A 113,056-nucleotide genomic window follows, 5' to 3' on the forward strand; every position below is an offset into this window, starting at 1 on the left:
GGCGATACGTCGCGCGCGACCCCGACCATGCCGTAGCAATGCGTGAGCCACGCCGCCTTGCCGTCGGTGGCGACCGGCCAGCCGTCGGCGGTGATCCCCGAGGCGGTCGAATAAGCGTCGGCCTTGCGCATCCGTTGCGCGGGCGCAAAGCCCGCGATTTCATATTCGGCCGCGGGCCGCGCGACGATATCGGCGGGCAGCGGCTTCTTCTCGGTCGGATCGCCCCATTGCGCGACCCAATTCTCCTGCACGCGGTAGACGCTCTCGCCGTCCCACCAGCGCGCTGCCGCCAGCCGCTTGAGGTTGGCGACATGCTCGGGCGCATAGGCCGACGCGAGCCGGATCACGACCCGATGTCCGTCGCCGAGCGTCATCACCATCAACTCGTCGTCGGGGATCGGCTTCCAGTCGGCGGCGATCGGGTCGGAAGGCGCGGGCACGGCGGCGGCCTGCGCGGCGGCGAGCAGAACGAGCAAGGGAGCGATCATGGCGGCGACCATGCCCGGCGCCGGCGCGGGTGGCAATCGCCGCGCTTGCCGATCGCATCGCCACCCGCTAGGCGGCGCGTTCCAGCGATGCGGAGCGGTGGCCGAGTGGTCGAAGGCGCTCGCCTGGAAAGTGAGTATACGGCAAAACCGTATCGAGGGTTCGAATCCCTCCCGCTCCGCCAGGACCCCCTCCATAGGGGTCCACAGAAGTCCACCCGGATTGACGTTTTTCCTCTGAAATCTGACGTTTAGCGGATCAGGTCGGCCACAGTCGTCCGCACGCCTCCACTCATGGCGTGGTTCTGATTCGTGGTCCCGGCACCGGAAAAACGTGGTCTCGGAGATGACAATGTTGAGCGACGCAAAAATCCGCGCAGCCAAGGCGCGCGACAAGGCATACAAGCTGACTGATAGCCATCGGCTCTACCTTCTGGTGAAGCCCAACGGCTCGAAGCTCTGGAAATGGAACTACGCCTACGACGGTAAGCAAAAGACGATGGCCTTCGGCATCTACCCGATGGTCAGCCTTGTGAACGCTCGTGCCAAGCGTGATGATGCCCGTGCCTTGCTCGATGAGGGGAAAGACCCGTCCGTGGTCAAGAAGCTGCGGATCGAAGCCAATCTCGAAGCAGGTCGTAATACCTTCGAGCGCGTGGCGCGCGAGTGGCATGAGAACGCAAAAGCACAATGGGCAGCAATCCATGCCGACGATGTTCTGCGTAGCCTGGAACGGGACGTGTTTCCGCTGATCGGCGATCTGCCGATCTCGGAATTGACCGCTCCCAAAATCCTTGAGGCGCTGAAAAGCATTGAGGACCGGGGCGCGATTGAAACCGCCAAGCGGGTTCGGCAGCGTATCTCCGCCGTGTTCGTTCATGCCATCGCCAAGGGCATTGCCGAAAAAGACCCCGCCGAGAAGCTGGGCGCGGTATTGAAACCGCTCCGCAAAGGACGCCAACCGGCCATCACCGATCTTGGACGTTTGCGGCAGATGATAAACGATGCCGAAGAGGATTATGCTCGCCCAATCACCCGTCTTGCACTTCGGTTGCTGGCGTTGACGGCGGTGCGGCCTAACGAAATCCGGGGTGCGCGTTGGGAGGAGTTCGAGAACCTGAATGACGCAGAGCCGCTATGGCGTATCCCGGCCGCCCGGATGAAAGGCGACGTTGAGCGCAAGAACGAGATCGGCGGCGATCATCTTGTTCCTCTGGCTCGCCAAAGCGTCGAAGTGCTGCGCGCGCTATGGCCTTTAACCGGCAGCGGCGCCTTGCTGTTCCCCAGCAATCGCCACGGTCATCGGCCTATGAGCGAGAACGCGATCGGCTATCTGCTCAACCGGGCGGGCTATCATGGGCATCACGTTCCGCATGGATTTCGTGCGGCGTTCTCGACGATTATGAACGAGTGGGCGGAGCGGAACGGCAAGAAGCATGACCGGCAAATCATCGACCTGATGCTGGCGCATGTTCCCAAGGAAAAGGTCGAAGGAGCATACAACCGGGCTGCCTATCTGGAACGGCGTCGCGAACTGGCCGTGATTTGGGCAGACAAGCTGATAGCAACCCTGCCGCCGCCAACCGTCCTTGTTCACCGGCCGGCAAAGAAAACCGGCGAGTTTTCGCGGCGGCGAGTTCCTGCTGAACTGCCAGATGATTTTCGCTTTCCGCAGGTTACGTTGGCAGGATGAAATTGCCGAAGCCCGTCAAATGTGAAGAAAATCTGACAGGTTCTCGGTGATGCTGCTCACACTGTTCGTGCTGCCGACGCAACGCTCGCTGTGGCCGCCGCGAGACGACGGTGCCGGAAACCGGAGAGAAGGAGCTGCTAGCAAGGAACGATGCGGTCCAGCTGGGCTGACCGGCTGGATCGTCACCTTGCGGCAGGACGGAACGGCAGATGGGTAAAACGACGCCATCCAGGAGGGCGGCAACCACATCCTATGACTGATTGAGCCAGAAGACTTTAATTGCTGCGCATAGCGGACACGAAAGTGCTGGCGCCGGCGTTCGCAAGCAAGTTGCTCGACCCCGCATCTAGAACCAGAAGCGAACACCGGTCACGAAACTGGTCGCGTGAACATCTTCGCCTGCAAGGCGGGCAAGCCGTGCGGTGCCCCCAGTCTTTTGAAGATAGGAAATACCGACATAGGGCGCGAACTGGCGACTGATCTCGTAACGCAGCCTGCCGCCCAGCTCGAAGTTGACCAATCCCGAACCGATGTCGTTTTCCGGCACATTCTGCGCCGAGAAATTCAGTTCTACACTCGGTTGAAAGACGAGACGTTGTGTAATGCGCTGATCGTAATAGCCTTCGACCCGGCCGAGCAGATCGCCCTTTGTGGAGAGGAATAATGCGCCTTCCACCTCGAAGTATCCGGGAGCCAGCCCCTCGAAGCCGATGGTCGCATATGTGCGATCGGGACCGCGTCCAAAGTCCTGCCGGACACCGCCCTGAAGATTGAAATAAGGATCGATGGCATGGCTATAGAGCGCCTGGACCTCGGCCGTGTCGATGCCGCGCCCAAATTCGCCTTCGCCTTCGCTTTTGATCCACAGGCGATTGATGTCACCGCCATACCAGCCTTCGCCTTCCCAGCGGTATCCGTCGTGCCCCTTGTTGGCCTGGTATTCGAAGATGTTGAGCAGCAATTGGCTGAAGGTCGGCTCCTTCATCATGGCGGAACGGGCCTGCGCCATCTCCGCTGCCGGAAAATCGCGATCGGCATAATGGTCAGTCGGGGCCGGCGGCGGCGGTGTATTGCCGACCGGCAACGCGGTTCCGACCATCTGCATGCCGGATGCGCCGCTCATGTTATGCCCGGAATGGTCCATGCCTTCCATGTCAGACATGTCCTCCATGGTTCGCGTATCTGCGCTCTGGGGCGCCGGTGACGCGGCAGTATCATGACTGAAATGATCCATGCCCGGCATGTCGTCCCGTGCCGGCACTGGCTGGTCAGCTTGTGGCGCGTCCTGTTTGGGCTTCTCAGGCTGTGACGATTGCGCGCCCGGCGTCTGCATGCCGTGCATCGAATGATCCTGCGCGATGGCGGGCGTGGTCGCCATGAATGCCGTCATGCTGACGATCATCGGGAGATGCCGGATCATTGCACGCCTCCCCGCGGGCGGACGCTTACGATACGCATCATACCCGCGTGCATGTGGTAGAGCAGGTGACAGTGGAAGGCCCAATCGCCGACCGCATTGGCGGTGAAATCCCAACTCACCTTGCCGCCGGGCTGGACAATGACCGTATGTTTCCTGGGCGAGTGATCGCCATGGCCGGTGACCAACTCGAAAAAGTGGCCGTGAATGTGGATCGGATGACCCATCATCGTGTCGTTGATGAGATTGACGCGCACCCGCTCGCCCTCGGTAAAGGGGATCGGCTCATGCACATCGGACATCTTCTTTCCGTCGAACGACCACATGAAGCGCTCCATGTTGCCGGTGAGATGGATGTCGATGCTGCGGCTGGGTGCCCGGACGTCGGGGTTTCTCTCCAGCGCCATGAGATCGCGATAGACCAGCACCTTGTGGCCGACATCTTCCAGCCCCTGGCCCGGCTCACCTGTGCGATCGACAGGCATCGGGGATATGGTCTGAACGCCGGGGTTGCGATCGACTTGTGGCGCGGCCGAGAAGTCGCGCATATTCATTGCGCCCATCTCATGCCCGCCAGCGCCATGGTCCATGCCCGCCATGCCGCCGGCCATGCCAGAATGGTCCATTCCGGCCATGGACGAGTGATCCATCCCCGACATCGCACCGTGATCCATGGCGGAGGGCGCGGCGGCGATAACCGCAGCACTGAGGCGTCCCGAAGCGTTCTGCTCGGCGCTCGGGTCAACGCCACGCGCGCCGCCGCCAGTCATGTCCATGCTTTCCATGCCAGGCATGGAGGACATATCCATGCCCATATCCTTCATGGTTGCCACCGGCCGGGGGCGCAGCGGCGGCACTTCGGCGGTCATGCCAACGCGCGGAGCCAGCGTGGCGCGCGCCATGCCCGAGCGGTCGATCGCCTCGCCCACGATCGTAAACGCCTTGTCTTCGGCCGGCGTGACGATGACATCGTAGGTTTCGGCAACCCCAATCTGGAACTCGTCGACCTCCACGGGCATGACATTCTGCCCATCGGCCTGCACGATGGAGAGCTTCAGGCCGGGAATGCGGCAGTTAAAGGTGGTCATCGCCGAAGCGTTGATGAAACGCAGACGAACCCGCTCGCCCGGCGTGAACAGCGCGGTCCAGTTGTCGAAGGGGCCATGGCCGTTGACGAGATAGGTATAGGTCGATCCAGTCACATCAGAGATGTCGGTGGGGTCCATCCGCATCTGGCCCCAATCGAGGCGTTCATTGAGCGCCTGATCGCGTCCCGAAAACAGCCCCGCCAGGGTCTGCCGCTGAAAGTTGAAATGGCCGGGGTCGACCTTGAGACGACGAAAAATCGCTTCGGGGCTGAGCGGGCTATGATCGGCCAGCACGATCACATGCTCGCGGTTATAGGCAATCGGATCGGTCCCGGCCGGGTCGATGATGATGGGCCCGTAATGCCCTTCCTGTTCCTGAAGACCCGAATGGCTGTGATACCAATAGGTGCCGCTCTGCATGACAGGGAAGTCATAGAGATAGTTCGATCCCGGCTTGATGCCGGGGAATGAAACGCCCGGCACGCCGTCGTCCTTCGCTGGCACGAGCAATCCGTGCCAGTGGATTGAGCTGTCCTGTTCGAGCTGGTTGACGACGTTGAGCCGAACCCGCTGCCCTTCGCGGAGACGCAGCAGTGGCGCTGGCACCGTTCCGTTGATCCCGATGGCGCGGAACGGGCGACCATCGATCGTCATCGACTGACGAGCTATAGTGAGCGTGATGTCTTCGCCGGAGAGCGTGGGAAGCGTTGGGCGCAGCCCCTCGGAGGCAGTCTGTGCCCAAGCAGGAAACCATTGCGCCAGTGCCAGGCTGCCGCTGGCGACTGCGGCGCCACGCATGAACTGACGGCGGTCCAGAATTGTATTCATTGATGGCGGCTCTACTTAAATTCGAGGGGGTTATTTCGAATACGCAGCGAGACCGCCGCCCCCTCAGATTTCTTTCAAAATTTCCGCGAGGCGCGTCCTGGCGCGGTAAAGCCGGGTCTCGATGGCCTTTTGACTGATGCCCAGGATTTCGGCCGTCTCCGCTTCCGATCGCTCTTCTATCGTCCGCAGGATCAAGACCTCCTTGAGCGTGGCCGGCAACGTAGCAATCGCTTCCATTGTGCGCGCAAGTTCTGCTTTCGCACCGATTGCGTGATCGGGCCACGGCGTTTCATCCGCGACATCGTGCGCTTCCCCGATCGGCAGCGCGAAAGCAAACATCCTTCTAACGGCGCGACGCCGGTGCCAGTCACGGCATTTGTTTATCACAATGCGCGAAAGCCAGGCACGGAAGGAGCGCGCGGTGTCGTAACGGCGCAATGCTGCAAAGGCGGCAACGAAGCTCGCTTGAGCGAGATCTACAGCCTCGTCCGCGTCCCGCACATGACTATATGCGAGGCGATAAACCCAGGACTGATGCCGTCGCACCAACTCGGCAAACGCTGCTTGCCGGCCCGCCAACGCCAGAGCTGCAAGCTCCCCGTCCGAGCAGCCGGGGAATGCAAGGGTCACTGCTTCTTTGCCGTGAGCGCTTTCACGACTGCGGCGTCGAACCTCGACGTCTGATCGGGCCTGAGAACGGCGCGCATCGCAAAGATGTGCTGCAACGTCTCTTTCTGCAATTCGCCCATAGACTGGTGCGAACGATCGACGGCGGCGGCGACCTTCGGGCCATAGCCATGCTCGGCCTCGATCGCCTCGGCCAACCGCGCATTATCCGCGCGCAACTGGGACTCCAGCGCCTGTCGGCGAATGGCATAGTTATTCTCAATGACGTCGAGACGGGCGCGTTGCGCGTCATCGAGCTTCAGATCGCGATGCAACAGCTCATGGAGTTCCGTCTCAACGGGACGGTCAGGCACCACGAAAACACGGCCGATCACCACCCCCGCGATTGCCACAGCGAAAGTCAGCAGGACCAGCAGAACGAGGCGGCGGCGGTTGTGCATCATTGCGCTCCGAGCAAGGTCGAAGGCGCGAGCGCCTGATTGGCATCGAACGGCGAGATCGGAGTGGCATCAGCCGGTGATGCAGGAACGGCAGCGCCGGCAATCCCGACGACCAACGCCATTACCGAAGCAAGGCCAAAAGCCGTCGCGCCGAGACTTGGCGCCGTTTGGATACCGGCGATCTCCGCCATCACCCTCGCGTCGAGACCATCAAGCCGGGAATCGAGCGGCGCATCGCGCAATCGGGCGAGCAATGTTTCGACGTCAGTCACTTTCATTCTCCGTCTTCATCTCAAGACTACGCAGCGCCATGGAATAGCCCTCATCCACTGACGTGTGAAAATTTTTGAGGGGGCAGCTCTTCGACTGCGTATCCCATCATACCTACCGTAAAGGAGTCCGTTTCATGCCTTCTCTTCGTGGTCTTTCCATCGCCGCGATCGCCGCGGGCGCGCTGTTCGCCTCGCCAGCGCTCGCTCACCCCAAGCTCGTGTCTACAACGCCTGCGGCCGACGCCAGCGTCGAAACTCCCTCCCGGATCACGCTGACCTTTAGCGAGCAGTTGATGCCGAGGTTGTCTGGCGTCGAGGTCATCATGACCGGAATGCCGGGTATGCCCAATCACCGCATGGCGGTCACCGGGTTTCAGACATCAACCGGCGCGGACGGGAAAACGCTGATCGTCGCACTCCCGCGGCCGCTTACGACGGGCAGCTATCAGGTTACCTGGCACGCGGTGTCGGCCGACACACACCGCATCGAAGGCAATTTCGCTTTTGCGGTGAAGTGAAGCCGTGACGGACATTGCGATCATCGCGATCCGCTGGGCGCTCTACATCGATCTGGGCCTGCTTTTCGGGCTGCCCTTGTTTGCCCTCTACACCTTAGGGGGAGACCGGATTGAGCGTGGATATCTGCCCATCGCCGCGATGATCGCTATCCTTGCGCTGATCGGCGCGGTCCTGTCCGTTGTCGGTTTTGCGATTCAGGCTGCTTCGATGGCGGGTCTGCCGCTCCTGCACCCTGACTTTGCGCTATTGCGCGATCTTCTTGGAGGGACGGCGCTCGGCACGGCCTTGCAGGTCCGGCTCGCTGCGTTGCTGGTCCTGCTGCTGTGTGCAGCACTATATGACCGGGCACCAAGGGCGGTCACGATCACGGCCGGAGTGGCCGGCGCGCTGGCGTTGGGCACTCTGGCATGGTCGGGCCATGGAGCAGCGGGCGAGGGAAACGCTGGCTGGGTGCAGCTTGCCGCCGACCTTGTGCATTTGTTGGCTGCTGGAGCCTGGTTAAGTGCGATCGCCGCGTTTTTCACGCTTGTCGCCGGCAAGGCCGTGACGGCGGATATACAGCGCGTGCGGATCGCGGCCCTATGCCTGCGCGGCTTCGCGATCACCGGCACGGTGCTCGTCGGCTTGCTCCTCGTAACGGGAATTGGCAACGGCATCTTCCTGATCGGGCCTGCTCATATCGCCTCGCTTTGGCAGTCGACCTATGGTCTGCTTCTCCTTCTAAAACTGGCGTTGTTCGCGGCGATGCTCGGGCTTGCCGCGCTGAATCGGTATCGTCTGACGCCGGCCCTCAGCCTCGCGATCGAACAGCGCGATACCAGGCTCGCGCTCCAGGTTCTTCGTCGAAGTCTGCTGATTGAGGGAGGCCTCGCAGTGATCATCTTCGGTCTCGTGGCATGGCTGGGCACGCTGGCGCCGCCGATATCGAGCTGAGGAGATTAGCTATTGACCCTGACATGATGTCAACCCTTACATCGGGAGGCGTCGAAAGGAATTAAGCGATGGACAAGGCAACACCTGCGGCGCACGGACACGGCTGCTGCGGCAACCACGGCGCCGGAAAACCTGCCTCGGGCGTAAAGGACCCGGTGTGCGGTATGACCGTCGATCCTGCGACTGCCGCGCATCGTGCTGACCACGATGGCGAGACATATTATTTTTGCAGCGCTGGCTGCCGTGAGAAATTTGTCGCTGATCCGGCGTGCTATCTGAATCCTGCTTCCGCGCCCAACGACGACGCGGCGGCGGGCACGATCTGGACTTGCCCGATGCACCCCGAGGTCCGCCAGGATCATCCGGGCGCCTGTCCGATCTGCGGCATGGCGCTGGAGCCGGCACAAGTAACGGCGGATGCCGGGCCGAGTCCTGAGCTTATCGACATGACGCGGCGTTTCTGGATCGGCCTTGCGCTGGCCATTCCGGTTTTCGCGCTGGAAATGGGCGGGCATCTTTTTCCGATACTGCACCATCTCATTCCCATGCAGGTTTCGATATGGGTGCAGTTCGTGCTGGCAACCCCGGTCGTGCTCTGGGCCGGGTGGCCCTTCTTCGAGCGCGGTTGGGCATCGCTCAAGACGCGCAACCTCAATATGTTCACGTTGATCGCGATGGGGACCGGCGTCGCCTGGGCTTACAGCGTCGTCGCAACGCTGGCGCCGCAGATATTCCCCCCTGCCTTTCGCGGGAACGATGGCATGGTCGCCGTTTATTTCGAGGCGGCGGCGGTCATCACGGTTCTTGTCCTGCTGGGGCAAGTGCTTGAGCTGCGCGCCCGCGAACGCACGTCCGGCGCGATCAAGGCGCTGCTCAATCTCGCTCCACGGACGGCGCGGCGTATTGCCGCCGATGGCAGCGAGGAGGAGGTCAGCCTCGATCTCGTGGCAGTCGGCGACCGCTTGCGTGTGCGTCCGGGGGAGAAAGTGCCCGTTGACGGGATCGTCGAAGATGGCCGCTCTTCGCTCGATGAATCCATGGTGACGGGGGAATCGATGCCCGTCACCAAGGCGAAGGACGACAAGGTCATCGGCGGCACGCTGAACCAGACCGGCGCGCTCATCATCACTGCCGACAAGGTGGGCCGTGACACGATGCTGGCCCGGATCGTCCAGATGGTCGCTGAAGCGCAGCGCTCTCGCGCGCCGATCCAGCGCATGGCGGACCAGGTTTCAGGCTGGTTCGTCCCCGCTGTCATTCTCGTCGCGATCCTCGCTTTCGCGGGCTGGAGCATCTGGGGACCGGAGCCGCGCTTCGCCTATGGTCTTGTCGCCGCCGTCGCCGTGCTCATCATTGCCTGCCCCTGTGCGCTCGGCCTTGCCACGCCCATGTCGATCATGGTCGGCGTCGGTCGCGGCGCGAGCATGGGTGTCCTCATCAAGAATGCCGAAGCGCTGGAGCATATGGAGAAAGTCGACACGCTTGTTGTCGACAAGACCGGCACGCTCACCGAAGGACGCCCCGCCGTCACCGAAATCCTGTCAGCTTCTGGATTTGAGGATGCGGAAATCCTGCGGCTCGCCGCATCGGTCGAGCGCGCCTCAGAGCATCCGCTCGCACTGGCGATCGTCGAAGCCGCGAAAGAGCGCGACATCGCGCCGGCCGAGGTCAGCGATTTTGATTCCCCAACCGGACGCGGCGCCCTCGGCGTCGTGGATGGTCGCCGGATCATACTCGGCAATGCCCGCTTCCTTGCGGACGAAGGGATCGCAGCTGAAGCACTTGCCGCACAGGCCGATACGCTGCGGCGTGACGGTGCGACGGCGATCTTCATCGGTGTCGATGGCAAGGTGGCTGGCGTCTTCGCGATTGCCGATCCGGTCAAACAGACAACACCGGAAGCTTTAGCCGCTTTGAAAGCAGAGGGCATCCGGGTGGTGATGCTGACGGGCGACAACCGCAGGACAGCGGAAGCTGTCGCCAAACGCCTGGGTATCGATGATGTCGAAGCCGAGGTTCTGCCGGACCAGAAAAGCGGCGTAGTCGCCCGTCTCAGGGACGAAGGACGTGTAGTCGCCATGGCTGGCGATGGCGTCAACGATGCGCCGGCGCTGGCTGTGGCCGACGTGGGCATCGCCATGGGTTCGGGCACTGACGTGGCCATCGAGAGCGCAGGCGTGACGCTGCTGAAAGGCGATCTCACCGGAATCGTGAAGGCGCGGCGGTTGTCCGAGGCAACCATGTCCAACATCCGCCAGAACCTTGTCTTCGCGTTCATCTATAATGCGGCTGGCGTGCCGGTGGCAGCCGGTGTGCTCTATCCGGTGTTCGGCATCCTGTTGTCGCCGATTATCGCGGCGGCGGCGATGGCGCTCTCATCGGTGAGCGTGGTTACGAACGCCTTGCGGCTGAACCGGCAGGTCATATGAACATCGGCCATGCCTCGGAAGCGAGCGGGGTCTCCCAGCGGATGATCCGCCATTACGAGAAGATCGGGCTGGTGCCGGCGCCGGCGCGGCGCGACAGCGGTTATCGCGATTATTCGCCATCGGATGTGCATCGCCTGCGCTTCATCGCCAATGCGCGTGATCTGGGCTTCCCCATTGAGGAAATCCGCACATTGCTGGCGCTATGGAGCGATCGCAGCCGGTCGAGCGCGGAGGTCAAGGCGCTGGCCAGCGCGCGTGCCGCAGAACTGCACGGCAAGGTCAAAGCGCTCGAAGCGATGCGTCGCACCTTGCTCGATCTTGCCGAGCGATGTCACGGCGATGCGCGCCCCGACTGCCCGATCATCGACAGGCTAGCCGATGCCGACAAGGGACAGGTGGACAGATGAGCATCCACTAGCATCGTCGAGGTGCAGGAGATCGATCCGATAAATGCGGTCCTCGCACGCAAATAAAATACGCGGAGGAACTTTGAGCACATAAAGCTCGCCATGATGCCGCCCATTTGTGCAGGGAGCGGGCGTGGTGGGGACAAGGAGAATGCAAATGAGACCCATCAAGGCATTTCTGACGGCAGTTGCGCTCGCCGTGCCGGCAAGCGCGCTGGCAGCGCAGCAGATCGCTGTCCACCGCGATCCTGGATGTGGATGCTGCGAGCAGTGGGCGGTGCAGGTGCGCGCGCAGTTCGGCCGGCAGGTTCAGATGACGGATGATACGAACCGAGCCGCGCTCCACCGGCGCTACGGCCTGTCGCCGGACCTTGCCTCTTGTCATACCGCGATTATCGACGGCATCGTGTTCGAAGGACATGTGCCGATCGCCGACATGAAGCGCGCACTCGCGCAGCGCCCGCGCGGAGTGACCGGTCTGGCCGTCCCCGGCATGCCGCTCGGTTCGCCGGGCATGGAAGTCCCCGGTCAGCGGCCGCAGTCCTTCACCGTCGTCGCCTTCGGGCCGGGCGGCAAGAAGGTTTTTGCCCGCCACAACGGATAGAGAGCACTGCGATGCACAGCGAAACCCTCTCAAACCACCGGCACGACCACATCTTCCTCGGCGACGCCCACGACGAGCATGAACGCCGAACGCGTTGGGTGGTAGCGCTGACCGCGGCGATGATGGTGATCGAGATCGCCGCCGGATGGATCACCGGTTCGATGGCGTTGCTGGCCGACGGACTGCACATGGCGACGCATGCCGGAGCGCTCGGTGTAGCGGCGCTCGCTTATGCTTTCGCGCGGCGCCATGCCGATAATCCGCGCTTCACCTTTGGAACCGGTAAGGTCGGCGATCTCGCGGGCTTCGCGAGCGCTCTCATTCTGGCGCTGATTGCGCTCGGCATCGGCGTCGAGTCTGTCGGCCGCCTGTTTGCGCCCGCCAAGGTTGACTATGCACCAGCGTTGTGGATCGCGGGTCTCGGGCTCGCGATCAACCTCGCGAGCGCCTGGCTGCTTGGTGGCGGACATCATCACGGTCAGTCGCACGATCATGTCCATGGTGACCACCATGCGCATGCCGACAACAATCTGCGTTCCGCTTATGCGCATGTGCTCACCGATGCGCTGACATCGGTGCTCGCGATCGTCGCACTGCTCGCGGGTCGCTTCCTTGGTTGGGTGTGGATGGACGCGGCGATGGGAATCGTCGGTGCGCTGGTCATTGCCCGCTGGTCCTGGGGACTGCTGCGCGATACCGCCGCGATTCTGCTCGACGTCTCCACCAATCCGGCGCTGGAGTCGGAGATCCGCGAGGCGCTTGCCGATGGTGATGCGCAGATCGCCGATCTCCATGTCTGGCGCGTCGGTCCGGGCCGCTACGCGGCGATCATTTCGCTGGTGGTCGCCGACCCGCTCGCCCCGGCCGATTATGCTGACCGCCTGAAAATTCACGAGGAACTCGTCCATGTGACCGTAGAGGTGCATCGCTGCCACGGCACCCATCGCCGATTGCGCAAAGTGGCATGACCGCCGGCGGAAATCCCTCCTTTTCGTTGCCGCTCCCGCGCCGATCGGCTAAACGTAGCACGTCGTGAAACGCGCGCTTCCCCTCCTGCTCCTCCTTGGAGCGCTGTTCGGCTTGCTGGGAGAACAGACCGTAGCCACTGCTGCGCCCGTCTCAGTGGCCGCAGCCGCGCCGGCTGCCGCAATGAGCGCCGACTGCATGGAGATGATGGGCCAGCATCCCGCCAAACAGGAGAAGAAGCCCTGCAATGGCCTGACGCTCGATTGCATATTTGCGATGGGCTGCGCGCTGCCGCTCCTGAAAGACCCAGCTAAGCTGGTCGGCTCCACGCCCATGGTGAGCAAACAAGACTATTGGTCTATCTCGTCCGCGCTCCTCGGGCACGATCTCACTCCCGAGCCCGAACCCCCCATCATCCTCGGCTGATCGCCGCCGGGCGCGCCGCGAACGCGGCGCCCGCATGGTCGCGGGCCATTCGCCTCGCGTCCGGCCAGTTCCAGATCACCTAAGGATATTCGTCATGAAGACGTTCACGATTGCCGCCGCGCTCGGCGCAGCCTTGCTTGCCCCCGCAACCGCCTTTGCCGCTGACAGCCCGCAGGAGCGAGGCTCCGGCCACTATGAATGGCGTGACGCGCCACAACCCGGCCCGCGCAGCACCGGCCCGACGCACAAGCGGGTCTGGGTGCCCGATCATCCGCAGATGGCGAACTGCGACTGCGACATGATGAAGATGAGCGCCGATGACTGCATGAAACCCATGCAGCCTGGGAGCGCCGCACCGTCGGCCAGCTGAAGGCTGGCTCTCTGGCCGATTGTGCCGGGCCGGATATCGGCGCCGGCGGAGCCGCGATGCTCCGCCGGTGCAGCGGTTGACCGCTCTCTCGCGCATCGGTCGCTTCCGAGCAGGAAATTTCCATGCGACTGCTGTTTTTCGCGCCGCTCCTGGCGGCGATACCTGCGGCGGCTTTCGCCGATCCGCTAACCTTTGATGAGGCGCTGGCGCGCGCGGCGGATGAAGCGCCATCGCTCCAGGCGCGTGCGCTGGCCGTCGACGCCCGCCGCTCCGCTGCGACGGCCGCCGGCCAGCTTCCCGACCCCAGACTTGGAGTTGCGCTCGACAATTTTCCGGTCTCGGGGCCGCCTGCCTTCACCTACGCCGGCGAGAGCATGACGATGGCGCGGGTCGGCATTAGTCAGGACGTGCCCAATCTCGCCAAGCGCCACGCGCGCACCGGCCGCGCTGAGGCCGATATCGACGTCGCCGAGGCTGACCGTGTCGTTGAAGCGCGCGAAATCCGGGTCGCAACCGCACTTGCCTGGATCGATCTCGCCTATGCCGGGCAACGGCTGACAGCGATCAACGACGTGCTCGGCCGCCTGAGCGAACTGGCGCCGGCCGCAGTGGCCGGCATGGCGTCCGGCACGTCCCGCCCGGCGCAGGCTCTCGAAATCCGCCAGGCGATCGCGGACCTCAAAGACCGCCGAAGCCAGGTTGTCGCGGATGTCGCGCGGGCCACGACAGTCCTCGCGCGCTGGACCGGCGATCCCCATCCCGAGACTGAAGGCATGATCCCCGATTTCGCTGTCGATCCCGACAGGCTGCGCGGCGCGATCGAGCACAATCCGACTCTCCTTGCCGCCATAGCCCGCACAAGTCAGGCTGAGGCAGGCGTGACCGTCGCACGCGCCGAGAAGCGTCCTGATTGGAGTTTCGATCTTTCTTATGGGCGGCGCGCCGAGCGCTACGGCGACATGGTCTCGATCGGCGCGACCGTCACACTGCCGTTGTTCACCAGCAAGCGTCAGAATCCCATGATCGATGCGAGCATCGCCGATGCGGGCGCCGCGCGTGCCGATGAGGAAAATGTCCGCCGTGGCCTTATGGCCGATCTCGACGCGGGGATCGCCGATCATCTGATGCATCATGAACAATGGCAGCGCGCCCGCGATACGCTGCTGCCGCTCGCCCGCCAGCGCGCCGATCTGGAAATCGCCAGCTATGCCGCCGGGCGGGCCAGCCTGACCGACATGATTGCTGCCCAGGCGATGCTCGCCGACGCTTCTCTGTCCACCCTCGACCGCGAAGCGGCAGTGGCGCGCGATGCCGCCCGGCTCGTGCTGACCTATGGAGATGACCGATGATGACGATTGAACTTTCCCGCCGAGCGCGGCTTGGCCTCGCGGCGGCCACGCTCGCACTCGTCGCGGGCGCGACCGGTTACGGCATCGCAACATTGATCCATCCGGGCGACATGCCGGCTGCTGCCGAGGGCGGCCGCAAGGTGCTCTACTGGTATGATCCGATGGTGCCGTCGCAACACTTCGACAAGCCCGGCAAGTCGCCCTTCATGGATATGCAGCTCGTTCCCAAATATGCTGACGAGGCAGGCGGGGAAGCCGGCATCCGCATCGATCCGGCGCGCGCGCAGAATCTTGGGATCAGGGTGGTTGCAGCCGAACGGGGGACGCTTTCAAGCGCGCTCACGGCGACCGGCACGATCGATTTCAACCAGCGGGACGTCGCAATTGTTCAGGCGCGTAGCGGCGGTTTCGTGAGCCGCGTCTATGCCCGCGCACCCGGAGATGTAATCGGCGCGGGCGCGCCACTCGCCGACCTGCTCGTTCCCGAATGGGCGGGGGCGCAGAGCGAGTATCTGGCGGTCAGGCGCACCGGCGATGCGGCAATGATAAGCGCTGCGCGGCAACGCCTGACACTGCTCGGCATGCCGGCGGGCACTATCGCCGCAGTCGAACGCGGCGGACGCCCGCACAACATTGTGACGCTCTCCGCGCCATCCGGCGGCGTAATCAAGACGCTCGGTGTGCGCGCTGGCATGACCGTCGCTGCGGGCCAGACTCTTGCCGAGGTGAATGGGCTCGGCACCGTCTGGCTCAACGCCGCGGTGCCCGAGAGGATGGCGGGCCAGCTTCGTCCCGGCCAGACGGCCAGCGCGACGTTGACCGCTTACCCCGGCGAGCGCTTCGCGGGGAGGATTGCCGCGATCCTGCCGAGCGTTGAAGCTGAGAGCCGCACACTCACCGTTCGGATCGAACTGGCCAACCGGGGCGGGCGTCTCCGTCCCGGCATGTTCGCCAATGTCGATTTTGGCGGCAGCGAACGCACAGGGCTGCTCGTTCCCACCGAGGCGGTGATCCGCACCGGCCGCCGGACTCTGGTCATGCTCGCGCTGAGCAATGGCCGCTACCAGCCTGCCGAAGTGCGGATCGGCAATGAGAGCGACGGACAGTCCGAAGTCCTCGCGGGGCTGTCCGAAGGCGAGAAGGTGGTGGCATCGGGCCAGTTCCTGCTCGATTCCGAAGCGAGCCTGTCGGGCATGGAGGCCCGGCCGATCGGCGGCATGGCTCCGGCCTCCGCGCTGACCAGGCTCTACGAGACTAGCGGCCGGATCGAAAAGATCGACGCCAATGGTGTCACGCTGGCCCACGGCCCGGTGCCGGCGCTCCAATGGCCGGCGATGACGATGACCTTCCGGCTCGGCGATCCGGCGCTCGCCCGCGGGTTCAAGGCCGGGGACCGGGTGCGCTTCGGTTTCGATCAGCCGCCGCAAGGGCCGACGCTCCGGAGCATGACGCGCGAGGCAGGCCAATGATCGGCGCGCTCATCCGCTGGTCGGCGGCCAACCGGCTGTTCGTCGTGCTTGGCGCGCTGGCACTGGTCGTCGCCGGCTTCGCAGCGCTGCGTGCGACCCCGATCGACGCGCTGCCCGATCTGTCCGACACGCAGGTCATCATCCGCACGTCATGGCCAGGCCAGGCACCGCAGATCGTCGAAAACCAGGTCACCTATCCGCTCACAACTACCATGTTGTCGGTGCCGGGGGCAAAGACTGTCCGGGGCTACAGCTTCTTCGGCGACAGCTTCGTCTATGTCATCTTCGAGGATGGCACCGATCTCTATTGGGCGCGAAGCCGCGTGCTCGAATATCTCAATCAGGCACAGGGACGCCTGCCAGAAACCGCGCGAAGCGCGCTTGGCCCCGACGCGACCGGCGTCGGCTGGGTCTATGAATATGCGCTGGTCGATCGCACCGGCGGGCATGATCTGTCGCAGCTCCGCAGCCTGCAAGACTGGTTCCTGCGCTACGAACTGAAGAGCCTGCCCGGCGTCGCCGAGGTCGCCAGCATCGGCGGCATGGTCAGGCAGTATCAGGTCGTGCTCGATCCCGTGAAGTTGGCCGCTTTCGGCGTGACGCATCAAGAGGCGGTTTCCGCCATCCAGAGAGCCAATCAGGAAGCTGGCGGCGCGGTGGTCGAACTGGCCGAGGCCGAATATATGGTCCGCGCTTCGGGCTATCTGAAGACGCTCGATGATTTCCGCGCGATCCCGCTCCGCACCGCTGCGGGCGGCGTGCCGGTGACGCTGGGCGATGTTGCAACGATCCAGATCGGCCCGGAGATGCGGCGCGGCATTGCCGATCTCGATGGAGATGGCGAGGTTGCGGGCGGCGTCGTCATCCTGCGCTCGGGCGCGGACGCACGTGCTACCATTGCGGCGGTGCAGGCCAAGCTTGAGGAATTGAAGAAAAGCCTGCCCGCTGGGGTCGCGATCGTGCCCACCTATGATCGCTCGCAGCTGATCGATACGGCGATCGAGAACCTCTCCCACAAGCTCGTCGAGGAGTTCATTGTCGTTGCGCTCGTCTGCGCGCTGTTCCTCTGGCACGTCCGCTCGGCGCTGGTCGCGATCGTAACATTGCCGCTGGGCGTGCTTGCAGCCTTCATTGTCATGCACGCGCAGGGGGTGAGCGCGAACATCATGTCGCTGGGCGGGATCGCGATCGCGATCGGTGCGATGGTCGACGCCGCAATCGTGATGATCGAGAACGCGCACAAGGCGATCGAGCGATGGGAGCACGAGCATCCTGGCGAAACGCTCGAAGGCTCTGCGCGCTGGCGCGTCATCACCGATGCTGCGATCGAGGTCGGCCCGGCGCTGTTCTTCTCGCTCCTGATTATCACACTGTCGTTCGTCCCGGTGTTCACGCTCCAGGCGCAGGAGGGCCGGCTGTTCGCGCCGCTTGCCTTCACCAAGACTTACACGATGGCTGCGGCCGCCATCCTGTCGGTAACGCTCGTTCCCGTGCTGATGGGCTGGCTGATCCGGGGCAAAATTCCATCCGAACAGGCCAACCCGGTCAACCGTGCCCTCACTGCGGCCTACCGTCCGGCGATCGACTGGGTGCTGAAGCGCCCCAAGACAACGCTCATAATCGCCGCACTGGTGTTCGCGACCACCGCCTGGCCGGCGTCACGACTCGGCGGCGAGTTCCTGCCGGCGATGAACGAAGGCGACCTGCTCTATATGCCTTCGGCGCTGCCCGGACTGTCGGCCGCCAAGGCGTCCGAGCTGCTCCAGCAGACTGACCGCATGATTAAAACCGTGCCCGAGGTGCAGAGCGTGTTCGGCAAGGCCGGCCGCGCCGAAAGCGCGACAGATCCGGCGCCGCTGGAAATGTTCGAGACGACGATCCGGTTCAAGCCCCGCGACCAGTGGCGTCCGGGCATGACGCCGGAAAAGCTGATCGACGAACTCGACCGGGCGGTGAAGGTGCCCGGCCTCTCCAACATCTGGGTGCCGCCGATCCGCAACCGGATAGATATGCTGGCGACCGGGATCAAAAGCCCGATCGGGGTCAAAGTGTCGGGCAGCAATCTCGCCGAGATTGATCGCATCGCGCGGGATATCGAAGGGGCCGCCAAGACGGTGCCGGGAGTCAGCTCGGCGCTTGCCGAGCGGTTGACTGGCGGGCGTTATATCGATGTCGATATCAACCGTGCGGCAGCGGCACGCTATGGGCTCAACATCGCCGACGTGCAGGCGATCGTCTCGGGCGCGATCGGCGGCGAGATTGTCGGCCAGACCGTCGAAGGACTGGCGCGCTATCCGATCAGTGTGCGCTATCCGCGCGAGCTGCGCGACAGCCCGGAGGCGCTGCGCGCCTTGCCGGTGCTGACGCCCTCGGGCCAGCAAATCACGCTCGGCACCGTTGCGCGGATCGGGGTTGCCGATGGGCCGCCGATGCTCAAGACCGAGAACGGTCGTCCCTCGACCTGGGTCTATGTCGACGTGCGCGGGCGTGATCTTGCCTCAGTCGTGTCCGACCTTCGGACTGCGGTCGGCCGCGACGTGCGGCTCTCGCCCGGCGTCTCGATCGCCTATTCGGGCCAGTTCGAATATCTCCAACGCGCGCTCGACCGGCTCAAGCTGGTGGTGCCAGCGACGCTCGCGATCATCTTCCTGCTGCTCTACCTGATCTTTCGGCGCGTTGGAGAAGCGGCGCTCATCATGGGCACGCTGCCCTTTGCGCTGACCGGCGGCTTCTGGATTCTCTATCTGCTCGGCTACCACCAGTCCGTCGCAACCGGGGTCGGGTTCATCGCGCTGGCGGGCGTATCGGCCGAGTTCGGTGTGGTGATGCTGATCTACCTCAAGCAAGCCCTCGACGAGCGCGGTGCCGCGCCGCAGTCCGATCAGGTAGAGACGGCAATCCGCGCGGGAGCGCTGCTGCGTGTCCGGCCCAAGGCAATGACGGTCGCGGTGATTATCGCCGGCCTGCTGCCGATCCTGATTGGTAGCGGCGCGGGCTCGGAGATCATGAGCCGGATCGCCGCACCGATGATCGGCGGCATGCTCACCGCCCCCTTGCTCTCGATGTTCGTCATTCCTGCCGCCTATCTGCTGATGCGGCAGCGCTCGTGTTCAACCCAAGAAAAGGAGATCTGAAATGAAATCGCTATCCATTCTCGCGCTCGGTAGCGCCGTGCTGCTCGCTGCCTGCGGCCAGAATGCCGATAAGCCGGACAATACCGCTGAAGCGTCCGCCACGATGGGCGATATGTCGGGAGACATGGGCAACATGGCGATGCCGGCCGAGACGGCGAAGGTCGCCAAGGGCACCGGCACGGTGAAGGCGATCGACGAGACCGCCGGCACCATCACACTTGAGCATGGACCGATCGCTGAGGCGAACTGGCCGGCAATGACCATGGCGTTCAAAGCCGCGCCGGCGCTGATCGACAGCGTGGCGGTTGGGGACAAGGTTGCGTTCGATCTCGCGCTTAAGGATGGCATCGGCGAGGTAACAGCCATACAGAAACAGTAAGCTGCCGTTGTCGCATTGGATCAGAAAAAGCTCTTGCGAATATCGCCCGCTGGATGATTTTGCGCTGCTCAGCTTCGAGATCGACCGCGCGCTTCACCGCTCAGACCGTGACAGGCAGGTCGGTGCCAGCGATCGCCTCGATCACCCTGCAGTCGCGGGCGCGGCCGCCCTCGCAGGAGACGGCGACCTCCGAGAGCGCGTCGCGCAGTGTCTCGAGCCGGGTGATGCGCGTCTCGATGTCCTGCAAATGCCGACGAGCGATGGCGGCTGCTTCGGCGCAGTCACGTTCGGGCTCATCGGACAATGCGAGGAGCGAACGTATCTCCTCGACCGAGAAGCCGAGTGCGCGACTGTGCCGAACGAACGCGAGGCGGCGGACGTCCGGGATACCATAGGACCGTCGGCCCGAGGCGGTGCGAACCGCGCGCGGAAGCAGGCCGATATCCTCGTAGAAGCGGATGGTGTTGACCTTGGTACCCGTCTGCCGGGCCAGATCGCCGATCGCCAGTCGCTTCGTCATATGCCTTGATCCTCCAGTCACTGGAGATTGTATAGTGATGATGGCTCAAACCAAAGGACTTGCGTTGGCCGAAAAGACCTTCACACCTGCCCTCGGACGCTCTGGCCTTACCGGCGCCTATGATCTCGCCATAAGGTTGTTGACGCGCGAGCGTGCGTGGCGGACGGCACTGCTCGAACAGGTCGCGCCGCGCGACGGCGAGGCGATCATCGATGTCGGCTGCGGCACCGGCAGCTTTGCGATCCTAATGAAACAATGGGCTCCAGGCTCGCGGATTGTCGGACTCGATCCCGATCCAGACGTTCTTGCCCGGGCGGAGGCCAAGGCGAAGAGAGAAGGCGTCGTCATCGAGTGGCGGCAGGGTTACGCAAGCGATGCAGCCGCGTCGGGCAAGCGATTTGATAAGACGGTATCCAGTCTCGTCTTCCATCAGATACCAATGCCCGGCAAGCGAAGCGGGATAGCGGCAATGTTGGCGGCCCTCAAGCCGGGTGGTCAGCTAAATATCGCCGATTATGCACTGCAAGAATCGCTGGTGATGCGATCGCTCTTCCGGCTGACGGTCCAGTGCCTCGGCGGAGTGGCCGATACACAGCCCAACGCCGATGGTGCGATCGAAGCTATTCTGACTGAGATTTCGGGTTCGTCGGTGATCCCGCAACGTGTGGTTCCGACACTCACCGGCGCCATCAGCCCTGTTCATGGTGGAGGCTCCAAAGGGCTTATAACGCGAACCAATTGCAGATAGCCTTGCTTCTACAGTTACTGGAGGTTGTAGAAGCGAACGCATGGCAGATTCAGATGAAGCAGGCGGCTGCGGCTGCACCGGTGACAGCAAGCGGGCCGAGAAAGACCCGGCCTATCGTCGTGCGCTTTGGATCGTCGTGCTGCTCAATTTGGGCTTCGGCGCATGCGAGATCATCGGTGGGTTCATCGCCGATAGTCAGGCGCTCAAGGCTGACTCGCTTGATTTCGTCGGCGATGGAACGATCACGCTTGTCGGCTTGATTGCGCTTGGCTGGGCCGCGGCGGCGCGCGCGCGGATCGCGCTCGTGCAGGGCATCTTCCTGCTGACGCTGGGTCTTGGCGTGATCGGCGTGGCGTTCTGGCGCGCATTGACGGCGGTCGCCCCCGAGGCCGAACTGATGGGCGGCATCGGCGTGGTCGCGCTCCTTGTAAATGTCGTATCGGCGCTTGTCCTCTCGCGATTCCGCGAGGGCGATGCCAACGTGCGGGCGGTCTGGCTGTTCAGCCGCAACGACGCCGTCGCCAATGTCGCGGTGATCGGGGCTGCTGGGCTAGTCGCCTGGACGGGCAGCGCTTGGCCCGATCTGGCAGTGGCGGCCGTTATCGCGCTCCTCTTCCTCCATTCCGCCTACGAGATCCTTCGTGGAGCACGCGCCGAGTTGCGCGAGCATTCACTGGCGGCCTGATTTTTGGAGTTTCCCTGCGTGGCCAGCCTTTTCCGTCTTCCTTTCCTCCTGATTCTATTCGTCGCCCTCAGCGGCTCCATTCCGTATCCCGCGTCTGCGCGCGCGGATACCGGAGAGGTCCAGACCGTTTGGCGGCTTCTCGACTATGTAGCTGTCGACTATGCCGGTGCAGTTTCGAATGGCCGGGTGACCAGCGCCGCGGAATATGCCGAGATGACCGAGTTCTCGGCTACGGTCCAGAGCAGCATCGCGGCCCTGCCGGCAAAGCCCGAGCGTGCCCGGCTGGTTGCCGAGGCGAAGGAACTCCAGGCGGCTATCGCATCCAAGGCAGCACCTGAAGCAGTGGCCCAGAAAGCGCGTGGACTCGCAGGCGACCTGCTCGCCGCTTATCCCGTGCCGCTCGCACCCGCGAAAGCCCCCGATCCGGTGCGCGGCGCCGCGCTCTATGCGGAAAATTGCGCGAGCTGCCACGGGATGAAGGGCGATGGTCACGGCCCTCAGGCAACGAGACTGAACCCGCCGCCGATCGCCTTCACTGATGTCGAGCGCGCGCGCAAGCGCAGCCTGTTCGCGCTCTATCAGGTGATCGGTCAGGGGCTAGATGGCACGGCGATGCAAAGCTTCGCTCAACTGCCTTCCGATGACCGCTGGGCGCTGGCGGCACATGTCGGCGGCTTCGCTTTCAAGGACGTTTCGGCCGGTGAGTGGATCTGGAAGGATGATCCGGCGCTACGTCAGCGCGTCCCTGACCTTCAGGCATTCACCAGCATGACACCCGAGACCCTCGGCCGTGCAATCGGGCAGGACAAGGCGGATGCCGTCTTCGCCTATCTACGTGCGAACCCGCAAGCGCTCGGCGCACCAAGGCCTGCGTCGCTGTCGGTCGCCCGCGAGAAGCTCGTGCAAAGTCTCGCGGCCTATCGCGCGGGAGACCAGCGTAACGCCGAACGGCTTGCGCTCTCGGCCTATCTCGACGGGTTCGAACCGTTAGAGCCGATCCTGACCGCCCGCGACGCGACGCTCATGGCGCGCATCGAGGGCGCGATGGGCGAATTCCGGACCGCCATCGGGCGCGGGGTGTCCGTGGAGGCGCTCGCCCAGAAGGCGGCCGTACTCGAAAGCCTGTTCTCAGATGCCGAAACGGCGCTCTCGCCCGATGCGGCAAGCGACGCCTCGACCTTCATCGGCGCGCTCACCATCCTGCTGCGCGAAGGACTTGAGGCATTGCTTATTGTCGTTGCGATGATCGCGTTTCTGCGCAAGGCGGACCGCCCCGAGGTTCTGCCTTATGTCCATGGCGGGTGGATCGCGGCGCTCATCGCTGGCGGCGCGACCTGGGCTGTCGCGACCTATGCAATCTCGATCAGCGGTGCCAGCCGCGAGCTGACCGAAGGGTTCGGTTCGCTTTTCGCCGCCGTGGTGCTGGTCTCGGTCGGCATCTGGATGCATGGCAAGTCGCATGCCGAAAGCTGGCAGCGCTATATCCGCGAAGCGCTGGGCAAGGCGTTGTCGCGCCGGTCAGCCTGGTTCCTATTCGGCCTCGCGTTTCTCGTCGTCTATCGGGAGGCGTTCGAAACGATCCTCTTCTTCGCCGCGCTCGCGGCACAAGGGAGCGGCAGCATCATCGCAGCAGGCGCCGGGACCGCGGTGGTACTGCTCGGGGTGATTGCCTGGACGATGCTGCGCTACAGCCGCTCGCTGCCGATCGGCAAATTCTTCGCCTATAGCTCAGTGCTCATCGCTGTTCTCGCGGTGGTGCTCGCCGGGAAAGGGACGGCAGCGCTTCAGGAAGCCGGTCTCATCGACATCACGCCGGTCGCGCATATACCAAGGCTTTCGATGCTGGGCATCTTCCCGTCGCTACAGCCTCTACTGCTCCAAATTCTTGCGCTGGCGGTCCTCTGGATCGGGTTCCGTTACAATGATCGGAAGCATGCGTCGAATACGGCTGCCGCCGAGTAAAGCGCGCTGCTATGGCAATCCCGAGGTTCAGCTACCATTTGCTGAAAGCGTCTCGATCAGGGGGCAGCCGGAGCTATCGCCCCCGTCACATGCCCGCACGGTTTCGTCGAGAACCCGCTCCATGCGCTGCAGATCGGCGAGGCGCGCACGGACGCTCTCCAGATGCGCAGCGGCAATCTCACGGGCTTCCGCACAGGACACTTGGCCTTCGGCGGCAATCCCGAGCAGCGCACGGATTTCGTCGAGCGTAAAGCCGAGTTCACGGGCACGACGAACGAAGCGAAGACGGTGGACATCCGTCACGCCGTAACAGCGATAGCAGCCGCGGCGGCCTGCCTTGGGCGTAAGGCCGATCCGCTCATAATAGCGGATCGTCTCGATGTTGCAGCCTGTCTGCCGTGACAGGTCGCCAATCGTGATCACCCCACTGGCCGTCATGCGTCACTCCACAAAAAAGAGCTTGAGTCTGTAGTTGCTACAGACGGTAAGACCGGGACATGACCGGTTCAAGGAGTCGCTGATGTCGATCGATCCGCGTGATGCTGCGCGTCTCGTGCGCGCGCGTGGCGCCGCTGCATTGACGCTGGGCGGTATCGCCGCCGCCTTCAGCGTGGCGTCTTGCTGTGCGTTGCCAGTCGTGCTCATGACGGCGGGTCTCAGCGCTGCATGGCTCGGCGGGATCGCGATGGTGGCCGCGCCATACCGGGTTCTTCTGTTGTGGTTAAGTACGCTCAGCCTCGCTGGCGGCGCGCTGTTGCTCTGGCGGACGCAGCGCTCGGCCATTGCCCGCGCCTCCGACAGAGTCTGCACACCTGGATGGCTGCGTCTCGTCTTGCTGATCGGGCTGATCTCAGGGGCGATCCTGCTGTGGCTGGGCTATTCCTATGTCTGAGCGCCCTCCTCAACTCCAATCGACGCTCACTTGCCCGCGTTGCGGGTTCGTGAAGACCGAAACCATGCCGACCGATGCGTGCCAATATTTCTACGACTGCACTGGCTGCGGCGCGATCCTGCGACCCAGGCGCGGTGATTGCTGCGTCTTCTGTTCCTATGGCAGCTTGCCGTGCCCGCCAATTCAGATCGAGGGCGAAGATGCGGGTTGCTGCGGCGACGGCTAGGCCAGCGTGCTTGTCAAACGTCCCTGGCGATCCCCGGGCGCTTGGGTGATGCCGACTGATGCCACACTGGCCAGGCGCTGCGCAGGACCTTGACGGCCGAGCGTAGGAAAATGGCGGCAATAGCCGCGCCCACGATGACGTCCGGCCAGGGCGACGCAAATAGGCCGACCAGCGCGGCGGCGACCAGTACTCCGACATTCGACGCGACGTCGTTGCGCGAGCATTCGAAAGTGCTGCTCATGTTCACATTGGCTGTGCGGAAACGCCATAGAAGCGCCAGACAGCTGAGATTCGCGACGAGTGCGACCGATCCCACCTCCAGCATCAGACTGCTCGAAGGCGGCACGCCATGGATGATCTTTATCGCCAGCTCGGCCAATACGGCGATCCCAAACCCGAGGATGATGAAGCCCTTCGCCAAGGCTGCTCCAGCCTCCCAGCGCGGCCCCCGCGAAAGCGCGAACAGGCTCAGCGCATAGACGAAGGCGTCGCCAAGCATATCGACGGAGTCCGCCATCAGCGCCGACGAGCCGGCAATGAGTCCGCCCCCAAACTCGAAAAGGAACATCATGGCGTTGATGATGAGAACGATGATGAGCACGCGCCGCTGATCGCGCCTGGCCGCAAGCCTCGCGAGTTCACTTCCCTTCTTTGAGCAGCAATCGTCCACTTGATGCGTCCTCGACTCGATCAGTGGATTGGGATTATCCACCCTGTATCCACTAGAGGGTCAAGCGGTCGTTGCTTCTCGGCGCGTATGTAACGTGTCGCGTCAACGGCCATAGTAGAGGCGGTTCGGTCATGTTGCTGATCGGTGAACTAGCCCGACGGACGGGAACGAAGGTGGAGACGGTTCGCTTTTACGAGCGTGAGGGGTTGCTGCCGCCCCCCAAGCGTACCGCTGGAAACTATCGGGCTTATTCCAATCGGCATCTCAACCGGCTTTCGTTCATCCGCCGTGCGCGCGATCTCGGTTTTACGCTGGACCAGGTGCGCGAGCTTCTTGACCTCGCCGATGATGCGAACCGATCTTGCGCGGCCGTGGATGCGATCGCGAGCACGCATGTGGCGGAAATCGACCGCAAGATTGCGGATCTGAATGCTCTTCGCGAGGAACTGGTTCGTCTGCTCGATCAATGCGAGCAGGGCACGATCGCCCACTGCCTTATCCTCGATGCGCTCGCGCCGGCTGGGCTTGAGGGGACAGCGCACCGACGCGACGTCTCAGCACCGGACCCCGGACGAGAGTAAATGACGATTCAATTGGACAAGGTTGGATGCACCGGCCCGGGGCTCCAATGCGCTGCTCTTAGCGACGCTTTTCGGCGCGAGGACTTCGCTTGCCAAGCTATTGCTCAGCGATGGCATCAAGCCTTGGATACTAAGCGGCTTGCTTTACCTTGAATCCGGCTTTGGTTTTTCAGCCATCATCTGATCCGGCGCTTCTTGCCGAGCGAATCGAAGCGCCGCTTCATCGCGGCGATTTGCCCTGGCTCATGCTCCCGACCCAGTTCGTCGTACATTTTTGCCCCTTTCTGGTCATGTTTGGACGTGCATCATCGACACGCTCACGCAGAAGCATCGATCCGGAAGGCAACCTCAAGGAGTACATTGTCTGTGCTGCCTCGGCATCACGCTCGATGATAAGAGTTCACAATTTTGAGACCCTTGCCATTTCTCTATAAATAACCAAGTTTTTGGTAGTTAATGATAGATGGCGATCTGCATGAGTAAAGAGATTACGAGAGTTCAAAGATAACTGCATGCATATTTACACATTTGTTTTGAAATATTCGGAGTGTTTTCGCCAAAATCGATCAATGATACACCATTACATCTATGATGCAAGATGACATACGGCGTCGCGGATTGATCGATATCGCAATTTTCTCTTTCCTTCCGGTAACAATGGCGATAGGGCCTGGAAATATGAAGGGGCTGTTCGCGCTCATTATAGGTCTTTTTGTCGCCACCGGCATGGTGGCGGGATCGATGGCGCATGCGGCGGAAATGGGTGGAGGCCGCGCTGCTATCGCTTCGGTGAGCAGCTGCTTCAATTCGCCCAACGAAGCCAAGGATGGCGCCGAGCAGGGTAAAAGCTCCCCATCGGAAGACGGCAAATCTCTGGTGAAATTCCATGCTTGCCATGGTCATCATATCAGTGTGCCGGTCGAGCCTGCGGGCGACGAGGTGATGTTGACGAAAGTCGAAATTCTGCCTGCGGAACCAAGCTCGGGCCTTGCGCCGCCAACATTCATCGGCACCTTCCGCCCTCCAATCGCCTGACAGCCCAATTGGCTGCGCCTGACTGCAAACAGGTGCGCACCTTTGGATTGTCAGGAGTTCCTTCTTCATGCATCGCAAAACTGCCGCCGCCACGGCCGCGGCGCTCGTGGCCGCATTTGCAGCCGCGCCCGCTGCCGCGCAGGCGACAACGTCCGAAATGGCCGGGCCGCCTGCGCCATCGATGGCACCATCGGTCCGAACGGGACCGCTTCCTGCAAAGCTGACGCTTAGCAAGGCACTGGAGGAGGCAGAAGCGCGCTCCCCTGCGCTTGCCGCCGCAAGAGCTGAGGTTGATGCCGCGCGCGGCCGGCTGCGCCAGGCGAAATTTCGCTTCAATCCGGTCCTGAACGTCGAGGTCGAGAACTTCGCCGGCACGGGTCCTTATTCGGGCTTTAACGGAACCGAGACGACGGTCTCAGTCAATCAGCGGCTCGATATCGGTGGGCGGCGCAAGGCGCGCATGACGCTTGCCGAAGCCGAACTCGCAGCCCAGGAATACCGCTTCGCGATCGCCCGCGCTGATCTCGGACAGCAGGTCCGTAATCTGTTTGCGTTGGGTGTATCGGCGCGTGACAATCTGGCGCTTGCGAGGGAAAATGAGGCACGGGCGCGTGAGTTGACGCGCATCGCACGCGAACTCGTCGATGCGGGAAAGGAGCCGCCACTTCGGGGGCTCAGAGCAGAGGCGGCACTGGCCCAGGCGACCGCGGCTCTGCGCACGGCCGAAGCCGATGAGGTCACCGCCCGGCGTTCGCTCGCGGCGATTTTCGGTGTCGATATTCCGCCGACAGAACTGGTTGGCGGTGACATGCTGCCGCCGCCCAGATCAGTTGATGCCATGGCCACGCTCGATGTGCGGCTTGCCGAAGCCGAACGCGTAATTGCTGAGGCACAATTGCGCCAGGCACGCGCCGAGGGCCGCCTTGATCCTTCGGTTGGAGTGGGCGTACGCCAGCTGCGCGAGACTGGTGATCGGGCACTGATCGCAAGTTTATCCGTCCCTCTCCCAGTGTTCGATCGCAACCAGGGCAATGTGGCGGCGGCACGGTCAGGTACGCAGGCGGCGGAAGCACGCCGAAACAACGTTCTCGCCAACACCCAAGCCCAAATCGCCAACGCCCGTTCCGTGCTTGCCGCTGCCGAAGCTCGTGTAACGGCCCTCGAAGGCAGCGGCATTGGCCAGGCACGCGAGGCGTTGCGGCTTGCCCAACTCTCCTATCGGGCCGGCAAGTCATCGTTGCTCGAGCTGCTCGACGCTCAGCAGGCCTATGCCTCGACACAAGCCGAACTCATCGCGGCACGACGTGCTCGCGCAGAAGCCCAGGCAACTCTGGAGCGTCAGGCAGCGACCGCCAACGATGTGGAGACCAGTCAATGAGCGAACTTGTCTCGATAGATACCAGCCCCTTGGTGTCACCTTTGGCCGTCGCTCGTGCAGCTGAGTCCATCGAAGGATTTGGTGCTGCATCCGATCGCAATAACGCAAAGCCCGTTGTGACCCTTGCGACGTATTCCGCAGCGCGCTCTTGCAATGTCCTTCCCTTACGGCTCGCGGCAACGCGCGACCCAGCGCAGCCGGCCCAGATGAAATTCGGAGATGCTAAATGATCACTCAGAATAGACGCCTCCTCGGCGGGGTGGGTGGCGCCGTCCTGCTTGCGGCCGTCGGCGGCTTCACGGTTGCTCGCTGCACCGCAGACCCGGCCGCAGAAGCGCAGAAGTCCAGTATCGGTGAGGACAGTGCGGAAGCCCCGCCGAGCAGCCTCGCGATGACGGACGAGGCGATCCGCGCCGCCGACATCGCCGTTGAGGCGGTCCGTTCGGGCGGCCTTGGCTCTGAAATTCCCGCCCAAGCTACCGTCACGGCCGCGCCAAACGGCGAGGCGATCGTCACGGCGCGCGCGGGCGGCGCGGTCACTCGCGTGTTCAAGCGGCTCGGCGATCCTGTAAAGGCCGGCGAGGGGCTCGCGGTCGTGCAGAGCCGGGATGCTGCCCAGATCGCGGCCGATCGGACGGCGGCAGACGCGCGTGCAGTCCTTGCCCAGCGCAATCTTGCCCGGGAACGCCAACTCTACGAGCAGAAGGTATCAGCTCGCGTCGATTATGAGCGGGCGCAGGCGGAAGCTGCGGCTGCCTCGGCCGAAGCCCGGCGCGCCCAGGTCGCAGCAAGCGCCGCGAACGTCACCCGCGACGGCAGCGGCGTGATTGTCGCCAGCCCGATCTCCGGCCGCGTCACGGCGGCAAGCATCAGCGTGGGAGCGTTCGTGCAACCCGAAACCGAGCTGTTCAGGGTGGCCGACCCGCGGCAAATCCAGGTTGAGGCGGCCGTTGGCCCGCTCGATGCGCAGCGCCTCGCTGCCGGCGACACGGCAATCGTCGAGCTTCCCGACGGCCGGACGATCGATGCGCGCGTGCGATCGATTACGCCCACGCTGAGTGGCGAGACTCGCGCCGCCACGGCGGTGCTCGATGTGCGTGACTCCGCCCTCGTGCCGGGCCTTGCGGTCCGGGTGCGGCTGAGGCCGAGCCGCGGCGATGTTTCCGGCGCGATCGTTGTGCCCGAGGAAGGTCTTCAGTCGCTGGAAGGCCGCGACGTGGTGTTCGTGCGAACCAAGCAGGGGTTTCGTGCACAGTCCGTCACGATCGGGCAGCGCAGCGCCGGCAGGGTTGAAGTCACGTCGGGCCTGAAGCCCGGCCAGATGATCGCAACCAGGAACGCATTCCTGCTCAAGGCCGAGCTCGGCAAGGGCGCGGGCGAGGAGGAATAAGCCGTGATTGCAAGTCTCATTGCGCTTGCCGTTCGCCAACGCTGGGCGGTTCTGTTTTTCTTCCTCATCGTCGCCGGGCTCGGCGTCTGGCAGTTGACCAAGCTGCCGATTGATGCGGTGCCCGACATCACCAATAAACAGGTGCAGATCAACACCGTCGATCCGCGACTTTCGCCGGTCGAGATCGAGAAGCTCGTAACCTATCCCGTCGAGATCTCGCTCGCCGGTATTCCCGGGCTCGAAACGACACGCTCGATTTCGCGTAACGGGTTCAGTCAGGTCACGGCGATCTTCACCGACTCGACCGACCTCTATTTTGCCCGTCAACAGGTTGGCGAGCGTTTGCGCCAGGCAACCGAGAATCTTCCCGACGGTGTTCAGCCGCAGATTGGCCCCGTGACGACCGGACTTGGCGAAGTCGTCATGTATACCGTCGGTTACAAAAATCCCGATGGCAAGGGCGCCAAGAAAGTCGCCGGACAGCCTGGCTGGCAGCCGGACGGTAGCTACCTCACAGCCGAAGGCGACCTGCTTACCGACGAGATCGCCAAAGCCGGCTATCTGCGCACCGTGCAGGACTGGATCATCAGCCCGCAATTGAAGGCCGTGTCCGGCGTCGCGGGCGTGGACTCGATCGGCGGCTACGCAAAAACTTTCGTGGTCGAGCCCGATCCAACCAAGCTCACGAGCTTCGGTATCTCCTATAGCGAGCTTGGCGAAGCGCTGGAGAAGGCCAACCTCGCGGTCGGAGCAAATTACTATAATCGCGCAGGCGAGGCCTATCTCGTCCGCGTCGACGCCCGAGTGCGCTCGGTCGACGAAATCAGGAATGCCGTCGTGGCAACGCGCGGCGGTGTTCCAATCACCGTCGGGCAGATCGCCAATGTCAGGATTGGCGGCGACCTACGCACAGGCGCCGGCAGTATGAACGGTGAAGAAGCCGTGATCGGCACCGTGCTCATGCTCATCGGCGAGAACAGCCGAACCGTCGCGCAGGACGTCTCGGCCAAGCTGAACGAGGTATCGAAGACACTGCCCCCCGGCGTTGAGGTGAAGATCGTTCTCGACCGCGCCAGTTTGGTCAACGCGACGGTGGGAACGGTCGAGCGCAACCTGACCGAAGGCGCGTTGCTTGTTGCGGCTTCGCTGTTCCTGCTGCTCGGCAACTGGCGCGCGGCGATCATCGCCGCCCTCGTCATTCCTTTCTCCTTCCTGATGATGGCGATGGGGATGAATGTCTTTCGAGTGCCTGGGAACCTGATGAGTCTTGGCGCCCTGGACTTCGGCCTGATCGTCGATGGCGCGGTGATCATCATCGAGAACTGTCTGGCGCGCCTCGCGCACCGACAGGAGCATGAAGGGCGGCTGATGACACTTCGGGAGCGGCTCGAGGAAACGATGCATGCCGCGCAGGAGATGATCAAGCCGACCGTGTTCGGGCAGGCGATCATCCTTCTCGCCTTCTCGCCGCTGCTGATGTTCACGGGCGTCGAGGGCAAGACCTTCTCGCCGATGGCGATCACGATCATGCTGGCGCTGGTCGCCGCGTTCATCCTGACGCTTACGCTGGTGCCGGCACTCGTGGCGTTGCTCATCCGTGGACGGGTTGCCGAAAAGGAAGTGTGGCTGATCCGCAAGACCAAGGATCGCTATTTGCCGCTCCTCGACAAGGCGATCGCGCGTCCTTGGCCGTTCATCGTTGGCGGGCTGGCCTTCTTTCTCGCGGCGGTTCCGGCTTTCGGGCTGCTCGGCTCGGAGTTCATCCCGCAGCTCGATGAGAAGAATATGGCGCTTGCCTCCACGCGAGTTCCATCTGTCAGCCTTGAGCAGTCGCTGGTGATGCAGCGCAAAGTCGAAGAGGCGGTCAAGAAGCTGCCTGAGGTCGAGTTGATGTTCTCCAAGACCGGCACCGCCGAGGTCGCGACCGACCCGATGCCGCCCAATATTTCCGATGGCTTCGTCATCCTGAAGCCGCAGGATCAATGGCCGGCGGGCGTCGAGACGAAGGCCGACGTGATTGAGCGCGTCGAGAAGGCGGCAGGCGGCCAACTCGGCCAACTCTACGAAGTCAGTCAGCCGATCGAACTGCGCTTCAATGAACTGATCGCTGGCGTGCGCGGCGACGTGGCCGTCATGCTCTATGGTGACGATCTCGACAAGATGTCGCAGGTGGCCAACGAGATGGTCCGCGTGCTGCAATCGATCCCAGGTGCGGCCAGCGTGAAGGCGGACCAGGTCGGCGGTGCGCCAATGCTCGACGTGAAGCTCGATCGCGCGATGATCGCGCGCTATGGGCTGACCGTACAGGAGGTCGCCGATACTGTTGCGGCGGCGCTCGGCGGGCGAGAATCGGGACTGCTCTACGAAGGCGACCGGCGCTTCGACATCACGGTCCGCGTACCGGACGCGACGCGGGTCAATCTCGATGACATCCGTTCTCTTCCGGTACTGCTGCCGCAGGACGGCGCAGATGCGCGGAAGCAGGTGCCGCTCGCGCAGGTCGCGCGGATTCAACTCACCGAAGGTCTGAACGAAGTCAGACGGGAGAACGGCAAACGGAGGATTGCGGTGCAGGTCAACCTCGAAGGTCGTGATGCGGGATCGTTTGTCCAGGAGGCGCAAGCCAAGATCGCGCAGGTGAAGCTGCCCGCCGGTTACTACCTCACGTGGGGCGGCCAGTTCGAGAGCCTCCAAGCAGCGTCTCAGCGACTGTCGATTGTAGTGCCTCTGTGTTTCGCCGTGATCTTCGTGCTGCTCTACATGGCCTTGGGCGGTATCGGCCGGGCACTGGCGGTCTATCTGGCGATACCGCTCGGGCTTGCCGGCGGCGTGTTCACGCTCGCAATGACAGGCATCAACTTCTCAGTCTCGGCAGCCGTTGGCTTCATCGTCTTGGCCGGTGTGGCAGTGTTGAACGGCCTGGTTGTGATGACCGCGATCCGCGAACGGCTCGAAAGCGGTCGGCCGCTGGCGGAAGCAATCCGCGAGGGTATGGCCGAGAAGATGCGAGCGGTGGTGATGACCGGGTTCGTGCCGGCGATCGGCTTCGTGCCAATGGCGCTCGCGCACGGCACCGGCGCCGAAGTCCAAAAGCCCCTGGCGACGACCGTCATTGGCGGACTCATCGCCGCGACCGTCCTGACGCTGCTCGTGCTCCCAGCGATCACCAAGGTGGTGCTGGGCATCAAGTGGAACTGGCGCCGCAAGGACCGCCAGCCCGAAGGCCTTGACGTCCCAGCAACGGAATGAAGGAGAGGAATATGGGCAAGTCGATCAAATTGCTGCGAATATACACCGACGAAGCCGCCTATATGGGGGATCGCAACGTCTACGAGTATATCGCCTCGCTGGCGCGCGAAAAGCAGCTGGCAGGGGTGACCGTGCTCGAGGCACTGATCGGCTTTGGCCATTCGCCTCGCCTTCATCGAGGCCATGTTCTGGAAAGCCGCCGGGCCATCGTCATCGAGATCGTCGACGAGGAAGCCAAGCTGAGAGACTTCGTCGCGGCGCTCGATGACGTTCCTGACGTCGGGCTCATGACGCTCGAAAAGGTCGAAATTTTGGGCGGGAAGGCCGAACAGGCCATCCCGAAAACAGACGAATGACCTACGCCGGGTCCCGAGGCGAAGCGCTTGGTTCGCCAAGGGCAGTTTGGGCGCGACATGCTTGCAGGCCGCCCCAAGCCTCCTCCCGACGGGCGCGAACACCCGGCGAGACGCTTGGGATAACGACACATGTTTACGGTCGAAAACTCGATTTTGTTACCCACACCCCTGGCGCGGGTCTGGCGGCTGATTGTCGATGTGGACCGCTATTGCGATTGGCATCCTTTCATAACGCTCCAGAGCGACCCGGTGGATCCCAGGAAGGTCACCTGTACCTATTGGAAGCCAGGCAACGCAGCCCCGCTTTTTTCGGCCACTGGAACAATTGTTCACCTCGACCGGCCGTCCGATTTTGCCTGGCGAACGGGGATCCGAGGCGTGATCGAGGTCGAGGAGGGCTATCATTTGGAAAAGTTAGCTCAGGGCACCCAACTCACCCATCGTCTGTCCTGTTCGGGACTGGGTTCGTGGCTCGGACTTGTGATCTTGAAGCGGGGCTTCCGACGCTCCCTCGTGAGGGCCGACGAATTGCTGACGACCCATCTGCGGCGGGGGACCACGATCTCCCGCTATTCGCATCGGGTCGGTCGACATCATTAAGACGCTGCTCCGCGAACAGCCGCCAGGTTACCGCAGGAGGCAAGTGCAGGCGTCCACCTTACTCCACAAGCTCTCCGGCTTGGCGACATCGGCATCGCCGATGCCGTCATCATGAGGTGCGGGCGTTCGATCTCGCCCGCACCTCACCAATGAACATGGGCTGAGCGGTCGTGGGGCGAGCACGCAACGAATGGCGCCAGCGGGCTTAGGGAAGGAAGCATGAAAGATCATCTGCGTCTCGATATTCCGCTCCTCCTTCCGGATGTTCCGGACGAGGCTGATCAGTGTCTTGACCGGCTTACCTCCGACCTAAAAGGCCGGCAGGGGATCGATGAAGCGCACATCATTGCCGCTAACGCCGACAACCCCGCGCAACTCTGCATCCATTATGATCCGGACGTGCTGCCGCTGGAACGCGTGCGACAGGTCGCAAGATCTGCCGGAGCCTCGCTGACGGAGCAGTACCAGCACCTGCTTTGGTCGGTCGATGGCCTGGGCCATCCCCGGCGCGCGCGCACCGTAAGCGATCGCCTTCGGCAGCTACCCGGCGTCGTCGAATCCGAAGCCAGTGCCGCAGGGACAATCCGCGTCGAACTCAGCCGCGCCGAAATCACCGCCAATGATATCAGTAGTGCGCTCGCCGAAATGGGCGTCCGCCGGCGGACGGGCGCGTCCGCCGAGCGCGCACTGCCACGGGAACCGCACGATCATGCCGGCCATGATCATGGCAATCATGCGGCTGCGGAAAGTAACAGCGACGACCATGAGCATATCCATGGCGGCATCTTCGGCCCCAATACCGAACTGATCTTCGCACTTCTCTGCGGCGCTATCCTTGCTACCGGATTTGCGATCGAGAAACTGACGACCTTTCCCGCTTGGATTTCTCTCGTCTGTTACCTCGCTGCCTATGTGTTAGGCGGTTGGTTCACCCTGCGGGAAGCGATCGAGAACCTACGGCTTAAGCGGTTTGAGATCGACACACTGATGCTTGTCGCCGCGGCTGGAGCGGGTGCGCTCGGCGCCTGGGCAGAGGGCGCGCTTCTGCTCTTCCTGTTCAGTCTAGGCCATGCGCTTGAGCATTATGCCATGGGGCGGGCCAAGCGCGCCATTGAGGCGCTCGCCGAGCTGGCGCCACAAACCGCCATGGTGCGCCGTGACGGCAGCGTCAGCGAGGTGCCGGTAGAGGATCTGGTCGTCGGCGATACCGTGGTGGTAAAACCGAACGAGCGTTTGCCTGCGGACGGGTTCGTTGTTGTCGGCCGCTCCAGTGTCGATCAGTCACCCGTGACCGGCGAAAGCGTGCCGGTCGACAAGGAGCCTGTCCCGGACCGATCGCAAGCAGCTGCGCGACCGGACAAATTGCCCGCGCAGCACCGGGTGTTCGCCGGGACAATCAATGGGCCGGGCGCGATTGAGATCGCCGTGACTCGCCTTTCCACCGACACTACGCTTGCCAAAGTAGTGAAGATGGTGAGCGAGGCGGAAACGCAAAAATCGCCCACGCAACGCTTCACCGACCGGTTCGAGCGCGTGTTCGTACCGTCCGTTCTCGGCGGCGTCGTGGTTCTCCTGTTCGCCTGGGTGGTCATTGATGAACCAGTCCGGGACAGCTTCTATCGCGCAATGGCGGTGCTGGTGGCGGCGAGTCCCTGTGCGCTTGCCATCGCCACGCCGAGCGCGGTGTTGTCCGGCGTGGCGCGCGCTGCACGCGGCGGAGTTCTGATCAAAGGCGGCGGACCACTTGAAAGCCTTGGTTCGCTCACCGCGCTCGCGTTCGACAAAACGGGAACGCTCACCGAAGGCCGGCCGCGCATCACCGACATTGTTTCGGCCAAAGGCGTCGAGGATGACGAGCTCATGACGGTTGCCGTGGCGGTCGAGAATCTGAGCGACCATCCGCTCGCCGCTGCTATCGTACGCGACGGGCGCCAGTTTCTCGACGAGGAACCCATTCCTGCCGCCCATGATCTTAACAGTCTTACCGGCCGTGGCGTTCGGGCACGGGTCAATGGCGAAGCCGTCCTCATCGGCAAGGCTGAAATGTTCGGGAGCGACGGGATCGCTCCGCTCTCCAGCGAGATGGCGAAGGCAATCGAACGCCTGCGTGAGCAGGGACGAACCACGATGGTGGTGCGAATGGGCGACCGCGACCTGGGTGTGATCGGGCTGATGGATACGCCGCGGGTTGCGGCCAAAGCCGCCATCGATCGGCTGAAGTCTTTGGGGATCAGTCGAATGATTATGATCTCGGGCGACAACCAGCGCGTTGCCGCCGCTATCGCTGCAGATGTCGGGGTCAACGAGGCTTGGGGCGACCTGATGCCCGAGGACAAGGTCGATGCGATCGAAAAGCTTCGGAAGGAAATGCCCGTCGCGATGGTTGGAGATGGCGTTAACGACGCGCCTGCCATAGCCAATGCGACCGTCGGCATCGCCATGGGCGCCGCGGGCTCGGATGTCGCGCTGGAGACGGCAGATGTGGCGTTGATGGCGGACGATCTGGCGCATCTGCCGTTCGCAGTGGGACTGAGCCGCCAGACTCGCTGGATCATTCGGCAAAATCTCGTCGTCAGCTTGGGTGTGGTTGCGCTGCTAGTTCCGGCAACCATCCTCGGATTGGGCATTGGACCCGCGGTCATGGTTCACGAGGGATCGACGCTCCTGGTGGTCTTCAACGCGCTGCGTCTCCTCGCCTACCGCGACAACGCGGAGGCGGCATGATGGCTGGGCAAGCTCTTCGATTGACGATCGCGGCACTACCGCTGTTGTTCGCGACGGCGGCATCTGCTGAAACCCTCCGCCAGGCACTGATCACGGCCTATCGAACCAATCCCAGCCTGACCGGCGCGCGCGCCGGTCTTCGGGCAACCGATGAAGGTGTGCCGATCGCAAAGGCGGCCGGTCGGCCTAATCTCAGTGCCACCGCCGATTATCAGGAGTTCGTCGTTCGGTCTGCGAACAGCTTCTCTGCGCCCTTGCGAGCGGCGAATGCCAGCGCGAACCTGTCCTTTCCTCTCTACCAGGGCGGCCGTGTCAAGAATTCGATCCGCGCGGCCGATGCACGTGTCGAATCCGGCCGCGCGGGTCTGCGCGCGACGGAGGCGGACGTCTTCACCGCAGTCGTCTCGGTTTACATGGACGTTATGCGCGACAGTGCGATTGTGAAGCTGAACGCGCGCAATGTCGACGTGCTCGAGACCAATCTGCAAGCCTCGCGCGACCGCTTTGAGGTTGGCGACCTCACGAGGACTGATGTCGCCCAGTCGGAAGCGCGGCTGTCCGTCGCTCGGGGACAGTTGGAGCTGGCGCAAGCGCAGCTCGATGCAAGCCTCGAAAACTATCTTCGCTTTGTCGGCGTGCCGGCGCGGGACCTGGAACAACCACCCGTCCTGCCCGGCCTTCCCGCAACATCGAAGAGCGCAGTTAACATTGCCATCAAGAACAACCCCCAGCTCCTGGCCGCGAAGGCTGACGCCAGTGCGGCTCGCTATGACGTTCGCGTCGCGGCCTCTTCGCGGCTTCCCAGCCTATCTGTGGTGGCCAGCACCGGTTACAACAATTACCTCGGGTCATTGACCAGCACGTCGCCGGGTCGGGTCTTCCGGCAAGCGCAGACCACGGCGATGGTCGGCCTCTCCGCGACGATCCCGCTCTACCAGGGCGGCCTGCCTGCGGCCGAAGTCCGACGGGCAAACGCCCTTTCAGGTCAGGCACTCGAGCAGATCGTTTTCGTTGAGCGCCGCGTCGTCGCGGACACCCGCGCCGCCTTTTCGCGTTATCGGGCAACGCTGGTGGTGATCGAAGCCTCGAAATCCGCTGTCACCGCCAACGAGCTCGCTCTCGAAGGCGTTCGTGCGGAAAACACCGTGGGCACGCGCAATGTGCTCGACGTACTGAACGCCGAGCAGGAACTCCTAAACAGCCGCGTCCAACTCGTCACCGCAGAACGCGACGCCTACGTGGCCGGATTCACGCTTCTGGCTGCCATGGGGCGCGCCGAAGCCCGTGATCTCAATCTCTTCGGAGGAACATTGTTCGAACCTGGTTTCAGTCGCCCGGCGCTGCCGGGTCCGTTTGCTCCGTCCGGGTCAACGGGCTCCAGCGAAATACCGGGCACGCCTTTCGGAGAGACACCAGAAGGGGCCAGCCCCGGTTCGGTCAATCGCCCTATCGTTTCCGAGGCTCGTGTACTTGCGGTTCGGCAGGATCGGCCATGATGCACAGATCGGTGGTTCCTGGGCGTCGCAGCCTCGATCAGGACAATTCTGATCCGCGGGAAAGGAGCAAACCGTGCCGAAGCCCATGACTGAACAGGCGAACGTCAAACCGAATGTTGCCGCCAATCCCTCGCACGATCATGCCACGACCGCCAACAGCAGGATATTGCTGATCGCGCTTCTTCTAACCGGCACATTCTTGATTGCCGAAGTCGTCGGCTCCTTCGTCTTCAACAGCCTCGCTCTGCTGTCCGACGCCGGCCATATGCTGACGGACGTTGCAGCGTTGACCATTGCACTGCTGGCGATCCGGATTGGAGCCCGGCCCGCAGATGACCAGCGAACCTTCGGCTATCGCCGGTTCGAGATCCTCGCAGCTGCCTTCAATGCCCTCCTGTTGTTCGCCGTCGCCATCTATGTCCTGTTCGAAGCGGTAAACCGCTTCCGCGATCCTGAGCCCGTCCAGTCGACGGGGATGCTGGTCGTCGCCGTCATCGGCCTAGTCATAAACCTTGTGTCGATGCGCCTGCTCATGTCGGGCAAGGACCGGAGCCTCAACCTTAAAGGCGCCTATCTCGAAGTCTGGGCGGACATGCTCGGCTCCATCGGCGTGATCGCTGGTGCGCTCGTCATTCGCTTCACCGGCATCAGCTGGATCGATCCGATTGTGGCCGTAGGCATCGGCCTCTGGGTTCTGCCGAGAACCTGGATCCTGCTTCGCGACACCGCGAATGTCCTGCTCGAAGGCGTGCCGCGGGGCCTTTCGCTGGCTGACGTGCGGGCTACGATTCTTAGGGTGGATGGGGTTCGCGGCGCTCATGACCTCCATGTCTGGTCGATCACAAGCGACAGCATGAGCTGCTCGGTTCACATTATGGTGGATGGTGACGCAAACGCCGAGGCCATCAGAGGCCAGGTGGCGGCCAAGCTCGCGCAGGCGTTCGCCATCGAGCACGCCACGATCCAGACCGAAACCAGCCCCTGTTCCGAGGTCGAGCCTCTCCATCTCTAGCAGTGAAGCAAAATAACCAGCTGAAAAGGAGAATGATGATGAATGTCCCGACGTCTTCAACACCAAGCATGCTATGCCCAGTTTGTCGTGTGGCCCTTTCCATGTCCGAGCGACAGGGCGTTGAGATCGATTTCTGTCCGCAATGCCGCGGCGTGTGGCTCGACCGCGGCGAACTCGACAAGATCATAGAGCGATCGGAAAGCGCAGCACCCTCGCGATCCGATGTTGGTCCCAGGCCACGACATGAACAACCGGATTACGACTATGGCGGCCATGGGCGCTCGGGTCATCATGGCCACAAGCGCCGGCGCGGTTTCCTCTCCGACTTGTTCGACTAAGCCAGCTTAGGGGAGAGGCGCGTGTTCGAGCTAAGTAACGAAACGATACTCCTTGCGTCGCCACCAAGGGTCTGGACGGTGCTAACCAGATTTGAGGACTACAGATTCTGGCATCCCTATACGCGCCCGGCTGGGATGGCGGCAGCAGATAGCGTCATCCAATATTCGTTTAGAATAAATCCCCGAAAGGACCGATTTTGGGCCCTTGAGGCGCGGCTGACGGGCTGCACTGAAAATGTTCATCTGGCGTTCCAGGTTGAGCTCGGTTGGCTGTTGACGCTCGAGGAGCGCTTCATGATTGCCCATGAACCTGTCGGTTCGAAATTGATCCACAGCTACCGGTGTTCCGGACTCTTATCAGTTCTACGACCCAAGGGCTTGCGGCGAAATTTCGAGGGGATGCTTAAGGCTACAGACCGCCTCATACAAAGGCGGCTGACTCGCACGCAATCCAAGCCACCCGGACGGCCACGGGTTCGCAAGGGATTTCGTCCGGATCAATCATGAAACGTATCGCAATAATGGAGTGCCCGACTTTTACACGTCGAATGACTGGAGGTTGGCGGTCAAAAACCGGATCGGTTCCATCATTCCATTCCGAAATACCCGTCAGATTTATTTGGGGCTCGGTCCCCAAGACTCGACAGAGCCGAAATCCGGTTTGGTTCCGCGCAAGCATCCCCCCCTGGAGGAGAACCTCCCTCAAGATGAGGTTACTCCGCTTGCGACGGGACCACGCCGTGGGTGCGTGGGTTCACGCGCCCACGGCGGAACGGGGACAACCAAGCAGATTATCAAGAGGGTGGTTTATATGATCAGCTATTATGTCGGCGGGCAGGCCCGTTCGGGCAGACTGTCGATAAGGCATATCGTGCTTCCGTTGGCATTTGTCGGTCTTCTCCTCGGTTGCTCAGAAGAAAAGCCTAAAGATCGAAGCATGACGGGAAATATGTCTTCCTCAACCGTCGCGCCGCCGCCTGCAATTGTTGCAAGCCATTCCTATCGATGCAGCGATGATCAGGTGATCTACATCGATTTCTTGGCAAATGATTTGTCGATTATCATTCGCAAATCGCCGACTGGTCCGATGCTCCGGCTTTCCGCATACGCGCAGGGAGTTTCGTATGTTGGAGATGACGGGACGAACCTGACCCTCGATGGGAAAGACATAAAACTGGACGAGCCCACGCGAGAGCCCGTCACGTGCAAGCGCCTATGAGCGGCCATAGTCTCACAGGCGTTCATTCGAGGGGGCAATATGCTGCTCGTCTTTGGAGTTCGGTGTCGTTGACCGATTTCAGTTTTCACTCTTCCAACACATGGCCTCGGTGAATGTATTGCCAGAAGGGAAGGACAAGTCGCCTCCGACGCTCATAGATTTCGCGCACCCGGTCCACACGAACGAGTTTCGGTTGGATGCTCGCCTCAGCCACGGCGGCGTCCATTTGGTGCAGGGAACCTTGGCTCCACATGAAAGCGGGCTGATCGGCTCACCACGACTTACCATCGTCGTTCACAACGATAAGCCCTTCGATATGGAATGGAGATTGCCGGGAAGCGATCGTCTCCAGTCCGCCCGGATCGAATATGGTGCCGTTCATATCGATCCTGGAGATAATCCCTTTTTCCAGCGATGGATCGTATGCCCCAACATTGTCGGCATCGCACTCGACCGTAAGCTGGTCGATCGCGTTGGGCATGAGACGTTCGGGCGAGATGGAGCCAGTTTGCGTCCCGGTGTCGCGGTAACGGACAACTTCCTCGCGGACGCTGCAAAGATGCTGTCCCTTGAATTGCGCGAACAAAGCGCTGGCGGAAAGCTTTTTGCAGAGCATTTCGGTATCCTTATCGCAGTCCATATGTTTCGTCATTACAGCGATGGCGCATGGCATCCAGCGCCCGCCAGAGGCGGACTCGGAACACAGCGGCTCCGGCTGGTGATCGACTATATCGAGGCCAATCTCGGCGATGACTTGAGCATCGCCATGCTTGCCCGGATCGCGGATCGAAGCCTGCACCATTTCAGCGAGGCCTTCCGGCAGTCCACTGGCACGCCGCCGCACCGCTACATCATAATTCGTCGAATCGAGCGGGCGAAGATACTGCTGCTCTCGACAGATTTGCCTATCGCCCAAATCGCCTTGGCAGTTGGTTTCGCCAGCCAAAGCCATTTCGGCGCCACGTTTCGCGCAATGACCGGCGTGACGCCGCTTCGTTTTCGCCTCGATCGGCTCTGATAAACGGAGTGATATGCCTATCCTGACGCCACTGGTGGCGCAGTGACAAAAAAGGAGCGAGAGGATGACCGATTTACAGGTAACGCAGCACCGGGCTGCACGGATCAAGATCGCGCTTGCCGCCATAAGCGGCTTGTCGTTGACACTGATGGGATGCAGCGATCCCAAGGCGGCGAGCAAGGCGAATTTTCGCACGGCTTTACAGGGTTGGTTCGACGCGCATCCCGAGTGCGTCAATATCGGACAGATGCCCGCCACGGTCCGCGCCGACGGATCTCCGGCCGATCGGCGCGGTTATGAAGCGCTGACCGCCGCCGGGCTCTTGTCAGTCCAGAAGCGCCGTGAGAACCGGCCGCCCGTCATGGGGCAGGACATGAGTTATGACGCGCTGGTCTATCAACCTACCGATGCGGGCGCGAAGGTCATCCGAAAATCCGACAATACGCTGCTGGGCGGGTCCGACCTTTGCTTCGCCCGCCGCGTCGTCGGCGAGGTCACGTCCTTTACCGAACCGGCCGACGTAATGGGCGTGCGCGTATCGCAGGTTCGCTACACCTATAGACTGGAGGATATGGAACCTTGGGCCGGGGACACGGCCGTGCGCGCTGCACTGCCTTCGCTCGCCAAGGCAGCAGGCACCGAACAGGGCGAGGACAAGGCGGCGCTGGTTCTCACCAGCGAGGGATGGCAGCATGAACGCAGCCTTAGCCGATAGCGCCACATCGTAAATTCACCCCTGATTTCCATTATTTGTCGGTATTTTCCGACATACGGCCGGTTCTTATTCCGGCATTCCTCAAACTGCGCCGGTTCCGCCTCATTCCCAAGCGCCTCCGGCAGCGGGCGTCCTGAACGCCTGGCAGGCTGCGCCTGGTCGCTTTGCGACCCCCGTGCGCCAACAGGGAGAGGATCACATGGCAAGAGCCATCCGGGCGGATACTGCATCCGCATGGCGCGATCGCGCGCGCTACGATCGTCTGCTGGGATTCGACCGGGCGACTTGGGCATGGGAATGTCTGCGTCGCGCGATCGGCCACAATCTACGAATGCCGTGTCGGGCATCATGGACCCTGTTGCGCGCGCGGCCGCCACTCTGCGTCCTGACCATCCGCCGCTGCAATTTCGTCTGCAATCGCGTCCTGCCGCTTGCGGCGCTCGGCAGCCTGGACGATTTTACCGGGCATGTATTTTGGTGTGCCGAACGACAAGCCCCTACGTTGACCGTCGATGCGCGCTCCGCTTTGCCGGGCGAGGTCGATCTGTTTGATCTCCACGCACTTGACCATCCCATCGTCGTCCTGCGCCATCCCGTCGACGGTGAGCATGTGCTGATCGCCGATGGGCCGCGCTGTATCCGTATCGCGGTGCGATCGGGCACATTGCTCGCTGGCCCCGTCCATCTCGATTTTCATGTGACGGGCGACGCCCAGGTCGAAACCAATATTCTGATGCTGCGCCGTCTGGTGTCCGTGTGCCGCCTGGGCCGCTTTCCTCGAACGCTGTTCCCACCCGAACGGCGGGCACGGCGTTGGGCCCTGGCATTGCAGGCATGGGATGGCCGGCAGGCCGGGGCCAGCCACCGCGAAATCGCCCGCGTCATTCATGGTGACGCAACCGTGCGCGATGAATGGCTCGGCACGTCCGACTATCTGCGGACCCATATCAAGCGTTTGCTCAGGACTGCCGATACGTTGATCGGCGGCGGATGGCGGCATCTGCTGCGGTAGAAGGCCCGGATGATTAAGTGGGCATTGGGGCGTCTCGCCCGCCCCGGCGGGCGACCGCGCTCTACTGTGCTAGGCGCCTTCGGCGCCAGGCTTCGCTGGGCCACCTGCGGCGTCCCGGCCGTTCCGGTCAGGATCGCATGACGCGGGGGGGCATCGCCGATCCCCTGGCCCTCCCAACCAAGAGGGGCCCTCGCCATGAGGAAGGACACGACCGCGCGACGGGCGCGCGACGATTGAATGCGAATATCTTTCGCAATGCTGGCTGACCTTCAAAGAGGCATACGCGCCGATGGTGATCATGCGATCCGCTTCTCCGCCGCCAACGTATCGAGCAGCGGACAGCCTGGGTTCTGTCCGGCATCGCAGGCCCGCACTGAGTCCGAGAGCACCCGTTCCATTCGCTTGAGGTCCGTGATCCGTGCACGCACGTCCTTAAGATGCGATGCCGCCAGCTCGCGCGCTTCGGCGCACGACGTCGGTCCTCCAGCCGCGAGCCTCACCAGGGCGCGCACCTCGTCGAGGGTAAACCCAAGCTCCCGCGCACGGCGCACGAAGCTTAGCCGTGCCACGTCCTCTGTCCCATAGCTACGATAGCGACCTTGCCGCGGCGGCGTGGGTAGCAGCCCGATCCGCTCGTAATAGCGAATCGTTTCGATGTTGCAGCCGGTGCGGCGCGAGAGTTCGCCGATCTGGATCGTCTTGGCAGCCATGGGCGCAGCTTTCGATTGGGGCTTGAGTCTGTAGTAGCTACAGATGCTAAGGCGGTTGCATGACTGCCACAAGGAATCGTTCGTGACCGAAACGCCACACTCGCCCAAGGGCATCGGCACCGTCACGCTTACGCTGACGGGTATTGCCGCCGCATTCGGCGTCGCCGCCTGTTGCGCATTGCCGATCCTGCTCGCCTCCGCCGGGATTGGCGCGACTTGGCTCGGCGGTGTGGCCTTCGTCGCCGCGCCCTATCGCACGCCGCTCCTACTGATCGGTGCCCTGTGCCTTGTCACCGGTGCCGCGCTGTTGCTGCGCCAGCAGGTGGTCGCTGCGCGCTGCGGGCCCAACGGCGTGTGCACGCCGCGCTGGATGCGCCTGCTAACGCTCGTCGGACTGCTGTTGGGCGTCGCCTTGCTCTGGGCAGGGTATCGTTATGTCTGAGGAGGTTCTCAAACTGCGCTCAACGCTGACCTGTCCACACTGCGGCCACCGGGCGACCGAGACGATGCCAACCAACGCCTGCCAATTCTTCTACGACTGCAAGGACTGCGGTGCCGTCCTCAGGCCTAAGTCGGGCGACTGCTGCGTTTACTGCTCCTATGGCGACGTGCCCTGTCCCCCGATCCAGCAAGATGGCGGCAAGGCCCGCTGCGGCTGATTCCCGTGGCCACCGCATCCACGCCAGCGTCATTCACGGCGACGCAACGGTGCGCGATGACTGTCTCGACACATCCGATTATCTGCGGACCCATATCAAACGTCTGCTCAGGACCGTTAATACGCTGATCGGCGGCGGATGGCGGCATCTGCTGCGGTAGAAAGCAAGGCATAAGGGCGTCTCGCCCGCCCCGGCGGGCGACCGCGCTCTACTGCGCCAGGCGCCTTCGGCGCCAGGCTTCGCGGGGCCACCTGCGGCGTCCCGGCCGTTCCGGTCACGATCGCATGACGCTGGCCGGGGGCTTCGCCCCCGGTTGGTTGCCCGGCGCTCCTCCCGTCGCGCCGGCGTCTGTTTGTTGGCAACCCCTTGGGCGCGGAGGGTGGTCGGCGCGCCCTGCTAGGCCCGCCGCGCCGGGCGGCAAGCCTCCGCTTCGCTCCGGCTGCTTCATTGCATTGCGCCCCTGCGGGTGCCGCCCGCCGCTCTTGCGGGCCTCTCCGGTCGCCCCTGCCGCCCACCCCCCACGCCCGGCGGGTTTGCGGTCGGTTTTTTGGTTGTGACAGGAGGCTAGGCATGGGCTTTTCCCGCAAGCGTCGCGCGTCGGGGCAAGGTCGCGAGGCAGGGGCGCAGCCCCGCGCGAATCTGTATGACGAGGTAACGCGCAAGATCATCAGCGAACTGGAAGCGGGCCGCTTCCCTTGGGTGCAACCTTGGGATGCCAGCGCGGCAAGCGGCCCCGGCCTGCCGCGCAACGCGCTGACCGGGCGGCGCTATTCCGGCGTCAATGTGCTCTTGCTTTGGGGCGCGGCGATCGAGGGCGGCCATGCCTCGCAGCATTGGCTAACCTTTCGGCAGGCGCTGGAAGCGGGCGGCAATGTCCGCAAGGGCGAGAAGGGCACCACCGTCGTCTATGCCGACCGCTTCATTCCCGAAGCGGAAAAGGCCCGTGCCGTCGAAAGCGGCGAGGATGCCCGCGCCATTCCGTTCCTCAAGAAATTCACCGTCTTCAATGTCGCGCAATGCGAAGGTTTGCGGCCCGGTCTCGCCACCGATCCCGCGCCGCTGCCCGAACGCGAGATCATCCCCCACGCCGAAGCCCTGATAGAAGCCACCGGCGCAGATATTCGCATCGGTGGCGATAAGGCGTTCTATGCGCCGTCCGGCGATTATATTCAGGTGCCGCCGCAACCGGCGTTCCGCGACCAGATCAATTATTATCGGACGGTTTTTCACGAACTGTCCCATCATTCGGGGGCAAGGCACCGGTTGAACCGCGACCTGTCCGGGCGGTTCGGCTCCAAGCCTTACGCCCGCGAGGAACTGTGCGCGGAAATTAGCGCCGCGTTCATTTGCGCCGCGCTCGGCATCGTCCCGACCGTGCGCCATGCCGATTATGTCGGCTCATGGCTGGAGGTGTTGCGCGAGGATAATCGCGCGATCTTCCGCGCCGCCAGTCAGGCGAGCAAGGCGGCGGATTATATTCTCGCCTTTGGCGAGGGCGACGAAGGGAGGATTGCGGCATGACGCTCCTCACCCCCGAATTGTGCGCCGCCTTGCGCGCCAACGCCATCGCCCATCGCGCCGCGCAGGAGGAAGGCCGACGCGAACCCGACCCGCTTCCCATCCTCAAATTGTTCAATCCGATGGGCGCGGCGACATGGCTGGCGACCGAACTGGACGAGGATGGCGACACCCTGTTCGGCTTGGCCGACCTTGGTTTCGGATGCCCCGAACTCGGCTCTTTCAGCCTGTCGGAGATCGCATCCGTCCGCTTGCCGGGCGGACTCAGCATCGAGCGCGACCTGTATTTCACGGGCCGCTTTCCGCTGTCTGCCTATGCCGACGCGGCCCGGATCGCGGGCCGCATCACCGAAGCCGAGGCGCTGTTAGCCACCGCCGCGCGGGCGCGCGAGCTTGCCCGCCGTTCCGAGATTCCGCCCACACCGGACGGATGAGCCGCGCCGCTATTTCGGCGCTAACCCGGCCCGTCCGTCCATCTTGGCAGATCACACGAACGGGCCGGTCCACCCCAAGCAGGAGTGAACCACCATGCAACTCGCAAATATCGACGCTGGCAAGCTGTTTGTCAGCAAGACCAATATGCGCCACGGGGAGAAGAACCCGGATGTGTCCGATATTCTTCCGTCCATCCGCGCGCGCGGCGTCATCGTGCCGCTCGTCGTGCGCCCCGGCGAGCTTGAGGACAGGCCGGAGATGTTCGGTATCGTCGCCGGACGCCGCCGCCATCATGCCAATGGCATCGCCCTGTCCGAAGGGATCGACCACGGCCCCGTGCCGTGCGCGATCATGGAGGATGGCGACGACGCCGCCGCGCTGGAAGCCTCGTTGATCGAGAATATCCAGCGGCTCGACCCCGATGAAGTCACCCAATGGGAAACCTTCACCCGGCTTATCCAGAAGGAAAAGCGCAGCGTGGAGCAGATCGGCCAGACCTTCGGCCTGACCGAACTCTATATCCGCCGCATCCTCGCGCTCGGCAATCTGTCGCCGCGCATCCGGGGGCTCTACCGCAAGGGCGAGATCGACACGCGGACCATCCGTCATCTGACGCTCGCCAGCAAGGCGCAGCAAAAGGACTGGCTGGCGCTGCTTGATGACCCGGACCAATATGCGCCGACCGGCGACCGGCTGAAAGCATGGCTGCTGGGCGGCGAGTCCATTTCGGTCAAGGCCGCGATCTTCCCGCTGGGCGATTATGGCGGCAGGATCGTCGGCGACCTGTTCGAGCAGGACGGCTTTTTCGCGGACGCCGAACAATTCTGGATCGCGCAGAACGAGGCTATCGCCGCGAAGCGCGACGCCCTCATTGAAGCCGGATGGGCCGAAGTCGAGATCATGGAACCGGGCAGCTATTTCTATAGCTACGAGCATGAAAAGATGCCCAAGGCCAAGGGCGGCAAGGTCTATATTTCCATCCGCCACAATGGCGAGGTGGAAGTGCATGAGGGCTGGCTGTCGGGCAAGGACGCCCGGAAAGCGCGGGCAGCGGAGGCGAAGGCGGGAACCACCGAAGCCGACCGGCAGGCCGCGCGCAATGCCCGCGCCGAAACCACCAGCGCCTTGCAGACCTATATCGACCTCCACCGTCACGCCGCAACGCGCGCCGTGCTGGCCGATTATCCCGCCGTCGCGCTGCGCCTGATGCTGGCCCATGCCATCACCAGCCCGGCGCATTGGACTGTCCGCGTCGAGCCGCAGACCGCCCGCAACGACGCCATCACGGAGAGCGTCGAGACGAGCACCGCCGAAACCCGGTTCGACGAAAAACGGCGGACGGCGCTCGCGCTTCTCGGCTTTGATGCCGACGAGCCGACCGTGACCGGCGGCTATGGCGACAAGGACGGAGCCGCGACCATCTTCGCCCGCCTGCTCACCTTGTCCGACGCCGATGTCATGGCGATCATCGCTATCGTCATGGGCGAGACGATGGAGGCAGGCAGCGCCGTGGTCGAGGCCGTGGGCAGCTATCTCGCCGTCGATATGGCGAGCCTGTGGACGGCGGACGATGCGTTTTTCGATCTTGTCCGCGACCGCCAGATGGTCAACGCCATGCTCCGCGATGTCGGCGGCAAGAAAGTCGCGGACGGCAATATCACCGAGAAGGTCAAGACGCAGAAAGCCATCATCCGCGATCACCTGACCGGCGAGAACCAGCGCCCCAAGGTCGACGGATGGGTGCCGAAATGGCTGCGTTTCCCTGCCGCCAGCTATTCGGCGCGGCCCTTTGTCACGCTCTCCCGGTGGAAATCGGTCGAGCGGTCTTTCAGGAATGTGCCGCAGCCGTTCGAGATCGAGCAGCCCGATCCTTATGCCATCGCGGCGGAATGACGATGGGAGTGGCGGCGTTGCCGCCCCTCCATTTTCCTTCGCAAGCCCCCGCGCCGGAGTGGACGCGGGGGCTTTTTCGTGGCGCCGATGACGGCGTTTGAGGATCGCGGCGCACGGGCGCGGCGGTCCCGTTCCGGTGGTTTGCCGCATCGGCGGAATGAGCCACGCCGATCATCGGACAGGCGGGCGGGCAAGACAGCGTGGCCGTCGCGGTCGCACCTGATCCAGCCCGCGCCGAGGCCGCTGGTCGCTGTCCGATGGCGGGCAAGGCGGCTCCCTTTCCCGCTTGTCGCGGCGCAGGATCGACGCGCGGGGATGCGCCCGATCCATCCTCTGCACCCTCGCATCGCCGGTTCCGGGAGCGATCCGTCAGGCCGTGACACAGGCAATCGGCATCCTGTCCGTATCGCCAGACGCGCGACCCTGGCTGTTGCTGCTGGACCTATGGGCGGCCCTGAACGCCCGCAACCGGGATTGCTGCCGCTATTTTCCCCGCCTTCGCTGCGCTTCGGCTCCTCGCGGTCGCTTCGCTTCAAAATAGCCGCGCATCCCGGTCCTCCGCTGCCGCTCCGGCCCTTCGGGTGCGGGCGTCCCGGTCAGCCCATCACGGTCCGCGCATCGCCGGGGATCGGCTCTGGCGAGCAACGAAAGGAATGCATCATGTCCACTCTCGGTATCGTCTCGCGCAACCCGGAAACCAACGAAATGCGCGGGCAGATCGGCCTTCTCGGTCGCCGCAATCCGCTCGGCATCGAGATCACGCCCAACACCGAAAAGCGCGGCGAGAAGCAGCCCGATTTCCGCATCTGGAGCGGTCCCAACGACATCGGCGCGGGCTGGATCAAGCCCAATCGCGAGACCGGCAAGCCCTATGTCTCGCTCCGCATCTTCCATCCGCAGATCGCGCCGTGGCCGATTTACGCCAATCTCGGCCGCGCCGCCGGACAGGACGATGACGACGTGCTGGCGCTGATCGTCAACGCCGCCTGACCGGCCCGGCAAGCCCCCGCGTCCACTCCGGCGCGGGGGCTTTTGCCGTTTCGGGCCAGTCGGGTCGAAAACCGGCAGCCGCGTTTTCGACCCTGCCGCGCCGTCTCCCCGTCCCGCACGGTCCCTGCCTGTCGCGGATGGTCCTTCGCCGTCCGCACTCATCAGGAGGATCACGCAGATGGATGACGACGATCATATCCGGGCCAGTCAGGCGCGGAAAGGAAGCCCGTTTCTGACCGCCAAGCAGGCCGCTTTTTTCCTCGGCTTGCAGGTCAAGACGCTGACCAACATGCGCTGGAAAGGCAAGGGTCCGGCCTATCGGCGGCACGGCGGGCAGGTCCGCTACCATATCGCCGATCTTGAGCAATGGTCCCGCGACAACGGGCGCGGCCCGCGCAGGGGGAAGCGCGATGCGTAAGCCGCTCTCCCGCAATCCGGCCAGACCCAGGCCCGCGCCGCTGCTCGAATGGCACCCGCCGCTGGCCCGCCAGCTTCGCGCCCGCCGCCGTCCGCTCCTTATCGCGGGCGGCATCGGCCTCGCCTTGCTCGCCGCTGCCGCCACGCTCGATGTCATGGGGCCGCCCGCGCCGCGCATCATCTGGAACGCCTCGGCCAGCGCGCCGATCGGTCTTTGGCGCATCCATCCCGGCGCACCCGTCCGCACCGGCGACATGGTGCTGGCCCGCACGCCGGAGAGCGTTCGCCAGCTCGCCGCGCGTCGCCATTATCTGCCCGCCAACGTGCCGCTGCTCAAACGGATCGCGGCGCGCGATGGCGACAAGGTTTGCGCGCTGGGATATGCAATTTTCGTCAATGGGCGCAGGATCGCCGAGCGCCGCGCGACCGACCGGCAAGACCGCCCGCTGCCGTGGTGGAGCGGCTGCGAGCATCTGCGCGACGGTCGCGTATTCCTGATGATGGACGCCGCCGAGTCGTTCGACGGGCGCTATTTCGGGCCGATCAGCGAAACCGCGATCATCGGGAAAGCGACGCCGTTATGGCTACGCTGACCTCCATCGCCGCGCCCGTGGCATGGGCGTCGCTGGCGCTCGCCGTGCCGGTGGCCGTGCCTGCGAGCGATGCGCCATCGGCATCGCCACCGGCGTTCCGCACATCACCAGCGGTCGAACGATGGCGACCCTATATCGCCGAAGCCGCGCAGCGCTTCGCCATTCCGCAGGCATGGATTGCTGCCGTCATGCAGGCCGAAAGCGCCGGATTGACCCACTTGAACGGGCGTCCGATCACCAGTCCCGCAGGTGCAATGGGCCTCATGCAACTCATGCCCGGCACATGGGCGGCAATGCGGCGGCGGCACGGTCTCGGCGCCGATCCGTACGACCCGCACGACAATATCATGGCGGGCGCGGCCTATCTGCGCGCCATGTATGATCGCTTCGGTTATCCCGGCCTGTTCGCCGCCTATAACGCCGGTCCGGCCCGCTACGGTGAGCATTTGCGAACCGGAAGGCCGCTACCGGGCGAGACGCGCTCCTATATCGCGCAGCTTGCCCGCACGCCTGCAACGCCGTCCATGCCGCCCGCCATGCTGTCGGGAACGCGCTTGTTTTTCTCGCTGGGCAACACGACGGAACCGGCATCCGGTCATGCGGATTCCACGCCTGAACGACCCGCATCCGGCACGCTGTTCATCCCCCTGAACGACCCGCCCGGAGGCCAGCCATGACGGGCGTTGCGCGTGGCGAGAGGGAAATATCCGCTCAACATTGCCCAGTATCCGGCATGGATCGAGCCGCCTCAAGGACGACGCCGGACACGATTTTTTTCGGCCTGGCGAGGCCGGTTCTTCACCCCCTGACATGGCGCGCGGCCGAAAAAAATCGCGCCCGGCATCGCCGCTGGCGCGGCCGCTTCGCGGTCCTTGACCCGGCTCGATCCATACCGGGCGCAGCCTCCTGTCTTTCGAAGATCAGGAGGAAATCATGTCTGTCGAACAGCATATCGAAGAACTGCGCGCCGAGCTTCGCAGCCTCACGGACGAGAACGAATTGCGGCAGGTCGAAGCCGAACTGGAAGCAGCGCTGGCGGAACGGGATCGGCTCTGGCGGGAGGACGGCTGACAGGCCGCATGGACAGCAGGAGCGCGGCGGCAGGCGCGGCGCTCCTGCTTCTCTGCCGTTCGCGATGGCGGGTTTCGGCGGCTTGGGGGCGGTTGAAGCGGGTAGGACTCGAAGGGCAAGATTAAAGGTCGATCCCGCAAGCGGGATCAACATATTGTCTGCACATCATTATTTCACGAGACAGGTTATAGGGATCGAGAGACAGGAAACCCATAAGTCATTGATAATAATATCCCACCCGCGAGACTCGTTGATTGTCCCGGTTACTTTGGATCAACCTCATCAATCCTCAAGAAGTTCGCAAGGTGATGGGACGCTGCCATGAGCGATGACGACGATTTTACGCCCGACCTTGGCAAGCCGCGCGCAGGCGGAAGCCGGATGCGCCGCAGCTATCTTCAGCGCGTGCTTCAGGCGCGGACGCTTGCCGGTGGCGTGCGACGCACAGGCCGCGCCTTTACCGGCAGCAGGATCGGGCGTGGTCGCGTCGCGGGGCGACAGCTTGCCAGCCGGGACCGTCTGGCGGGCTATCGCCAGCGCCGCGTCATGGTCAAATACCGGATCGCCAAATTCAACAAGGCGAACAGCCTTGGGGCGGCGCGCGCGCATCTGCGCTATATCCAGCGCGACGGCGTGACCCGCGATGGCGAGCCGGGGCGGCTTTATTCGGCCGGGCAGGAGCAGGCCGACGGCAAGGCGTTTCTCGAACGGGCCGACGGCGACCGGCACCAGTTCCGCTTCATCGTCTCGCCGGAGGATGGAGATCATTATGATGATCTCCGCTCGCTGACCCGCCGCCTGATGGTGCAGATGGAACGGGATTTGGGGACGAAGCTCGACTGGGTGGCGGTCGATCATTTCAACACCGGCCATCCGCACACCCATATCGTCGTGCGCGGCGTCGATGATCGCGGGCAGGATCTGGTGATCGGCGGCGAATATCTGACGCACGGTATTCGCGAGCGCGCAGCCGAGCTGGTGTCGCTCGACCTGGGACCGCGCACGGACATCGAGATCGAGGACCGGCTGACCCGCGAGATCGAGCAGGAACGGCTGACCAGCATCGACCGGCGCTTGTTGCGCGACATGGATCATCGGCGGATCGTCGAAGCCACCGACCGCGATCCCTTCTATCAATCACTCCGCGCGGGGCGCTTGCAAAAGCTCGGCCACTTGGGGCTGGCCACCGAGATCGAACCGGGACGCTGGCAACTGGCCGACGGCATCGATGACACGCTGAAGCGCATGGGCGAGCGCGGTGACATCATCCGCACCATGCAGCGCGCCTTTACTGAGCATGGAATGGAGCGCGCCGCAGGAGACTATGCCATCGCCGATCCGGCGAGCATGAAGCCGATCGTCGGCCGCGTCGTCGAGCGTGGTCTGTCGGACGAGGCGAACGATCGCCATTATCTGATCGTAGATGGCACCGATGGGCGCAGCCACTATGTCGATATCGGCCGGGGTGATGCGACGGCCTACATCCCCGAAGGCGCGGTGGTGCGGATCGCGCCCAAGCCGGTCGAGGCCCGCGCCGTCGATCGCACCGTGGCCGAGATCGCCGCCGCCCATGACGGGCGCTATTCGATCGATATTCATTTGCGTCACGATTCCACCGCGCGCGAATCTTTTGCCGAAACCCATGTGCGTCGGCTTGAGGCGATACGCCGGGTGATGACCAAGGGCGGTAGCATAATCGAGCGCGAGGCGGACGGAACATGGCTCATCGCCCCCGATCATGTCGATGTCGCCGCCGCCTATGAAGCACAACGCGCCAAAGCCGCGCCGGTCATCGTGGATACGCTCTCTACGCTTCCCTTGGACCGACAAACCGGGGTGGATGGCGCGACCTGGCTAGACCGGGAATTGATTGCGGCCGATCCCGAGCCGTTGCGCGATGCCGGGTTCGGCCGGGAAACCCGCGCAGCGCTCGTCCAGCGGCGGCAATGGCTGATCGCCGAAGGGCTGGCACAAGAAGAACAGGGCCGCATCATCTATCGCGAAAACCTGCTGGCCATGCTGCGACGGCGCGAATTGAACCGGGTCGCGGGCCAGCTCTCCGACGAACTGGGTATCGTCTATGCCGAAGCCAAACCCGGCGAGCGGATCGATGGCATCTATCGCCGTCCGGTGGAACTGGCGTCAGGCCGTTATGCGCTGATCGAAAAGAGCCGCGAATTTACCCTGGTGCCGTGGCGCCCGGTGCTCGATCGCCATCTGGAGAAGCAGGTGTCCGGCATCATGCGCGGCGACACGATCAACTGGACGATCGGTCGTCAGCGCGGCCCGTCGATTTCGTGAAGGCGCGCAATGCTCAGAAATTACTCGGAGGTCGGATTTGCCCAATCCGGCAGTGCATCCAGATAGGCAAGCTCCTCCCGCAACACCGGGTCGAGGGCTTCCGGCAACAGCTTTCGTAACAGAATCCATTCAGGGGATTCGTTCGTGGCCTGTATCGCGTCTCGATAGCGGCGGAGGTGATCGTGAACGGATGCCTTGATTATGCTGCTGCTTCGCGTGTTCTCGATAATCTGCTTCAGTAGGTCCGAGTAGGGCGAAAGAACTTTGGTGCTCAGATAGGTATTGAGCATCGCAGAAATGTTTGAATGTTCACTCGCATAATTTCGCCCCTTCCCGTTCGTGGCGGCAACGATCGAGAAGGCAGCCGCGAGAAGCAGACTTTGCGGACGCGCCAGATCGCGAAGGGGTTTGTAGCGATCCTCCCATTGAGCAAGCGCGTTGAACCAAGGCCGACGCACTTTTTCGATCTCTGCTAGTCGCGAGCCAACGATTCTGTCTTCGTGATAGGGAATCTTTGAGCGCGGAACCGTAAGCGCGTCGAACCGAACCAGCTTGGGCGCGTCCAGTCGTCCATCGGGCTTGCGAAGGTAACAGGACAGCACAAGGGTTTTCTGCTCCCGCGATGCGGCTACCGCTGCTTGATCGAGAACGAAGGCGTTGCCGCGGTGACGGCGGATAACATCGATGAAGCTCTGCGGAAGCGCGGTGGCGGTATCAAGCCCGAACAGAATCCATAGCAGAGGTATGCCTTCACGTTCGTAGTGCTTGCAGCGCGCCGAGATTTCCGTCTGGAACGTGCCGGACATCTGGAACTCAACGACGAACGGGCCGAAGTCGTCCCACTCGACATAGGTATCGGGATAGCGACCATGCTCATTCTCAGTTGGGGAACGATACTGGCCGACGGTATGCTTGATGTAACGAGAATCGAGTGCGGCAAGCTCTCCCACCAACTCGCACATCAGACGATGAAAGTTTGATTCCTGCTTCCCCTGATATTGTGCGGCCCGAGCGGCATCGGGTTTGATATTCCGTCCCTGAAACCAGGGGCAGTCCGGATCGCTCCCGTTATAATGCTGAAACAGAGGGCGAGCGATGCCGCGCGTCTTGGACGTGCGGATATACACTTCGCATTCACACGCTAGGCATCGGGCGACGAGACCGTCTTTTCCGTTGCGACGATCCGTAATCTGATCGCGGATCAAGCCCCAGCTATCGTCCGACATCGCCATCAGATCTTGCGCCGTCACCGGACCGATCCGTTCGATGATAGCTGCTTCGACAATCCGTTGTAGTTTCCGCCCCATGAGCCGACTGTATCCTCGATTGGGAACGGATCAAGAACCTTGCTCCCCGAGGCACGCTGGCCAGGCATTGCCAGGTAATGAGAGTGTATATATCTTGTCAGTATGAACTTGAATGGAGTCGTCCATGTCCAAGGATGCCGTTTTCACGATGAAACTGGAACCCGATTTGCGGGATGCGTTCATGGCCGAAGCCGAGGCTACCCATCGCCCGGCCTCCCAGATCGTGCGGGATTTCATGCGCGAATATGTCCAGCGACAGCGCGAAGCGCGGGATTATGACGAGTTCCTGCGCCGAAAGGTCGAAGCTGCCCGTGTGTCGGTTCGTGCTGGTCGTGGCCGCCCAAACGAGGACGTCGAAGCCGACTTTGCGGCCCGTCGGGCAGAATTGCGCCGCAGGGCCGATGAGGCAGAGGCGTGAGCGTCAAGTGGACGCCGGAAGCTGAACAGGACCGTATCGAGATCATCGCATACATCGCTGGCGATAATCCGCGTGCTGCGTTGCGGATGGATGAACTTTTCGGAGATGCGGCGGCGCGTCTGGCCGATTTTCCACACATGGGCCGGACAGGCAAGATCGCGGGAACGCGCGAGTTGATTCCCCATGAGAATTATCGGCTGGTGTATCAGATCGAAGATGGGACGGTCTGGATTCTCACGCTGGTCCACACGTCGAGGCAATGGCCGCCATTGGTTTCGGAGGAAGGATGAACGACAGGACAGACATGGTCGAGCGGGAGCATTGCAACAAATGCTTGCAATGGAACAACCATGCGATCGTTCATACGGAAAAGACTTCGTGGCAGGAAGAGTTGGACGATCAGCGGGGTATCTATATCGAGGGTGGAGACAGTTGGGCGCTGATGCGCTGTCTCGGTTGCGATTCCGTCAGGCTACGCCATAGGCACTGGTTCTCCGAAGACTCGGACGAACACGGGCAGCCGGCGATTTACACCGAGTTCTTTCCGCCGTCGATCACGCGCCAGAAACCGCAATGGCGCCGCCAAGCCTTCCCGTTCAATGCCTATCTTCAATCCTATAACGGCCTTTGCGACGAGATATATGGGGCCATGGCGATAGGGGCGCACCGGCTCGCCACGATGGGAATCAGGGCGCTGGTGGAGCGCTTGATGATCGACCAAGTGGGAGATCAGGGAAGGTTCGAGAAGAACATCGAAAAGTTCTTCGACGCAGGACACGTCGCCCCCAACCAGCAGGCCATGTTCAAGGATACGCTGATCGAAGCTGGCCATGCCGCCATGCACCGGGATTTCGAACCTAGCGCTGATACGGTGAACACTCTGCTCGATACAGTCGAGGGTATCCTTCACGCTATTTACTACGCGCCGATGTTGGCGGACAAAGTGCGAAAAACTATCCCGCCACGCGTTCGCTGACTGTGAGCATATGATGTTGCCTCTCTACGACAGGCTTTCCAAATAAGGCCGCATGACATTGTGCATCCGGCAGATGGCGCCATAGCGCCGAAGGTCGGCACGGGTTACCTTCCGCTGGCGCAGCCCGTCGCGCAGGGCTTCAATCGCTACATCGAGGCCGACCCGGCTGCGATATTTGAAACAATCGACAATGGTTTTGGCGGGGTCGTAGATCGATACAGCAACCCCTTCGATTTCAACCGTCATGCGCCCGGCCGTGAAGGCGTCGCCTGATGCACGCACCGCCTCGACACGGAAAGGCAGCGTGCGCGGAATCCGCGCCTTGTGGTGGAAGCAAATCCATACCGCATGGGGAAGCTGCGAGGTCAGCCCATGATATTGCAGGGCGGACAGGAGCACGATGACACCATGCGGTGCGAGCCGTGCGGCTTCGGCGAGGCTATGGGCTGCGTCGATGTCATCAGCATCGGCGAGTTGATACAGTCCTCGCGCAAGCCGCACGAGTTGTCCCTGCTCGCAAAGCCGCGCGATGATTGCCGGGGGTATGCCTGCCTCGCGAAAGTCCCGCGCGCGCGCGATCCCACGCCAACGCGCAAAGGCAATGGCCTGATCCGATAGGGTTCCAGCGAGTTCCATATAGCTTGATGTTATCAAATGTCGGTATTTGTCAATAAGTGCCGACATTTTGAATGGATCATGCAGAGCGATGGAGCCTGTCCGGTAGCAACGCGCCTTCCCCAGCAGTCCAAGCGCTTTGCCGCTCTTGTTACCTTGGCGGCATCCGGCCCGCCTGCTAAGCAGTCAACCGCGCTGCGAAGTGGCAGCGCCGGGCTTCACAACCCGACGAAACGAAAACGTCTCGGAAACTTCGGTTTCCGGGGTGCCGTCGTATATGTCCAAGTCCTCGGACTAAAAACGGCGGCGCATGTCGTTTCGTCATGTTGTGAAGCCCCGGCGGCTCCCGCGTCCAGTGCGCGGGAGTTCGGTGCTGATGACAGTATAGATCGTCCCGACTGAACCTATCGACTGCAACTATTCGATCGGGACGCGCTGTGAACGAGCAATCGGATTTTTCGAACGATATTTACGACCCTATCGCCATGATGGCGCGTGTCGGGCATCTTCCGGTTCAGGCGCAGCAGGAAATTGAGCAAATCAGCCGGATTGTCCGCGCCGCTTTTGGCTATGGAGAGGGCGGAATGCCCGAACAAGGCCGGATCGTCCTTATCGCATTGACCAACCCGTATGCCATCTGCCCATCCAGCGGTGACATCGCAGGCTATGATTTTCATATTACGGTCAACCTGTCGGAATGTGTTGATGACGCGCATTGGTGCCTCGTGCGCCGATTGATTGCCGCCGAAATCCCGCATCGCACGGTCACGCTGACCGTGACCGTAGAGGACTGCCCGTCCGGTATCGTCCTCTATGATGCGGAGGCAGATTTGCCGCTTAACATGCGGGAGCTGTCTGTGCGACCTTAGCCTTCACTTCCCTGCTCCCAAGACAGCGGGGACGCCCAAGGACATTCCGGGACCACTGGGGGTATCACGCTGCCTTCCTGACCTGACGCAGCTTGAGTTCCGTTCGCGCCGCACTCCGCGGCCGGCGAGTCGGAACCAGGAACATGACCCCCACAAAGCTGCTTCTCGGACAGATTTTCGTTGTCTTCGCTATCGTCATCCTCGGCCTTTGGGCAGCGACCCAATGGGCCGCATCAATGCTCGGCTATCAGGCGCAGCTTGGCGCGCCGTGGGCTACCCCGTTCGGCGTGCCGGTCTATCGGCCGTGGCAGCTTTTCGGCTGGTGGTATCATTATGATGCCTATGCCCCGCAAGTCTTCGACAAGGCGGGGATGCTGGCGGGCGCGAGCGGATTCCTCGGCTGCGCTTCCGCCATTATCGGCTCGCTCTGGCGCGCCAGGCAGAACCGGAACGTCACCACCTATGGTTCCTCCCGCTGGGCGGAACGCGGCGAGATCGCGAAGGCCGGGCTGTTCGACAATGCCGGCGTGTTTCTTGGCCGCTATCGCGGTAATTATCTGCGCCATGACGGTCCCGAGCATGTCATGGCCTTCGCGCCGACCCGTTCGGGTAAGGGCGTCGGCCTCGTCGTGCCGTCGCTATTGTCCTGGACCGGCAGCGTGGTGGTCCATGACATCAAAGGGGAGAACTGGACCCTGACTGCCGGCTGGCGGTCGCGCTTTTCGCATTGCCTGCTGTTCAACCCGACCGATCCCCGTTCGGCGCGTTACAATCCGCTGCTGGAGGTCCGCAAAGGGCCGGATGAGGTCCGCGACGTTCAGAACATCGCGGATATTCTTGTTGACCCCGAAGGCGCGCTGGAACGCCGCTCGCATTGGGAAAAGACTTCGCACTCGCTGCTAGTCGGCGCGATCCTGCACGTCCTCTATGCGGAGGAAGAAAAGACCCTCGCGCGCGTCGCGACCTTCCTCTCCGATCCGCAGCGGTCGTTCGCCCACACGCTGCGGCGGATGATGGCGACCAACCATCTCGGCACCAAGGAGCATCCGCAGGTCCACCCCGTCGTCGCATCGGCCGCGCGCGAGGTGTTGAACAAGAGCGAGAACGAACGCAGCGGCGTCTTGTCGACCGCCATGTCGTTTCTTGGCCTCTATCGCGACCCGATTATCGCGCGGAACACGGCGGCGTGCGACTGGCGCATCGCCGATCTTGTCGACGCCAAATCGCCGGTGTCGCTCTATCTGGTCATTCCGCCCAGCGACATTTCCCGCACGAAACCGCTGGTTCGTCTGGTGCTGAACCAGATCGGCCGCCGGCTTACCGAACGGCTCGAAGGCGACCCCAAAAAGAGCCGCAAGCATCAACTGCTGATGATGCTGGACGAGTTTCCGGCGCTGGGACGGCTCGACTTCTTTGAGACCGCGCTCGCCTTCATGGCCGGCTACGGCATCCGCGCCTATCTGATCGCGCAATCCCTCAACCAGATCAGCAAAGCCTATGGCGAGAACAATGCCATATTGGACAATTGCCACGTCCGCATCGCGTTTTCGTCCAACGACGAGCGCACTGCCAAGCGGATCAGCGACGCGCTCGGCACCGCGACGGAATTGCGTGCCCAGCGCAACTATGCCGGCCATCGCCTCGCGCCCTGGCTCAGCCATGTCATGGTGTCGCGGCAGGAGACCGCCCGTCCGCTGCTGACGCCCGGCGAGGTGATGCAGCTTCCGCCTGCCGACGAACTTGTGCTGGTATCCGGCCTGCCACCGATCCGGGCGAAGAAGCTTCGCTATTATCAGGACCGCAATTTCACATCGCGGGTGCTGCCGCCGCCCGATCTTGATGGCGGCGGCAGTGGGGGAGCCGGCAGCGGCGATGGGAATGATGGTGGGAATGGCGGCGTCGGCGGTGCGGCATATCACGACCGGCCCGCTCCGCGCCCCGATGACTGGGGTGGTGAGGTGCGCGGCCTCCATGACGGGTTGATCCCCGCCGCCGAGGACGAAGGCGCCGCGCTCGATGAAGATTCCGAAGGCGGCTTGCAGCAGCAGCGGCATCCCGGCCTCGAAGAACAGGCGGAGACGCCGTCCGAGCGCGAACCAGAGCTGACGCCGGGAGATGACGATGATGGCGATCCCGTCGCCGACCAACGCGCAATGACCGGCCTTGGCACTGTCGCTCGTGCCGTCGCCATCAATGAAGGGAAGTCGCGCGGCGACGATCTTCTCCCCGGCTTCGACGGGGACGAATGATGCGGAACCGAGACAAGGTGCGTTATCAGCTTTTCCTCGAACCGCGCCTCGCGGAGCGGCTGGAGGAGATCGCCGCCAAGCCCGGCGTGGCGCGCTCCGACATATTGGTGGCTGCTCTCGATGCCTGGCTGACCCGGCAAGGCAGTCACGAACTGGACGATCGCTTTGGCGGCCGGCTCGACCGGATGAGCCTTCAGATCGGCCGCGTCGGGCGTGACGTTCAGGTGCTTCTGGAAAGCCTCTCGCTTTTCATCCACCAGCAATATTGCCTCAATGCCCAGCTTCCCGAACCCGATGCCGCTGCCCGCGCCATCGGCCGGGACCGCTTCGACCGCTTCATCGCGCAAGTCGGCCGCCAGATGGCGACCGGTGCGAAACCACTCGCACCTGCAAGCGAGGCGGCACGGTGACTGCTTCCGCCAATATGACGGCGCAGGGCCGCCGCCGCGCCATGCTCCGCACGGCGATGGGGCCGGCGATTTCCGCGGCGCTCGGCGATCCTCGTGTGATCGAGATCATGGTCAACCCCGATGGCACGCTCCGGCTCGACCTGCTCGGCGAAGGCCGCGTGGATACCGAACTGCGGGTCGAGCCTGCCGAAGCCGAACGCATCATTCGCTTGGTCGCCTCGCATATTCGGGCGGAGGTTCATGCCGGCGCGCCGATCGTCAGCGCCGAGCTGCCTGAAGGTGGCGAACGCTTCGAGGGGCTGTTGCCTCCGGTCTCGGCCGCGCCCTGCTTCTCGATCCGCAAGCCCGCCGCCCGCATCCATCGGCTGATGGACTATGTTGCCGACGGCATCATGCGCGCAGAGGTCGCGCTGGCGCTGTCGATGGCCGTGGTCGAGCGCAAGAATATCCTGGTTGCCGGCGGCACCTCATCGGGTAAGACGACGCTGGCGAATGCGCTTCTCAACGAAATGGCGACGCTCGACGAGCGGGTCATCATCATCGAAGACACGCGCGAACTGCAATGTGCCGCGCCCGATACCGTGGCGCTGCGCACCAAGGCCGGCACCGTGTCGATGGCCGATCTGGTGCGCTCGACGCTGCGCTTGCGCCCGGACCGGATCATCGTCGGCGAAGTCCGGGGCGGCGAAGCCCTCGACATGCTCAAGGCGTGGAATACCGGCCACCCCGGCGGCATCGCCACCGTCCACGCCAATAGCGCTCGCTCCGCGCTCTACCGGATCGAGCAGCTTGTCGCCGAGAGCGTCATCACCGTTCCGCGCCGCCTGATCGCTGACGCGATCGACCTTGTGGTGTTCATCTCCGGCCGGGGCACCGGCCGCAGAATCGAGACCGTTACCGAGGTCAGCGGTCTCGACGCCGACGGCGATTACGCCGTCACCGACCTTGCCATCCCCCATTGCTCTGGAGATTGAAATGCATATCACACCTCTGCCCGCATTCGCGCGCCTGCCGCACCGGCTTACGCTTGCCGCGAGTGCCGTCCTCATCCTCCCCGCCGCCGCGATGGCGGCCGGATCGGGAATGCCCTGGGAAGAACCGCTTCAGCAAGTGCTGGAATCGGTCCAGGGTCCGGTCGCCAAGATCGTCGCCGTTATCATAATCATCACCACCGGGCTGGCACTGGCCTTCGGCGAAACCAGCGGCGGCTTTCGCAAGCTGATCCAGATCGTATTTGGCCTGTCGATCGCCTTCGCCGCCAGTTCCTTCTTCTTGTCCTTCTTCAGTTTCGGCGGCGGGGCGCTGGTCTGATGGTGGTGGCCGCTTCCATCGCGCCCGCCACCTCCATCGAGGGCTTCGAGGTGCCGCTGCATCGCGCACTTACCGAACCGATCCTGCTCGGTGGTGCTCCCCGAGGGATCGCGATCCTCAACGGCACACTGGCGGCCGCGATGGGACTTGGCCTCCAGCAATGGATCGGGGGCCTGCTGCTCTGGCTGGTCGGGCACAGCCTCGCCGTCTTCGCGGCCAAGCGCGACCCCGATTTTGCGCCCGTCCTTGCCCGCCACCTCCGGCAAAAGGCGTATCTCTCATGCTGAACCTGAAGGAATATCGTGGACTATCCGACCGACTGGCCGATCATTTGCCGTGGGCTGCGTTGGTGGCGCCTGGCGTGGTGCTCAACAAGGATGGGAGCTTCCAGCGGACGTTCCGTTTTCGCGGTCCCGATCTGGAATCCGCTACCGAAGCCGAACTGGTCTCGGTCTGCGCGCGGGCGAACAACGCGCTGCGCCGGCTGGGGTCGGGCTGGGCCTTGTTCTTCGACGCCGAGCGCGCGCCCGCATTGGGTTATCCCGACAGCCAGTTTCCTGATGCGGCCTCCTGGCTGGTCGACGAGGAACGGCGTGGACATTTTGACGGCCGCAAGGGCGAGCATTTCGAGAGCCGCTATCACCTGACCCTCTGCTACCTGCCGCCCGCCGATCAGATCAGCCGGGCCGAACGGGCATTGCTGGAGCGCGAGCAGCCGCAACAGGATCGCGACTGGCGCACCGAACTGCGCGCCTTCATCGCCGAGAGTGATCGGCTATCCGACCTCCTGACCGGCATCATGCCGGAGGTTCGCGCGCTGGACGACAGCGAGACGCTGACCTTCCTGCACGGCTGCATTTCACCCAAAAGGCATCCCGTCGCGGCCCCTGAGACGCCGATGTATCTCGACGGGCTGCTGGTCGATACGCCGCTGTCCGGCGGCATCGAGCCGATGCTGGGGAACGGACACCTTCGCACGGTGACGGTGCTGGGATTTCCGAACGTAACTCGACCCGGCATCCTCGACGCACTCAATCGTCAGGGGTTCGCTTATCGCTGGGCGACACGCTTCATTGCGCTCGACAAGACGCAGGCCAACAAGGCGCTGACCCGCATCCGGCGGCAATGGTTCAATAAACGCAAGTCGATCGCGCAGATCATGCGCGAGGTAATGATGAACGAGCCGGTGCCGCTGACCGACAGCGATGCCGATAATAAGGTGGTCGATGCCGATCTCGCCTTGCAGGCGCTGGGCGGCGATCATGTCGCGTTCGGTTATTACACGGCGACGATCACCGTGTCCGATGAGGATAGCGCGGCGGCTGACGAAAAGCTCCGCATCGTCGAGCGGATCGTCAATGGCATCGGTTTCACCTGCATCCGGGAAACGGTGAACGCCGTGGAAGCCTGGCTCGGCAGTCTGCCCGGCCACGTTTATGCGAATGTCCGCCAACCGCTGGTCCACACGCTGAACCTCGCGCATCTGATGCCGCTGTCGTCAGTATGGGCAGGGCCGTCGCGCAACGATCATCTGGATGGGCCGCCGCTGCTCTATGCGGAGACCTGGGGTTCGACGCCGTTCCGCCTTTCCACCCATGTCGGCGACGTTGGCCATATGCTGGTTGTCGGCCCGACCGGAGCGGGCAAATCGGTGCTGCTGGCACTGCTCGCCTTGCAGTTCCGGCGCTATCCCGGCGCTCAGGTCTATATCTTCGACAAGGGGCTGTCTGCGCGCGCCACCGTGCTGGCGATGGGCGGCGAACATCATGCTCTGGGCGAGAGCGACGCACTGGCATTCCAGCCCTTGCGCAACATTCACGATGACGGCGAGCGGGCATGGGCGGCCGACTGGATCGCGGCCTTGCTCGCCCATGAGCGGGTCGATGTGACGCCGGAGGTCAAGGAAGCGCTTTGGTCGGCGCTCACCAGCCTTGCCAGCGCGCCGCCCGAACAGCGCACGCTCACCGGCCTTGCGGTTCTACTCCAGTCCAACGCGCTCAAGGCCGCGCTCATGCCCTATACGCTCGAAGGGCCATTCGGGCGGCTGCTCGATGCGGCGGAAAACGCCCTGGACCTGTCGGATGTTCAGTGCTTCGAGACCGAAGCGCTGATGAACTCAGGCAGCGTCGTGCTGCCGGTGCTAACCTATTTGTTCCACCGGCTCGAAGAACGCTTCGACGGGCGGCCGACGCTGCTCATTCTCGATGAAGCCTGGGTATTTCTCGACAATCCACTGTTCGCCCAGCGCATCCGCGAATGGCTGAAGGTTCTGCGCAAGAAGAATGTCAGCGTCATCTTCGCCACGCAGAGCCTCGCGGACATTGCCGACAGCAGCATCGCGCCCGCGATCATCGAAAGCTGCCCGCAACGCATCCTGCTTCCCAATGACCGGGCGATCGAGCCGCAGGCCCGCACCACCTATGAGCGGTTCGGCCTCAACGACACGCAGATCGAACTGATCGCCCGCGCCACGCCGAAGCGGCATTATTATCTGCAATCCCGGCGCGGCAATCGCCTGTTCGAGCTGACGCTGGGGCCGATCGCCGTGGCGCTGTGCGGCGCCTCCGATCCCGACACGCAAAGCCTGATCGATCGTCTGCTCGCGGAACAGGGCGAGGTCGGGTTCGCCGCTGCCTTTCTTGAAGCGCGCCGCCTCGGCTGGGCGGCCGGTCTTCTCCGAGACTTCCCCGGCGCGAACAGCGCCGGGGGAGACCCCTTCATCCCCCAGCAGAAGGAGCTACCCTCATGAAAACCAATATCCTTGCCGCGTGCTGTGCTGCGACCGCCATGATCGGCACCGCCATCGTGCCGACCGCACCCGCGCACGCGCAATTTGGCGGCGTGGTGTTCGATCCGTCGAACTACGCACAGAATGTCCTGACCGCGGCGCGCACCCTCCAGCAGATCAACAATCAGATCCGGGCGCTCCAGAACCAGGCGACGATGCTCACCAATATGGCGAAGCACCTCCAACGCCTCGACTTCTCATCGTTGGCGCAGATCACCCACTCAATGCAGCGCATCGACACGCTGATGATGCAGGCGGAGGGCATCGCGTTCGATCTCGGATCGACCGATAACGCGCTGCGGACACAATTTCCCGCCGACTTCGATCAAACGCTGTCGACCAGCGACATCATCGCCCAGGCGCGCGCGCGGTTGCAGGCGTCGATGAAAGCCTACCGGCAGACCATGCGCGTTCAGGCGCAGGTCGTGGAGAATGTCCAGGGCGACGCCGCACTGCTCTCGGAACTGGTATCGCAAAGCCAATCAGCGACTGGCGACTTGCAGGCGCAACAGGCGACCAACCAGCTCATTGCGCTGTCCACCAAGCAGCAGCTCCAAATCCAGAACATGATGGCGGCCCAGTATCGTGCCGATGCGATCGAGCGCGCCCGCCAGCAACAGGCGCTCGAAGCCGCGCGTGAGACCACGCGGCGCTTCATCGGCGAACGCGACATCTACACGCGCAACTGACGGCGACCGGAAAGGCGGCACACGGCCATGAACCCCGATCTCAACATCATCGACAACTTCCTGGCCGTCTTCACGACCTACATCGACAGCGGCTTTGGCCTCCTGTCCGGGGATGTCGCCTTTCTTACCACCGTCCTGATCGGCATCGACGTGACTCTGGCCGCGCTCTGGTGGGCGATGGACAATGATTCTGACGTGCTTGGCCGCCTTATCAAGAAGACACTCTATGTCGGTGCCTTCGCCTTCATTATCGGCAATTTCAACACGCTTGCCGACATCATCTTTCGCAGCTTTTCCGGGCTTGGCATCACCGCGTCGGGAGGCGGTATGTCGGCCGCCGACCTGCTCCGTCCGGGCGCGATCGGGGGCACGGGGTTCAAAGCAGCGTGGCCGCTTCTGGTTAAGGTCGGGACGCTTTCCGGCTTTCCCGAGTTCTTCGGCAACTTCCTCACCATCGCCGTTCTGCTCGTGTGCTGGTTTCTGGTGGTGCTGGCCTTCCTGGGCATGGCCGTGCAGGTCTTCATCACCATCATTGAGTTCAAGCTGACGACGCTCGCCGGGTTCGTGCTGGTGCCGTTCGCACTGTGGAATAAGACCAGCTTCCTCGCCGAGCGGGTGCTGGGCGGTGTCATATCGTCAGGCATCAAGATCATGGTGCTGGCGGTCATTATCGGCATCGGCACCAACTTCTTCGCGCAGCTCAACAGCCTGGTCGGAGCCGATCCCGGTATCGCGGAAGCCTTGAGCCTGTTGATGGGCGCGCTGACGCTGGTCGGCCTCGCCATCTTCGGTCCCTCAATTGCCTCCGGTCTCGTTACGGGCGCACCGCAACTCGGCGCGGGTGCGGCCGTCGGCACGGTGGCGGGCGCAGCGCTGGCCACTGGCGGCGCGGCGATGCTCGGCACTCGCGCTGCGATGGCTGGCGCCTCTGGCGGCATGGCTGCGATCCGGGCCGGAACCGCGATGGGCTCCGCCGGCGCCACCGCTTATCGGCTCGGGCAGGAAACTTCCGGCAGCAGCACGATGCGCGCCGGTATGGGTGGCATCGGCACCGCAATCGGTGGCGCGACATCGCAAGGATTGAAGGCAGCGGCCGCGCGCGTCACGGCACCATTCAGGGACGCTGCCGGTCGCGGGCAGCAGGCTGCATGGCATGCCGGCCGCACGTCTTCGCCGTCTAGCGCATCGCCCGGCGCTTCGGTTGCGGGCGCGGCCGCCGGAGCAGCCGGTGGCGCTCCGGCCTGGGCGCGCAATCTGCGCTCCGAACAGGCTGCACGTCATCGCCGCCACATGGCGATGCAGACGGTCAAGGACGGCGATCGTCCCGGTGGCTCGGCCAATCCCGACCTTAGCGACAAGGAGTGATTTTTCATGATCTTCAAGCGATCCATCCAGCGTTACGGGCGCACGCCCGAACCGGAAACCCCATATCAGCGTGCCGGCCAGCTCTGGGACGAGCGCATCGGCTCGGCGCGCGTGCAGGCGAAGAACTGGCGGCTCGTCGCCTTCGGATGTCTTGGTCTGACCGGCATCCTGATCGGCTCGAACGTCTGGCAATCGATGCAGAGCCGCGTCGCCCCCTACGTCGTTGAGGTGGATCGGCTCGGTGAAGCCCGCAGTGTAGCGCCGGCGATCCAGAACTATCAGCCCACCGACGGGCAGATCGCCTGGTTCCTGAGCCGGTTCATATCGAACGTGCGGTCGGTCTCCACCGACCCGGTATTGGTCAAGCGCAACTGGCTTGATGCATACGACTTCGCTACCGACCGCGCGGCGATTTTCCTCAACGAATATGCCCGTAGCAACGATCCGTTCGCGGGTATCGGCCAGCGCAGCGTATCGGTGCAGGTGACGAGTGTGGTCCGCGCCTCCGACACCAGCTTTCAGGTTAAGTGGACCGAAAGCATCTACGAGCGTGGCAGCTTGGCCAGAACCGAACGCTGGACCGCCATGCTGACGGTGAAGATGCAGCCGCCCAAAACTGCCGATGCGCTCCGCAAGAATCCACTCGGCCTGTTCGTCAACGCTATCGACTGGGCACGGGAACTCGAAGGCCCGCCGGCGACGGCGGACCAGCAGCCTCCGCAGCAGCCCATCGTTCCGGCTCCAACAACGCCGACCGCAATGCCCGTGCAGGATAGCGCGCCGGTTCAGGCCGCGTCGGCCAGTCCCGCCAATGAAGGAGATTCCGCCCCATGACCCGGATCATTGTCCTGTCCGTCTCGGCACTGGCGTTGTCCGCCTGTGCCGGCAAGACGACACCGCCGGCGATCAGCTATGACACCGCTGACTTCCAGCCCGCGCACCAAGAAGCCGAACCGCCCAGGCCGGTCGAGATCGTCGAACAGCCAGTGCCGCTTCCCTTGCCGGGGCAGCTATTGCCGCCGCCATCGGTGAAGGCCGACAACAGCCCTCCCACCGCACGGGTGGAAGCCGCGAACCGCGCCGCCACGCGCGAGCCGTCGAGAGCGGGTTATATTAATGCCGTGCAGGTCTATCCCTGGACCGAAGGAGCACTTTACCGGCTCTATGCCGCACCCGAACGGGTGAGCGACATCGCGTTGCAGCCTGGCGAGAAGCTGGTGGCGGTTTCGGCCGGTGACACGGTGCGTTGGGTTATCGGTGACACTGCAAGCGGCGCTGGAGATCAGGCCCGCGTGCATGTGCTGGTCAAGCCGTTTGCGCCGGGGTTGGCGACCAACATGGTCATCACCACCGATCGCCGCGCCTATCATCTGGCGCTCGAAAGCACCGACAGGACGGCGATGGCCGCTATAAGCTGGACCTATCCGCAAGACCGGCTTGTGGCGCTTCAGCGCCAGAACCAACAGGCCGAGCAGGCGCAGCCGGTGGCCGATGGCATATCGCTCACCAACCTGCGCTTCCGCTACGAGATCACGGGTGACAGCCCGCCGTGGCGGCCGGTTCGCGCCTGGGATGACGGGAATAAGGTCTATATCGAGTTTCCCGCGCGACTCGATCAGGGGGAAGCGCCGCCGTTGTTCGTGGTCGGCCCGCTCGGTGACAGCCAGCTCGTCAACTACCGCGTCAGCGGCAACCATTACATCGTCGACCGCCTGTTCGCGGCGGCTGAATTGCGTCTCGGCGAAAACCCGCAAGCCGTCGTGCGGATCAGCCGAACTGACGGTCAGGCCGGGAGGACGCGGAAATGAGCGAGCCGCCCGTTGATCCGATCGCGCCGGAGCCGGAAGCGCAAGCCGCGTCGCCCGCGCCGCCCTCAAAAGCCGCGCCCGACACCTTGGTTCTGCGCGCCAGCCCCCGCCGTGTGGTGCGCTTCCGGCGGGGCGTCATCATCGGCGGCGCGGCCGTCGGTTCGCTCGCCATTGCCGGCGTCGCCTGGATGGCGCTGGGGCCGAAGACGCTCCAGATCGTCGCGGCCGGCGAGGACAAGGCCATCACCGACCGGCATACTCCCGCCGATCAGGTGATGAACCTGCCGGGCAGCTATGGCGAGGTCGCGCGCGGCGTCCCGGTGCTGGGAGCGCCGCTCCCCGGAGACCTGGGTAAGCCGATCCTTGATCGCCAGCGCCAGCTTGCAGGCGATGACCCCACACCGGCGATGACCCCTGAGGAACAGGCCGCAGAAGCCGAACGCCAGCGTCTCGCTGGGCAAGCCGCGCAGGCCCGCGAGGCCGGCGTCATGGTGCAGTCGTCGGGCCGTTCGACGGGCACTGCCATGGCCTTCAGCCAGAGCGCCGCTGACGTCCCTATCGCTCCGGAGCCACCGGCCGCGAGCGATCGCCTCGCGCTCGACCCGGAGCACGATCAGAACAACCAGCAGCGCAAGCTGGATTTTGTCGGGCGGCAGGCGTCGGGCGGGATCTATAACGCCCATGTGCTGGAGACACCGGCATCGCCCTATCAGGTGATGGCGGGGAGCGTCATCGCCGCCAGTCTGCTCACCGGGCTTAATTCCGACCTGCCGGGCATGGTCATCGCGCAGGTGACGGAGAATGTATTCGACACCGTGACGGGGCGGACCCTGCTCATTCCCCAGGGCGCCCGTCTGATCGGTAGCTATGATAGCGTCGTGGCGTTTGGACAGAGCCGTGCGCTGCTCGTCTGGCAGCGGATCATACTGCCCGATGGCTCCTCCATCCAGATCGACAATCTGCCTGCTACCGATGCGGCGGGCTATGCCGGCCTTGAGGACAAGGTGGATTTCCACACCTGGCGCCTGCTCAAAGGTGTGGCGCTCTCGACGCTGCTCGGCGTCGGCACCGAAGTGTCGATCGGCGACGATGAAAGCGATCTTGTCCGCGCCGTCCGTCAGTCGACCCAGCAGTCCGCCAATCAGGCAGGGCAGCAGATCGTCACCAGGAATCTCAACATCCAGCCCACGATAACCGTCCGCCCCGGATGGCCGCTCCGCGTGATCGTTCACAAGGATTTGCAATTGCGGCCCTGGGGTGGCGCTCGCTGACAGGAGAACGCCCCATGCTCAAACTCGCCAAACTTCCAGACCGCACGCCGGTCAAGATCGCGATCACGGTGACACCGGACCTAGCGCACACCCTTGCCGACTACGCCGCGATCTACAATCGGGCCTATGCCGACAAGGCGGCGGTGGCCGACCTGATACCGGCGATGCTCGAAACCTTCCTCGCCAGCGACCGCGCATTTGCGAAAGCGCGCCGTGATGTGGAGAGCGGGACGTGAGGCGCCGCAGAGTCATCGGCCGTTTCAAGCGGTCGAAGCAAGGCGGTTGGGAGGGCGAAATCACCACGCTCACCATCCAGCGAAAAATCCGTCTCGTCCCCAACGACAATCGGGTCAGCGACAACGCGCCCGCGTTTCGTGTGATGCTGGGGTGGCAGACGGTTGGCGATGCCTGGGAGAAGGAATCGCGGAGCGATCCACCGCGCGATTATCTACGCGTCGAAATTGACGACCCATTTTATCCGCTCAAAGTCATGCTGTTCCCGGACGCGGAAGGCATGACCGCGCAGATGGTGTTGCCCTTTGCCCATGCATCCGCCGTTCCCCCGAATATGGGTTAGATATGACGGAGTTTTCCGAGCCTCCCGAACGCCTCCTGAAACTGGAAGAAGTCACGCGGCGCGTTGGTCTTGGAAAGTCGATGATCTACCGGCTTATCACCCAGGGACGTTTCCCCGCCCCCTACAAAATATCGCCTTATGCTTCCCGTTGGAGCGAGCATGAGATTGTCGCATGGATCGACAAGGTGAAAGATGGCTTTGAAGGGAAACGCCGCAAGTTCTGGTAGGGGCGTCGATCATGCTACCGCTTGCAAACCGCGATGCTTGAGATGTCGCGCGCCGGGTCAATGACAATATCGGCGGATTTGCGTTCGGAATAGCGATCTACGAGTTGATCGGCATGCGGCCGTAACAGGATAGTGAACCGTATCAATTCCTCCATCACATCCACGATGCGATCATAATAGCCTGACGGTTTCATTCGACCCGTTTCGTCAAACTCCTGAAACGCCTTGGCTACGCTCGACTGATTGGGGATCGTGAACATCCGCATCCAGCGGCCGAGCAGGCGCAGCGTATTGACCGCATTGAATGACTGCGAGCCGCCGGACACTTGCATCACCGCGAGAGTGCGTCCTTGCGTGGGGCGCATACCTTTCATTTCGAGCGGTAGATGGTCGATTTGCGCTTTCATGATGCTGCTTATCTGGCCGTGACGCTCCGGGCTGCACCACACCATGCCTTCCGACCACATGGCATGGTCGCGCAATTCGTGAACGGCGGGATGATCGTCCCCCTTCACCTGATCGGGCAATGGCAGATCAGCCGGATCGAAAATCCGCGTTTCCGCGCCGAACAATTGGAGCAGCCTTGCGGCTTCCTCGACAGCGTGGCGCGAGAAGGACCGTTCGCGCAAGCTACCATACAGGAGCAGGATGCGCGGCGGCGGATCGCCCGCACCAAGACCAACGGCGGGCCGCTCACGGATATAGCGGAGATCGAGGGCGGGCAGATGACGCGGATCGGAAAGCGCGCGGAGACGGGTCAAGCGATGGCTCCTTTCTCATACCAGCCGCGAGTCCGCTTCACGATGGCGACCACGGAGAGCATGACCGGAACCTCGACCAGCACCCCGACCACGGTTGCGAGCGCCGCCCCCGACTTGAGGCCGAACAGGCTGATTGCGGCGGCCACGGCCAGCTCGAAGAAATTGGATGCGCCGATGAGCGCGGAGGGCGCGGCGACGCACCACGCGACGCCAAAGCGGCGGCTTAGCCAATAGGCCAGCCCGGCGTTGAAATAGACTTGGATCAGAATGGGGACGGCCAGCAGGCCGATGACCAATGGCTGTTCAATGATCGCCTCGCCCTGAAAGCCGAACAGCAACACCAGCGTTGCCAGCAAGGCGACCAGCGACACAGGCCCAAGGCGAGCCAGCAGGCCGTCTAGGGCGGATTGCCCGCCTGCCGCCAACACAGCGCGCCGGACGAGCTGCGCGACGACCACCGGCACCACGATATAGAGGCCGACCGAAAGCAACAGCGTATCCCACGGCACCGTCACCGAAGCCACGCCGAGCAACAGCCCGACCAGCGGCGCGAACGCAAAGACCATGATGAGGTCATTCAAGGCGACCTGACTCAATGTGTAAGTCGGCTCACCGTCACACAGGTTGGACCAGACGAACACCATTGCCGTGCAGGGTGCGGCGGCAAGCAGGATCAGCCCGGCAATATATGACGATGCTTCGCCCGCTGGCAGTAGCGGCGCGAACAGCCAGCCGATGAACAGAGTGCCGAGCAGTGCCATCGAGAAGGGCTTGACCGCCCAGTTGATGAACAGGGTGACACCGACACCCTTCCAATGCTGCCTGACGCTTCCAAGCGCCCCAAAGTCGATTTTGAGCAGCATTGGCACGATCATCAGCCAGATCAGCACCGCGACCACGAGATTAACGCGGGCGACTTCGGCCGCTGCGATCACGCTGAACAGACCGGGTAGCGCATGGCCGAGCGCAATGCCCGCCACGATGCACAGCGCCACCCACAGGCTTAGATACCGCTCGAAAAAGGAAATGCCGGGACGAGACGGCACCGTGGCCGCAAGGGGAGCCGTTGACATATTCGCCTCAGATGACCCGTTGGCCTTGTTCATCCACGACCCGTTCGCCATCTTCCTTGGCGAACGCGCCCTGTTGCGGCACAGGCAACAGGTCCAGCACCGCTTCCGAAGGGCGGCACAATTTCACACCGAGCGGCGAGACGACCAGCGGCCGGTTGATAAGGATTGGATGCACCATCATCGCGTCTAACAAGGCGTCGTCGGTTAGGCTTTCGTCGCCCAAGCCAAGTTCAGCGTATGGTGTGCCTTTCTCGCGCAAGAGGTCGCGCGGCGCGATTCCCGCGCGTTCGATAAGCTGGACGAGCAAGGCGCGCGCAGGCGGCGTTTTCAGATACTCGATAATGTGCGGCTCGATCCCGGCATTGCGGATCAGGCCCAACACGTTCCGCGAGGTGCCGCACTCCGGGTTGTGATACACGATAATGTCAATCGGCATTGTTGCTTGCTTTCGGATGGGTAGTGCCTTCGGCTTGGCCGATTTCGCGGAGCTTGGCGGCGAGCGTCATGCGGTCGATGCTGTCATGGGGCAGCGCGAGGAACAGCGTGATACGATTCAGCATGTAGCGAAGGGCGCGGACAAAGGCTTCCCGCTGGCCTTCCCCTTCGACCTTGGCAGGATCTTCGATCCCCCAATGGGCCGTGATCGGCCGCCCCGGCCAAACCGGGCAGGTTTCGCCCGCAGCGTCGTCGCAGACAGTGATAATGAGGTCGATCTTCGGCGCACCCGAAGCCGCAAACTCATCCCAACTTTTGGAACGCAGCCCATCGGTCGGATAGCCGAGCGAGGCCAGCACGTTCAATGTCATCGGATGCACGTCGCCTTTCGGGAAGCTGCCCGCCGAGAAGGCCCGGAAGCGGCCTTCTCCCAGCTTGTTGAGCGCGCTTTCCGCCAAGATCGAACGGGCCGAATTGCCGGTGCAAAGGAACAGGACGTTGTAAACCTGATTGCTCATGCACAACCCTCCTGTCCGCACCGGCTGTCCAGCGCGACCTTGACGAGAGGCGCGCAGATTTCAGGATGCCCGGCGCAGCAATCCTGCATCAGATATTCGAGCAACGCGGTCATGTTCTCATATCGTGCGGTGTAGATAATCGACCGCCCATCCCGCCGACTTTCGATAAGGCCCGCGTGGGACAAGATGCTCAGGTTTGACGAAAGCGTGTTCGGCGGCACGTCGAGGCGACGGGCTATTTCGCCCGCCGCCATGCCTTCGTGGCCCGCTTGAACCAACATGCGGAAAGCAGCGAGACGCCCTTCATGGGCGAGAGCGGCGAGCGCGGAGAGGGCGTTCTTAAGTTCCATATTTCGACTATATAGGAAATTTCGATTCGAGCAACCTTCGGATGGCGTCGTAAATTGGCGCAAGTCCCGCTACCGAATATCAAATGCCCTGCGGCACCTCCGAGAATGTCTGCTCACATTGCGCCGTCGCAGGAGTTGCAGCCCAATTCAGGGACGCAGAACAAGCGATCGGTTAGTTGCTCAAAGGAGCCGGATTCATTATAGAAAGGGAGCCGATGATTTGATCGCCATGCGTTCGGATCAAGTGGAAGAACGGCAAAACTGCCCTGCGTGGTTTCCAGCGTGGCTTTCTGGATTTGGCGAGTAAATTAGGGTTCGTAAAACAGCAACATATCGCCTGAGTTCGAATCCCTCCCGCTCCGCCATTTACCGCCGATCACCGCATCGCCGCCAAGCGGCTATACGCCCCGCAAATCACCGCCGTTCTTACGCTACAGCCTGATGATCAGCGACGACAGGCACCGACCTGATTGCGGCTGTTGGAACCGCTTAGCTCACTGATTACAACCAGATCACAAGACAAGGGCGGTGACGATGGCCGAAGTACTAGACGAGGGACCGTTCTTTCACGGTACAATCGCGAATTTGTGCGTGGATGATTTCCTCACCGCAGGATACCGGTCGAACTATCGTCCCGACGTGGTGATGAACCACATCTACTTCACTGCCATTGTGGACGGTGCCGGGCTTGCCGCTGAAATCGCGGCGGAGCTCGCCGGAGGCGACGCAGCCCCGCATGTTTATGTCGTAGAGCCGACCGAGACATTCGAGAACGACCCGAACGTGACCGACAAGAAATTTCCCGGCAACCCCACTCGGTCGTATCGCAGCAGCGCACCGCTCAAGATCATTGGCGAAATCACGCATTGGACCAGATTGACGCCCGAAGCATTACGATTGTGGAGAGAACGTCTGACCGCACTGCGTTCAGACGAACGAGGCGACATCATCAACTGATGCGCGGCGGCGCGCAGCTCATGCTCATCACACGATCGAATCGCTAAAGGGAGACGGTCAGCAAACCACCCCATCATAGCGTTCCTCTTTGCCTCAATGTCGGAGGGCTATAGCGCAGATGTAGTTCTCCGTTTCGTCGGCTTCGGCCCGCCAGCGTCCTCGCCTGCGAAAAGCGCCCCGGTGCCGCGTCAGGGCGGCAGCACCGGGGCGTGCCCTGCCGGTTAGGCCAGATCGAACCGGTCGGCGTTCATCACCTTGGCCCAGGCCGCGACGAAATCGTGCACGAACTTGTCGCCCGCGTCCGCCGCGGCATAGACTTCGGATATCACCCGCAACTGCGCGTTCGAACCGAAGACGAGGTCGGTGCGCGTCGCCGTCCATCGCGGCGTATCGGTCGCGCGGTCGGTGCCGACGAATTCCTCGTCGCCAGCCTCGTCCACTTCCTTCCACGCCGTGCCCATGTCGAGCAGATGCACGAAGAAGTCGTTGGTGAGTTGCCCCGGCCGATCGGTGAAGACGCCGTGTTTCGACCCGCCGTGATTGGCGCCGAGCACGCGCAGCCCGCCGACCAGCACCGCCATTTCGGGCGCGCTGAGGCCGAGAAGCTGGGCACGATCGATCAGCAGCTCCTCGGTCGGCACGCTGAAGCGCGTCTGGAGGTAGTTGCGGAAGCCGTCCGCCTTGGGTTCGAGCGGTTCGAAGCTGTCCGCATCGGTCTGCTCGGCGGTCGCGTCGACGCGGCCGGGGGCGAAGGGCACCGTCACCCTCTTGCCAGCGGCCTTCGCCGCCTGCTCGATGCCGACGCCGCCGCCGAGCACGATCAGGTCGGCGATCGAGACCGGCTTGCCGACATCGCGCTGGATGCCCTCATAGACCTTGAGCACCTTGGCGAGTTCGGCCGGCTCGTTGACCTCCCAGCTATTCTGCGGCGCCAGACGGATGCGCGCGCCGTTGGCGCCGCCGCGCTTGTCCGATCCGCGGAACGTGGAAGCGGACGCCCAGGCGGTTTTCACGAGCTGCACCACCGAAAGGCCCGAATCGGCGATGCGCTTCTTCAAGGCGGTGACGTCGCTGTCCCCGATCGGCGCGTAATCAGCCTTGGGCAGCGGATCCTGCCAGATCAGGTCCTCCTCGGGCACGTCGGGGCCGAGATAGCGAACCTTGGGCCCCATATCGCGATGGGTGAGCTTGAACCAGGCGCGCGCCCAGGCATCGGCGAAGGCGGCCGGATCGTCACGGAAACGCTCGGCGATCTTGCGGTATTCGGGATCGACCTTCATCGCCATGTCGGCCGTCGTCATCATCGTCGGCACGCGCCTGTCGGGGCTGTGCGCGCCCGGCGCCAGATCGTCGGGCGCGACGTTGACCGGCTGCCATTGTTTCGCCCCCGCGGGGCTCCTGACCAGTTCGTATTCGTAATCGAGCAGCATGTGGAAATAGCTGTGATCCCACTTGGTCGGCGTCGGCGTCCACGAGCCTTCGAGCCCGCTGGTGATGGTGTGATCGCCGACACCGCTTTCATGCCCGCTGATCCAGCCCAAGCCCTGCTGCGCGATGTCCGCGCCTTCGGGTTCGGCGCCGACCAGCGCGGCATCGCCCGCGCCGTGGCACTTGCCGAACGTGTGCCCGCCCGCGGTCAGCGCGAGCGTCTCCTCGTCGTTCATCGCCATCCGCGCGAAGGTCTCGCGGATGTCGCGGCCCGATTGCGCCGGATCGGCATTGCCGCCGGGGCCTTCGGGGTTGACGTAGATGAGACCCATCTGGATCGCCGCGAGCGGGTTTTCGAGCACCATCTCCTTGTCGGGATCGATCCGGGTCTGGCCCAGCCATTCCTCCTCGGTGCCCCAATAGACGTCCTTTTCGGGCTCGAAAATGTCCTCGCGCCCGCCGCCGAAACCGAACACCGGCCCGCCCATCGATTCGATCGCGACGTTGCCGGCCAGGATCAGCAGATCCGCCCAGGAAAGGTTGCGCCCGTATTTCTGCTTGATCGGCCACAGCAGGCGCCGCGCCTTATCCAGATTGGCGTTGTCCGGCCACGAATTGAGCGGCGCGAAACGCTGATTGCCCGACGAGGCGCCGCCGCGCCCGTCGCCGGTGCGATAGGTGCCCGCGCTGTGCCACGCCATGCGGATGAAGAACGGGCCGTAATGCCCGTAATCGGCGGGCCACCACGGCTGGCTGTCGGTCATCAGCGCGTGGAGATCGCGCTTGACGCCCGCGTAATCGAGCGCCTCGAACGCCTTGCGATAATCGAAATCGTCGCCCAGCGGATTGCCCGAGCGGCCGTGCTGGTGAAGGATATCGAGCGATAGCTGGTTGGGCCACCAATCGCGGCTGGTGCGGCCGAGCAGCGAGCGTATCGCGCCTTGTTGATGCATCGGGCAGCCGTCGCCCAGCGGATCACTTGTCGTCGCGTCCATGCTCTCTCTCCTCATGTCTTCGGCTGTCGGAAGCGAGGCTAGGCCCGAGTCGTCAACGACGGAAGCGATTAAGATCGGTCAGGTTGAGCGAGAAAATCGATTGATCGGCACCGCGCGATCACGCCCTCGACCAAAGCGGCCGGGCCTGTGATATGGGACGGCGCAACGAAAGGATGATCGCTATGAAGACCCGTGCCGCCGTCGCGTTCGAGGCGAAACAGCCGCTGGAGATCGTTGACCTCGATCTGGAGGGGCCGAAGGCGGGAGAAGTGCTGATCGAGATCATGGCGACGGGCATCTGCCACACCGACGCCTATACGCTCGACGGGCTGGACAGCGAGGGGCTGTTCCCCTCGGTGCTGGGGCATGAGGGGGCGGGGATCGTGCGTGAGGTGGGCGCGGGCGTGACCAGCGTGGCGCCGGGCGATCACGTCATCCCGCTCTACACCCCCGAATGCCGCCAGTGTAAATCGTGCCTGTCGGGCAAGACCAATTTGTGCACCGCGATCCGCGCCACGCAGGGCAAGGGGTTGATGCCCGACGGCACCACGCGCTTTTCGTACAAGGGCCGGCCGATCTTCCATTACATGGGCTGTTCGACCTTTTCGAACTTCACCGTGCTGCCCGAAATCGCAGTGGCGAAAATTCGCGAGGACGCGCCCTTCAAGACGAGTTGCTATATCGGCTGCGGCGTCACCACCGGGGTGGGCGCGGTGGTCAACACCGCCAGGGTGCAGGCCGGCGAGAACGTCGTCGTGTTCGGGCTGGGCGGGATCGGGCTCAACGTCATCCAGGGCGCGAAGATGGTGGGCGCGGGGCGGATCATCGGCGTCGACATCAACCCCGACCGCGAGGCATGGGGCCGCAAGTTCGGGATGACGCATTTCCTCAATTCAAAGGGCCTGTCGCGCGAGGAGACGATCGCGAAAGTGATCGAACTGACCGACGGCGGCGCCGATTACAGCTTCGATGCGACCGGCAACACCGAGGTGATGAGGACGGCGCTCGAATGCTGCCATCGCGGCTGGGGCGAAAGCATCGTCATCGGTGTGGCGGAAGCCGGCAAGGAGATCGCGACGCGGCCCTTCCAGCTCGTCACCGGGCGGGTGTGGAAAGGCACCGCGTTCGGCGGCGCGCGCGGGCGCACCGACGTGCCGAAAATCGTCGACTGGTACATGAACGGCCGAATCGAGATCGACCCGATGATCACCCATGTGCTCAGCCTCGACGAGATCAACAAGGGCTTCGATCTGATGCATGCGGGCGAAAGCATCCGCAGCGTCGTGGTGTACTGAAAAGGGGAGGGAAACGATGTTCAGCCATGTGATGGTCGGCGCCAATGATGTCGCGGCGTCGAAGGCGTTCTACGATGCGATCCTCGGCGCGCTCGGCGCGAAGCCGGGGATGACCGACGCCAAGGGCCGGGTGGTCTATGCGCACAACGGCGGGCTGTTCATGATCACCGCCCCGATCGACGGCGCGCCTGCCTGCCATGCCAATGGCGGCACGATCGGGTTCGCCGCCGCTTCGCCGGCGCAGGCCGACGCCTGGCACGCCGCCGGCGTCGCCAACGGCGGCACGACCTGCGAAGACCCGCCCGGCGTGCGCGAGGGCGGGTTCGGCAAGCTCTATCTCGCCTATCTGCGCGATCCCGCGGGCAACAAATTGTGCGCCGCGCACCGGATGGAGTGATGGACGCAGCCCGCTGGATCCTCACGCTCGCGTGCGAGGATCGCGTCGGCATCGTCGCGGGGGTCAGCGGCTTCCTCGCCGAGCGCGACGGCTTCATCACCGACAGCCAGCAATATGCCGATCTGGAGACCGGGCGATTCTTCATGCGCGTCGTCTTCCAGGCCGGCGGGGCGCACTTCCCGGCCGATACGGCCGCGCTGCGGGCGGCGTTCGCGCCAGTCGCCGCGCGGTTCGCGCTCGATTGGGGGCTGGTCGAGGCGGCCGCGAAGCCACGCGCGATCATCGCGGTATCGACGGGTTCGCACTGCCTTGCCGATCTGCTCCATCGCCGCCGCTCCGGCGCGCTTTCGATCGAGATCGCCGGCGTCGTCGGCAACCATGACAATCTGCGCGCGCTGACCGAATGGCACGGCATCGCCTTCCACCACCTGCCCGTCACCGACGCCAATCGCGCCGAACAGGAAGCCGCGATCGAGGCGGTGATGGCGGAAACGCAGGCCGATTACCTGGTGCTCGCGCGCTATATGCAAGTGCTGTCGGCGGATATGACCGCGCGGCTCGCGGGGCGCTGCATCAACATCCACCACAGCTTCCTGCCCGGCTTCAAGGGCGCGCGGCCCTATCACCGCGCGCACGAACGCGGGGTCAAGCTGATCGGCGCGACCGCCCATTTCGTGACCGGCGATCTTGACGAGGGGCCGATCATCGAACAGGCGGTCGAGCGCGTCGATCATCGCGCCTCGGTGGACGAGATGATCCGCACCGGCCGCGACATCGAGGCACAGGTGCTCGCGCGCGCCGTGGGGGCAGTGGGCGAGCGGCGCGTTTTCCTCAACGACGGCAAGACGGTGGTGTTCCGGTGACGATCGAGACGGTTTCGCAGAACAAGGCGCACGGCGGCGTGCAGGGCGTCTATCGCCATCGATCGACGGCGACGGGCACCGACATGACCTTCGCAGTATTCGTGCCCGCGCACGAAAAGGGCGCACGACTGCCGGTGCTCTGGTACTTGTCGGGGCTCACCTGCACCCACGCCAATGTCACCGAGAAGGGTGAGTATCGCGCCGCCTGCGCCGCGCACGGCGTGGTCTTCGTCGCCCCCGACACGAGCCCGCGCGGCGAGGACGTGCCCGACGACGAGGCGTATGATTTCGGGCAAGGCGCGGGCTTCTACGTCGATGCGACCCAGTCCCCCTGGGCCACCGGTTTCCGCATGAAATCCTATGTCGAGGACGAATTGCCCGCGCTGGTCGCGGCGCATTTTCCGATCGATCCCGGCCGGCAGGCGATCACCGGCCATTCGATGGGTGGGCACGGCGCGCTGACGATCGGCTTGCGCAACCCGGCGCGGTTCCGCAGCATCTCCGCCTTCGCGCCGATCGTCGCCCCCGGCCGCGTGCCGTGGGGCGAAAAGGCGCTTGCCGCCTATCTGGGCGACGATCGCACGGCGTGGCGCCCCTATGATGCCTGCGCGTTGATCGAGGATGGCGCGCGCGTGCCCGAAATGCTGGTCGATCAGGGCGACGCCGACCCGTTTCTCGCCGAGCAGCTTCGGCCGGAGCTGTTGCGCGTGGCGTGCGACGAAGCGGGAATCGCCCTGACGCTGAGGATGCAGCCGGGCTACGACCACAGCTATTATTTCATCTCCAGCTTCATGGCCGATCATGTCGCCTGGCACGCCGAAAGGCTCGGCGCATGACCTACGATGTGCTGATCGTCGGCGGCGGACACGGCGGCGCGCAGGCCGCGATCGCGCTGCGCCAGAACGGCTTTTCGGGCAGCATCGCCATCGTCGGCGACGAGCCCGAATTGCCTTATGAACGCCCGCCGCTTTCCAAGGATTATCTCGCGGGCGACAAGCCGTTCGAGCGGCTGCTGATCCGCCCGCCCGCCTTCTGGGAAGAGCGCGCGGTGACGATGCTCACCGGGCGCCGTGTCGTTACGGTCGATCCGGCCGAGCGCGCGGTGATGACCGCGGACGGCGCCACGATCGGCTACGGCACACTCGTCTGGGCGACGGGGGGCACGCCGCGGCGGCTGACGTGCGCGGGACACGATCTTGCGGGCGTCCACGCGATCCGCGCGCGCGCCGATGTCGATCGGCTTGCCGCCGAACTGCCGGAGACGGCGCGCATCGTCGTGATCGGCGCCGGCTATATCGGGCTTGAGGCAGCGGCGGTGCTGAGCAAGTCGGACAAGCAGGTGACGGTGCTCGAAGCGCAGAATCGGGTGCTCGCGCGCGTCGCCGGCGACGCCCTTTCCGAATTCTACGCCGCCGAACACCGCACGCACGGCGTCGATCTACGGCTTGGCGTCGGCGTCGAATGCCTGGAGGGCGATCGCCGGATCAGCGGCGTCCGGCTTGCCGACGGCACCGTCATCCCCGCCGATCTCGCGATCGTCGGCATCGGCATCGAGCCCGCGGTCGCGCCGCTGATCGACGCCGGCGCCGCAGGCGGCAACGGGGTCGCCGTCGACGCGCAATGCCGCACCAGCCTGCCGCACGTCTTCGCGATCGGCGATTGCGCGCGCCACGCCAACGCCTTTGCCGACGGCGCCGAGATCCGGCTCGAATCGGTGCAGAACGCCAATGACATGGCCAATGTCGCCGCGCGAACCATCCTCGGTGAGCCGGCAAGCTACGACGCGGTGCCGTGGTTCTGGTCCAACCAATATGATCTCAGACTCCAGACGGTGGGGCTGTCGATCGGCCACGACACCGTGATCGTGCGCGGCGACCCCGCCACGCGGCGCTTCTCGGTGATCTATCTGCGCGGCGACCGCGTGATCGCGCTCGATTGCGTCAACATGGTCAAGGATTACGTCCAGGGCCGCAAGCTCGTCGAAGCCGGCGCCGCGCCCGACCGGGCCGCGCTTGCCGATCCGGCCGTGCCGCTCAAGGAACTGATCTGACCCTAGCCGCCTTCCGCGTCAAACCTGAACCGTTCGCCCTGAGCTTGTCGAAGGGTCGTTCTTGCTTCCGCGCCCGAGGGGCAAAGAAGAACGGTGCTTCGACAAGCTCAGCACGAACGGGGGATTGAAACGGTCTCTACGCCCGCACCGCGGCGAGGAAATAATCGAGTCCGAGATCGTCGCTGAGCACGAACCCCTTGGCGGGCGACAAGGCGAGCCCGCGCCGGTCGATCACGCGCAAACCGGCCTCAGCGAGCGAAGCTGCCAGCTCATCGGGGGTGATGAACTTGTTCCAGTCGTGCGTGCCGCGCGGGATCTGGCCTGTGCCCTCGCCGATCGTGATCAGTGTCAGCTTCGATCGCGCAGTGCGATTGGGGGTCGAGACGATCAGCAGACCGTCATCGGCGAGCACATCGACAAGCCCGCGCACGAACGCCGCGACATCGGCGACGTGTTCGATCACCTCGAGACAGGTGACGAGATCGAAGCGCGTGCCGGCAAGCGCGGCCAGCTCGCCCGCGCGATAGGCGATGTCGAGCCCCGACTGGCCGGCGTGCGCGGCGGCGGCGGCGATATTCTCAGGCGCGGCATCAAGCCCCGTCACCGCCGCGCCCAGCCGCGCGAGCGGCTCGGCGAGCAGGCCCGCACCGCAGCCGACGTCGAGCGCGGTCCTGCCGGCGAGCGGGGTGAAGCCTTGCCCGTCGCCGCCCCAATGCCGGTCGATCTGCTCGCGGATAAAGCCGAGCCGCGCCGGATTGAGCCGATGGAGCATCGCCGACGAGCCGTTGGGATTCCACCAATCGGCCGCGAGCGCCCCGAAATGCGCGGCTTCGGCCGCATCGATCGTCGTCGCGTCTGTCATTCCCGCTCCATAGCCGACCCACCGCATGGCGTCGATTGCGCAGCGGGCGAGGGGGGCGAAACAAAGGGTAACTTTCGCCGGCCCAAGGCGACATGATCGGCGCGTCGCTTGCCTTTGCGGGGCGGCGTTTCTATCAGGCGCCGTCTTCTCCCTCCGGTACAGGAAGTTTCTCCCCCGATGGCGCGCATCGTGATGAAGTTCGGCGGCACCTCGATGGCCGGCATTGAGCGCATCCGGAGCGTGGCGGCGCGCATCAAGCGCGAGGTCGAGGCCGGCAACGAGGTCGCGGTCGTCGTCTCGGCGATGGCGGGCGAGACCGACCGGCTGGTCAATTTCTGCCGCGAGGCGAGCTCGCTCTACGATCGCCGCGAATATGACGTGGTGGTCTCCTCGGGCGAGCAAGTGACGAGCGGGCTGCTCGCGATCGCACTCCAGGCAGTGGGCGTGCGCGCACGAAGCTGGATGGGCTGGCAGCTCCCGATCCGCACCTCCGACGGGCACGGCTCGGCCCGGATCGCCGAGATCGACACCCGCGCGCTCGGCGCGGCGCTGTCGAGCGGTGAAGTGGCGGTGATCCCCGGTTTCCAGGGCGTCGCGATGGGCGAGCGCGTGACCACGCTCGGGCGCGGCGGATCGGATACCTCGGCGGTCGCGATGGCGGCGGCGATGCAGGCCGATCGCTGCGACATCTACACCGATGTCGACGGGGTCTACACCACCGATCCGCGCATCGTGCCCAGGGCGCGCAAGCTGAAGCGCGTCACCTATGAGGAAATGCTCGAACTCGCCAGCGTCGGCGCCAAGGTGCTCCAGACGCGCTCGGTGGGGCTGGCGATGAAGGAAAAGGTCCGCGTTCAGGTGCTGTCGTCGTTCCTCGACGAGGACGGGGGCTCGGAGCCCGGCACGCTGATCGTCGGCGAAGAGGAACTGGAAAACATGGAACAGCAACTGATCACCGGGATCGCGCACGACAAGAACGATGCGAAGATCACGCTGACCGCGGTGCTCGATCAGCCCGGTTCGGTCGCGGCGATCTTCTCGCCGCTCGCCGATGCGGGCATCAACGTCGACATGATCGTCCAGAACGTGGCGCATTCGGGCGATTCGACCGACGTCACCTTCACCGTGCCGACCGCTGATCTCGCGCGCTCGATCGAGGTGCTCAACGCCGCGCGCGAGCGGATCGGCTTCATCGACCTCAAGCACGACACCCGCGTCTCCAAGATCTCGGTGGTCGGCGTCGGCATGCGCAGCCACGCGGGTGTCGCCGCGACGATGTTCCAGACGCTGGGCGAACGCGGCATCAACATCCAGGCGATCACCACATCGGAGATCAAGGTCAGCGTGCTGATCGAGGAGGATTATACCGAGCTTGCGGTGCGCGTGCTGCACACCGCCTACGGCCTCGATGCGGAAGAAGATCCGGCGTAAGGTTCCGCCGCGCCGACCACCCGCCCCCCAAGCATCTCTGCAATGCCCCCAAGCAACGCTTGCTGGCCCCGCTGGCCGCGAGGTTCCATCATAAGGGCGTAAAGGAGATTCACGCATGTCGATCCAGCTTGGCCAGATTGCCCCCGATTTCGAGGCTGACAGCACGCAAGGGCGTATCCGTTTCCACGAATGGCTCGGGTCGTCCTGGGGCCTGTTCTTCAGCCACCCCAAGGATTTCACGCCGGTCTGCACGACCGAACTGGGCGAAGTCGCGCGGCTGCGCCCCGAATGGGACAAGCGCGGGGTGAAAACGATCGGGCTGTCGGTCGATCCGGTCGATTCGCACCAGGGCTGGGAAAAGGACATCGAATCGACCCAGGGGCAGAAGCTCGATTATCCGATGATCGCCGACACCGATCAGAAGGTCTCGACGCTCTACGACATGATCCACCCCGAGGCCGATCCCACCGTCACCGTGCGTTCGGTGTTCGTGATCGATCCCAACAAGAAGGTGCGGCTGATCCTCACTTATCCGCCGAGCACAGGGCGCAACTTCGCCGAGGTCATCCGCGCGATCGACAGCCTCCAGCTCACCGACACGCAATCGGTCGCGACTCCGGTCAACTGGAACCAGGGTGAGGAGGTCATCATCTCGCCCAAGCTTTCCGACGAGGACGCGCACGCGCGCTTCCCGCAAGGGTTCCGCACGCTCAAGCCCTATCTGCGCTACGTCGATCTGAACCAGAGCGCCTGAACCGCATGGCCCCCGGCCCGCGGGGATGAATGGAAACTTGCCCCGTGGTGCCCGCCGGCGCTACGGGGCAAAGATGAACGACATGCATTCGATCGGCGCCGAGCGCCTGCACCGCCGCATGGCGCGGGGCTGCGATTTCCTGGGCTGCGAGGTCGCGATTCTCGGCGGTGCGATGTCGTGGGTTTCGGAACGTCACCTCGTCGCGGCGATCTCGAATGCGGGCGGGTTCGGCGTGATCGCGTGCGGCGCGATGACGCCCGAACTGCTCGACGCAGAGATCGCGGGCACCAAGGCGCTCACCACCAAGCCGTTCGGCGTCAACCTGATCACGATGCATCCGATGCTGTTCGATCTGATCGCGGTCTGCGCGAAACATGACGTCAGCCATGTCGTGCTCGCGGGCGGCTTGCCACCGCGCGGCAGCCTCGAGGCGATCAAGGCGGGCGGCGCGAAGCTGATCTGCTTCGCCCCCGCGCTCAGCCTCGCCAAGAAGCTGATCCGATCGGGCGTCGACGCGCTAGTGGTCGAGGGCATGGAGGCCGGCGGCCATATCGGCCCGGTCTCGACCAGCGTGCTCGCACAGGAGATCCTGCCCGAGGTCGCCGCCGAGGTGCCCGTGTTCGTCGCCGGCGGCATCGGCCGAGGCGAGGCGATCGCCGGCTATCTCGACATGGGCGCCGCCGGCGTCCAGCTCGGCACGCGTTTCGTGTGCGCGACCGAATCGATCGCGCACGAGAATTTCAAGAAGGCGTTCATCCGCGCGTCGGCGCGCGATGCCGTCGCCAGCGTCCAGATCGACCCGCGCCTGCCCGTCATCCCGGTCCGCGCGCTTCGGAACAAGGGCGGCGAATTGTTCACCGCCAAGCAGCGCGAGGTGGCGCAGGCGCTCGACGACGGCGCGGTCGCGATGGGCGAGGCGCAGCTTCAGATCGAGCATTACTGGGCAGGCGCGCTGCGCCGCGCAGTGATCGACGGCGATGTCGAGCACGGCAGCGTCATGGCGGGCCAATCGGTCGGGATGGTCACCCGCGAAGAACCCGTCACCGAGATCATCGCGGCACTGATGGCAGAGGCCGCGACGGCGCTCGCCAAGCGCGCGGCGTAAGAGGTTGTTTGGGAAATCGCGAAAGGGCGATTTCCGTTGCGGCACCCAAAGGCGCATTTCCGAACGGGCTCTGAGTCCCATCGCGCTTCGGACTCGCCTCGCCGCAAAACAAGCCTAACGCCTCGTTAACCTTATTAGGCCAGCTTCTGCCGTGCATTGCCACGTAAGGAGTTGTTATGACGCGCAATCGTCTGCTGCTGATCGCGACCGCCGCGGGGCTCGCGCTCGCGGGCTGCGCGTCCAAACCCAAGGAGGTCGCGGTCGCGCCACCGCCGCCGCCCGCCCCGGCGCCGCAGCCGATGCCCCAGCCGCCCGCGGGAACCGCCGCGGGAATCGCGGTGCCGCCGCGGCTCGCCGACGGCCGCTATGCGACGCCCAATACCGGGCTGAATGCGGCGTCCGCGCTATGGCACGTGCGCACCGGGCTCAACGTCGCCGCGCTCGGATGCCGCGGCGCGAACGAGGCGACGATCATCGCGGGGTACAATGCGCTGCTCGACAGCCAGGAAACCGCGCTCGCCAAGGCACACAAAGCGCTCGTCGCCGCCGCCGGCGAGGCGCGCTTCGACGATGCGATGACGCGGCTCTACAACTATTGGGCGCAACCCGGCGCGCAGGCCGAATTCTGCGCCGCCGCCAGCCGCGTGCTGGCGCGCGTGCCGGGCGTCGGCCCGGCGACGATCGACAGCTTCGCGGCCGGCGCGATCGCCGAACTCGACCAGCCGTTCGTCGATCTGTTCCGCGCCTATGACAGTTATCGCGTCGCGCTGGCGCAATGGCAGGCGAACCGGACCGCGGTGGCGCTCCAGCCGATCGAAACCAGGACCGTGCTCGGCGCGGCGGCCGCCCCGGTGACCACGCCCAAATCCACGCCCGAAATCGGCTACGATCCCGCCATCTTCACCATGCCCTGAACGCGCCCAGGCGTTTTGCCGATTGGCGCGGGCAGGGCCGATCTGGTAGCGCATCCACATGCCGCTTTCCGCGCCCGCCGCCGCCCGCGAGATCCTGACGCGCCTTCATGACGTGATGGGATCGCGCAGCGCGACACCGGCGAAGCTGGGCGCGGTCGTCCAGATCATCGGCGAGGCGCTCAACAGCGAGGTCTGCTCGATCTATCTGCTGCGCGACGGGCTGCTCGAATTGTTCGCGACGCGCGGTCTTTCGCAAGCCGCGGTCCATGTCACCAAGCTCGCGCCCGGCGAAGGACTGATCGGCGTGATCGCCGCCAATGTCGAAACGCTCAACCTCGACGAAGCCGCCGCGCATCCCGATTTCGCCTATCGCCCCGAGACCGGCGAAGACAGGTTCCACAGCTTCGCCGGCGTGCCGATCATCCGGCGCGAACAGGCGGTCGGTGTGCTCGCAGTCCAGCATACCGAGCCGCACCGGTACGAGGATGTCGAGATCGAGGCGCTGCAAACGGTGGCGATGGTGCTGTCCGAGTTGATCGCCAACACCGGCCTGGCCGACGAGGCCGGCGCCTCGCCGACGCGCGCCCAGACGACCGCGGCCAAGACGATCCTGGGGCTGCGGCTGGTCGACGGGATGGGCGCGGGCCACGCGGTCTATCACCAGCCGCGGATCACGATCGAACACACCGTCGCGGAAGATACCGAGGCCGAGCGTCACCGCGTCTACGGCGCGTTCGACAAGATGCGCGAACAGATCGACCGGATGACGAGCCAGGCCGAATTCGGTGTCGACGGCGAGCATCGCGAGGTTCTCGAGACCTACAAGATGTTCGCCTATGACGAGGGCTGGTCGCGCCGGATCAACGAGGCGATCGATTCGGGGCTGACCGCCGAGGCGGCGATCGAGCGCGTCCAGCAGCGCACGCGGATGCGGATGCGCCAGATCGACGATCCGCTGCTCGCCGATCGCATGCACGATCTGGAGGATCTCTCCAACCGGCTGCTGCGGATCGTGTCGGGCCAGATGGGCACCGCCGCACAACTGGGGCTGCGCAAGGACACGATCCTGATCGCGCGCAATCTGGGGCCGGCCGAGTTGCTCGAATATGATCGCCGGCGGCTGAAGGGCGTCGTGCTCGAGGAAGGATCGCTGACCGCGCACGTCACGATCGTCGCGCGCGCGATGGGGGTGCCGGTGCTCGGCCGGATGCGCAACGTGCGCCGCGAGGTCAGCGAAGGCGACCTGCTGCTGCTCGATTCGAATTCGAGCACCCTGCTGGTGCGGCCGACCGCGGCGATGGAGGAGGTGTTCGAGGCCAAGCTCGCGCTGCGCCAGAAGCGGCGCGCGGTCTTCGCGGCACTCAAATCCGAACCGCCGGTGACGAAGGATGGCCATCGCCTCGCCGTGATGGTCAATGCCGGGCTGCGCGACGACGTCGCCGCGCTCGATCTGACCGGCGCCGACGGGATCGGCCTGTTCCGCACCGAATTCCAGTTCCTCGTCTCGGCGACGCTGCCCCAGCGCGAGCGCCAGCAGCGGCTCTATCGCGACGTGCTCGATGTCGCGGGCGATCGGCCCGTTACCTTCCGCACCGTCGATATCGGCGGCGACAAGGCATTGCCGTATCTGAACGGCGACGGCGCCGATGAGGAGAACCCGGCGATGGGCTGGCGCGCGCTGCGCCTCGCGCTCGAACGCGACGGGCTGATGAAAGCGCAGGCGCGCGCGCTGATCGACGCCGCGGGCGGCCGCGCGCTCAACATCATGTTCCCGATGGTGTCCGAACCCTGGGAGTTCGACGAGGCGCGGGCGCTGTTCGAAGCGCAGCGGGACTGGATCGCGTCGCGCAACCGCATGCTGCCGTCGCAGATCCGCTATGGCGCGATGCTCGAAGTGCCCGCGCTCGCCGAGCAGCTCGATCTGCTGCTGCCCAAGCTCGATTTCCTGTCGATCGGCACCAACGATCTGACCCAATTCCTGTTCGCCGCCGATCGCGCCAATCCCAAGCTCGCCGAGCGCTACGACTGGCTGAGCCCGTCGATCCTGCGGTTCATCCGCCGCATCGTCGACCCCGCAAGAGACGCCGGCGTCGACCTCGCCGTGTGCGGCGAGATGGGCGGACGGCCGCTCGAGGCGCTGGCGCTGATCGGGCTGGGAATCGACCGGCTGTCGATCACCCCCGCCGCGGTCGGCCCGATCAAGGCGATGATCCGATCGATCGACCGTTCGGCGGTGATGGCGGAAATGGAAACGCTGCTCGCCCGCCCGCCGCGCGACCTGCGCGGCGCGCTCGCGCATTGGGCGGGCGAACACGGCGTCGAACTGGCGTAGGGTTTATTCCACTTACGTGGGAGCCGCACCAACCCGCTCCCCACCCCGCCTCCCATTCAGGATGCTGCCGTTGGGAGGCAGGGTGGGGAGCGGGCCGGTGCGGCCTTGCGTATCTAAACAGAGTCACACGCCGGCGCACAAACCTGGCCGTGATCGCGCACGAGACGTTGACAGCACGCCCCCGCTTTGAAACACCTTGCGCCCAAGCGGGAGAAAAACAGGGTCGCATCCCTCCCGCCGGAGAACCGGATGACCGACACCCCGCGTGAGGACGCGTCGCTGTTCCCCGCATCCGCCGGAGACAGGTTGCGCGAGGCGCGCGAGAAACAGAAGCTGTCGATCGCGGACATCGCGCAGCGCACACGCGTGCCGATCCGCCATCTCGAGGCGATCGAGCAGGGAAATTACGGCGAACTTCCCTCGCCGACCTATGCGATCGGCTTCGCCAAGGCGTATGCGCGCGCGGTGGATACCGACGAGGTCGAAATCGGCGGCCTCGTGCGCACCGAGGCCGGAGTGCCCCGCCGCCCCACCGCCGAAACTCTGCCCTACGAGCCCGCCGATCCCGCCCGCCTGCCGCCGGCCGGCATCGCCATCGTCGGCGTGGTCCTGGCACTGGTGCTCGTGATCGGCGCCGGGGTATGGCTCGGCACCGATTGGTTCCGCGGCGGCAGCGCGCAGCCCGCTTCGGTCGCCGCGACCACCCCGGCCGCCGACGGCACCGCCGCGCCGGCGCCCGCGCCTGTCCCCCGCGTCGACCAGGTGACGCTGACCGCGACCGACGCGGTGTGGCTACGCGTCTACGATGCCGGCGGCAACAGCCTGTTCCAGAAGACGATGCAGGCGGGCGAGCGCTATCAAGTGCCGACGGACGCCGATAATCCGATGATCAACGTCGGCCGGCCCGACAAGCTCGAGGTTCGCCTGAACGATACGCTGCAACCCCCGCTCGGCGACGGATCGCGCGCGCTCAAGGACATCGGCGTCAGCGCCGCCGCGGTCAAGGCGCGCCAGCCGGCGGGCACGGGCACGACGGCGGAATCGCCTGCGTCGACGGCAGCCACGGGCTGACGGCGGCACGGATCCCCCGCGAAATGCGTTGATCCGCTATCCTTAATACTGGCGACAGCATCGCTGTGTCAGCTATAGCGCGGTCAATGGAGATCAGCTCGGGGGAGAGCCATGCGCCGCACCATCATCATCGCCGCCGCCACGGCCAGCCTCGGTTTCGGGGCCGGTGCGGCCAATGCGCAGGATAGCGGCGCGATCACGCAACGCGTCGACCGGCTCGAGGGCCAGATGCGCGCGGTCCAGCGCAAGGTGTTTCCGGGCGGCTCGGCGCAGTGGGTCCAGCCGCAGATCACCCCCGCGGAGACGCCGACCATTGCCGGGCCGGGGTCGACCAACCCGGTCACCGACCTCACCGTGCGCGTCAATTCGCTCGAGATGCAGCTCCAGAGCCTGACCAACCAGGTCGAGGAAGGTCAGCACCAGTTGCGCCTGCTGCGCGACGAGGTCGACGCGCTGAAGCGCGAGCGCGCCGCGCCGCCGCCCGTCGCCCCGGCGGCGAACCCCGATCTCGGCGCCGCTGCCGACGCCGGGCTGGGCGGAAGCGTCGCGGCGGCGGGTGCGTCGCCCGCCGGGGGCAGCGGGCTGCAACTGCCCGCCAGCCAGGGCGGCCCGACCCGCGCCGATCGCGTCGCCGCGGTCGAGAAACCGGCAAGCGGCGATCCGGCCGAGGATGCCTATATCTACGGCTACCGCCTGTGGCTGGCGAAACTCTATCCCGAGGCCGAGGCGCAATTGAAAACGGTCGTCCAGAAATATCCGCAGCATCGCCGCGCCAGCTTCGCGCAGAACCTGCTCGGCCGCGCCTATCTCGACGAGGGCAAGCCCAGCCTCGCGTCGATCGCTTTCTACGACAATTACAAGAAGATGCCCGATGGCGAGCGCGCGCCCGACAGCCTCTATTATCTCGCCGACGCGCTCGTCCAGCTCAAGAAGCCGCAGGATGCGTGCAAGGTCTATGGCGAACTGACCGACGTTTATGGCAGCAGGATTTCGGGGACGATGAAGGTCGATATCGCGGCGGGCCGTGACCGCGCCGGCTGCAAATAGCGCGCTGACCCCCGACGCGGCGCTGGTCGCGCGCTTTCGCGAGGATATCGCCGCCCTGTGCGACCCCGCGAACACGAAGGTGCTGCTCGCGGTCTCGGGCGGGGCGGACAGCACCGCGCTGCTGCTGCTCGCCCACGCCGCGCTGGGCGGCCGATGCCAGGCCGCCACCGTCGACCACGGCCTGCGGCCCGAAGCCGCCGCCGAAGCCGCGGCGGTTGCCCGGCTCTGCGCGACATTGGGGGTCGAGCACGCGACACTCACTGCCCCGATGCCGCCCCGCGTCAAGCGCACCGCCAATCTGTCGGCGCGCGCGCGTGCGCTGCGCTATCGGCTGCTCGAAGATCATGCGCGCGCGATTGAGGCGACGCGCATCGCCACCGCGCATCACGCCGACGATCAGCTCGAAACGCTCATCATGCGGCTCAATCGCGGCTCGGGGGTGGCGGGGCTGGCGGGGATCAGGCCCGCCGGCGGGATGACGATCCGTCCGCTACTCGGCTGGCGCCGCGCCGAGCTTGCCGCGCTCGTCACGCAGTGCGGCATCACCGCTATCGAGGACCCGAGCAACCTCGACGACCGGTTCGATCGCGCGCGGCTGCGCAAGGTGCTCGCCGAGGCGGGCTGGCTCGACGCCGACCAGTGGCGCCGGAGTGCTGCCGCGCTCGGCGATGCCGACGCGGCGCTCGAATGGGCCACGCGCGATGTCGCCGCGCGGTTCTGCCGGCTTTACGAGGGCGGCGCGACGCTGCGTGTCCACGATCAGCCGCGCGAAGTGCTGCGGCGGCTGGTGTTGCTTTGCCTCGTCCATGTCGATCCGGCCGCCGATCCGCGCGGCGCGCAGGTCACGCGGCTGGTGGCGGCGATCACAGCGGCGCGCGCGACCGGCGCCGATTTCCGCGCGACGCTCGGCAATGTCCTGATCGAAAGTCACGCGCATCGCGAAACGGGGCCGACGATCGCCTTCACCCGCGCCCCACCCCGGCGCGGCACCTGACTCGCTTTTGTTCCATTGCCATTAACCTGCCCGCTCTTATCTTGGGCCAGGAAAGGTACCAGCGTTCATGAACGACAACGACAAGCAGCAGGGCCCCGACAACGACAGCGGCGGCAATCCCTGGATGAAGAGCCTGATGATCTGGGTGGGAATCCTGGTCGCGCTGGCGCTCGTCGTCTCGCTGCTCGACGGCCGCACCGCCCAGCCGACCGGCAATACGATCGCCTATTCGCAATTCCTCGACAAGGTCGAGGAGGGCACGGTGAAGGAGGTCAATGTCGCGGGCGAGGTCATCACCGGCACGCTCAAGGACGATTCGGCCTTTCGTACCTATGCGATCCAGGATCCCCAATTGACCGATCGGCTGCGCAAGGCCGGGGTGACGATCACCGCCCGGCCCGAGGAGAGCCCGTCGATCTGGATGATCATGCTCTACAATTCGCTGCCGTTCCTGCTGTTCCTCGGCATCGCCTTCTTCGTGCTGCGCCAGATGCAGAAGAATTCGGGTTCGGGCGCGATGGGGTTCGGCAAATCGCGCGCGCGGATGCTGACGCAGAAGGAAGGCAAGGTCACCTTTGCCGACGTCGCGGGCATCGACGAAGCGCGCGAGGAACTGGAGGAGATCGTCGAGTTCCTGAAAGACCCGACCAAATTCGCGCGTCTCGGCGGCAAGATCCCCAAGGGGGCGCTGCTGGTCGGTTCGCCCGGCACCGGCAAGACGCTGCTCGCACGCGCAATCGCGGGCGAGGCGGGCGTGCCCTTCTTCACCATTTCGGGCTCGGATTTCGTCGAGATGTTCGTCGGCGTCGGTGCGTCTCGCGTGCGCGACATGTTCGAACAGGCCAAGAAGAGCGCCCCGTGCATCGTCTTTATCGACGAGATCGACGCGGTGGGCCGTCATCGGGGCGCTGGGCTCGGCAACGGCAATGACGAGCGCGAGCAGACGCTCAACCAGCTCCTCGTCGAAATGGACGGTTTCGAGGCGAACGAAGGCATCATCATCATCGCCGCGACCAACCGCCCCGACGTGCTCGACCCCGCGCTGCTGCGCCCCGGCCGCTTCGACCGCCAGGTCGTGGTGCCACGGCCGGACATCGAAGGCCGCGTCAAGATCCTCCAGGTCCATATGAAGAAGGTGCCGCTGGCGCCCGACGTCGAGGCGCGAGTGATCGCGCGCGGCACGCCCGGCTTCTCGGGCGCGGATCTTGCCAACCTCGTCAACGAGGCGGCGCTGCTTGCCGCGCGCAAGGGCAAGCGGCTCGTCGCGATGGCCGAGTTCGAGGAGGCCAAGGACAAGGTCATGATGGGCTCCGAGCGCCGGTCGATGGTGATGACCGACGACGAGAAAAGGATGACCGCCTATCACGAGGCCGGCCACGCGATCGTCGCGATGCACGAGCCCGCGAGCGATCCGATCCACAAGGCGACGATCATCCCGCGCGGCCGCGCATTGGGCATGGTGATGCGCCTGCCCGAGCGCGATTCGTACAGCTATCACCGCGACAAGATGTACGCGAACCTCGCCGTCAGTATGGGCGGGCGCGTCGCCGAGGAGATCATCTTCGGCTACGACAAGGTATCGAGCGGCGCGAGCGGCGACATCCAGTACGCCACCGGCCTCGCGCGCGACATGGTCACCAAATGGGGCATGTCGGACAAGGTCGGCCCGGTCGAATATTCACAGCCCGAAGGCGAGAGCTTCCTCGGCTATTCGTCGTCGCAGCCGGTGCGGATGTCGAACCAGACGCAGCAGCTCATCGACGACGAGATCAGGCAGATCGTCGAGGGTGGGCTCGCCAAGGCCAAGACGGTGCTGACAGAGCATCTCGACCAGCTCCACGCGCTCGCGGGTGCGCTGCTCGAATATGAGACGCTGTCGGGCGACGAGATCAAGAAGTTGATCGCCGGCGAAGACCTCGGGCGGACCGATAACGACGCCGGCGCGCAGCCGGTCGCCGCCGCGGGCACTTCGATCCCCAAGACGCGGCGCCCCAAGGGGCCGTTCGGCACGCCCAAGCCGCTTGGGGCGTAAAGCTGGCGCCGGGCGCCCGACGGCACCCGGCGCGTTACTGCTTGGCCGGAATTGCGCGCGCTGCCGCCTGCGCAAAGATCGCCCGCAGCAACGGCCCCTTGCGCTTCACATACCATGTCGCGGCAATACACTCCGAAAAGACATAGCCGCTGTCGACCTTTCGCAGCGCCGCGAACGCGAGATCACCGTCCTCGGCCTGGATTGGACCGTAAGCATCCGTATGCGTGCCCACCCGCCCGATGCGCGTCGGGATCAGCTCGAACCTGCTCCCCTCGCCCTTCGCAAGCACGACCGGCTCGAAAATTTGCTGCTTGCGTTCGGCGTTGTCGATCGTCGTGACATAGCCGATCCCGACGACATCGGCATATCTCAGGATATAGGCTGCACTGTCTTCGATGCTGCGGTTCTCGATCATACGCATGTCGCACATCGCCCACGCGGGCGATGGCGCGGCGGCGGCAACGGCCACGACCAATTCGAGCCACGCCACGCGATGCGTCGTCACCCCATCAGGCCCATGCCGAGCATCAGCATGATGAAGAACAGCAGCGCGATCAGCGCGAAGACGAGCAGCACGAAGGTGCGCCACAGCGCCGAAAATCGCCGCAGTTCGTAGGCGCCGCGCAACTGCTTGTAGATGTGGATCGGCGGCAGCAGCATCGCCGCGAAGGCGATCAGATCCGAACCAAGACCGATCGCGCCGAGCAGGCTGAGCGCGATCACCAGCAGCGTCATGAAATCGAGCGAATAGATCACGAAGATCGCGTGGTCGTAGAGCTTGTACCGGCGCCGCCACAGGAACAGCAGCGCCACAAAGGGCACCGAGATCGGGATCAGCGCCCACGAGAATTTATAGGCGCTCATTTGCAGCTTGTAGAGCGCGAGGCCGGGATTCTCGTTCGCCTTCTTGATCCCGTGATCGAGCCGCGCCCAGCCCGTCTTCATGTTGGAGCCGAAATGCTCGCCTTCATCCGCCACCGCCGCCCGCGCCCGCTCGAGGCTTTGCTCGGTCGTCTCGAGCGCCTTGCGCTCGTCGGCCGACCCGGCGGCGGCGATCGCCTTCTTGGTCTGCGCGATCTGTCCGTCGAGCTGGTGGACTGCTTCGCTATCGATCGTCGCCGACACGCCGGTCGCCTCGAACTCGCCGGCGAGCACGTGGATCATCGCGAACATCACGAAGACGAGGAACAGGAACAGCGCCAGCGGCGACACGAAACGCGCGCGCTCGCCCGCGATGTAGCGGCGCGTCAGCGCGCCGGGCCGGAACAGCAGCATCGGCAGCGTGCGCCAGATCTTGCCTTCGAAATGGGCCACGCCATGCGCGAGATCGTGCAGAATCGCCGCGAGCGACCGGTGAACATGCCCCGCCTGCCCGCATTCGTGGCAGAAATCACCGATCAGCGCGGTGCCGCAATTGAGGCACAGGCGCGGATCCTCGCCATGCCCCGGCTCGCCCGCGCGCGGCTCCGCGGTGCGACTCCACAGCGCGCCGGTGGCGAAATCGCCTGCTGCCTCGATGCCCCCTGTCATGCGCGGCGACGATAACGGCTATGCGGCCCCCAAGCGACCGTTTTTTGCGGTGCGGCAACCGCCATGATAGAGTGCGGCCATGCTCGACACCACCAAAGACCCCGCCCATCTGCCCACTCAACTGATCGCCGACATGGGTGCGCGCGCCCGCGCCGCGGCCGCCGCCCTCGCGCGCAAGACCAGCGCCGAGAAATCGGACGCGCTGCGCGCCGCCGCACGCGCGCTGCGTGCCGCCGTGCCCGCGATCGTCGCCGCCAACGGCAAGGATATGCAAAGCGGCCGCGACAAGGGGCTGAGCGATGCGATGCTCGATCGTCTGCGGCTCGACGCGGGCCGGATCGAGGGGATCGCCGCCAGCCTCGAGTCGATCGCCGATCTGCCCGATCCGGTCGGCGACGTGATCGACACGATCGCGCGCCCCAACGGCATGACGCTCAGCCGCGTGCGCATTCCCATCGGCGTCATCGGCATCATCTACGAAAGCCGCCCCAACGTGACCGCGGACGCCGCGGCCTTGTGCATGAAGGCGGGCAATGCCGTCATCCTGCGCGGCGGCTCGGAAGCGATCGAGAGCAACCGCGCGCTCCACATTGTGCTCGCCGAGGCGCTGGCGAGCGCGGGCATCCCCGCCGACGCCGTCCAGCTCGTCCCCACCACCGATCGCGCCGCGGTGGGCGCGATGCTTCAGGCGGCGGGCCTCATCGACATGATCGTGCCGCGCGGCGGCAAAAGCCTGGTTGCGCGCGTGCAGGCCGAAGCGCGCGTCCCCGTGCTCGCGCATCTCGACGGGATCAACCACCTCTATGTCCATTCCTCGGCCGATCCGGCCAAGGCCGAGGCGATCGCCGTCAATGCCAAGATGCGCCGCACCGGCATCTGCGGCGCGCTCGAAACACTGCTGATCGACGCGGCCTATCCCGGTGCGCGCGCGCTTCTGGCGGCGGTTGCGGCAACCGGATGCGAGCTGCGCGGCGATGATGCGGTGCGCGCGCTGGCGCCCGAAGCGACACCCGCGACCGCCGAGGATTGGGATACCGAATATCTCGCGCCGGTGCTGTCGGCGGCGATCGTCGACGGCCCCGAGGCCGCACTCGACCATATCGCACGGCACGGCTCGGGCCATACCGACGCGATCGTCGCCGAGGACACCGAGGTGGCCGAGACATTCCTCGCCCGCGTCGATTCGGCAATCGTGATGTGGAACGCCTCGACCCAGTTCGCCGACGGCGGCGAATTCGGGCTGGGCGCCGAGATCGGGATCGCGACGGGGCGCCTCCACGCCCGCGGGCCCGTCGCGCTCGAAGGGCTGACGACCTACAAATGGCAGGTCCGCGGCACCGGCCAGACGCGGCCTTGAACAGGCGAGGTCGCTTACTGGCTGTGGGCGCAGGCTCTGCGATCCTGGGGGCTGTCGTCGCCATCGTGGCGATCGCTGCGCCGCAGCGGACGCGCGATCTCGACGGCGTGCGGCTCGCCGTGCCCGCCAGCGTCACCATCGAGAAGGTGCCGCTATGGCTTCGCACGATTCCCGGATTGGACCAAGGTGCAGCGGAGCTTCTGGTCAGAATACCCGCAGAGCAGGTTGCGGCTCACGTGCCGGGTTATGCCGTTCTGGACGGCAAAGTCCGTTAGGATCAATCGCTTGTTATCAAAGTACTGGATGCTGACGAGAAGCGCAGATGCCGGCTCCACCCATTGATGGACGACCTGATCGCACATCAAGGCCGCTATTCCGGCGCGACCGTAGAGGTTTATCCAAAAACGGGTGTCTGGAGGCTCGGAACCGGACCGATGTTCGACCTTTTCCGTGCCGATCCGGCAACCTTCAGGAATTCCATGGATGCCCAGACCGCCTGGATGGGGATGTGCCAGGAAATGTCGATGGTTCAGACGGCGAGCGGCGTTGACTGGTTGTGCAACGACTACGCCTTGACCGGCAGATTGCTGATCAGCTTTCATTACGGCCGGAAGAATCTGCTCCGATACGGCGCGCTTCGCCATTATCTCTCGCAAGAGGTCGCTTCTTGGGTCGTGACGGACTGATCTACCTCCTCGACCCGCAAGATTGACACCAATGTATCGGATGTATACATTCGATACATGAGCAAGACGTCGGTCATCACCGCGCGCGTCGATACCGACACACTGGCATTGGTCGACCGGATCGCGGCCGCGCAGGGGAGAAGCCGCTCCTGGTTCGCGGCCGAAGCCGTTCGTCGCATGGCCGAAGAGGAGGCCGCGTTTCTCGCGTTCGTGCAGGCGGGGATCGATTCCGCCGATCGCGGCGAACTCATCCCGCAGGAAGAGGTTTTCGCGCATCTCCGCGCCCGCCGGATGAAGCGTCACGCAGCATGAGCCGCATCGTCTGGACGCCGCTCGCCAACGGCGATCTTGAGGCGATCGACGATTATTGGGCGAATTATTCGCTCGAATCGGCAGAGGAGGTCGCGGCCAAGATCGAGGCCGCCGCGTCCTTCCTGTTGACCGTACCGCACGCGGGCACGCCCCTCGACAGCCAGAAGGCACGTAAATGGCGCGTCGCGAGCACGCCCTACCTTCTGGTCTATCGCCCGGCCGCCGATCACATCGAAATCCTGCGCGTCTACCACGCCCGCATGAACTGGCGCGAAGAACCGTGAACCGCCGCATCGGCCTGCTCGGCGGTTCCTTCAACCCGGCGCATTCGGGGCATCGGGCGATCAGCCTTGCGGCGATCGACGCGCTCGATCTCGATGAAATCTGGTGGCTGGTTTCACCCGGCAACCCGCTCAAGCCCGAAGCCGGCATGGCGCCGCTCGCCGTCCGGCTGGCCTCGGCGCGGGCGATGAGCCGCCACGCGCCGATCCGCCCGACCGACATCGAAGCCCGGCTCGGCACGCGCTACACCGTCGATACGCTCGTGGCGCTGGTGCGGCGCTACCCCAATCACCGTTTCGTCTGGCTGATGGGCGGCGACAATCTCGCCCAGTTCCACCGCTGGCGCGACTGGCGGCGGATCGCGCGGATGATGCCGATTGCGGTGATCGCGCGACCGGGATATGATCGCGCGGCGTATCGCGCGCCCGCGATGCACTGGTTGCGGCGTTTCGTCCATCCCGCGGCCACGGCTCGACACTGGACGACGTGGAGATTGCCGGCGCTCGTGCTGTTGCGCTTTCGCCCCGATCCGACTTCCGCGACCCGGCTGAGAGAGGCCGACCCCGCGTGGCAGCGCCGTTTCCTGCCGCGCCGAGCCCCCGACGCACCCTAAACCCAGGAGTTCCCTTGCCCGCACCCGTTTCCGTCCCGCGTACGCCCGACACCGAAGGTGGCGCGGCGCTGCATCGGCTCGTCCTCGCCTCGCTCGACGACGACCAGGCGGTCGACACGATCTCGATTCCGCTCGCGGGCAAATCCTCGATCGCGGATCACATGGTGATCGCAAGCGGTCGCTCGACGCGCCAGGTCGCATCGATGGCGACCAAGCTGGCTGAGAAGATCAAGGCCGAGACCGGCCAGACCGCGCGGATCGAAGGCTTGCCGACCGCGGATTGGGTGCTGATCGACGCCGGTGACGTCATCATCCACCTGTTCCGCCCCGAAGTGCGCAGCTTCTACAATCTCGAACGGATGTGGGCGTTCGGCGATACGCCGGCCGGTGCCGCCTAGCTGAAGCACCATGCTGCTCCACATCGTCGCGAGGGGCCGCATTGGTCGCGGGCCCGAGGCGGACCTCGTCCAGCGCTACGCCAAACGGCTGTCATGGCCGTTCAAGATCACCGAACTGCCCGATACCGGCGGCAAGATGCCCGCGCTGGAGCCACACACCAGATTGGTGCTGCTCGACGAGACCGGCGCCGTGCTGCCGTCGCGCGACATCGCCGCGACGCTCGGTCGCTGGCGTGACGACGGCGTGCGCGAGGTGCGCTTCCTGATCGGCGCCGCCGACGGTTTCGACGATGCCGAGCGGGCCGGGGCCGACCTGCTGCTCTCATTCGGCCGCGCGACCTGGCCGCACCTGCTTGCGCGTGCGATGCTCGCCGAGCAATTGTGGCGCGCGACCAGCATCCTTGCCAACCACCCCTATCACCGCGAAGGATAGCCGCCATGCGCGGCTGGATGATCGCCACGATCGGGATTGCAGGCGCGGCGATCGCCGCACCGCCCGCGGTTGCACCCGCCGCCGGCCCGCACGCACAGCGCCTCGCCGACGCACGCCGCGCCTCGGCCGCCGCCGAACAGCGATCGCTACGCCTCGATGCCGAGGCCGCGGCGCAGCGCGACGCCGCCGCGAGGGCACGCACCGAGCAGGCCGCGACGGTCGCGCGCCTCCAGGCCGCCGAAGCCGACATCGCCGCCGCCGAGGCGCGTGCCGCGATCGTCCGTACCGCGCTCGACCGGCAGCGCGCCCGGCTCGCCGCGCGGCAAGGCCCGGTCGTCCGGCTGCTCGCCGCGCTGCAATCGCTGGCGGCGCGGCCCGCGATCGTCGCGGTCGCGCAGCCGGGATCGGTCGACGACATGGTCCATATCCGCGCGGTGCTCGGCTCGGTGACACCGGTGATCCGGGCGCGCACCACCGCGGTGCGCCGAGACCTTGCCGATACGCGCGCGCTCGAGGCCGATGCCGCCGCCGCGCTCACCGCGCTCGAGGCGGCGCGCGGCCGGCTCGACGAGCGCCGGCTCGCGCTCGCCCGGCTCGAAGCGACGCATCGCGCCCGCGCACGCACGCTGGGCCGCGGCGCGCTCGCGGCATCGGATCGCTCGATCGCGCTCGGCGAACGCGCGCGCGCCTTGGTCGATCTGATGGATCAGGCGCGCGACGACGCCGGCACCCGCGCCGCGCTCGCCGCGTTGCCCGGCCCCGAACCCCGGCCGCCGCGCCCAGGCGAGGTCGCCTCGACGCTCGATGCGCCGCCCTGGACCGCCGCCGACGCGCCTTATCGCCTCCCGGTGACCGGGCAGCTCGTCACCGGATTCGGCGCGGTATCGGCGGCGGGCATCCGCTCACGCGGGCTGACGCTGGACGCCGCCGACGGCGCGGTAGTGACCGCGCCCGCTGCCGGGACGGTCGCTTACGCCCGCGCATTCCGCGATTACGGCCCGATCGTGATCATCGATCACGGCGGCGGCTGGACCACGCTCGTCACCGGGATCGGCACACTGGCGGTGCGCCCCGGCGACAGCGTGGTGCAGGGGGCACCGATCGGCCGCGCCGGCACCGCGCACGACGGCGCCACCCCGCGCATCACGGTCGAGCTGCGCCGCAAGGGCCGCCCGATCGACCTCACCGCGCTGCTCGGCTGATCCCGGCGCACGGCGCAGGCCGCGGATTCTCGGCGACTTTGCTTTGCTCGCCCGCGCGAAAGGCGTTATCGTGGCGGAATCCGTCGTCTATCGGAAGATCAGCGTGCCCATGCGTTCCCTTCTCCAGGCCACCGCGATCGTCGGCGCGCTTGCTCTCGTTCCCGCCGCGACCAGCGCGATGGCCGAGGTCGATACCCAAAGCTACCGCGAACTCGACACCTTCATGGACGTCTTCAACCGGGTGAAGGCGAATTACGTCGACAAGGTCACCGACGAACAGCTCATCAAGGGCGCGATCGATGGCATGCTGGCCTCGCTCGACCCGCATTCGAGCTATGAGGACGCGCTCGATTTCGAAAATCTGCGGATCCAGACCGAGGGCAATTACGGCGGCCTGGGGCTGACGGTGACCGAGGAAGACGGCGTGGTGAAGATCATCGCGCCGCAAGAGGATACCCCCGCCGATCGCGCCGGAATCAAGGCCGGTGACTATATCACCCATATCGACGGCAAGCTGATCTACGGCTCCTCGCTCGACGACTCGATCAAGCTGATGCGCGGCAAGCCCGGCACCAAGATCGCGCTGACGCTGGTGCGCCCCGGCCGCGACAAGCCGATCGAGGTGACGCTGACGCGCGAGGTGATCGTCCAGAAGCCGGTCAAATGGGAGGTGCGTGGCGATGTCGGCGTGATCAACATCAACACCTTCTCCGAATCGACCGGCGCCGACACCAAGGCGGCGATCCTGGCGATCGACAAGGCGCTCGGCCATCGTCCGCTCGGCTATGTCATCGATCTGCGCAACAATGGCGGCGGCCTGCTGACCGAGGCAATTTCGGTGTCGGACGCCTTTCTCGATCACGGCGAGATCGTGTCGCAGCGCGGGCGTGAGGCGACCGATATCGAGCGCTATTACAGCGAATCGGCGATTCCGGGCGACCTGACCCATGGCCTGCCGCTGATCGTGCTGACCAATGCCGGCACCGCCTCGGCCTCCGAGATCGTCGCCGGCGCGCTCCAGGATCAGCATCGCGCGCTGGTGATGGGCGAGCGCAGCTTCGGCAAGGGATCGGTGCAAACGCTGCTGCCGCTCGGCCCCAAATCGGCGCTGCGGCTGACGACCGCGCGCTATTACACGCCCTCGGGCCGATCGGTGCAGGAAGGCGGGATCGTACCCGACGTCGCCGTGCCGCAATTGAGCGACCCCGATTACAAGACGCGGCCGGTGTTCCGCGAGAACGACCTGCGCCGCCACCTGATCAACGAGGTCAAGGCCGACGACCCGATCCTGACCGAGGACACCAAGGACGATCCGCGCTTTTCGGCGACCGCCGAGGATCTCGAAAAGAAGGGCGTCGACGACTTCCAGCTCGAATATGCGGTCAAGACGATCGCCCGGCTCGGCGGCCCGGCACAGGTCGCCGCGGCCAGCTCGAAGCCGCCCGCGCCGGCCGCCGCCAAGGCCGCCACGCCGAAGAAGAAACCCTGAGCCCCCGCGCGATGGGCGAAACCTTTCTCCGCCCCGCGCGCTGGATCGCGCTGCTGCTGCCCGCAGCACTGGTCGGCGGCGCGTGGATCGGCCAGCTCTTCTTCGGGCTCTATCCGTGCGAGATGTGCCACTGGCAGCGCTGGCCGCATTATGCCGCGATCGTGCTGGCGCTGCTCGCCTTCGCGGTGCCGGGGCGCGTCAACCAGCGCTGGCTGGTCGGGCTGGCCGCGGTCGCGATCGCACTGAGCGGGGCGATCGGCGTCTATCACGCGGGGGTCGAATATCATTGGTGGGCGGGCGCGACGGCATGCACCGCGACCTTTTCCGGCACCGGTGACGACGTGCTGGCGCAGATCATGAACGCGCCGCTGGTGCGCTGCGACACCGCGCAATGGACGCTGTTCGGCATCTCGCTCGCCGGCTTCAACGCACTCTTTTCGCTGGCCGGCGCGGGTCTGATCCTCGTACTGATGCGTCAGCGGAGACCGCGAATATGAGCTGGAAGCCCGGCGACCGCAAACCCGTGACCGAGGCGATGATCCGCGTCGATCAGGCGGGCGAATACGGCGCGACGCGCATCTATGCCGGCCAACTCGCGGTGATGGGGGATCGCACGCCGATGGCGCGATCGATCGCGGGCATGGCGGCGCAGGAGGATCGCCACCAGGCGTTCTTCGACGCGATGATCGCGCGTCGCGGCGCGCGCCCGACCCTGCTCCAACCGTTCTGGAACGTCGCCGGCTTCGCGCTCGGCGCCGCCACCGCGGCGATCGGCCCCGAAGCCGCGATGGCCTGCACCGCGGCGGTCGAAACCGAGATCGACAAACATTATAGCGAACAGCTCGACGCGCTGGGCGACGACGATCCCGAGCTGTCGGCGGCGATCGCGGAATTCCGGGCCGAGGAACTCGAACACCGCGATACCGCACTGGCCAGCGGCGCGGAACGCGCACCTGCTTATCCGCTGATGAGTGGGCTGATCCGCCTCGGCTGCCGGATCGCGATCGCGACCGCGAAACGGATCTGACCCGTTCAGCGCATGGACAAGTCCGCCGCTTCATGCGTTGATGACGGCCAAAGGAGTGGACAATGATGGCTCGATTCATCGGCAAGGGGCTGATCGCGATCGTCGTCGCCGGCACCGGTCTGACCGTGGCGGCAACGCCGGCCGCCGCGCAGAATGCGGCGCAAAACGGCGTGCTGGTGATCTATGGCGACCAGAAATGCCCAACCGATTCGAACGGCAGCGAGATCGTCGTCTGCAAGCGCCGCAACGCCGATGAGCAGTTCCGCATCCCCAAGGAATTGCGTGAACTCAAGATCACGCCCGAGAACGAAAGCTGGGTGAAGAACAACGAGGCGGTGCTCGAAACCGGCGGCTCGGGAATCGGCAGTTGCTCGGCGGTGGGCGTGGGCGGGGCGACCGGCTGCTACGCACAGCAGGCCCGCCGCGCCAAGCGCGAGAATCGCGAACGCGCGGCGGAGGAACGGCAGACGCCGTAGACGCGCGCGGCGCCGTGTTTGGGGGGACGATGACCGCAGCTTCTGACGATCGCGTATTTTTCGGCCACCCGCGCGGCCTCGCCTATCTCGTCTTCACCGAAGCGTGGGAGCGCTTCTCCTACTACGGCATGACGTCGCTGGTCGTGCTCTACATGGTCCAGCAGCTCTTTCTGCCGGGGCATGTCGAGCATGTCGTGGGGCTGGCGGCGGTGCGCGGAATGCTTGGGCTCGGGCCGGGTGTCGCGGATCAGGCGCTCGCCTCGATCATCTTCGGCTGGTATTCGGGGCTGGTCTATTTCACGCCCATCATCGGCGGGTTCGTCGCCGATCGCTGGCTCGGCACGCGCAACACCGTGATCCTGGGCGCGGCGCTGATGAGCGCGGGCCATATCGCGATGGCGTTCGACCGCAGCTTCTTCGTAGCCCTACTGCTGCTCATCCTCGGATCGGGCGCGCTCAAGGGCAATATCTCGGCGCAGGTCGGGCGGCTCTATCCGGCGGCCGAGGAATCGCGGCGGACGCAAGGCTACACGATCTTTTCGGCCGGCATCAATGTCGGCGCGGTCGCCGGGCCGCTGGTGTGCGGGCTGCTCGCGGCGCGGTTCGGCTGGCATATCGGCTTCGGCACCGCGGGCGCGTTCATGCTCGTCGCGATGCTGACCTATCTCGCCGGGGTCCGCCACCTGCCCACCGATCGCGGCCCCGCGACGCGCATCGTCCACCCGCCGATGACCGCCGCCGAGCGCCGCCGCACCCGCGTACTGATCGGGGTGATCGCGCTGACGGTGCTGCCCAACATCGCCTATCCGATGATCTGGAACGTCGGCATCCTGTGGGCCGATCAGCACGCCTCGCTGGCGACCCCGATCGGCGCGATCCCGGCGTCGTGGTTCAATTCGATCGACGCCTTCGTCAGCATCGTCGCCGTGCCGCCACTGGTCGCGTACTGGCGCTGGCAGGCGCGGCGCGGGCGCGAACCGGGCGATATCGGCAAGATCGCGATCGGATCGGCGCTTGCTGGGGCATCGGCGGCGCTGTTCGCGCTCGCCTCCGCGCTCTATCTGCCGGGTCGGGTGCCCGCGTGGTTCGCGGTGCTGCCCTTCGCTGGGATGGGGGTCGCCTTTCTCTATTTCTGGCCCACCCTGCTCGCGCTGATCTCGCAGGCCGCGCCGCCCAAGGTCAACGCGACGCTGATGGGTGGCGCGTTCCTCTCGCTATTCGTCGGCTCAGTCGCGATGGGGTGGGTAGGCAGCTATTACGAAGCGCTGGGGCCGACCGCCTTCTGGCTGCTCGACGCCGCGATCGGCGTTGCCGGCGCGCTCATCATCCTCGCCGTCCACCGGCCGCTGACGCGCGCGCTCACGCCGGGCGGGTGACGTAGTTCAGGCCCGCCGAAGCGGCCCATTTTGCTTTCGCTCAAGGCCGTTAATCCCTATATGACCGGCATGACCGACACCCCCCAACAAAAAGATTACGACGCCGAATCCATCAAGGTGCTCAAAGGCCTCGACGCCGTTCGCAAGCGGCCGGGCATGTACATCGGCGACACCGACGACGGATCGGGCCTCCACCACATGGTGTTCGAGGTTTCCGACAACGCGATCGACGAGGCGCTCGCCGGGCATTGCGATCGCATCCTGATCACGCTCAACCCCGACGGCTCGGTCTCGGTCGAGGATAACGGCCGCGGCATCCCGACCGGAATCCACAAGGAAGAAGGCGTCTCGGCGGCCGAGGTCATCATGACCCAGCTCCACGCCGGCGGAAAATTCGACAATGCGGGCAACGACAATGCCTACAAGGTGTCGGGCGGGCTGCACGGCGTCGGCGTGTCGGTGGTCAACGCGCTGAGCGATTTCCTCGACCTCACGATCTGGCGGCACGACGAAGAACATTTCATGCGCTTCCAGCGGGGCGACGCGGTCGCGCCGCTCAAGGTCGTCGGGCCGGCCCAGGGCAAGAAGGGCACGCGCGTCACCTTTCTGCCGAGCCATGAGACCTTCAAGATCACCGAATTCGATTTCGACAAGCTCGAGCACCGCTATCGGGAACTTGCCTTCCTCAATTCGGGCGTCCGCATCGTCCTCGCCGACGAACGCAGCGAGGAGCGCAGAGAAGTCGAGCTGCATTACGAAGGCGGGATCGCCGCATTCGTCAAATGGCTAGATCGCACCAAGGCGCCGCTGTTCCCCGATCCGATCGCGATCACCGGCCAGCGCGACGATATCGGTATCGAGGTCGCGCTCGAATGGAACGACAGCTATTACGAGAACGTCCTCGCCTTCACGAACAATATCCCGCAGCGCGACGGCGGCACGCACATGGCCGCGTTCCGCGCCGCGCTGACGCGCACGATCAACGCCTATGCAGACAAATCGGGACTGCTCAAGAAGGAGAAGGTCAACCTGACCGGCGACGATATGCGCGAAGGGCTGTCGGCGATCGTCTCGGTCAAGCTGCCCGATCCCAAATTCTCGTCGCAGACCAAGGACAAGCTCGTTTCCTCCGAAGTGCGCCAGCCGATGGAAAGCCTGATGGCCGACAAATTGGCGGAATGGCTCGAGGAGAATCCGGCGTCGGCCAAGGCGGTGGTGCAGAAGGTCATCGACGCCGCCGCCGCGCGCGAGGCGGCGCGCAAGGCGCGCGACCTCACCCGGCGCAAGGGGGTGATGGACATCGCCTCGCTGCCCGGCAAGCTCGCCGATTGCCAGGAGCGTGATCCCGCCAAGTCCGAACTGTTCCTCGTCGAGGGCGATTCGGCGGGCGGCTCGGCCAAGCAGGGCCGCGACCGCCATTTTCAGGCGATCCTGCCGTTGCGCGGCAAGATCCTCAACGTCGAACGCGCGCGCTTCGATCGGATGCTATCGTCGCGTGAGATCGGTACGCTCATCCAGGCGATGGGCACCGGCATCGGCCGCGACGATTTCAACATCGACAAATTGCGCTACCACAAGGTCGTGATCATGACCGACGCCGATGTCGACGGCGCGCATATCCGCACGCTGCTGCTCACCTTCTTCTATCGGCAGATGCCGGAGATCATCGAACGCGGGCACCTCTATATCGCCCAGCCACCGCTCTACAAGGCGACCCGCGGGCGCAGCGAAGTCTATCTCAAGGACGATGCCGCGCTCGACGATTATCTGGTCGAAAACGGCGTCGCGGCGACGATGCTCGAGACGACCGGCGGCGCGCGCTCGGGCGAGGATCTGCGCCACCTCGTCAATCACGCGCGGCGGATGCGCACGCTGATGCACTATGTGCCGCGACGCTACGATCCGGTCATCATCGAAGCGCTGGCGATGGCCGGCGCGCTCGATCCACAGGCGACGCGCGACAACCGGCTGGCGCGCGCGGCGGAAGTTGCCCGCCGGCTCGACCAGGGCGATGAGGATGCGCGCTGGACGGTCTCGGCGACCGAGCAAGGCGGCTATCATTTCGAACGGCTGTGGCGCGGCGTGACCGACCACCATATCGTCGAGGCGAGCTTCATCGTCTCGGCCGAGGCGCGCAAGCTCCACGGCCTCGCCGCCGAACAGGCCGACAGCTACACCGCCGCCGCCAAGCTGGTCCGCGCCAGCGCCGCGGCCGCCGAGGCGAGCGACGATGACGACGAAGGCGCGCGCGAGGGCGAGGGCATCCCCGGCGGCGCGGCGACGTCGCTCAGGACGAGCAAGGGCGAGAGCCTCGTCGCCCGGCCGAGCCAGTTGCTCGACGCGATCCTCGCGGCGGGGCGCAAGGGGCTATCGATCCAGCGGTACAAGGGGCTGGGCGAGATGAACGCCGAGCAATTGTGGGAAACCACGCTCGATCCCGCCAACCGCTCGATGCTCAAGGTCGCGATCGAGCAGGCCGATATCGCCGACGAGATCTTCACCCGGCTGATGGGCGATATCGTCGAGCCGCGTCGCGAATTCATCCAGGAGAACGCGCTCAGCGTCGCCAATCTCGACGTGTAATCACGGAAAAATCAGGAGGGGCCCCATGAAGCTGCCGACCATCGCCACCGTCACCGCCTGCGCGATCCTCGCGCTCGGCGCCTGCACGGGGCAGACCACCGACAATGTCGCAACGCCGGCAGCAGCAGCGGCCGACGCCATCACGGCGGCGCTCGCCGATCCCGCACGCGCCGATCAGGCCGGCGACGATGCCCGCCGGCAAGCCGCCGCGGCGCTCGAATTCTCGGGCGTCAAGGCGGGCGACACGGTGATCGATTACATCCCCGGCAGCGGCTATTGGTCGCGGATCTTCACTCGCGTCGTCGGGCCCGAGGGCAAGGTCTACGCGATCTGGCCGGACAGGGACGGCAAGACTCCGCAGGGCTTGAGCGATCTCAAGGCGAAGAACCTCGCCAACGTCACCGCCGAGACGCTGGCGCCCGATCAGCCGCTGCCGGCCGATGCCGACCTGTTCTGGACCGTCCAGAATTATCACGACATCGCCAATAACGGCGGCGCCAACGCGCTGACAGCATTCGACAAGCGCGTGCTCGCGGCGCTCAAGCCCGGCGGCATCTATGTCGTGATCGATCACGCCGCCGAGGCCGGATCGGGGCTGCGCGACACCGATACGCTGCACCGGATCGATCCCGCGATCGTCAAGCAGCAGATCGTCGGCGCCGGCTTCGAGTTCGTCAGCGAGAGCCCGGTGCTCGCCAACGCGCAGGACGATCACACGCTCAAGGTGTTCGATCCCAAGGTGCGCGGAACGACCGACCAGTTCATCTACAAATTCCGCAAGCCCGCGGAATAGGTTGACCCCAGCATCGTCATGCCGGACTGGTTCCGGCATCCAACCCTCCACGAGCGGTAGCGCTCGAGGCCCGTTGGGCCCCGGAACCAGTCCGGGGTGACGGGGGGAGGTGTGGCGGTGGCCGCACTCGGGCCTAAAGCAGCGCGCCCTGCACCGTCTGGCGGCCGACCGCGCCGCCGCCGTGGCGCCGGGCGAGTTCCTGTTCGGCGGTGTAGCGGACGTCGGGGTCGCGATCGTAGGTGAAGCCCTCGACCACGTCCTCGTCGATCTCGCGCCAGTCCTTGCCGCGATCGGGGCCGCTGCGCACGCGCGGCAACAGCCCGGGCAGGCGCGACCATTCGAGCAATTGTGCGAGACTCGCCTCACCCAGCATGTCGCGCAGATGGTGCGCAGTCACATAAGCGTCGGGAAAGGCGCGATGAACGGGCAGGCCGCGTTCGTGCACCAGCCCCTCGGGCTTGCGCCAGTAGCGCAGCACCTGGTTCGAGAAGCTGGGCGAATCGGGCCATAGCCTGAGCGCGCATTTCCACGTGCAGATCCAGTCGGCGCCGTGGGTCAGCGGCGGGGTGCAGAATTGCTGCTCGAAATCCGCGCGGTGCGCCGCGAGCGCAAGCCGGCGCGGCCACGGATCGAGCACCTGGCGCGCGATATCGTGCCACCACGGCGCATCGGCCACCTGCTCTTCGAGGATATGGTGCACGGCTTGCGTGATCGGCGGAATCGGGCGGCCGGGGTTGACGAGGATCGATCCGCCCTCGCCCTCCAGCGCCCAGCGACCGTCCTCGCCGAGCGCGACGTCCTGCCAGCCGATCTCGCACACGCCATGCGCGGGCGGTGCCGATCCGGTGGTTTCGAGATCGACGACGCGGATGATCTGACGCGAGGACATGCCCCTAAATGGGCGCGTCGGCGCGCGATTGCCACCCCATTCGCGCGGGTCGCAAGAAACGCCATTCTCGCGGCTGCGCAAAAGCCCTTATCGATTGTAGGCCGTTTCAGTGGCACTGAAACGGCGGCGGCCCCGGCCCGCTCCTACACCCCACCTCCCATTCAGTATACCACCGTTGGGAAGGGGGTTGGGGAGCGGGCCGGGGCCGCCTCCACGCAAGTGAAGGAAGCTTTAATGCCCGGCTTGCGGGCCGCGGGCGACGCCCGATTGCGCGAGTTGATCGTCGATTTGCGCCACCAGCCGGTCGAGCCCTTGCTGGCTATGCGATTCGGCGCGCGCGACGAGCACGTCCTGCGTGTTCGACGCACGCAGCAGCCACCAGCCGTCGGGCGTGGTCACGCGCGCGCCGTCGGTGCGGTTGACCTCCGCCCCCGCGGTCTCGAGCCGATCGAGCACCTCGTCGATGATCGCGAATTTGCGCGGTTCGTCGACCTGGAAGCGCATTTCGGGGGTGTTGACGAGGCTGGGCATCTCGCCGCGGATCTGCGTCAGCGATTTGCCGATCATATGCACCGCGCGGATCAGGCGGACGGCGGCATATTGCGCATCGTCGAAGCCGTAATAATCGTGCGCGAAGAAGATGTGGCCGCTCATCTCGCCGGCCAGCGGCGCGCCGGTTTCGCGCATCTTGGTCTTGATCAGGCTGTGCCCGGTTTTCCACATCAGCGGCTCGCCGCCCAGTTCGGCGATGCGATCGTAGAGCATCTGCGAGGCCTTCACATCGGCGATGATCGTCGCGCCGGGCTCCTCGCGCAGCACAGGCTCCGCCAGAATGGAGAGAAGCTGATCGCCCCAGATCACGCGGCCCTCGCCGTCGATCGCGCCGATCCGGTCCCCGTCGCCATCGAAGGCCAGTCCGAAATCGAGGTTCTTGTCCGCGACGAGCCGCTTCAGATCGGCCAGATTCTTCTCTTCGGTGGGATCGGGATGATGATTGGGAAAATGACCGTCCACCTGGGTGAAGATCGTATGGTGCTCACCCGGGAGCAATTTTACGAGCTTCTCGATCACCGGGCCGGCGGCGCCGTTGCCCGTGTCCCACCCGATCCGGTACGCGCCGCCCGCATAGCCGACCATCAGCCGGTCGACATATGCATCGACGATATCGGCCGACGAGACTTCGCCCACGCCCTCGTCCCAATCGCCCTCGGCCGCCATTGTGCCGAGCTTCTGGATGTCGTCGCCGAAAAACGGCTTGTGCTGCAACACCATCTTGAAACCGTTATACTCGGCGGGATTATGGCTGCCGGTTATCTGGATGCCGCCATCCACCTCTAGCGTCGCCTCGGCGTAATAGAGCATCGGCGTCGGCCCCATGCCGATGCGGATGACGTCGACGCCCGATGCCGTCAGCCCTTCGATCAGCGCCTGTTCGAGTTCGGGCGACGAAACGCGTCCGTCATAACCAACCGCGACGCGGCGCCCCCCTGCGCGGCGGACGCAGGTCGCAAAGCCGCGCCCGATCGCGGTCGCGTCGGCGGCCCCCAGTGTGGTGCCGACGATGCCGCGGATGTCGTATTCGCGAAGGCTGGTGGGATCGAAACGGTGGGTCATGGAAACTCCTTGGGTCGAACCCTTCGCCTAATCGGTCAGCGCCGATAAAGTTCAATCGCGGCGCGCGAGGAGGGTATCGCGCGCCACGTTGATGCGCCGCGCAAGCTCGGTCGAGCCGCCGCGATCGGGATGGAGGGCGACCATCAGCCGTCGGTGCGCGGCGCGGATCGTATCGGCATCGGCATCGGCATCGACCCCCAGCACTGCGCGCGCCTCGGCCTCGTCGAACACCGGCGCGAACGGCCGTGCCGGCTTGCGCCGGGGCAGGCCCTTCCACCAGCGCCAGCCGAGATAGCCGATCAGAAGCGAGATCAGGAGCTTGAGGATCATGCGCGCGTGCTCACCTCAGGCGGTCGCGAACATCGGGATCGTCGGCTCGGGCAGCGCGAGCCCCGCCATCATCTCGCGCAGTTCCTGCCGCGCCGCGACGTGGCTCAGCCCCATGTCGCCGAAATCCTTCGAATCGAGCATCGTCAGCCCCTTGGGGAATAATTCGCGGTAGATCACCCGCTCGCCCAGCCCCGGAATGATGCGAAAGCCGACGCGCTTGGCGAGCTGTCCCAGCGCCTCCGACACGCGCCGCATGTTGCGCGCCTCGATATGCTGGAGGCGGTTCCTGAGCACGACCCAGTCGATCGTCGAGCCGTCCGATTTCGCGCGCACCTTGCGCGCATCCCAGATCAGCTCCGAATAGAAGCTCGGCCGCGTCACCTTGTAGCTGTCGGGGTCGACCTGCCCGATCAGATCGAAATCGACGAAGCTGTCGTTCATCGGGGTGACCAGGGTGTCGGCACGCGTGGCGGAAAGGCGCGCGAAATGATCGTCGCGGCCCGGCGTGTCGATCACCAGATAATCGGCATCAGCCGCAAGCCGGGCATAGACCTGCTCGAACCGGTCCTCGCTCACACCGTCATGCGTTTCGTGGATCGGCATCGGCAGCGCGCGGCCGGTGCGCGCGATCGTCGCGGCGCGATTGTCGAGGTAGCGCCCCGTGGTGCGCTGGCGGTGGTCGAGATCGAACGCGGCGACGCGCGCGCCCTTGGCGGCAAGCGCGATCGCGACATGGACCGCGGTCGTCGATTTGCCGGTGCCGCCCTTTTCGTTCGCGAACACGATGATGTGCGTCTTTTCCCTCCCTTCAGACAAAGCCTGTCAACGCTCCATGTTGCTCGAACCGCTCGCTCCCCATAGATGGCGCGCCTGA

The 113,056-nt window shown here is 64.5% G+C and carries 118 protein-coding genes and 1 tRNA gene (1 of these 119 running past the window's edge); 94 read left to right on the forward strand and 25 right to left on the reverse strand.

Annotation, left to right across the window (positions count from 1 at the left end; genetic code table 11):
• Window positions 1-488: the 5' portion of a peptidylprolyl isomerase gene (locus tag DFR49_RS11425; protein WP_119036390.1), read on the reverse strand. Its footprint begins 364 nt before the window's first position; only the first 488 of its 852 coding nucleotides appear in the window; its start codon is at window positions 486-488; its stop codon lies off the left edge, out of view.
• A 91-nt stretch (window positions 489-579) separates the two neighbouring features.
• On the opposite strand from DFR49_RS11425, the gene DFR49_RS11430 reads away from it, so the two are divergent.
• Window positions 580-670 (forward strand) — tRNA-Ser (locus DFR49_RS11430).
• A 167-nt stretch (window positions 671-837) separates the two neighbouring features.
• Window positions 838-2,178 (forward strand): tyrosine-type recombinase/integrase, encoded by a 1,341-nt coding sequence (locus tag DFR49_RS11435; protein ID WP_107394571.1) that lies wholly within the window; start codon window positions 838-840, stop codon window positions 2,176-2,178.
• Window positions 2,179-2,524: 346 nt separating this feature from the next.
• Here the strand turns inward: DFR49_RS11435 and DFR49_RS11440 are convergent, their stop codons facing one another.
• The 5 genes from DFR49_RS11440 to DFR49_RS11460 all read right to left on the reverse strand — a co-directional run bounded on the left by DFR49_RS11440 (window position 2,525) and on the right by DFR49_RS11460 (window position 6,856).
• Complete coding sequence (locus DFR49_RS11440; protein ID WP_107394570.1) at window positions 2,525-3,598, reverse strand: copper resistance protein B; 1,074 nt, start codon at window positions 3,596-3,598, stop codon at window positions 2,525-2,527.
• Entirely contained in the window at window positions 3,595-5,511 is a 1,917-nt protein-coding gene (locus DFR49_RS11445) for a copper resistance system multicopper oxidase (protein ID WP_107394569.1), read from the reverse strand. The genes DFR49_RS11440 and DFR49_RS11445 overlap by 4 nt, the downstream gene beginning before the upstream one ends.
• 63 nt (window positions 5,512-5,574) lie before the next feature.
• Entirely contained in the window at window positions 5,575-6,141 is a 567-nt protein-coding gene (locus DFR49_RS11450; protein ID WP_107394568.1) for an RNA polymerase sigma factor, read from the reverse strand.
• Window positions 6,138-6,578, reverse strand: a complete 441-nt coding sequence (locus tag DFR49_RS11455) for a periplasmic heavy metal sensor (protein ID WP_107394643.1) — start codon at window positions 6,576-6,578, stop codon at window positions 6,138-6,140. Before DFR49_RS11455 ends, DFR49_RS11450 begins: the two co-directional genes overlap by 4 nt.
• Window positions 6,578-6,856: a hypothetical protein gene (locus DFR49_RS11460; protein WP_245896724.1), complete on the reverse strand. Its 279-nt coding sequence runs from the start codon at window positions 6,854-6,856 to the stop codon at window positions 6,578-6,580. The genes DFR49_RS11455 and DFR49_RS11460 overlap by 1 nt, the downstream gene beginning before the upstream one ends.
• Window positions 6,857-6,984: 128 nt before the next feature.
• Between DFR49_RS11460 and copC the strand changes: the two genes are divergently transcribed.
• The 12 genes from copC (at window position 6,985) to DFR49_RS11520 (ending at window position 19,835) form a co-directional block, all read left to right on the forward strand.
• A complete protein-coding gene (copC, locus tag DFR49_RS11465) occupies window positions 6,985-7,368 on the forward strand; it encodes a copper homeostasis periplasmic binding protein CopC (protein WP_107394567.1) in 384 nt (127 codons plus the stop codon).
• Between the two features lie 4 nt (window positions 7,369-7,372).
• The gene (copD, locus tag DFR49_RS11470; RefSeq protein ID WP_107394566.1) at window positions 7,373-8,302 is read left to right on the forward strand and encodes a copper homeostasis membrane protein CopD; all 930 of its coding nucleotides are present in this window, start codon (window positions 7,373-7,375) and stop codon (window positions 8,300-8,302) included.
• 68 nt (window positions 8,303-8,370) lie between these two features.
• The gene (locus tag DFR49_RS11475) at window positions 8,371-10,731 is read left to right on the forward strand and encodes a heavy metal translocating P-type ATPase (protein WP_107394565.1); all 2,361 of its coding nucleotides are present in this window, start codon (window positions 8,371-8,373) and stop codon (window positions 10,729-10,731) included.
• The gene (gene cueR, locus DFR49_RS11480) at window positions 10,728-11,138 is read left to right on the forward strand and encodes a Cu(I)-responsive transcriptional regulator (RefSeq protein WP_107394564.1); all 411 of its coding nucleotides are present in this window, start codon (window positions 10,728-10,730) and stop codon (window positions 11,136-11,138) included. Before DFR49_RS11475 ends, cueR begins: the two co-directional genes overlap by 4 nt.
• Window positions 11,139-11,295: 157 nt before the next feature.
• Window positions 11,296-11,742, forward strand: a complete 447-nt coding sequence (locus DFR49_RS11485; RefSeq protein WP_424538717.1) for a DUF411 domain-containing protein — start codon at window positions 11,296-11,298, stop codon at window positions 11,740-11,742.
• Window positions 11,743-11,753: 11 nt separating this feature from the next.
• Window positions 11,754-12,710, forward strand: coding sequence for a CDF family Co(II)/Ni(II) efflux transporter DmeF (dmeF, locus tag DFR49_RS11490; RefSeq protein ID WP_107394562.1), 957 nt, complete (start codon window positions 11,754-11,756; stop codon window positions 12,708-12,710).
• Between the two features lie 64 nt (window positions 12,711-12,774).
• Window positions 12,775-13,134 (forward strand): hypothetical protein, encoded by a 360-nt coding sequence (locus DFR49_RS11495; protein WP_107394561.1) that lies wholly within the window; start codon window positions 12,775-12,777, stop codon window positions 13,132-13,134.
• Window positions 13,135-13,228: 94 nt separating this feature from the next.
• Complete coding sequence (locus DFR49_RS11500) at window positions 13,229-13,504, forward strand: hypothetical protein (protein WP_107394560.1); 276 nt, start codon at window positions 13,229-13,231, stop codon at window positions 13,502-13,504.
• Window positions 13,505-13,626: 122 nt separating this feature from the next.
• Window positions 13,627-14,853 carry a TolC family protein gene (locus tag DFR49_RS11505; protein ID WP_107394559.1) on the forward strand — a complete coding sequence of 409 codons (1,227 nt, stop codon included), beginning with the start codon at window positions 13,627-13,629 and terminating at the stop codon, window positions 14,851-14,853.
• Window positions 14,853-16,322, forward strand: a complete 1,470-nt coding sequence (locus DFR49_RS11510) for an efflux RND transporter periplasmic adaptor subunit (RefSeq protein WP_107394641.1) — start codon at window positions 14,853-14,855, stop codon at window positions 16,320-16,322. Before DFR49_RS11505 ends, DFR49_RS11510 begins: the two co-directional genes overlap by 1 nt.
• Complete coding sequence (locus tag DFR49_RS11515) at window positions 16,319-19,456, forward strand: efflux RND transporter permease subunit (RefSeq protein WP_107394558.1); 3,138 nt, start codon at window positions 16,319-16,321, stop codon at window positions 19,454-19,456. Before DFR49_RS11510 ends, DFR49_RS11515 begins: the two co-directional genes overlap by 4 nt.
• A gap of 1 nt (window position 19,457) precedes the next feature.
• Window positions 19,458-19,835 carry a copper-binding protein gene (locus DFR49_RS11520; RefSeq protein ID WP_107394557.1) on the forward strand — a complete coding sequence of 126 codons (378 nt, stop codon included), beginning with the start codon at window positions 19,458-19,460 and terminating at the stop codon, window positions 19,833-19,835.
• A 100-nt stretch (window positions 19,836-19,935) separates the two neighbouring features.
• Here DFR49_RS11520 and DFR49_RS11525 read toward each other — a convergent pair whose 3' ends face one another.
• The gene (locus tag DFR49_RS11525) at window positions 19,936-20,355 is read right to left on the reverse strand and encodes a MerR family transcriptional regulator (RefSeq protein WP_107394556.1); all 420 of its coding nucleotides are present in this window, start codon (window positions 20,353-20,355) and stop codon (window positions 19,936-19,938) included.
• 37 nt (window positions 20,356-20,392) lie between these two features.
• On the opposite strand from DFR49_RS11525, the gene DFR49_RS11530 reads away from it, so the two are divergent.
• The 3 genes from DFR49_RS11530 to DFR49_RS11540 are packed head-to-tail and all read left to right on the forward strand — an operon-like array spanning window position 20,393 to window position 23,750.
• Window positions 20,393-21,103 (forward strand): class I SAM-dependent methyltransferase, encoded by a 711-nt coding sequence (locus tag DFR49_RS11530; protein WP_211314371.1) that lies wholly within the window; start codon window positions 20,393-20,395, stop codon window positions 21,101-21,103.
• Window positions 21,104-21,143: 40 nt separating this feature from the next.
• Window positions 21,144-21,788 carry a cation efflux transmembrane domain-containing protein gene (locus DFR49_RS11535; RefSeq protein ID WP_119035855.1) on the forward strand — a complete coding sequence of 215 codons (645 nt, stop codon included), beginning with the start codon at window positions 21,144-21,146 and terminating at the stop codon, window positions 21,786-21,788.
• 18 nt (window positions 21,789-21,806) lie between these two features.
• Window positions 21,807-23,750 (forward strand): cytochrome c/FTR1 family iron permease, encoded by a 1,944-nt coding sequence (locus tag DFR49_RS11540; RefSeq protein WP_107393657.1) that lies wholly within the window; start codon window positions 21,807-21,809, stop codon window positions 23,748-23,750.
• Window positions 23,751-23,777: 27 nt separating this feature from the next.
• Here the strand turns inward: DFR49_RS11540 and DFR49_RS11545 are convergent, their stop codons facing one another.
• Window positions 23,778-24,188, reverse strand: a complete 411-nt coding sequence (locus tag DFR49_RS11545) for a MerR family transcriptional regulator (protein ID WP_107393658.1) — start codon at window positions 24,186-24,188, stop codon at window positions 23,778-23,780.
• Between the two features lie 82 nt (window positions 24,189-24,270).
• Here DFR49_RS11545 and DFR49_RS11550 point away from each other — a divergent pair, with 82 nt between their 5' ends.
• Both DFR49_RS11550 and DFR49_RS22380 read left to right on the forward strand, forming a co-directional pair.
• Window positions 24,271-24,642 (forward strand): mercuric reductase, encoded by a 372-nt coding sequence (locus DFR49_RS11550; protein WP_107393659.1) that lies wholly within the window; start codon window positions 24,271-24,273, stop codon window positions 24,640-24,642.
• Window positions 24,635-24,868, forward strand: a complete 234-nt coding sequence (locus DFR49_RS22380; RefSeq protein ID WP_107393660.1) for a GDCCVxC domain-containing (seleno)protein — start codon at window positions 24,635-24,637, stop codon at window positions 24,866-24,868. The genes DFR49_RS11550 and DFR49_RS22380 overlap by 8 nt, the downstream gene beginning before the upstream one ends.
• A 13-nt stretch (window positions 24,869-24,881) precedes the next feature.
• On the opposite strand, the gene DFR49_RS11560 is transcribed toward DFR49_RS22380, so the two are convergent.
• Complete coding sequence (locus DFR49_RS11560) at window positions 24,882-25,580, reverse strand: cation efflux transmembrane domain-containing protein (RefSeq protein WP_245896594.1); 699 nt, start codon at window positions 25,578-25,580, stop codon at window positions 24,882-24,884.
• A gap of 89 nt (window positions 25,581-25,669) precedes the next feature.
• On the opposite strand from DFR49_RS11560, the gene DFR49_RS11565 reads away from it, so the two are divergent.
• From DFR49_RS11565 to DFR49_RS11635, 15 genes are all read left to right on the forward strand, one after another.
• Complete coding sequence (locus DFR49_RS11565) at window positions 25,670-26,119, forward strand: MerR family transcriptional regulator (protein WP_107393662.1); 450 nt, start codon at window positions 25,670-25,672, stop codon at window positions 26,117-26,119.
• A gap of 618 nt (window positions 26,120-26,737) precedes the next feature.
• Window positions 26,738-27,154, forward strand: coding sequence for a hypothetical protein (locus DFR49_RS11570; RefSeq protein ID WP_146163354.1), 417 nt, complete (start codon window positions 26,738-26,740; stop codon window positions 27,152-27,154).
• A 67-nt stretch (window positions 27,155-27,221) separates the two neighbouring features.
• On the forward strand, window positions 27,222-28,532 hold the full coding sequence (locus DFR49_RS11575) for a TolC family protein (protein WP_107393664.1): 1,311 nt from the start codon (window positions 27,222-27,224) through the stop codon (window positions 28,530-28,532).
• 226 nt (window positions 28,533-28,758) lie between these two features.
• The gene (locus tag DFR49_RS11580) at window positions 28,759-29,922 is read left to right on the forward strand and encodes an efflux RND transporter periplasmic adaptor subunit (protein WP_107393665.1); all 1,164 of its coding nucleotides are present in this window, start codon (window positions 28,759-28,761) and stop codon (window positions 29,920-29,922) included.
• A 3-nt stretch (window positions 29,923-29,925) separates the two neighbouring features.
• Complete coding sequence (locus DFR49_RS11585; protein WP_146163355.1) at window positions 29,926-33,171, forward strand: efflux RND transporter permease subunit; 3,246 nt, start codon at window positions 29,926-29,928, stop codon at window positions 33,169-33,171.
• A gap of 11 nt (window positions 33,172-33,182) precedes the next feature.
• Window positions 33,183-33,527: a DUF190 domain-containing protein gene (locus DFR49_RS11590; RefSeq protein ID WP_107393666.1), complete on the forward strand. Its 345-nt coding sequence runs from the start codon at window positions 33,183-33,185 to the stop codon at window positions 33,525-33,527.
• Between the two features lie 129 nt (window positions 33,528-33,656).
• Entirely contained in the window at window positions 33,657-34,127 is a 471-nt protein-coding gene (locus DFR49_RS11595) for an SRPBCC family protein (RefSeq protein ID WP_107393667.1), read from the forward strand.
• Between the two features lie 219 nt (window positions 34,128-34,346).
• A complete protein-coding gene (locus DFR49_RS11600; RefSeq protein ID WP_107393668.1) occupies window positions 34,347-36,851 on the forward strand; it encodes a heavy metal translocating P-type ATPase in 2,505 nt (834 codons plus the stop codon).
• On the forward strand, window positions 36,848-38,347 hold the full coding sequence (locus DFR49_RS11605; protein WP_170112519.1) for a TolC family outer membrane protein: 1,500 nt from the start codon (window positions 36,848-36,850) through the stop codon (window positions 38,345-38,347). The genes DFR49_RS11600 and DFR49_RS11605 overlap by 4 nt, the downstream gene beginning before the upstream one ends.
• 73 nt (window positions 38,348-38,420) lie before the next feature.
• Window positions 38,421-39,359, forward strand: coding sequence for a cation diffusion facilitator family transporter (locus tag DFR49_RS11610; protein ID WP_245896596.1), 939 nt, complete (start codon window positions 38,421-38,423; stop codon window positions 39,357-39,359).
• A 38-nt stretch (window positions 39,360-39,397) separates the two neighbouring features.
• Window positions 39,398-39,697, forward strand: a complete 300-nt coding sequence (locus DFR49_RS11615; RefSeq protein WP_424538714.1) for a TFIIB-type zinc ribbon-containing protein — start codon at window positions 39,398-39,400, stop codon at window positions 39,695-39,697.
• 811 nt (window positions 39,698-40,508) lie between these two features.
• Window positions 40,509-40,916: a hypothetical protein gene (locus tag DFR49_RS21710; RefSeq protein ID WP_146163356.1), complete on the forward strand. Its 408-nt coding sequence runs from the start codon at window positions 40,509-40,511 to the stop codon at window positions 40,914-40,916.
• Window positions 40,917-41,109: 193 nt separating this feature from the next.
• Entirely contained in the window at window positions 41,110-41,934 is an 825-nt protein-coding gene (locus tag DFR49_RS11625; RefSeq protein WP_170151007.1) for a helix-turn-helix domain-containing protein, read from the forward strand.
• Window positions 41,935-41,998: 64 nt separating this feature from the next.
• Window positions 41,999-42,649: a hypothetical protein gene (locus tag DFR49_RS11630; RefSeq protein ID WP_146163357.1), complete on the forward strand. Its 651-nt coding sequence runs from the start codon at window positions 41,999-42,001 to the stop codon at window positions 42,647-42,649.
• A 199-nt stretch (window positions 42,650-42,848) separates the two neighbouring features.
• Window positions 42,849-43,661 carry a DUF2285 domain-containing protein gene (locus DFR49_RS11635; RefSeq protein ID WP_119035858.1) on the forward strand — a complete coding sequence of 271 codons (813 nt, stop codon included), beginning with the start codon at window positions 42,849-42,851 and terminating at the stop codon, window positions 43,659-43,661.
• 296 nt (window positions 43,662-43,957) lie between these two features.
• Here DFR49_RS11635 and DFR49_RS11640 read toward each other — a convergent pair whose 3' ends face one another.
• The gene (locus DFR49_RS11640) at window positions 43,958-44,371 is read right to left on the reverse strand and encodes a MerR family transcriptional regulator (RefSeq protein ID WP_107393674.1); all 414 of its coding nucleotides are present in this window, start codon (window positions 44,369-44,371) and stop codon (window positions 43,958-43,960) included.
• An 82-nt stretch (window positions 44,372-44,453) separates the two neighbouring features.
• On the opposite strand from DFR49_RS11640, the gene DFR49_RS11645 reads away from it, so the two are divergent.
• The 11 genes from DFR49_RS11645 (at window position 44,454) to rlxS (ending at window position 54,248) form a co-directional block, all read left to right on the forward strand.
• Window positions 44,454-44,813, forward strand: coding sequence for a mercuric reductase (locus tag DFR49_RS11645; protein WP_107393723.1), 360 nt, complete (start codon window positions 44,454-44,456; stop codon window positions 44,811-44,813).
• Window positions 44,806-45,030, forward strand: coding sequence for a GDCCVxC domain-containing (seleno)protein (locus DFR49_RS22385; protein WP_107393675.1), 225 nt, complete (start codon window positions 44,806-44,808; stop codon window positions 45,028-45,030). The genes DFR49_RS11645 and DFR49_RS22385 overlap by 8 nt, the downstream gene beginning before the upstream one ends.
• A 570-nt stretch (window positions 45,031-45,600) precedes the next feature.
• Entirely contained in the window at window positions 45,601-46,551 is a 951-nt protein-coding gene (locus tag DFR49_RS11655) for an ArdC family protein (protein ID WP_107393676.1), read from the forward strand.
• Window positions 46,548-46,982, forward strand: coding sequence for a DUF2958 domain-containing protein (locus DFR49_RS11660; protein WP_107393677.1), 435 nt, complete (start codon window positions 46,548-46,550; stop codon window positions 46,980-46,982). Before DFR49_RS11655 ends, DFR49_RS11660 begins: the two co-directional genes overlap by 4 nt.
• Before the next feature lie 94 nt (window positions 46,983-47,076).
• Entirely contained in the window at window positions 47,077-48,876 is a 1,800-nt protein-coding gene (locus tag DFR49_RS11665) for a ParB/RepB/Spo0J family partition protein (protein ID WP_107393678.1), read from the forward strand.
• Window positions 48,877-49,536: 660 nt separating this feature from the next.
• A complete protein-coding gene (locus DFR49_RS11670) occupies window positions 49,537-49,866 on the forward strand; it encodes a DUF736 family protein (protein ID WP_107393679.1) in 330 nt (109 codons plus the stop codon).
• A 178-nt stretch (window positions 49,867-50,044) separates the two neighbouring features.
• A complete protein-coding gene (locus DFR49_RS11675; RefSeq protein ID WP_107393680.1) occupies window positions 50,045-50,284 on the forward strand; it encodes a helix-turn-helix domain-containing protein in 240 nt (79 codons plus the stop codon).
• A complete protein-coding gene (locus tag DFR49_RS11680) occupies window positions 50,277-50,876 on the forward strand; it encodes a S26 family signal peptidase (RefSeq protein WP_107393681.1) in 600 nt (199 codons plus the stop codon). The genes DFR49_RS11675 and DFR49_RS11680 overlap by 8 nt, the downstream gene beginning before the upstream one ends.
• Window positions 50,864-51,553, forward strand: a complete 690-nt coding sequence (locus tag DFR49_RS11685; RefSeq protein ID WP_107393682.1) for a lytic transglycosylase domain-containing protein — start codon at window positions 50,864-50,866, stop codon at window positions 51,551-51,553. Before DFR49_RS11680 ends, DFR49_RS11685 begins: the two co-directional genes overlap by 13 nt.
• Window positions 51,554-51,809: 256 nt before the next feature.
• A complete protein-coding gene (locus DFR49_RS22005; protein ID WP_170112521.1) occupies window positions 51,810-51,947 on the forward strand; it encodes a hypothetical protein in 138 nt (45 codons plus the stop codon).
• A gap of 321 nt (window positions 51,948-52,268) precedes the next feature.
• A complete protein-coding gene (gene rlxS, locus DFR49_RS11690) occupies window positions 52,269-54,248 on the forward strand; it encodes a relaxase/mobilization nuclease RlxS (RefSeq protein ID WP_107393683.1) in 1,980 nt (659 codons plus the stop codon).
• A 20-nt stretch (window positions 54,249-54,268) separates the two neighbouring features.
• Here rlxS and DFR49_RS11695 read toward each other — a convergent pair whose 3' ends face one another.
• Entirely contained in the window at window positions 54,269-55,555 is a 1,287-nt protein-coding gene (locus DFR49_RS11695) for a competence protein CoiA family protein (protein ID WP_107393684.1), read from the reverse strand.
• A 124-nt stretch (window positions 55,556-55,679) separates the two neighbouring features.
• Here DFR49_RS11695 and DFR49_RS11700 point away from each other — a divergent pair, with 124 nt between their 5' ends.
• The 3 genes from DFR49_RS11700 to DFR49_RS11710 are packed head-to-tail and all read left to right on the forward strand — an operon-like array spanning window position 55,680 to window position 56,949.
• Window positions 55,680-55,973, forward strand: coding sequence for a CopG family ribbon-helix-helix protein (locus DFR49_RS11700; RefSeq protein ID WP_107393724.1), 294 nt, complete (start codon window positions 55,680-55,682; stop codon window positions 55,971-55,973).
• On the forward strand, window positions 55,970-56,263 hold the full coding sequence (locus DFR49_RS11705) for a type II toxin-antitoxin system RelE/ParE family toxin (RefSeq protein ID WP_107393685.1): 294 nt from the start codon (window positions 55,970-55,972) through the stop codon (window positions 56,261-56,263). The genes DFR49_RS11700 and DFR49_RS11705 overlap by 4 nt, the downstream gene beginning before the upstream one ends.
• Complete coding sequence (locus DFR49_RS11710; RefSeq protein WP_170112522.1) at window positions 56,260-56,949, forward strand: DUF4145 domain-containing protein; 690 nt, start codon at window positions 56,260-56,262, stop codon at window positions 56,947-56,949. Before DFR49_RS11705 ends, DFR49_RS11710 begins: the two co-directional genes overlap by 4 nt.
• 24 nt (window positions 56,950-56,973) lie before the next feature.
• Here DFR49_RS11710 and DFR49_RS11715 read toward each other — a convergent pair whose 3' ends face one another.
• Window positions 56,974-57,633 carry a type IV toxin-antitoxin system AbiEi family antitoxin domain-containing protein gene (locus DFR49_RS11715; RefSeq protein WP_245896597.1) on the reverse strand — a complete coding sequence of 220 codons (660 nt, stop codon included), beginning with the start codon at window positions 57,631-57,633 and terminating at the stop codon, window positions 56,974-56,976.
• Window positions 57,634-58,001: 368 nt separating this feature from the next.
• Between DFR49_RS11715 and DFR49_RS11720 the strand changes: the two genes are divergently transcribed.
• The 15 genes from DFR49_RS11720 to DFR49_RS11790 all read left to right on the forward strand — a co-directional run bounded on the left by DFR49_RS11720 (window position 58,002) and on the right by DFR49_RS11790 (window position 71,128).
• Window positions 58,002-58,433, forward strand: coding sequence for a hypothetical protein (locus tag DFR49_RS11720; RefSeq protein WP_107393688.1), 432 nt, complete (start codon window positions 58,002-58,004; stop codon window positions 58,431-58,433).
• A 143-nt stretch (window positions 58,434-58,576) separates the two neighbouring features.
• Window positions 58,577-60,682 (forward strand): conjugal transfer protein TraG, encoded by a 2,106-nt coding sequence (locus tag DFR49_RS11725; RefSeq protein WP_107393689.1) that lies wholly within the window; start codon window positions 58,577-58,579, stop codon window positions 60,680-60,682.
• Window positions 60,679-61,092 (forward strand): CopG family transcriptional regulator, encoded by a 414-nt coding sequence (locus DFR49_RS11730; RefSeq protein WP_342749142.1) that lies wholly within the window; start codon window positions 60,679-60,681, stop codon window positions 61,090-61,092. Before DFR49_RS11725 ends, DFR49_RS11730 begins: the two co-directional genes overlap by 4 nt.
• 14 nt (window positions 61,093-61,106) lie before the next feature.
• Window positions 61,107-62,066, forward strand: a complete 960-nt coding sequence (gene trbB, locus DFR49_RS11735; protein WP_211314321.1) for a P-type conjugative transfer ATPase TrbB — start codon at window positions 61,107-61,109, stop codon at window positions 62,064-62,066.
• 1 nt (window position 62,067) lies between these two features.
• Entirely contained in the window at window positions 62,068-62,403 is a 336-nt protein-coding gene (locus DFR49_RS11740; RefSeq protein ID WP_107393690.1) for a TrbC/VirB2 family type IV secretion system protein, read from the forward strand.
• On the forward strand, window positions 62,403-62,690 hold the full coding sequence (locus DFR49_RS11745; RefSeq protein WP_107393691.1) for a VirB3 family type IV secretion system protein: 288 nt from the start codon (window positions 62,403-62,405) through the stop codon (window positions 62,688-62,690). Before DFR49_RS11740 ends, DFR49_RS11745 begins: the two co-directional genes overlap by 1 nt.
• Window positions 62,684-65,152 (forward strand): conjugal transfer protein TrbE, encoded by a 2,469-nt coding sequence (gene trbE, locus DFR49_RS11750; protein ID WP_107393692.1) that lies wholly within the window; start codon window positions 62,684-62,686, stop codon window positions 65,150-65,152. Before DFR49_RS11745 ends, trbE begins: the two co-directional genes overlap by 7 nt.
• On the forward strand, window positions 65,149-65,880 hold the full coding sequence (gene trbJ / locus DFR49_RS11755; protein ID WP_107393693.1) for a P-type conjugative transfer protein TrbJ: 732 nt from the start codon (window positions 65,149-65,151) through the stop codon (window positions 65,878-65,880). Before trbE ends, trbJ begins: the two co-directional genes overlap by 4 nt.
• Window positions 65,881-65,907: 27 nt before the next feature.
• On the forward strand, window positions 65,908-67,245 hold the full coding sequence (trbL, locus tag DFR49_RS11760; RefSeq protein ID WP_107393694.1) for a P-type conjugative transfer protein TrbL: 1,338 nt from the start codon (window positions 65,908-65,910) through the stop codon (window positions 67,243-67,245).
• 6 nt (window positions 67,246-67,251) lie between these two features.
• Window positions 67,252-68,079: a conjugal transfer protein TrbF gene (gene trbF / locus DFR49_RS11765; RefSeq protein ID WP_107393695.1), complete on the forward strand. Its 828-nt coding sequence runs from the start codon at window positions 67,252-67,254 to the stop codon at window positions 68,077-68,079.
• A complete protein-coding gene (gene trbG / locus DFR49_RS11770) occupies window positions 68,076-69,053 on the forward strand; it encodes a P-type conjugative transfer protein TrbG (protein WP_107393696.1) in 978 nt (325 codons plus the stop codon). The genes trbF and trbG overlap by 4 nt, the downstream gene beginning before the upstream one ends.
• On the forward strand, window positions 69,050-70,324 hold the full coding sequence (locus DFR49_RS11775) for a TraB/TrbI/VirB10 family type IV secretion system protein (RefSeq protein ID WP_107393697.1): 1,275 nt from the start codon (window positions 69,050-69,052) through the stop codon (window positions 70,322-70,324). The genes trbG and DFR49_RS11775 overlap by 4 nt, the downstream gene beginning before the upstream one ends.
• Window positions 70,325-70,338: 14 nt before the next feature.
• The gene (locus DFR49_RS11780) at window positions 70,339-70,560 is read left to right on the forward strand and encodes a DUF2274 domain-containing protein (protein ID WP_107393698.1); all 222 of its coding nucleotides are present in this window, start codon (window positions 70,339-70,341) and stop codon (window positions 70,558-70,560) included.
• A complete protein-coding gene (locus DFR49_RS11785) occupies window positions 70,557-70,901 on the forward strand; it encodes a DUF736 domain-containing protein (RefSeq protein ID WP_107393699.1) in 345 nt (114 codons plus the stop codon). The genes DFR49_RS11780 and DFR49_RS11785 overlap by 4 nt, the downstream gene beginning before the upstream one ends.
• A gap of 2 nt (window positions 70,902-70,903) precedes the next feature.
• A complete protein-coding gene (locus DFR49_RS11790; protein WP_107393700.1) occupies window positions 70,904-71,128 on the forward strand; it encodes a helix-turn-helix transcriptional regulator in 225 nt (74 codons plus the stop codon).
• A gap of 14 nt (window positions 71,129-71,142) precedes the next feature.
• Here DFR49_RS11790 and arsH read toward each other — a convergent pair whose 3' ends face one another.
• From arsH to DFR49_RS11815, 5 genes are read right to left on the reverse strand one after another with little or no spacing between them, the layout of a single operon-like run.
• Window positions 71,143-71,889 (reverse strand): arsenical resistance protein ArsH, encoded by a 747-nt coding sequence (gene arsH / locus DFR49_RS11795; protein WP_107393701.1) that lies wholly within the window; start codon window positions 71,887-71,889, stop codon window positions 71,143-71,145.
• Entirely contained in the window at window positions 71,886-72,962 is a 1,077-nt protein-coding gene (gene arsB / locus DFR49_RS11800; RefSeq protein ID WP_107393702.1) for an ACR3 family arsenite efflux transporter, read from the reverse strand. Before arsB ends, arsH begins: the two co-directional genes overlap by 4 nt.
• A 7-nt stretch (window positions 72,963-72,969) precedes the next feature.
• Window positions 72,970-73,398, reverse strand: coding sequence for an arsenate reductase (glutaredoxin) (gene arsC, locus DFR49_RS11805; RefSeq protein ID WP_107393703.1), 429 nt, complete (start codon window positions 73,396-73,398; stop codon window positions 72,970-72,972).
• On the reverse strand, window positions 73,388-73,915 hold the full coding sequence (locus DFR49_RS11810) for an arsenate reductase ArsC (protein ID WP_107393704.1): 528 nt from the start codon (window positions 73,913-73,915) through the stop codon (window positions 73,388-73,390). The genes arsC and DFR49_RS11810 overlap by 11 nt, the downstream gene beginning before the upstream one ends.
• On the reverse strand, window positions 73,912-74,265 hold the full coding sequence (locus tag DFR49_RS11815; protein ID WP_107393705.1) for an ArsR/SmtB family transcription factor: 354 nt from the start codon (window positions 74,263-74,265) through the stop codon (window positions 73,912-73,914). The genes DFR49_RS11810 and DFR49_RS11815 overlap by 4 nt, the downstream gene beginning before the upstream one ends.
• Window positions 74,266-74,799: 534 nt before the next feature.
• Between DFR49_RS11815 and arr the strand changes: the two genes are divergently transcribed.
• Window positions 74,800-75,222, forward strand: coding sequence for an NAD(+)--rifampin ADP-ribosyltransferase (gene arr, locus DFR49_RS11820; protein ID WP_119035859.1), 423 nt, complete (start codon window positions 74,800-74,802; stop codon window positions 75,220-75,222).
• A gap of 221 nt (window positions 75,223-75,443) precedes the next feature.
• Here the strand turns inward: arr and katG are convergent, their stop codons facing one another.
• A complete protein-coding gene (gene katG / locus DFR49_RS11825; RefSeq protein ID WP_119035860.1) occupies window positions 75,444-77,645 on the reverse strand; it encodes a catalase/peroxidase HPI in 2,202 nt (733 codons plus the stop codon).
• Between the two features lie 182 nt (window positions 77,646-77,827).
• On the opposite strand from katG, the gene DFR49_RS11830 reads away from it, so the two are divergent.
• Genes DFR49_RS11830 through DFR49_RS11850 form a run of 5 tightly spaced genes read left to right on the forward strand, consistent with a single transcriptional unit; the run spans window position 77,828 to window position 82,250 of the window.
• Window positions 77,828-78,940: an S-(hydroxymethyl)glutathione dehydrogenase/class III alcohol dehydrogenase gene (locus DFR49_RS11830; protein ID WP_119036391.1), complete on the forward strand. Its 1,113-nt coding sequence runs from the start codon at window positions 77,828-77,830 to the stop codon at window positions 78,938-78,940.
• Between the two features lie 16 nt (window positions 78,941-78,956).
• Entirely contained in the window at window positions 78,957-79,337 is a 381-nt protein-coding gene (locus tag DFR49_RS11835; protein WP_119035861.1) for a VOC family protein, read from the forward strand.
• On the forward strand, window positions 79,337-80,200 hold the full coding sequence (gene purU / locus DFR49_RS11840) for a formyltetrahydrofolate deformylase (protein ID WP_119035862.1): 864 nt from the start codon (window positions 79,337-79,339) through the stop codon (window positions 80,198-80,200). Before DFR49_RS11835 ends, purU begins: the two co-directional genes overlap by 1 nt.
• Window positions 80,197-81,036, forward strand: coding sequence for an S-formylglutathione hydrolase (gene fghA / locus DFR49_RS11845; RefSeq protein WP_119035863.1), 840 nt, complete (start codon window positions 80,197-80,199; stop codon window positions 81,034-81,036). The genes purU and fghA overlap by 4 nt, the downstream gene beginning before the upstream one ends.
• Window positions 81,033-82,250, forward strand: coding sequence for an NAD(P)/FAD-dependent oxidoreductase (locus DFR49_RS11850; RefSeq protein WP_119035864.1), 1,218 nt, complete (start codon window positions 81,033-81,035; stop codon window positions 82,248-82,250). Before fghA ends, DFR49_RS11850 begins: the two co-directional genes overlap by 4 nt.
• A gap of 136 nt (window positions 82,251-82,386) precedes the next feature.
• Here DFR49_RS11850 and ubiG read toward each other — a convergent pair whose 3' ends face one another.
• Window positions 82,387-83,112, reverse strand: coding sequence for a bifunctional 2-polyprenyl-6-hydroxyphenol methylase/3-demethylubiquinol 3-O-methyltransferase UbiG (gene ubiG, locus DFR49_RS11855; RefSeq protein ID WP_119035865.1), 726 nt, complete (start codon window positions 83,110-83,112; stop codon window positions 82,387-82,389).
• Between the two features lie 177 nt (window positions 83,113-83,289).
• Between ubiG and DFR49_RS11860 the strand changes: the two genes are divergently transcribed.
• From DFR49_RS11860 to ftsH, 9 genes are all read left to right on the forward strand, one after another.
• On the forward strand, window positions 83,290-84,543 hold the full coding sequence (locus DFR49_RS11860; RefSeq protein ID WP_119035866.1) for an aspartate kinase: 1,254 nt from the start codon (window positions 83,290-83,292) through the stop codon (window positions 84,541-84,543).
• Window positions 84,544-84,658: 115 nt separating this feature from the next.
• Window positions 84,659-85,297 (forward strand): peroxiredoxin, encoded by a 639-nt coding sequence (locus tag DFR49_RS11865; RefSeq protein ID WP_119035867.1) that lies wholly within the window; start codon window positions 84,659-84,661, stop codon window positions 85,295-85,297.
• Between the two features lie 73 nt (window positions 85,298-85,370).
• Window positions 85,371-86,402 (forward strand): NAD(P)H-dependent flavin oxidoreductase, encoded by a 1,032-nt coding sequence (locus tag DFR49_RS11870; RefSeq protein ID WP_119035868.1) that lies wholly within the window; start codon window positions 85,371-85,373, stop codon window positions 86,400-86,402.
• 176 nt (window positions 86,403-86,578) lie between these two features.
• A complete protein-coding gene (locus tag DFR49_RS11875; RefSeq protein ID WP_119035869.1) occupies window positions 86,579-87,316 on the forward strand; it encodes a hypothetical protein in 738 nt (245 codons plus the stop codon).
• Between the two features lie 58 nt (window positions 87,317-87,374).
• Window positions 87,375-89,648, forward strand: a complete 2,274-nt coding sequence (gene ptsP, locus DFR49_RS11880; protein WP_119035870.1) for a phosphoenolpyruvate--protein phosphotransferase — start codon at window positions 87,375-87,377, stop codon at window positions 89,646-89,648.
• A gap of 249 nt (window positions 89,649-89,897) precedes the next feature.
• Entirely contained in the window at window positions 89,898-90,719 is an 822-nt protein-coding gene (locus tag DFR49_RS11885) for a helix-turn-helix domain-containing protein (RefSeq protein WP_119035871.1), read from the forward strand.
• Window positions 90,720-90,830: 111 nt separating this feature from the next.
• Window positions 90,831-91,766 (forward strand): tetratricopeptide repeat protein, encoded by a 936-nt coding sequence (locus DFR49_RS11890; RefSeq protein ID WP_119035872.1) that lies wholly within the window; start codon window positions 90,831-90,833, stop codon window positions 91,764-91,766.
• Window positions 91,744-92,760 (forward strand): tRNA lysidine(34) synthetase TilS, encoded by a 1,017-nt coding sequence (gene tilS / locus DFR49_RS11895; protein WP_245968388.1) that lies wholly within the window; start codon window positions 91,744-91,746, stop codon window positions 92,758-92,760. Before DFR49_RS11890 ends, tilS begins: the two co-directional genes overlap by 23 nt.
• Before the next feature lie 67 nt (window positions 92,761-92,827).
• On the forward strand, window positions 92,828-94,792 hold the full coding sequence (ftsH, locus tag DFR49_RS11900) for an ATP-dependent zinc metalloprotease FtsH (RefSeq protein ID WP_119035873.1): 1,965 nt from the start codon (window positions 92,828-92,830) through the stop codon (window positions 94,790-94,792).
• Between the two features lie 34 nt (window positions 94,793-94,826).
• Here ftsH and DFR49_RS11905 read toward each other — a convergent pair whose 3' ends face one another.
• Both DFR49_RS11905 and DFR49_RS11910 read right to left on the reverse strand, forming a co-directional pair.
• The gene (locus DFR49_RS11905) at window positions 94,827-95,297 is read right to left on the reverse strand and encodes a hypothetical protein (RefSeq protein WP_119035874.1); all 471 of its coding nucleotides are present in this window, start codon (window positions 95,295-95,297) and stop codon (window positions 94,827-94,829) included.
• Complete coding sequence (locus DFR49_RS11910; protein WP_119035875.1) at window positions 95,294-96,322, reverse strand: DUF3667 domain-containing protein; 1,029 nt, start codon at window positions 96,320-96,322, stop codon at window positions 95,294-95,296. Before DFR49_RS11910 ends, DFR49_RS11905 begins: the two co-directional genes overlap by 4 nt.
• Before the next feature lie 79 nt (window positions 96,323-96,401).
• On the opposite strand from DFR49_RS11910, the gene DFR49_RS11915 reads away from it, so the two are divergent.
• From DFR49_RS11915 to DFR49_RS11990, 16 genes are all read left to right on the forward strand, one after another.
• Window positions 96,402-97,679 (forward strand): glutamate-5-semialdehyde dehydrogenase, encoded by a 1,278-nt coding sequence (locus DFR49_RS11915; RefSeq protein ID WP_119035876.1) that lies wholly within the window; start codon window positions 96,402-96,404, stop codon window positions 97,677-97,679.
• 65 nt (window positions 97,680-97,744) lie between these two features.
• On the forward strand, window positions 97,745-97,954 hold the full coding sequence (locus tag DFR49_RS11920; RefSeq protein WP_147373683.1) for a hypothetical protein: 210 nt from the start codon (window positions 97,745-97,747) through the stop codon (window positions 97,952-97,954).
• Between the two features lie 66 nt (window positions 97,955-98,020).
• Complete coding sequence (locus DFR49_RS11925) at window positions 98,021-98,365, forward strand: hypothetical protein (RefSeq protein WP_119035878.1); 345 nt, start codon at window positions 98,021-98,023, stop codon at window positions 98,363-98,365.
• A gap of 57 nt (window positions 98,366-98,422) precedes the next feature.
• Window positions 98,423-98,677, forward strand: coding sequence for a CopG family ribbon-helix-helix protein (locus DFR49_RS11930; protein ID WP_119035879.1), 255 nt, complete (start codon window positions 98,423-98,425; stop codon window positions 98,675-98,677).
• Entirely contained in the window at window positions 98,674-98,961 is a 288-nt protein-coding gene (locus tag DFR49_RS11935; RefSeq protein ID WP_119035880.1) for a type II toxin-antitoxin system RelE/ParE family toxin, read from the forward strand. Before DFR49_RS11930 ends, DFR49_RS11935 begins: the two co-directional genes overlap by 4 nt.
• Window positions 98,958-99,572: a nicotinate-nucleotide adenylyltransferase gene (locus DFR49_RS11940; protein WP_245968391.1), complete on the forward strand. Its 615-nt coding sequence runs from the start codon at window positions 98,958-98,960 to the stop codon at window positions 99,570-99,572. Before DFR49_RS11935 ends, DFR49_RS11940 begins: the two co-directional genes overlap by 4 nt.
• Window positions 99,573-99,586: 14 nt before the next feature.
• A complete protein-coding gene (gene rsfS, locus DFR49_RS11945; protein ID WP_119035882.1) occupies window positions 99,587-99,970 on the forward strand; it encodes a ribosome silencing factor in 384 nt (127 codons plus the stop codon).
• Between the two features lie 10 nt (window positions 99,971-99,980).
• Window positions 99,981-100,403, forward strand: a complete 423-nt coding sequence (locus tag DFR49_RS11950) for a 23S rRNA (pseudouridine(1915)-N(3))-methyltransferase RlmH (protein ID WP_119035883.1) — start codon at window positions 99,981-99,983, stop codon at window positions 100,401-100,403.
• A 5-nt stretch (window positions 100,404-100,408) separates the two neighbouring features.
• On the forward strand, window positions 100,409-101,605 hold the full coding sequence (locus tag DFR49_RS11955) for a murein hydrolase activator EnvC family protein (RefSeq protein WP_119035884.1): 1,197 nt from the start codon (window positions 100,409-100,411) through the stop codon (window positions 101,603-101,605).
• A gap of 109 nt (window positions 101,606-101,714) precedes the next feature.
• The gene (locus tag DFR49_RS11960) at window positions 101,715-103,094 is read left to right on the forward strand and encodes a S41 family peptidase (protein WP_119036393.1); all 1,380 of its coding nucleotides are present in this window, start codon (window positions 101,715-101,717) and stop codon (window positions 103,092-103,094) included.
• 11 nt (window positions 103,095-103,105) lie between these two features.
• Window positions 103,106-103,591, forward strand: a complete 486-nt coding sequence (locus DFR49_RS11965) for a disulfide bond formation protein B (RefSeq protein WP_119035885.1) — start codon at window positions 103,106-103,108, stop codon at window positions 103,589-103,591.
• On the forward strand, window positions 103,588-104,121 hold the full coding sequence (locus tag DFR49_RS11970) for a demethoxyubiquinone hydroxylase family protein (RefSeq protein ID WP_119035886.1): 534 nt from the start codon (window positions 103,588-103,590) through the stop codon (window positions 104,119-104,121). The genes DFR49_RS11965 and DFR49_RS11970 overlap by 4 nt, the downstream gene beginning before the upstream one ends.
• A 62-nt stretch (window positions 104,122-104,183) precedes the next feature.
• The gene (locus DFR49_RS11975; protein ID WP_342768471.1) at window positions 104,184-104,597 is read left to right on the forward strand and encodes a hypothetical protein; all 414 of its coding nucleotides are present in this window, start codon (window positions 104,184-104,186) and stop codon (window positions 104,595-104,597) included.
• Between the two features lie 29 nt (window positions 104,598-104,626).
• Window positions 104,627-105,973 (forward strand): peptide MFS transporter, encoded by a 1,347-nt coding sequence (locus tag DFR49_RS11980; protein ID WP_119035887.1) that lies wholly within the window; start codon window positions 104,627-104,629, stop codon window positions 105,971-105,973.
• A gap of 69 nt (window positions 105,974-106,042) precedes the next feature.
• A complete protein-coding gene (gyrB, locus tag DFR49_RS11985) occupies window positions 106,043-108,556 on the forward strand; it encodes a DNA topoisomerase (ATP-hydrolyzing) subunit B (protein WP_119036395.1) in 2,514 nt (837 codons plus the stop codon).
• Window positions 108,557-108,581: 25 nt separating this feature from the next.
• Window positions 108,582-109,349 (forward strand): class I SAM-dependent methyltransferase, encoded by a 768-nt coding sequence (locus DFR49_RS11990; protein WP_119035888.1) that lies wholly within the window; start codon window positions 108,582-108,584, stop codon window positions 109,347-109,349.
• A 133-nt stretch (window positions 109,350-109,482) separates the two neighbouring features.
• Here DFR49_RS11990 and DFR49_RS11995 read toward each other — a convergent pair whose 3' ends face one another.
• The 4 genes from DFR49_RS11995 to DFR49_RS12010 form a co-directional block, all read right to left on the reverse strand.
• Window positions 109,483-110,238 (reverse strand): exonuclease domain-containing protein, encoded by a 756-nt coding sequence (locus DFR49_RS11995; protein WP_119035889.1) that lies wholly within the window; start codon window positions 110,236-110,238, stop codon window positions 109,483-109,485.
• Window positions 110,239-110,469: 231 nt separating this feature from the next.
• Complete coding sequence (gene pgmG, locus DFR49_RS12000; RefSeq protein ID WP_119035890.1) at window positions 110,470-111,852, reverse strand: phosphoglucomutase/phosphomannomutase PgmG; 1,383 nt, start codon at window positions 111,850-111,852, stop codon at window positions 110,470-110,472.
• Window positions 111,853-111,903: 51 nt separating this feature from the next.
• Window positions 111,904-112,182, reverse strand: a complete 279-nt coding sequence (locus DFR49_RS12005; RefSeq protein WP_119035891.1) for a J domain-containing protein — start codon at window positions 112,180-112,182, stop codon at window positions 111,904-111,906.
• A gap of 15 nt (window positions 112,183-112,197) precedes the next feature.
• A complete protein-coding gene (locus tag DFR49_RS12010; protein WP_119035892.1) occupies window positions 112,198-112,998 on the reverse strand; it encodes a division plane positioning ATPase MipZ in 801 nt (266 codons plus the stop codon).
• Window positions 112,999-113,056 lie beyond the last annotated feature (58 nt).

Origin of the sequence: Hephaestia caeni (assembly GCF_003550065.1) — a bacterium.
In the GTDB taxonomy this organism is placed as follows: Bacteria; Pseudomonadota; Alphaproteobacteria; order Sphingomonadales; family Sphingomonadaceae; genus Sphingomonas; species Sphingomonas caeni_A.

Coding starts and splice junctions, on each gene's coding strand:
- DFR49_RS21710 (WP_146163356.1), top strand. CDS start 40,509: ATGATCAGCTATTATGTCGGCGGGCAGGCCCGTTCGGGCAGACTGTCG.
- DFR49_RS11950 (WP_119035883.1), top strand. CDS start 99,981: ATGCTGCTCCACATCGTCGCGAGGGGCCGCATTGGTCGCGGGCCCGAG.
- DFR49_RS11875 (WP_119035869.1), top strand. CDS start 86,579: ATGACGCGCAATCGTCTGCTGCTGATCGCGACCGCCGCGGGGCTCGCG.
- DFR49_RS11660 (WP_107393677.1), top strand. CDS start 46,548: ATGACGCTCCTCACCCCCGAATTGTGCGCCGCCTTGCGCGCCAACGCC.
- DFR49_RS11885 (WP_119035871.1), top strand. CDS start 89,898: ATGACCGACACCCCGCGTGAGGACGCGTCGCTGTTCCCCGCATCCGCC.
- DFR49_RS11910 (WP_119035875.1), bottom strand. CDS start 96,322: ATGACAGGGGGCATCGAGGCAGCAGGCGATTTCGCCACCGGCGCGCTG.
- DFR49_RS11935 (WP_119035880.1), top strand. CDS start 98,674: ATGAGCCGCATCGTCTGGACGCCGCTCGCCAACGGCGATCTTGAGGCG.
- DFR49_RS11715 (WP_245896597.1), bottom strand. CDS start 57,633: ATGTCGGCACTTATTGACAAATACCGACATTTGATAACATCAAGCTAT.
- DFR49_RS11710 (WP_170112522.1), top strand. CDS start 56,260: ATGAACGACAGGACAGACATGGTCGAGCGGGAGCATTGCAACAAATGC.
- DFR49_RS11860 (WP_119035866.1), top strand. CDS start 83,290: ATGGCGCGCATCGTGATGAAGTTCGGCGGCACCTCGATGGCCGGCATT.
- DFR49_RS11440 (WP_107394570.1), bottom strand. CDS start 3,598: ATGATCCGGCATCTCCCGATGATCGTCAGCATGACGGCATTCATGGCG.
- DFR49_RS11810 (WP_107393704.1), bottom strand. CDS start 73,915: ATGAGCAATCAGGTTTACAACGTCCTGTTCCTTTGCACCGGCAATTCG.
- copC (WP_107394567.1), top strand. CDS start 6,985: ATGCCTTCTCTTCGTGGTCTTTCCATCGCCGCGATCGCCGCGGGCGCG.
- DFR49_RS11435 (WP_107394571.1), top strand. CDS start 838: ATGTTGAGCGACGCAAAAATCCGCGCAGCCAAGGCGCGCGACAAGGCA.
- DFR49_RS11995 (WP_119035889.1), bottom strand. CDS start 110,238: ATGTCCTCGCGTCAGATCATCCGCGTCGTCGATCTCGAAACCACCGGA.
- DFR49_RS11890 (WP_119035872.1), top strand. CDS start 90,831: ATGCGCCGCACCATCATCATCGCCGCCGCCACGGCCAGCCTCGGTTTC.
- DFR49_RS11975 (WP_342768471.1), top strand. CDS start 104,184: ATGATGGCTCGATTCATCGGCAAGGGGCTGATCGCGATCGTCGTCGCC.
- DFR49_RS11670 (WP_107393679.1), top strand. CDS start 49,537: ATGTCCACTCTCGGTATCGTCTCGCGCAACCCGGAAACCAACGAAATG.
- DFR49_RS11460 (WP_245896724.1), bottom strand. CDS start 6,856: ATGAAAGTGACTGACGTCGAAACATTGCTCGCCCGATTGCGCGATGCG.
- DFR49_RS11510 (WP_107394641.1), top strand. CDS start 14,853: ATGACGATTGAACTTTCCCGCCGAGCGCGGCTTGGCCTCGCGGCGGCC.
- DFR49_RS11815 (WP_107393705.1), bottom strand. CDS start 74,265: ATGGAACTTAAGAACGCCCTCTCCGCGCTCGCCGCTCTCGCCCATGAA.
- DFR49_RS11970 (WP_119035886.1), top strand. CDS start 103,588: ATGAGCTGGAAGCCCGGCGACCGCAAACCCGTGACCGAGGCGATGATC.
- DFR49_RS11475 (WP_107394565.1), top strand. CDS start 8,371: ATGGACAAGGCAACACCTGCGGCGCACGGACACGGCTGCTGCGGCAAC.
- purU (WP_119035862.1), top strand. CDS start 79,337: ATGGACGCAGCCCGCTGGATCCTCACGCTCGCGTGCGAGGATCGCGTC.
- DFR49_RS22005 (WP_170112521.1), top strand. CDS start 51,810: ATGTCTGTCGAACAGCATATCGAAGAACTGCGCGCCGAGCTTCGCAGC.
- DFR49_RS11595 (WP_107393667.1), top strand. CDS start 33,657: ATGTTTACGGTCGAAAACTCGATTTTGTTACCCACACCCCTGGCGCGG.
- DFR49_RS11740 (WP_107393690.1), top strand. CDS start 62,068: ATGCATATCACACCTCTGCCCGCATTCGCGCGCCTGCCGCACCGGCTT.
- trbE (WP_107393692.1), top strand. CDS start 62,684: ATGCTGAACCTGAAGGAATATCGTGGACTATCCGACCGACTGGCCGAT.
- arr (WP_119035859.1), top strand. CDS start 74,800: ATGGCCGAAGTACTAGACGAGGGACCGTTCTTTCACGGTACAATCGCG.
- trbG (WP_107393696.1), top strand. CDS start 68,076: ATGACCCGGATCATTGTCCTGTCCGTCTCGGCACTGGCGTTGTCCGCC.
- DFR49_RS11960 (WP_119036393.1), top strand. CDS start 101,715: ATGCGTTCCCTTCTCCAGGCCACCGCGATCGTCGGCGCGCTTGCTCTC.
- DFR49_RS11630 (WP_146163357.1), top strand. CDS start 41,999: ATGACCGATTTACAGGTAACGCAGCACCGGGCTGCACGGATCAAGATC.
- DFR49_RS11565 (WP_107393662.1), top strand. CDS start 25,670: ATGTTGCTGATCGGTGAACTAGCCCGACGGACGGGAACGAAGGTGGAG.
- DFR49_RS11505 (WP_107394559.1), top strand. CDS start 13,627: ATGCGACTGCTGTTTTTCGCGCCGCTCCTGGCGGCGATACCTGCGGCG.
- DFR49_RS11445 (WP_107394569.1), bottom strand. CDS start 5,511: ATGAATACAATTCTGGACCGCCGTCAGTTCATGCGTGGCGCCGCAGTC.
- DFR49_RS11930 (WP_119035879.1), top strand. CDS start 98,423: ATGAGCAAGACGTCGGTCATCACCGCGCGCGTCGATACCGACACACTG.
- DFR49_RS11535 (WP_119035855.1), top strand. CDS start 21,144: ATGGCAGATTCAGATGAAGCAGGCGGCTGCGGCTGCACCGGTGACAGC.
- DFR49_RS11615 (WP_424538714.1), top strand. CDS start 39,398: ATGAATGTCCCGACGTCTTCAACACCAAGCATGCTATGCCCAGTTTGT.
- DFR49_RS11865 (WP_119035867.1), top strand. CDS start 84,659: ATGTCGATCCAGCTTGGCCAGATTGCCCCCGATTTCGAGGCTGACAGC.
- DFR49_RS11915 (WP_119035876.1), top strand. CDS start 96,402: ATGCTCGACACCACCAAAGACCCCGCCCATCTGCCCACTCAACTGATC.
- cueR (WP_107394564.1), top strand. CDS start 10,728: ATGAACATCGGCCATGCCTCGGAAGCGAGCGGGGTCTCCCAGCGGATG.
- DFR49_RS11605 (WP_170112519.1), top strand. CDS start 36,848: ATGATGGCTGGGCAAGCTCTTCGATTGACGATCGCGGCACTACCGCTG.
- pgmG (WP_119035890.1), bottom strand. CDS start 111,852: ATGACCCACCGTTTCGATCCCACCAGCCTTCGCGAATACGACATCCGC.
- trbL (WP_107393694.1), top strand. CDS start 65,908: ATGAACCCCGATCTCAACATCATCGACAACTTCCTGGCCGTCTTCACG.
- DFR49_RS11780 (WP_107393698.1), top strand. CDS start 70,339: ATGCTCAAACTCGCCAAACTTCCAGACCGCACGCCGGTCAAGATCGCG.
- DFR49_RS11725 (WP_107393689.1), top strand. CDS start 58,577: ATGACCCCCACAAAGCTGCTTCTCGGACAGATTTTCGTTGTCTTCGCT.
- DFR49_RS11745 (WP_107393691.1), top strand. CDS start 62,403: ATGGTGGTGGCCGCTTCCATCGCGCCCGCCACCTCCATCGAGGGCTTC.
- DFR49_RS11700 (WP_107393724.1), top strand. CDS start 55,680: ATGTCCAAGGATGCCGTTTTCACGATGAAACTGGAACCCGATTTGCGG.
- DFR49_RS11485 (WP_424538717.1), top strand. CDS start 11,296: ATGAGACCCATCAAGGCATTTCTGACGGCAGTTGCGCTCGCCGTGCCG.
- DFR49_RS11520 (WP_107394557.1), top strand. CDS start 19,458: ATGAAATCGCTATCCATTCTCGCGCTCGGTAGCGCCGTGCTGCTCGCT.
- DFR49_RS11680 (WP_107393681.1), top strand. CDS start 50,277: ATGCGTAAGCCGCTCTCCCGCAATCCGGCCAGACCCAGGCCCGCGCCG.
- DFR49_RS11575 (WP_107393664.1), top strand. CDS start 27,222: ATGCATCGCAAAACTGCCGCCGCCACGGCCGCGGCGCTCGTGGCCGCA.
- rlxS (WP_107393683.1), top strand. CDS start 52,269: ATGAGCGATGACGACGATTTTACGCCCGACCTTGGCAAGCCGCGCGCA.
- trbJ (WP_107393693.1), top strand. CDS start 65,149: ATGAAAACCAATATCCTTGCCGCGTGCTGTGCTGCGACCGCCATGATC.
- DFR49_RS11525 (WP_107394556.1), bottom strand. CDS start 20,355: ATGACGAAGCGACTGGCGATCGGCGATCTGGCCCGGCAGACGGGTACC.
- DFR49_RS22385 (WP_107393675.1), top strand. CDS start 44,806: ATGTCTGAGGAGGTTCTCAAACTGCGCTCAACGCTGACCTGTCCACAC.
- dmeF (WP_107394562.1), top strand. CDS start 11,754: ATGCACAGCGAAACCCTCTCAAACCACCGGCACGACCACATCTTCCTC.
- DFR49_RS11830 (WP_119036391.1), top strand. CDS start 77,828: ATGAAGACCCGTGCCGCCGTCGCGTTCGAGGCGAAACAGCCGCTGGAG.
- DFR49_RS11955 (WP_119035884.1), top strand. CDS start 100,409: ATGCGCGGCTGGATGATCGCCACGATCGGGATTGCAGGCGCGGCGATC.
- DFR49_RS11665 (WP_107393678.1), top strand. CDS start 47,077: ATGCAACTCGCAAATATCGACGCTGGCAAGCTGTTTGTCAGCAAGACC.
- ptsP (WP_119035870.1), top strand. CDS start 87,375: ATGCCGCTTTCCGCGCCCGCCGCCGCCCGCGAGATCCTGACGCGCCTT.
- trbF (WP_107393695.1), top strand. CDS start 67,252: ATGATCTTCAAGCGATCCATCCAGCGTTACGGGCGCACGCCCGAACCG.
- DFR49_RS11580 (WP_107393665.1), top strand. CDS start 28,759: ATGATCACTCAGAATAGACGCCTCCTCGGCGGGGTGGGTGGCGCCGTC.
- DFR49_RS11655 (WP_107393676.1), top strand. CDS start 45,601: ATGGGCTTTTCCCGCAAGCGTCGCGCGTCGGGGCAAGGTCGCGAGGCA.
- DFR49_RS11925 (WP_119035878.1), top strand. CDS start 98,021: ATGGACGACCTGATCGCACATCAAGGCCGCTATTCCGGCGCGACCGTA.
- DFR49_RS11695 (WP_107393684.1), bottom strand. CDS start 55,555: ATGGGGCGGAAACTACAACGGATTGTCGAAGCAGCTATCATCGAACGG.
- DFR49_RS11515 (WP_107394558.1), top strand. CDS start 16,319: ATGATCGGCGCGCTCATCCGCTGGTCGGCGGCCAACCGGCTGTTCGTC.
- DFR49_RS11990 (WP_119035888.1), top strand. CDS start 108,582: ATGAAGCTGCCGACCATCGCCACCGTCACCGCCTGCGCGATCCTCGCG.
- DFR49_RS11730 (WP_342749142.1), top strand. CDS start 60,679: ATGATGCGGAACCGAGACAAGGTGCGTTATCAGCTTTTCCTCGAACCG.
- DFR49_RS11640 (WP_107393674.1), bottom strand. CDS start 44,371: ATGGCTGCCAAGACGATCCAGATCGGCGAACTCTCGCGCCGCACCGGC.
- DFR49_RS11590 (WP_107393666.1), top strand. CDS start 33,183: ATGGGCAAGTCGATCAAATTGCTGCGAATATACACCGACGAAGCCGCC.
- DFR49_RS11600 (WP_107393668.1), top strand. CDS start 34,347: ATGAAAGATCATCTGCGTCTCGATATTCCGCTCCTCCTTCCGGATGTT.
- trbB (WP_211314321.1), top strand. CDS start 61,107: ATGACGGCGCAGGGCCGCCGCCGCGCCATGCTCCGCACGGCGATGGGG.
- DFR49_RS11850 (WP_119035864.1), top strand. CDS start 81,033: ATGACCTACGATGTGCTGATCGTCGGCGGCGGACACGGCGGCGCGCAG.
- DFR49_RS11635 (WP_119035858.1), top strand. CDS start 42,849: ATGGCAAGAGCCATCCGGGCGGATACTGCATCCGCATGGCGCGATCGC.
- DFR49_RS11685 (WP_107393682.1), top strand. CDS start 50,864: ATGGCTACGCTGACCTCCATCGCCGCGCCCGTGGCATGGGCGTCGCTG.
- ubiG (WP_119035865.1), bottom strand. CDS start 83,112: ATGACAGACGCGACGACGATCGATGCGGCCGAAGCCGCGCATTTCGGG.
- DFR49_RS11790 (WP_107393700.1), top strand. CDS start 70,904: ATGACGGAGTTTTCCGAGCCTCCCGAACGCCTCCTGAAACTGGAAGAA.
- DFR49_RS11455 (WP_107394643.1), bottom strand. CDS start 6,578: ATGCACAACCGCCGCCGCCTCGTTCTGCTGGTCCTGCTGACTTTCGCT.
- DFR49_RS11550 (WP_107393659.1), top strand. CDS start 24,271: ATGTCGATCGATCCGCGTGATGCTGCGCGTCTCGTGCGCGCGCGTGGC.
- arsC (WP_107393703.1), bottom strand. CDS start 73,398: ATGCCGATTGACATTATCGTGTATCACAACCCGGAGTGCGGCACCTCG.
- ftsH (WP_119035873.1), top strand. CDS start 92,828: ATGAACGACAACGACAAGCAGCAGGGCCCCGACAACGACAGCGGCGGC.
- DFR49_RS12005 (WP_119035891.1), bottom strand. CDS start 112,182: ATGATCCTCAAGCTCCTGATCTCGCTTCTGATCGGCTATCTCGGCTGG.
- DFR49_RS11675 (WP_107393680.1), top strand. CDS start 50,045: ATGGATGACGACGATCATATCCGGGCCAGTCAGGCGCGGAAAGGAAGC.
- arsB (WP_107393702.1), bottom strand. CDS start 72,962: ATGTCAACGGCTCCCCTTGCGGCCACGGTGCCGTCTCGTCCCGGCATT.
- DFR49_RS11500 (WP_107394560.1), top strand. CDS start 13,229: ATGAAGACGTTCACGATTGCCGCCGCGCTCGGCGCAGCCTTGCTTGCC.
- DFR49_RS11980 (WP_119035887.1), top strand. CDS start 104,627: ATGACCGCAGCTTCTGACGATCGCGTATTTTTCGGCCACCCGCGCGGC.
- DFR49_RS11545 (WP_107393658.1), bottom strand. CDS start 24,188: ATGACGGCCAGTGGGGTGATCACGATTGGCGACCTGTCACGGCAGACA.
- DFR49_RS11530 (WP_211314371.1), top strand. CDS start 20,393: ATGATGGCTCAAACCAAAGGACTTGCGTTGGCCGAAAAGACCTTCACA.
- DFR49_RS11835 (WP_119035861.1), top strand. CDS start 78,957: ATGTTCAGCCATGTGATGGTCGGCGCCAATGATGTCGCGGCGTCGAAG.
- gyrB (WP_119036395.1), top strand. CDS start 106,043: ATGACCGACACCCCCCAACAAAAAGATTACGACGCCGAATCCATCAAG.
- DFR49_RS22380 (WP_107393660.1), top strand. CDS start 24,635: ATGTCTGAGCGCCCTCCTCAACTCCAATCGACGCTCACTTGCCCGCGT.
- DFR49_RS11775 (WP_107393697.1), top strand. CDS start 69,050: ATGAGCGAGCCGCCCGTTGATCCGATCGCGCCGGAGCCGGAAGCGCAA.
- katG (WP_119035860.1), bottom strand. CDS start 77,645: ATGGACGCGACGACAAGTGATCCGCTGGGCGACGGCTGCCCGATGCAT.
- DFR49_RS11965 (WP_119035885.1), top strand. CDS start 103,106: ATGGGCGAAACCTTTCTCCGCCCCGCGCGCTGGATCGCGCTGCTGCTG.
- DFR49_RS11870 (WP_119035868.1), top strand. CDS start 85,371: ATGAACGACATGCATTCGATCGGCGCCGAGCGCCTGCACCGCCGCATG.